Raw genomic sequence first — 115,343 nt, forward strand, 5'->3', positions numbered from 1 at the left:
TGTTAATTCAGCAATTGTTGCAATATTTGAATAGAATATATTGCCCGTCTCGTCCAGCACAATTAATGCTTCGGGTATGTCATCAATCAGGTATTGTAAGTTTTCCAGCTGCCTCTGCATATATGTTTCAGAACGCATTTGTGAGATGACTTCCCCGATCTGTGCTGCAACAACTTCAAGATCATAACGGCTGCTGTCAGGAATTTCATATTCATCGTGTGAAGACAGCATGAGGGCGGCTATGATCATGTCCTGGTACTGAACCGGTATTACCGCAGTAGCGTGCAGGCCCTCATACTGTAGATTTTCTCCGGTTGTGATTGCACTTAATTCGGAGTGATGTTTGTAAACCGGTTGACCGGTCATTACAAGGCGTGTCTGGACTGAATTTTTTGCATAATATGTTGTGCTGCGAACAAACTTCTCTGAAAGTCCTCTATGTGACACAAGATTAAGATCCCCGGTTGCTTCATCAACAAGATACAGTGCTCCGGAGTCTACAGGTTCAACCCTGAGCGCGAGTTCGAGCAACATATCAAAACTTTCCTGTGCATTTGTTGCCGAACTCAGGACACTGTCCAGATCAAACTGGATGTGCATGAAATCACTTGCATGCTTTCTATCAGTTATATCCACAATAATTCCCTGCAGGTAAGCCACTTCTCCTTTTTCATTGTGTTTTATGAACGTCCTTTCATCCACCCATCTCATATCGCCGAATTTTGTCATAATACGGTATTCCTGATTGAAATCAGTGTGCCCTTCATCAATCCTTTTTGCAAGTTCCTTCTGGACTCTTTCAAGGTCATATGGGTGGACAATATCAGCATAAACAAGCTTTCCTGAGAGGAAATCTTCCACAGTATATCCGAATTGTGTTACGTTTTCCGAGACAAATTCTACAGGCCATTCCTCTTCTGCTCTCCAAAGGAATACAGTAGCCGGACTATTTTTGATAACCTCTCCCAGGACCTTCTGGATCTCATTTGAGCGTCTTGCCTCGTCTGCATATTGTCTAAGCTCTTCTGCAGATTTTTTCTGCTGGATCAGGTTCCACATGCCCTGCATAAGCAAGGTTAACTGGCGCAGATCTGCTTCATTGTACTTCTCTGGTTTTCCTGCAACCCATGCGACTCCAATAACACGACTGTTTTCAAAAACAGGTACTCCCAAATAGCGTTTCAGATCGAGTTCCATTCCGTCTTTTTCAATTGGTTGAAGCGTGGAACTATCATTTACAATGTAAGTGTGTTTGTTGGAAATTACTTTTTCACAAAATCTCGTGATTTCCAATGGAATCCTTCCGTTTTGCTCTATCAGGTTTTCGGTTGCGGAAACATAGGATTTCACGTCCTCTTCTCTTTCAAACCAGAGGATGACTCCGAAGTTGCTGTCAGTAAGTTTCAGGGTTTCTTCCCTTGAAGATGCCAGAATATCTTCTATGGACGAATCTTTCATTTCATAGAGTGCCAATATTGCTTCATGGCGTGAATCTTCTTTTAAAAGTGCAGTTTCGATTTTCTTTCTTTCAGTTATGTCAAGAATAATTCCCTGCAGGTAAGTCACTTTTCCGGCATCGTTATGCTGAATCTGGGTTCTTTCATCTACCCAGCGTATTTCCTCGTTTTTAGTTATTATCCGATATTCCTGGGTAAAAAATGAGCTCCCTTCTTCAGTGCTTTTTTCCATCCCACTTCGAACCTTTTCAATATCATCTGGATGTACGATGTCCCCGTAAACCATTTTTCCTGATATGAAATCTTCCACGTCGTATCCAAACAGGCTTATGTTTTCCGAGACAAATTCCACTGGCCAGTCTTTTTGTGCCTTCCACAAAAAAACAATGACTGGGCTGGAGTTAATAACTGTTTCAAGAGCCTTTTTCATTTCAAGGGCACCATCAAGAAGTGCTCTTTCTTCGTTTTTCTGATCGGTAATGTCAACAATTATTCCCTGGTAATACGTTCCACTATCGCTTTCGTGTACAGTCGTTCTTTCATCAACCCACCTGACTTCTCTGCCCTTTGTCAGTATCCGATATCGCAAATTGAATTGACTTTCACCTGCTTTTAAGTGTGCTTCAACTTCTGCATTGATATTTTCAATGTCATCAGGGTGCATAATGTCGCGATATCGCATTGGATCTGAAAGGACTTCGTCTACGCTGTATCCAAACTGTTCTATGTTCCTGGAGACAAAAGCAACAGGCCATCCCTTGCCTTCTTTCCAGATAAAAACAACCGCAGGACTTGAATTTATGACATTCTCAAGTATTTCCTGTATTGTGGCGCTATCCACTTCTTGGGAAGAACTGCTCCCTCTTTTTATTTGCAGGAAATCCAGCATTTCAGGGAACTTTTTTTTCATCGGGTTAAATCTGCATTATGAGCTTATAAAGTACACTGTTGTTAACCAATTACACGAACCTGTTTTTATTTATTCTGCATTTTATTTGCTATTTGCAAAAAGTATATTTCACTTACAGTTGTATCAACCATATGAATTTCCTGAAAAAAATATATGCTGGAGCTTCAAAGCGCAAAGCTCTAAAGCAACAGTATCTTGAGGCTGAAGGCATTTTCGGCCAGGGGTACGTGCTTTTTGAAATGGGGAACTTTGATGAAGCGCTTTCCAATTATGAAAAAGCCGCTGTTATCTGGGATGATCTGGGTTCAAAACTGATTGAAAATGAGATGCCTGATGAGGCGAAAAAAGCACACACGAAAGCCTCAGATGCAAGGTATAGTCGATGTTTCCTTCTCCATAAAATAGGCCGCGAGGATGAGGCACTTGAGGTGATCACTTCTTCTATTGAAGAGGCGCCAGATGATGCTGGTCGATGGTTTAGCAAAGGTTTTGTCCTGAATTCAGCTAAACGCTATGATGAGGCACTTGAGGCCTTTAATCATGCCCTAGAGATCAGTCCTGACTTTTCCGAGGCATTGTATTGTAAAGGCAATATTCTCTACATGAGGGAAAACTATGATGATGCTCTTGATTGCTATGAAAAGGCGGAAGAACATGCTGGTGTCATGTATTTTTCCTTCCCTCGGTACTCTTTCCTCAATCTGAGACCGGATCCACAGCTCAAAAACGACTCATCTGAAATATTGTATGCAAAAGGAAACTCTCTCTACCAGCTTGGCAGGTATGAAGATGCAGTTGAAGCTTTCAGGCAGGTTTTGGGTCGTAAACCCCGTTTTGTTCCTGCATGGCAGGGATTGGTAAACTCATACCTTAAATTGGGTCAGGAAGACGATGCTCTCATGACCTGTGATCATGCGCTTGAAGTTGAAGCCGGAAAGCCTGAACTGATCAAACTAAAAGCTTCTGTTTGCGCAAAAACAGGGCGGAACGCAGAATCTGAGGAGCTTCTTGCTTCACTGGTTGAAGAAACCTGAATCAATAAGTCTTCTTATCTTCTTTTTTATCCCACTCAAGAAGGAGTTCCCGACAATCTTCACTATCAATTGGTTTAATGGCTGAAGCAAGCTGATGCTTATTGCAAAGTTTCTGGTAGATTAGTGAATCATCAAAGCCAACTTTTTCAACTTCCTCTGAGGATGTGCCATAATATATTTTGTCAATATGTGCCCATAGTATTGAAGCAAGGCACATTGGACACGGATAGGATGTGGAATAGATCTCGCAACCTGTCAGGTCAAAGTTTTCCAGAACAGAAGATGCCCGCCTAATTGCCAGTACTTCTGCATGATTGGTCGGATCGTTATGCAACAGGACCTCATTGTGGGCTCTGGAAATGATTTCGCCATTTTTTACAACTACAGCTCCAAAAGGCCCGCCTTCATTTCCATGCATACCTTTTCTTGCTTCCTCAAAAGCCACTTCCATGAATTTATTCATATTGGTGCCACCTTATTCATTGGCTTCTGAGTTTACAATTTCTCGTATCAAGCTGCCTGCTTCTTTTTCAGCCTTTCCACCACACTTTTCCGCCAGTTCCAGGTTTTCAAGAACAAGATCGCGGTATTTTTCTTCACCAGCCAGCTGATACCTTGTAGCATGCACTGCAGCTTCAATTATTGCGGCAAATCCCCGGTTTGGTGCTTTTAAGGGAGAATTATTAATTTTTCCTGCAACAGGTTTAATCCATGCTACAAGAGCTTCAGATCCATATTGTATTTCATCACATCTGAAGAAAACCCATCCAAGTGCCTTTTTCAGTACAGGATATTCTGTGCCTTTAACTGATTCCATTGTAAATTCATCATTATTGAGTTTCCCAAATGTGCTCCGGACAAAAAGAAGAGGATCGTATGTGATGTTTGCAATTAGTGCCTTGTCGGTATCAATATTAGAATATGTGTCAGATCCCTTGTAAACCCTGACGAAAAGCCTGTTATCTTTCCAGATTATTCCGATAGGGGCAGCATTTGGCTTATCTTTTCCGGTGGTTACAATTGTCTCTGATATTCCTTCACAAATCCCGAAATTTTCAAGATTAAATTCTTTGGTCAAAAACGTAATCCTCCCAAAAGGACGATGAATAATGATGCAATTATTATGTCTGCAGTAGAGCCGGGATTGTTGCGGTTTTCAAGTAAACTCTCATCGAAATCTTCAATCAGTGGGAGATTTTTGACTATGCCGGATTTGTGAATTTCTGAAACGATTTCACTGGCACTTTTACTAACAGATTCTGCAACTTCTTTCCCTGATTTGGTTTGTATGAAAGTATCAGGCCTTGCAGCCAGCAGTTCAAGAAAAGTCTGGACTATGGCATAATTTATTCCAAGTCCGCTTTCAAGTAGTTCTGAAATTCTGATCGCTGCAGCATCCGTTTCCGGGAAACCATTTGTCCATTCCCTGGCTATGAGATCATAGCTACTGGAAATTTCCATGAGTTGGTAGAGGTTAACTCCCTTTTTCTGTATATCTTCAATAGCTCCGGAATCCTGAAGGTCCAGATCTCCTACATCCTGCACTTTTACGCCTGCGGACTGGAAACATCGGTAGAAATCAACTGCATCATCGGTATCTGCAGCTTGCACGATTTCGTAGGCCTTCGAGAATACTTCTTCTGCTTCGACACTCCCTTTTTCAGACAACAGTTTTCCAGCACTCATAGCAAGAGGTATTAGAAGCAGGAAAGCTCCGAAATGTGTATTTCCTCCCCTTTGCCAGCGGTTGCTTTCAGCGACTGCCATATCAAGCAGTTTCCCCACACTATATCGGCTAAATGCAGCATCATGCATTACAGGATAAGCGGATATTGCGGAAGCGATGAAGTGTTCATATCTGGTATCGTCAAAATCATGTGTTCTGTCAATATTGCCGGGTTTTGGTGTTGCTGAAACTTCCAGTGCCATTGCAAGCTGGCAGCATCGAGCTATGTATGATGCAACATTTTCCTGCCCCTGGGGAAGTGCAATCTCCATGAAAACCCTTCAACTCACTTGTTCTTGCTATTTTCCAGTATGTAATCTGCCATCTCTTTTTTCAGCCTCATGTATTCCGCAGGGGACATATCGAGCACGTCCAGTACTCCATCCCTCAGGAAACATGGCTTTGAGATTTTACAACACCATGCAAGACTGCCGAAACATGTGCTGTCTCCGAATTCCAGAGGTGTACCTTTCACGAATTCCATCTTCAGATCGGCAAATTCTTTCGGGCTGAATCCCAGTTTCTTAATTTTTGAATGAATGGCACATGGCTTGACCGGCAGGCAACAGAATGTAAGGCCCCGCAGGTCACCTTCTCCGCGACAAACATGCTTCGGGGCATTGTACCATCCGATTCCTCTTTGGTATTGGCTTACCAGTTCTACCATTGTAGGTACAACATCCGGGTTAGCAACAACTGCCCTTGCCATGGAAACCATGTCTGCTCCCCTTGAGAACATTTCCTTTGCGTCGGAAAAATCCTGAATTGAGTTGTTTCCTATGAGCAAAAGGCGGGTAACGTCCCTGATTTTCCTTATAGCGTTGAGATCTGCTCCTGCACCGGTTTTCATCGCATCGACGTGGAGTATGTCAGCACCAGCATCCTCGATTGCTTTTGCCAGTTCCTCATCATCCACAACGTTTGTGCGGATTTTCACCGAAAGGACAACGCCGGTTTCCTTGATCAGGCGAATCCATTCCTCAAGACGTGGAAGGTCTTCCATCAGTGCTTCCCCTGCACCGATTTCGATCATTTCCTCCTGTCTGCAATGAGCATCAAGTTCCAGAATTCCGCCTGCTTCCCTTATGATGTTTGCTGCTTCAATCAAAGGTTCTATCGATGTAGTTCTCAGGTTGAATGCAGCAACACCGGATATCTCGGTATTTTCAATTTCACTTCTCAGGAATTCAAGCGGTTCATCGGATACAAATTCCTCTCTTCCTCTTGATTTAATTTTTTTCGCTGCTTCATTGGTTGCAGCATCTAAATTGTATCCGCCAAGTACAACAAGACCGGCATTTTTTCCATAGCTGTTTGCAAATGAGCTATCAGTTTTACCTGCCATGGACGCAATAGCAATAGGGTTATTAAAAGAAATGTAACCGCTCTTTATGTCAAATAATTCGTCAGTCACGATAAAATCCTCTGGAATATTTAGTAATGAGACATGTAGAGGATGCAACGCCCTTTATTTAACTTTTGTCAGGTGCGTAAGAAAAAGAACAAATGAAAGGATCAGTTAAGGTCGACCCTTTCTCCGGTATGCATGTAAATTATACTTTCACAGATATTGCAGCTGTGGTCAGCAATCCTCTCAAGATACCTGATAACAAACATTAGATCTGTAGCATTTTGTATAATTGCAGAATTTGAAATCATCATTCTTACAAGGGTTTCCCAGCCTTTGTAGAACTTCTGGTCAACAAGATCGTCACTTTCTGCAGTCTTTCTGGCAAGCTCAACATTCCCTTCCTCATAGGCTTTGATGGTGTTTGCCACCATTTCCCTGCAGAGGGTGAATATATTATCGAGATCAGAGTAGGTGAATACAATTTCATCGTCCATCCTTCTAACAATTTGGGCAATATCCACCGCCATGTCGCTCATGCGTTCAAGATCAATTGAGATTTTATATGAGGTTATTATCAGCCGTAGATCCTTTGCCATTGGCTGTTGGAGGGCCAGCAAATCAGCACTTCTCTTCTCAATCTTGTACTCATAATTGTCGACAACCTCGTCTGCCATGACGATCTCACCGGCAAGCTCCTTGTCGACATTCTTGAGAGCGGTCTGTGCATCGTCAATCATCTGCATTGACAGATGCCCCATCTCAATAACATTCTGTTTCAAATGCTTAAGATCGGTAAGATATTTCTCACGTACCATTAAATCACCCGAATCTCCCTGTGATATAATCCTCTGTACTCTTCTCCTGTGGGTTTTCAAATATGTGCTTTGTCTTCCCGAATTCGATGAGTTCTCCCAGGAGGAAATAAGCTGTGTGGTCGGAAATCCTCGCAGCTTGCTGCATGTTATGTGTTACAATAACAATGGTGTAATCCTTTTTAAGTTCAAGGATTAGATCTTCTATTTTGTTTGTTGAAATGGGGTCAAGAGCACTACACGGCTCGTCAAAAAGAATAATCTCGGGTTTGACTGCCATTGTCCTGGCAATGCACAATCTCTGTTGCTGTCCGCCGCTCAAGTCAAGCGCAGAGGTATCCAGCCTGTCAGAAACTTCTTCCCAGAGAGCTGCCCCTTTGAGGGTTTCTTCAACAATAGGGCCGATATTATTTTTCTTAACACCATGTATTTTTGGCCCGTAGGCGATATTGTCGTAGATGGACATGGGGAAAGGATTTGGTTTCTGGAACACCATTCCCACATTCTTCCTGAGTTCAACTACATCTACGTCCTTGTCGTAAACATTCTTGTTATCAATGTTGATTTTTCCTTCAATGCGGCATCCTTTAACAAGGTCGTTCATTCGGTTAATGCAGCGTAGGAAAGTGGATTTGCCACAGCCGGACGGGCCTATCAGGGCAGTAACGCTGTTTTTAGGTATTTTCATGGACACATTATGAAGTGCCTGCTTCTGGCCATACCAGAGGTTAAGGTCTTCAATTTCAATGTCTTCGAAATCGTTAATTTCACTCATCAGTGATCCTCAGGTTTATTGAATAATTATCGATTCAGTTTTCGTCTGTAATGTCTTCGGATTGCGATTGCAAAGCTATTAACTCCCAGTACGATTATCAACAATACAAGGGCTGTACCATACTGTATCGGTCTTGTCTGGGCGATGTTTGTTCCAGATGTTGCCAGTACAAACAGGTGATATGGAAGTGCCATAAACTGTGAGAATACTGAATCCGGCAATCTCGGCAGGAAATAGGCTGCTCCCGTCAGAAGAATTGGTGCGGTTTCCCCGGCAACACGACCAATACTCAACACCGTTCCGGTTACGATTCCCGGAATTGCTGCCGGCAATACTACGTGGCGTATTGTCTTCCATTTTGTGATTCCAAGGGCAAGGGATGCTTCCCTGTATCCCATGGGCACTGTCAGGAGTGCTTCTTTGCTTGCTCTGATTATTACGGGCAGAATTAGTAATGCAAGTGTAAGGGATGCTGATAACAGGGATGGGCCAAAATCAAAATATTTGACAAACAGGGCAAGTCCGAAAAGACCGAAAACAACTGAAGGAGTTCCGGCAAGGTTGTTAATTGCCATTTCTATTGCCCAGGTTGATCGGCTTTCGGTTGCATATTCATTCAGGTATATTGCACACAGTACCCCCAATGGCACAGCAATTGCGATTGATAGTCCTACTAGGTACAGGGACCCGACAATTGCTGAATAAATACCGCCTTCTGTCATCCTGTTTTTAGGCATTTCCGTAAGGAAATCAATACTCAATACGCTGTATCCCTGCAGGATTATGTAAAGGAGAATTAATGTAACAAATATTGCTACAAGAATAGCTGCTGATCTTATTATTCCGAAAGCAATTTTTTCGGTGGTTTTTGAACTAATAGCCATCAAAGACCTCCTTTAAGCCTGTATTTTGTCTTAATCCTGTCAGCTATTAGATTGATGATGAATGTGATTATGAAAAGCACTGATCCCACTGCAAACAACGCGTGGAAGTGATCGCTACCCTGTGCAACTTCTCCCATTTCAAGGGCTATTGTTGCTGTCATTGTACGAACCGGATCAAACAGGCCCTCGGGGAATCCGGGGATAACTGCCATGTTTCCTGTGACCATGAGTACGGTCATTGTTTCGCCAATTGCTCTCCCTATTCCAAGAATTACTGCTGCTGATATTCCGGAAATAGCGGCAGGAAGTGTGACTCTGTAAATGGTCTGCCAGTGCGTACTTCCCAGTGCGAGGGAACCTTCCTTAAGTGAAAGAGGAACTGAATTAATTGCGTCTTCTGATATTGAAATAATGGTTGGCAGTGCCATCATTGCGAGCATTATTGATCCTGCAAGTGCAGTCTGTCCGGTAGGCAGATTCAATGCATCCTGAAGGATGGGTACAAGAACAACCAATCCGAAGAAACCGTACACAACTGATGGAATTCCTGCCAGGATTTCAATAAAAGGTTTCAGGAATTCTGATACTTTTGGGCTGGCAAGCTCCGCAATGTAAATTGCAGCTGCAACTCCTAAAGGTACAGCAATTATTATGGCTCCAAATGTTACCAGAAGTGAACCTAATAGTAACGGTAAAAGTCCGAATTTAGGTGGACTGGATGTTGGGAACCATCCTGTTCCGAAAAGGAATTCAGTAAATGGAAATGTTTCAAAAAGAAGGTATCCATCCCTGAAAAGGAAAAAACATATAAGGAATAGGGCAAAAACGGTTACAGCTGACGCTATAAATAATCCGCTTTCAATTCCTTTTTCCTTATATCTTCGGTGTATCATTTCACGCCTCGAAGGAGGTTTCGCTATTTAATGTATCAGGCCGGGAAGTAGCCGACATCTGTTACGATTGCTTTTCCTTCGTCACTCTGGATGAAGTTAATGAAATCCGCTGCGAGACCTTCTGGTTCTCCGTTAGTGTAAAGATACAATGGTCTTGCCAGAGGATATTCTCCACCAAGGATGTTGGCTTCAGTTGCTTCAATCATTCCTTCGCCTGCGTCAAGTGAAATCGGTTTGATGGAATCATCAAGGTATGCAAATCCAATGTAACCTATTGCGTATTCATTCTGAGAAACAGTCTGGACAATTGCTCCGTTGGAAGGCTGTGTAAGCTTGTCTGCACGGTATTCGTCTTCGCTCATAGCTTCTTCTTTGAAGTATTCGTAGGTGCCGGAACTGCTGTCACGTGAAGTTACAACAATTTCCATGTCATTTCCGCCGACATCTGCCCAGTTGGAGTAAGTACCGTTGTAAATGCCTCTGATCTGTTCGTAAGTAAGTCCTTCAATTGTGTTCTCAGGGTTTACAACAACTGCAATTCCATCCCATGCAACAACATGTTCCATTGGGTTGATTCCATTTGTTTCTGCAGTTTCCCTTTCTGACTCCTTAATTGATCTGGATGCCATTGCAATTTCAATTTCGCCGTCGATAAGTGCAGCAATTCCAACTCCTGATCCCCCCCCGATTACAGTTATGCTGGTTTCAGGATTGTTTTCCATATAAATTTCAGCTTCTGCCTGTGAAAGTGGAAGGACTGTGTCTGATCCTTTGACGATAATACTTTCCATTTCCACTTCATCTTCACCGTTTTCATTACCGGTACATCCGGCACCAAAGAGTGCCACCACCATGATTAGTACAAGTGTGATAGTCCAAAGTTTTGCTCTGTTTATCATGTGTTTTCCTCTATTCTTCGGGACATTCGCCCTTGTCATGAAGAATGGGGAATCCGTATATAGTTTTACTCTCAATAATCTAAATTAATGCCTATAGGTATATGTATAGGCTATATTACTATATATTTCAATATAGTACTATCTTTGATGGACAAGTCAGTGCGCTGAAATCTTTATTTTGGTCACCCAATCGTATAGAGGTTCAATTGCTCCGCATTCCGGGCAGTACTTAACCTTGATATTTCCAAGATTCTTTTTTTGCAGTTCCCCCTTGCAAATATAACATTTATCTTCATTATCAGAAAGTATCATTTTCCTGCCAATCCCCCAATTAAGAACCTGTAAACTTCAAGTTCTTCCGCATCGTAATTTTGAATAGCTTCCAAACGGATGTTATATCCGGTTTTATGCTTCCGGATGTATTTCACATTATTATTGGATTTGCTTCCAAATACCAATTCCTCAGTTTCTATTTCTCTCATCATCCATAGATAGTCGCGAGGTGTATATCTAGTTAATCTACTAAATATATAGTTAAATCAATTTTCTATATATTCCAATCGCCCGCTTTTTCCCTGATGCCTGAGATATAGAAACGCATATCTTTATTGGAGGCTATTTTTCTCTTCTGGAGATGAAAGGTCTATGAGCGATTTCCTGATCACAAATACCAGAGTTTTTTATAATAACATTTTACAACCCGGTGAGATCCTGATTGAAGATGGTAAAATCAAAAGGATAGCGAAGGATCTAAAAGGCGAAAACGTAGATCAGGTTATTGACGCTGAAGGGGCACTTACTCTTCCATCCGGAATTGATGTTCATGTACATTTCAGGGAACCTGGTTCTGAGCATAAGGAAGACTGGTATACAGGGAGCTGTGCTGCTGCAGCCGGTGGTATTACAACAGTTTTTGATCATCCGAATACCATGCCTCCCACAATTGACAAGAAATCCTTTAAGCAAAAACTCAAGATGGCAAATCGGAAATCGATTGTTGATTTCGGGATAAACGGTGGGGTTACGAAATCCGTTGACAAACTTCCTGAACTATGGAAGTTGGGTGTGAGTGCATTTGGTGAAATATTCATGGCACAGTCAACGGGTGGTTTGGGTATTGATGATGAAATATTCCACGAAGCAATGAAATCAATTAGCAATCTGGGCGCAACTGCCTGCATACATGCAGAAGATGAGGAAATTCGTCTCAAGAATGAATCCATTCTGAAAAAGGATTTTTCATTTGAATCCCATTCACGAGCCAGATCAAATCTGTGTGAAGGTATTGCTGTCAAAAAAGCCCTCGATGAACTCAATAAAACCGGTGCTAAAGGACATTTCTGTCATATCAGCACGATGGAGGCGGTGGGTCAGATCAAAAACCAGAAGCTTTTAAATTCGGAAAAAGGAGCAGGGCACCTGACGGCTGAGGTTGCTCCGCATCACCTGTTCCTCTCGACAAAAGATTGGAACAATCTTGGAGTTTTCGGGAAAATGAATCCTCCTCTTAGGGACAGGCGTAGTGTGAAAGCATTGGTGAATGCTATTAATGATGGTACTATCGACATGATAGCCTCGGATCATGCTCCCCATCGTGAATTTGAGAAAGAGGGGGATATTAAATCCGCACCATCGGGAGTTCCGGGAGTTGAGACTCTTCTACCTTTAATGCTTGTAGCCGTGAAGCGTAACCTCATTCCTCTTGGTCGTATGATAGATCTGACCAGCGCTGCTCCCGCAAGGACATTTGGGCTGGACAGGCATGGCAAAGGCTCTTTTGCTGAAGGTTTTGATGCCGATCTGGTAATTGTTGATCCACGCCATGTTCGCAAAATAAAAGGCGATGATTTACATAGCAAGGCCGGTTGGACTCCATATGAGGGTATGGATGGCATTTTTCCTGAAGTTACCTTTTCAAGAGGAGAAATTATCTGGGAAGAAGAGATTATTGCGCAAAAAGGGCGTGGTGAGTTCCTAAAAGGTGCGGGTTTTCCTGAAGAAGACGATGAGTAAAGGTACTTTTAGTTAAACGGAAACAAACCTTTATATCTTCTACACTTAATTATTTATCATGGCCAGAAACAAGTATCCAGTCCACACTACCCTAAGTAGTGACGCCATAAAGGTGCTTGAAAGATATGAGAAGGAACTTGGGGCAAAAAATCTGGTTCTTGAAAAGGCCCTTTTGTCCCTTGACACAAGCAGGTTTAAATCCAAGCTAGATACGCAGAACCTTGACAGGGCAATTAAGCGTATCGGCACTGGTGTGGCAGGGCTGGACGATATGCTTGAAGGTGGCATTCCTGAAGGATTTTCTGTCATTGTTACAGGTCCCCCGGGCACCGGGAAAACAACATTATCCATGCAGTTTCTGGTTGAAGGTGTCAAGAAAGGTGAGAAATGTGTCCTCTTCTCTTTTGAGGAACGACTGCAGCAGCTTGTCCAACACTTTATGCGTTTTGGCTGGGATCTCGGGAAATACATTGATGACGGGTATCTGGAAGTTTTTGGAATGTCAATGCTCACATTCGAGGAAATCACCGAAATACTTGAGACCTACAAGCCAAAGCGTGTGGTTTTTGATTCCCTTAGTGTTTTCAGCAACCCCGAAGAGTTCCGAAAGTCTCCTGCGTGGCGCTCTTCTCACAGGTTGATGAAGCAGCGTAAGATGACCTCTTTCCTGATTACCGAGAAGAACCATGGAATTGAAACAAAATCCTTTGATGATTACGATTTCCTTGGTGACGGTATTATTTTCCTGGATTCCATGAAGGTAAATGAAGTGGATGCTACATTATCTCCTGTTCTTGCAGTACAGAAAATGCGAGCTACCAAGGTAGATACAACTCCGCAGCCTTTCAGGTTTGGAGAACATGGTATTGTGAAATATCGCTCCCTTCATCTTGAGTCCAGATTGCAGGAACGTCTTGGTGTCAGTTCCATGGAACCGGGGTTTGATTAATTCTTTTCAGATAAACTGGGATATTAATCCAGCAAGGATTACAGTTATGTAAATTGCGCGGAAGCTTCCCGCTCCGCCAATACTTATGAAAGCACTTCCTCTTTCTTCTTTATTAAGCGCAAAGAGGTGTGCCATTGTCCCGGCCAGTACTCCCATTGTCCCGGCAACAAAAACAATGATGTCCGCATTAATAGGGTCCAGCAGCAATGCAAAAGGAATGGCAATTATGCCTATGTAATCAGGAACAACTATTCCTACCCCATCGATCATTTCTGCCACTAAGGCAACAACTACCATCACTATAAGCGCGATTTCAAGAGCTACAAAATTCATCTGGAGAGTAAGCAAAAATGCTGCAAGGAATAGGGGGATTACAAACCCGCCTAAGTTTATAGTTACGACTGTATCAAATACGATTCTGGTTCCGCTTGATAATTCCTTAACAACCGGCACTGAAAATATCTTTTCCAATACCAGTGCATCACGCTGCAGATGCTCTTGTTTCCGTGTTCTCATTTTTATAACAGGAATTTCCACATTACCGGCAATTGGTATCAATAACAATATTCCAAATAGCACTGCTGAGGGTATGGTTCCAAGTGATAATTGGCCAAGATAGCACAATGCCGCAGTAGGCAGCAAAATGAAAGCATATACGGCAAAATGCCTGTAGTCGGTTTTGTTAAGAAATCCTCGCATATATCTCATCCGGTATTGAATAGGATAATATTTAACATTAATTCAGACTGATCTCGTGAATTATATTTTTTCTATTATTCCCTGATATGAAATCGCTTTTCTGTTTTTGTCACGTATAATCAAAGTTCTCTCGGCAACGTTTCGCAGCTCTCCGGATTTGGAGTAGATCCTGTATTCCTGATAGAAATCTTCCTCCCCGGAATCGGTTTGTTTTTCAAGTTGTTCTTCAATGCGTGGGAGATCTTCAGGATGAATGATATCGGCATAATTTATAGATCCTGACAGGAAGTCCTCAGGTGTGTATCCAAAGTACTGTATGTCTTCTGAAACGTATTCCACCGGCCATCCCTTTTCTGCTTTCCACACAAAAATTGCCACTGGTTCTGTAGTTAATATGAAGTCACTGAAGTCTTCAATTTCATCAGTTTGATCTGTGATGTCAATAACAAAGCCCTGGAAATGTGTAATTGTCCCGTTTGAATCTCTTTCAATCAATGTTTTTTCAAGCACTCTCCTGCTTTCTCCGGAAGGTGTAACAATACGATAGCAGTGAGTATAATCTTTCAAATTCGTTTCACAAATATCTGCCAGGGATTTTCGGAGGCGTTCAAGATCGTCAGGGTGTACAATGCTTGCATATTTTCGATGCCCCTTTGTAAAATCATCAGGAGAATAGCCGAACTGTCTTATATTCTCGGATACGAATTCCACCGGCCACCCCTTTTCTGCTTTCCATAGGAAAACGACAACCGGATTTTCATATGAACTGCCTTGCATATTTTTAGTCATGATTTGCTCCCTTCAGATCTAAACCATAGTCATTTTTTACCAGATTGGTTAAGTAATTGTCGATTTTCTGGGAGGGCATTCGTACAGAAGGGTTGGTGAAATCCAACAAATAACTTAAAATTAGATAGCTACATAAGGGGACTTTATGGATTCCCAAACATCTCATCTTTCAAAAGATTTAGGAAAGTACCGTGTTGAAGTAAACACTGATCCGGAAAAAGGCGGGCACTTGATGATCTGGGTAAAACCGGATGAACATAATCTCAACGTATTCATCCGAAGTGACGATATGGAATGGGATTGTGCTTCCGCAAGGATGTTTTCTTCAGCGGAAGAGGCTGAAAAAGCATATGGCAAGATAGTTTCAGAAGAACAGATTGATCATATGTTGCTGAGCTGTGGTTTCGGAAAAAAATGCTTCTAAGGTATGAAAGCTATGTCTAAATTTAGCAAAAAGAAAGCTCAGTACTATGGATATTTCGTATTTGTAGTGGCTTTTGTTTTTGTGTTTTTTGACTGGATTTTTTCCTTTGGATACCAGTCTTTAATCTTTGTCCCTGCAGCTTTCTTTGTAGGAATGATTGGTTATTGGCTTGGAGGTTTCCTCTACAGTCGCATTGCGGCTTGATTTCAAAATCCTCCAAGAGCCTTCCATAGTAGAAATGTGTAGATGGCAAGGATCAACATTCCGATTGCCACTTTTAGGTTTTCGTGCGGTACAGGTTTATCTTTAATAAAATAATCTTCAGGCTCCAACTCATCACCAACTATATTCTGGTAACATATTATTTCTTTTTTTGGACAGATAATTGTTTTCAAATTTCAAAACGAAATCATTTCAAAGCAAAGCTTTGACTTAAAGTAAGGAAGTTGTTAATCAAAGAGATTTAGTTTTCAAAAAAAGAAAAAAGATTCGGAATTCACTTCAGATAAATGAAGAATAAAAAGAACTCAGGCATTGACCTCTGCCAATACTGAGTTAATGTCATTCATTTTCTGCAAGTAATCCCCACCAAGGTCTGTTATACCGTATCCATCTGATGATTTTTCAACAAGTCCCATATCAATCATCATGTTTAGATATTGATCTGCCCTGCTGAAATTCAGATTGGCATTGTATACAATTGCTGTCTTGGTTACTTTCGTACTACGTACTACGTTGAGTATGTCTACCATAATTTCTAGTTTGCCACGCCTCATTATTGTACCCCACCACAGGAATAATAGTTCTAAGCTAATTTACTACATTATCATTAGCCCTATATAATAATTTTCATATACATCCGCACTGATTAATAAATATTATCTATATAAAACAATATTTATTTTATGGGATCGATTTTATTCAAAAAAATTGCCTGCTTGTAGGAATAGTCGTACGTGAAAAGTCAGATGACTTCCGGTTCTTCAAGTTCAATATCCAGAACAGGAAGATCAACAGGTTGGCCTTCCCTGGTGTAGCAGACCCAACTGTCTTTATCGTAAGGTTCTGCCACAATGATATGTAAATTTCCCGTTTTGCTGAACATCCTCAGATCTTCCTCAGATGGTCTTGCGCTTGGGCCTGGATGGCTGTGCACTGATCCAACGGATTCAACATTTGGCATCATGAATAACTTAATAACCGCATTCCGGTCACTGCTCTCTGTGCCGGGAAGAATTAGCACATCCGTTATTACTCCATCCTCTTCATGCAGCAATCCTGCAAATTCGTTTGGTGCTGTATTTTTAGACGCTCCGAGAATGAACTCCAGTGTTTCTTTTGCAATACCCCTGACCATTTCCATATTTTTGAAAAGGTTCCTTTATGATATATTGGTTGCGTTTGCAATCTTTATACAATTAGAAGATATGCTAGACCGGAAAATAATGCACCCGCAAAAGTTGCGTAGAAATTCACTCCGCTGTTGGACAGCAGTCCTCTTTTCTGCAAGGTTCCACCAAGCAAACTATCAATGTTTGTTCCCACAAACCCGCCAGCGCATGTAAAAATAACTGCATAGTCTATATTTCCTGTCATCCCGAATACGGTTGCCAGAACCGCAATCACACAGGCCCCGCCAATTGCCGCAGCTTCTCCTAATAGTGTAATAGCTCCGTCTGTCCCGGGTTTTGTGGGTTTCAGATTTGTTATCATGCGAGGTGTTTGTTTTGCAGTGGTTCCGATTTCACTTGCAAGCGTATCTGCAGTTGCGGTTGCCACTGTTCCCAGGAAAGCATAACTGATGAGTTCCGCATGTTGCGGATAAATACCATAAGCAATTGCGAGGGCAAGTGCAGCCGTACTGTTACTGAAAACATTTTCGTAACTGCGGATTCCTCCCTTCTCCTGCGCAAGCCCTTTTGATATTTTATACTTATATCGGTATTTGGTAAACAAGCCTCCGAGTATAAAAAATGTAAGCAACAGGATGAACCAGAATATATTGCTGAATACAATTATTAGGACCCCCATGAGGGTGGCACTCATGACAGCGGATATGTCCGCAATTTTCATCCTGTATGCAAGATACCCGAGAACCAGTGAAAAAGTAAAAGCCATAATTAATTGCAATGGAGGCACTGCAAAACCAAACGAGACAAGAACCCACATAGCCATAGCAGAGCCGAAAGTCATTGACAGTGTCTTATCGAATTCAGAAGGTATGGATTCAAAAAGAGCTGCTGTAATTGCTCCTATTACCGCGGCAAAAAGCATTATTTCATATCCGCTTCCTGTACTCCAGTATACATACCATCCACCTGCAAGAGCTGCTGTAAATCCTCCGGCAAAAAGGAGGCATATGCTGGACGGAAGGGAATGATGGGGCCTGTCCCAATTCCCATTTTTGCGGATTGCGCCTGCAACCATTAAGCCTATGGTTGAAATCTGCAATGATTGCACAATTATGTAGTTTGGAAACAAGTATCCCAGCTGTCGGGAAACCAGATCAATAAAAAAAAGAACTGTAATTGCAAAGAAAAGATTGTAATAATTACCAATATCCTTTTTTAATATTGTTTTTGAAGATATTGTCAGTATAAGAAAAGCGGCTGCCAGCGGCACCATCCCCAGGAAGGGGAAAAGAACTAACAAAATAATTGCAAAAGAAAGTATTTTCAGGTTTTTGTTTGTTGAAAATGCCTTTTGGAGGCACTGGATCGCTTCTGGCATGTTACTCAAAAATGTTTTTAGTAACATATTATTTGATAGATTATAAAAATATGGGGGCGGAAATCAGTTTTTAATCATTAAAAAGGCTTTTTTCAACGTTATTGCAGAAATCTTCGATATCATTGAATCTCAATTCAGCATATCCGTCCATCGGAGTGTCCATGTTGTTAACAATTACAAGTTTTCCACCATTATTAATGCAATAAAATGGCAATGATGCTGCAGGTTGTACTACAAGTGAAGTGCCTAGCGTCAGGAAAAGGTCAGCTTTAGATGCTTCATTTATCGCAGCTTCAATGGTCTCCTGTTCCAGCATTTCCCCGTAAAAAATAATGTCAGGTTTTATAATGCCTCCACATAGGTCGCAGCGGGGTGCTTTTGGTTCTTCATTCACCAGTGCAGCAATTTTCTCAAAGGGATACTTCATTCCACATTTCCGGCAGGTGTGCATCTTTGGAGATCCATGGATTTCAATAACGTTCTTAGATCCGGCTTTTTGGTGTAGCATATCGATATTCTGTGTAATAATCGATTTTACCAATCCCATAGATTCCATTTTTGCAATTACTTTGTGAGGGAGGCCGGGTTCCCTTTCATCCAGATTATAGATAAAATCCTTTGAAACAGAGTAGAAATAGGATGGGTTTTTGACAAAGTAGTCAAATGAAAAAATCTTATCAGCATCAAAATTGCTGTACAATCCTCCACTTCCCCTGAAATCCGGGATTCCTGAAAATGTTGAAACTCCTGCACCGGTTAGAACAACACAATATTTTGATTCCCTGAGGAGGTCAATAAGTTTTTCCATTTCCTATACTCAGGGAAATTCTTATTTATCAATTATGCAGATGAAATGTACAAAACATATATTTTGATGTATGGCATTATGCTGACTGCCTGTCATAAAGTAACCTAAAATAGACATAATTCTGAGGACAATACTGATGGTATCTAAAACTCTTCCTTTCACAAAGCAAAAAATCGAGGAAATCGCTGCTGAGTATCCTACGCCTTTCCATGTTTATGATGAAAAAGGAATCCTTGAAAATGCCCGGAAATTAAAAGAGGCATTCGGGATTCTCGAGGGATTCACCGAGTATTTTGCAGTAAAGGCCCTTCCAAATCCATTTATCATGAAAATCCTCAAGAAAGAAGGGTTTGGTGCGGATTGCAGTTCCCTTCCGGAATTGCTCCTGGCGGAAAAAGTCGGGATTGTTGGTGAAGGTATTATGTTTAGTTCCAACGACACGCCGAAAGAGGAATTTGTCAAAGCAAAGGAACTGGGTGCGATTATTAATCTTGATGATATCTCTCATATCCAGTATCTGGAAGAAGCTGCCGGATTACCTGATCTTGTTTGCTTCCGATATAATCCCGGAGCGCTTAAAGAGGGTAATACTTTTATCGGCAACCCTGAGGAAGCCAAGTACGGATTCACACGTGAACAACTTCTTGAAGGATACAGGACACTGGCGGAAAAAGGTGTGAAAAGGTTTGGTATCCATACGATGGTTGCATCCAATGAACTTGATCCACAGTATTTCATTGAAACCGCAAGGATAATTTTTGAAGTAATAGCTGAAATCTCCGGGGAGCTTGGTATTCACTTTGAATTTGCCAACCTTGGCGGTGGAATTGGGATTCCATACAAACCGGATCAGGAGCCAGTTCCCTATGATGTCATCGCAAAAGGTGTCAAGGAAGAATATGATCGTTTAATTGAAGCAAACGGCCTTGCACCGCTCAAGATCTTCCTCGAATGTGGCAGGGTAATTACCGGTCCTTACGGCTATCTCATCACTTCTGTACGCCATCTGAAGCACACATACAAGGATTATGTGGGAACCGATGCTTGCATGGCTAACCTGATGAGGCCGGGTGTATACGGCGCTTATCACCACATTACCGTACTAGGCAAGGAAAATGCTCCAACCACTCACAAATATGATGTTACAGGTTCTCTGTGTGAGAACAACGACAAGTTTGCAATAGACAGGATGCTTCCGGATATAGAAACAGGTGACATTCTAGCCATTCACGACAGTGGCGCACATGGGCATGCAATGGGATTCAATTACAATGGTAAGCTACGCTCTGCAGAAATATTGCTAAGGAATGACGGAAGCTTTATCCAGATACGCAGGGCTGAAACAGTAGACGATTATTTCGCAACACTGGACTTTGGTAACCTGAAGTCCTTTGAATAATTTCCTGACGTCCTTAAGGGCGTCAACTACCTCTTTTTAAATCCAATATGCCCGTATATGTTATGGCTGGCTTGCTTCCTGTTCATACCATCGGGTTGGAAGCTCGTAGTCAAGTTCCGGTCTGTATTCATCAGGAAGGTAGAATTTAGTTCCCCGATTGTTGAGTGAATCTTCAAATCCAGGATCGACTGATTCAAGGAGCACACGGGCTTCTTCAGCTTTTGTTGCGCTTTCCATCCTGTATAGTGCAAACCTTTTGTTGTAAAGGGCAGATGGATTATGCGGATCGATTTGAAGAATACGATCATATGTTTCAACTGAAGCTTCCACATCCCCGAGGATGTTGTGGATGAATGCTTTGTTATACAATGCTGTTATGGAATTTGGCTTGTATTTTAGCGCCTCATCATAGTATGTAATTGAACCTACATAGCCGCTTAAGAGGTAGGTGACAGTTGCCTTGTGATATAGGGCTGCAGGGTTAGCCGGATCTATTTCCAGTACTTTATTGTAATTAAGCTGCGCAAGATAGTATTCTTTCTTCATGTAATGCGCAAAGCCTTTCCTGCAAAGGGCATCTGTATTTTCAGGATCAAGCTGGAGTATTGAATCATAACATTCAATTGCTCTGTCGTGGTCTCCCAGTTGGCTGTAAGCAAATCCCTTTTTCTGGAAAGCTCTCAGATCAGTAGGAGTTATATTCAGGATATTATTGTAGGTGCTGATTGCTTCCTCATACCTTCCGAGTTCTTCCAGGCTACTCGATTTAATGTAAAGAATTTCGACATCATCCGGGTCTTCGTTCAAATATTCCGAAAGGGCGTTAATGGAATCTTTATACATGCCTGCTTTGTATGCCGCAATTCCACCGCTTCTCAGTGCATCAATGTTTGTCGGATCTTTTGCCACCAGATCCTGATATGCCAGAGCTGCAAGGCGATGAAGTCCCATCTTTGACAAGACGTCTGCCTTGTGGGAAATGGCATCGAGGTTTCCGGAATCAATGCCTATTGCGGAATTGTAACTTTCAAGTGCTTTTTGAAGGTCTCCGCTGCTTTCGGCTGAATATCCGAGATTGTACCATAGTTCTGCATCATTAGGGTTTATTTCAACGGTTTTTCCATATGCTTCCTTTGCTTTGTCCCATTGCCCAAGCTCAACATATGATTCACCCAGTGTTTCCCATCCATCCAGATAGTGCGGATTTACCAAAATTGCTTTTTCGTAGTTTTCAAGTGAATTAGTAGTAAGGTTAAGTTTTTCATAAGCAGATGCCTTTGCAAATATTACGGTTTCAATTGGTGGAATCGCATTTTCTTCCGGAATTGTCTTCCATTCGAAGTTGTCCTCAATTTTTGCAAACGGACTAAAATCAAACCCGCTGGCTTTGAAGTTTTCAAGGATTACCGGAGGTGCGTAATTCCAGGTAATGGAAGGTTGTGTTGCTGACATGGTTTCCTGGTTTTCCATGGCACTTATACGATAACTTGCTGCAGAGTACGAAGGATTAATTTCTGTCGCATTTCTATAGCATTCAATCGCTTCATCGCTTCTGCCAAGGTTGTCAAGAAGGACTCCTTTTTCATACCATATCTGTGCGGAGTTTGGGACTAATTCCAGCACTTTTGTGTAGCATTCGACGGCTTCTTCATATTCCTGAAGGAGGGTATGATCTACTCCCTTGTTGTACCATGCAAGTGTGTAGTTCCCGTCAAGTTTTACGGCCTGGTTGTAGCTTCGTATTGCATCCCTGTATTCCCCATTATTGTCATGGAGTTTTGCCTTTTCATACCAGACCAAAGCGCAGTCCGAGTCAAGATTCAGGGCGGTGCTATAAGCGTCTATGGCTTCTTTTTCCTTTCCAAGGTTCTGGAGCATTGTCGCTTTCTTATACCAGACAACTGGTTCCCTGGATTCGATATCCAGTGACATTTCATAGCTTTCAAGGGCATTTGCATAATTATCCAGACTGCTGTAGGCTTCAGCCTTGCTGTACAGCAATTTTGCGGATTGTGACTGGAAAACGGGTTCCTCGTAGCAAATCTGTCTGCCATCGTCTTGTAGTTCAGGAGGATAGGTTCTTTCGGCTTCGTCTTCCTGCAATACTCCGGGATTTAAGGCCCTGTCATAGGAGGCGATTGCTTCGTCATATCTCCCCAGGGAATTCAATAGTTGTCCCTTTTGCTCCCATATGGTGCTGTTGTAAGGATCTAATTCCAGAGCTTTGTTGTAGCTTGTAAGTGCATAATCCGGTTGATCGATTTGCTCCAGAAGTTTTGCTTTTTGAAACCATGCTCTGGAGTTATAAGGTTCGACTGTGAGCAGCTCGTCATAGCATCTCAATGCTTCATTATAATCGCCCATCTGTTTGTAGGCCCGGGCGCATGAAAAATAAAGGAATGTATTGGTATTATCAATAGCAAGGCTTTTTTCGTAGTAAGAAGCAGCTTTATATGGGACTCCCATTTGTTCGTAGCATAATCCCATGCTGCTCAGGATTGTTGTGTTTTGTGGATCCAGCTTAAGTGCCTGCTCAAAGTTCAGGATAGCTTTCTCTTTCTCAGGAGTTGCACATAGCGTGAGTCCCAAATTATACAGTTCATCCCTGTAAACATCATATATTTCCAATGATTTATTGTAAGACTCAATGGCATTGCTGGCATTCCCGTCCAGATAGCTGATTTTTCCTTCCAGGTAGAAGTGTGTCAATACAATGTAATCAGGTTCGAATTCTGTGCTGTTCTCGCTGCCTGAAATGGATGCAAGTGCTTTTTCATAAAAATATCTTGCTTCATCTTCATTTCCGCTACTTTCCATGACATTTGCCATCATGTAGAGAGCACGGGATGAATCCGGATTGATTGCCAGAATCCTGTTGTAGTATTGTGCAGCTTCTTCGTAATTGCCTGAAATGAATGATATATATCCCAGTTTATCCAGTACTATGGTGGAATTTGGTTCTGTCTCCAAAACCTGAGTGTAATAGTCAAAAGCAAGTTTATAGTTGTCATCTTCAAATGCAGCATCAGCTAATTGCAAAGTGTCAGCATTTTCAGCTGCAAGTGCTGGTATGCTCATAAGCAAAAATGTTACAAAACACAAACATAAAAGTAAAACTCTCATTTTTGTGCACTTTTCTCTAAGTACCATCCGTTACCCACCAAATACTGCGTAGAATATTAGTTTCGAATGTTTATATGTCTTGTGCCCTGTGATGAAAGCTTCATTAATTGAACTCTAATTTGTTAAATAAATAGTTTCTCGTGTCTCCTGATTGCTATATTGCATCAGTGATTGTATCCATATTTGTTCGTACAAAATAGAACAAAATATATAGGTGTATTTCTAATACCGTAATAACAACAAGAGGTATGAAACATGTCCGAACAAGCGATATCAACAGAAGAACTGCTATCACTCCCCAGGGATGAATTTATCAACAGATGTAAGGCATGGTGCGATGAGTTCAACGATGGAAAGCCGATGCAAACCAGTGAAGAGCATCCATGTCCTGTTCATGTGTGGGTGGTCTATAACGAAAAAGCCTGCAGTCAGGACACTATTCCTCATATTGCGCAATGTCCGGTATGTGATCAACCCATCTGCCCGGATTGTATGAACCATAGTGTCCACCAGCTCTCCCGTGTCACAGGATATGTTTCAAATGTTAGTGGCTGGAATGCCGGTAAGGTGCAGGAGTTGAAGGATCGTGTCCGAACCGATTTGAAATGATCCTATGGGGGCACTTCATGAATCGTAGTTTGTTACATTAATTAGCTAAAAGGGAGGAAGTGGAGCTTTTTTCCAGTACTCCCTTTTGGAAAAATGGTCCCTTGTGCTGCACTTCCTTTAATTTGTATGCTATAAAATTAACTTTATTTTCATATAAAATTATCTATCAACTTATTATTTTATTAGTAACCTTTACGCCCATTTCTAAAAAAAGTCCCTTCGTCCGAAACAATGTCCCTCAGTACTATAAATATGTGAATTGAACATACTCTTTATGTGTAATTATAAGCGGAGTGATTCCCAACGTGTCCTCCAAATAAGCTCCTTTTGGGATCTATGTCATTTTGTGTTCATCCCACAAAAAACGCGGCATAGACACTCCGCCACTGCTTTTTCTGATCCTAAAGGTGATTTGAAAGCAATTGCTTTACTTTATTGATATTCTAAAAAAAGATTACTTAAATCTCCTGAAGCAGATGGTTGAAAAGCTTGCAGAAATTGGTTATGTGAAATCCCTTGATAAACAGGAGCAAAACAATTTTGTCATGCTGCTCATGCATTAGCAGATCTATTTAGAGTATAGCTTCGGATAATCGTGCAACGGCGGACTTTTTGATTAATGCTTTCACTCGGAATATTTCCTTGGTCTTTTCTGCAGTGAATGCCGTAGGGCCCTGGATTCAATTTACTTGAGAAAGATCAGTTGCAGGAAGGAATGTAATTCACACTTTAAAGTGAATGTGCTTTTTGTTAACTAGGATTAATTTCGAGATAACAAAACTATCAATTTGGTAGTTCTCAGTCTTTTTTGACCACAGTACAAACTATTACTATCTGTTGGAATCTAAAAAAGTAATAGTTGGACTTCTCACTTGAATAGACAATATCGTATTCATTTAATCAAAAAAAGAAAAATAATGGGGGAGAAAACCCCTCGTCTGAAAAGAATTGGACTTATAATTCCAGCATACCTTTTTCTTTCAGGTAGTTCCCTGCACCAGAAGTACTGAATGCTATTGCTAGTATTGTTTCAAGCGGTTCCAGCACAGATTCATCAGTTTCAAATGCATCTGCAAGTGATGCGACTGCACTCTGAAGCTTTTCGAAATGCTCTTCCGCAATTTCAACCGTAGGATCTCCGGATTTAATTCTCTGGATACGATCGCCGATTGCAGTGTATGCAGTGTTTAGAACAAACTCGGCTAGAAGATAGTGCTTTGAAAAGCTGTAACGGTAAGTACGAGCAGCAACGCCGTAAGACGCGGAAAAAAGATAAAGTTTCCTTTCCGGATCATCTTCTTTTTTCATCACGATTGCAATTCTGCGCAGTTCTTTTATCAGCTCCTGCCTGAAAAAATCGTCTTGGTTCAATCATATCCCTCCAAATATTGAATCCTGTGATCGCATTCCTCCGAAGCTCGCTGGGTGATCACCCCATATTAGTGGAGTGGGAATGTTCTGTTCAGAAGTTGTGGGTACTGATTTCCCAACATCCTTTTCACGTTCGTCTTGGTAATAGTTCCCAGCCTTTGCAATTTTCTTTTCATTTGCATAATCATGAATTTCGTATAGTGCATCCTCGCCCAGCATTGTCTCAATGATCGCATTGTTGAAATTCTGAATGCTTGCTATAATAGGCGATTTTGTGTTGATGCTATAGTACTTGACATTCCCTGTTCTCTTAAATGTCAGCAAATTCCATTCAATAAATTTTTGGACAACCTTTGTTGCCGTAGGCCTTGAGATGCTCACCTCATCTGCAAGTTCAGTAATATTGAATTCTAATCCCTCTAGAGGCAACAAAAATTCAATCAGCCTTAATTCACAACTGTTGCCGAGTAGATCCTCGAAAGGTTCCATGACTTTCACTCCTATTTTTAAACTGTCGTGGTTTTGTGTCTCTACAAATCTACGTATAATTTGTAACTATAAAAGCCTTTGTAAATGTAAATAATCATGTATGTAAAATAAAATTTACAGTATTCTTTCTTTGCCTTTGGTTACGTTAAAATCGTGTTCTCCCAATGCAAACATCGCTTTTTTCATATCGGAAATGAAATACTTGTCTTCTTTTTTTGAGAGTTTTGATACATATCCTTCGTTGATGAGCTCTTTCATAATATCTTTGAATTTTGTCGACGTTTTCTTCATCATTATGTGCTTCAGTTTGTCACAGTGAAATCCTCTGCTGCTGTGGACGCACCTTTTACTGTAAAGAATATTAAGTACAAAAAGAGAATCTTTGGAAAGGCCACAACTCATATTCCTATCCATCTCTTTTTTTCATATAAGTAGTTTACTTTTTCCCAATGTTAATTTCGGCTGGTGAAAACATATGTGAATAGAAGCTATTTTTATATTCGTCAGAAGGCAGTGTTTTCTGAAACAGCACTTCTAGTCCTGAACGCTAGGCTAGAGAAAAAGAATACATTAGGAAACCATAATTTCAAAAAAGGAGCATAACAAAAAGTAGTTGAATGCTCCGGCCGGGATTGCAACCGGGAAACCCGGTTTGATCTTTCAATCCCTGCGGAACAATCATCCCGCCTTATGATAGTGATTTGGTAGGATTTAGGTGGTTGTTTCAGATAAAAGCTTGACCTCAATCCTGCCTCGAACGGCGACCAACCGCTCACAGATCATAGACGCTAAATAATCATCTGGTGTTTTCAGTATATAAAGCCTATGCTCTAAGTGTAGTTTGTTTTAATATTCACTAACTAATTTTAGACACTTAGGAAACTATATATAGTTTTGATTGTCAAGTATTTTTTATTGGCAGAGTTTGACCAGACTCTGACAAGACCAAACTTAAAGGTTGTTTCAGAAAATGAGAACTAATAAAACTAATAGCGATAGCTCCGGCTGTGTCTGGGGAATTAGCAAAGAAGAGCTAAACAGCTACCTTAAGGACTGTAAAAAGATCCTGCGAAAATCGACAGATCGTCCAAAAGTCAAGCATCATAAGGGGGCGGTGTGCTGATGTCTGAAATGGGGGATTTTTTAGCAGATTACACCGGGCAAATTGTAGCGATCAACATTAAAAACGATATTCCGGTTGAAGAAATAACAAACTATCAGATCGTACGGGTTCTCGATAATGGTTTAATTTGCCGTTATTCAAGCCCCTACAGTGGCAAATTAAGCAAATCATACACCCTGATCCCATTTTCAAGTATTGTTAGTATTCAGGATTTGCCAATTCCCGAAGCTGCCCCGATTATCCCCGGGATTGAAGAAGCAAGGCGGGAAATAGATAACCATCTCGGAAACCACACACTCGCACAAAAGATCGAAGGGGGCGATCAACAATGAACTATAAACTTAGGTGTGAGCGTCTAAACACAATCCAACCCGGTGACGAAATTCTAAAAACATCAGTTTCAAGGAAATATATCACCCTACAGGATCGGGGAGATGGGGAAGTTCAAGCCGTATTTCTGGAACCTGTCAAGGATCTAAGATACAATTTAGAAACCTTATTTGAGGGGACAATGCTTTTGTTTTCAGCTTTTGGTCTGGGTGTTCTCTTATCAATTTCATTCTTTTTTGTATTCGGTTTGATTATCGGCGGTGATCTCTAATGCCAATTCTTCACCGTTGCGCCGAGTGTAAAAACTCTGTTCCTGAAACTCAAGCCAACCACACACTATACGTTTTTAATAAAATTCTATGCTCCGAGTGTGAGGGCTGCAACCTCGATATATCAAGCTCCGTTGATACGTCCACCAGATACGGCGGTCAAGAGATCCTTGTAGATTCTTGGGGGGTGGCCTTCTAATGGTTCACGATTCCCTATTTTCCTCCAGTCGTATGGACTGGGAAACACCCGATCACCTCTTCAAGCAACTTGATCAGGAGTTCGGTTTTAATCTCGATGTATGCGCAACCTCCAAAAACGCAAAGTGCGCCCGGTACTACAGCCCAGAGCAAGACGGGCTTAAAAACGAATGGGGCGGGATCTGCTGGATGAATCCGCCCTATGGCCGGGCCGTTGGAGATTGGATAAAGAAAGCTTACGAAGAATCCTTAAAAGGCGCTGTAGTAGTTTGCTTAATTCCTGCCAGAACAGATACAAAATACTGGCATGATTACGTAATGCAAGCACATGAGATCCGGTTTGTCAAAGGCCGGGTAAAGTTCAGTTTACCCGCTCAATTTTGGTGTAAGACTCTTCCAGATGGCCGGGAATTGTGGCGATATTACGTTGCTTCTAACTCTGCCCCCTTCCCATCTGCAATAGTGATCTTTGATGGTCGCCGCCCCCTCTGTAATAATTGTGCTTTCTGGGGAAGCTGTCAAGATGTTTTTAGTTCCTGCCCAATAGGATCGGAACTCCCCCGGCTTAGCTCCTATATGCAGGAGGCTTGCCTATGAACTCCTGCGGAACCTGCCCCAAAGCCTCCAAGCATGAGGACCACGGCGAAATAAAGCGGAATTGGTGCGAGCTTAAAGACTGCTGGATGTTATCCGACTTCAAGCAGTGCCAGAACCGGGCATGAATCACCCCTTTAATTTTTTTCTAATGCATAAATTTGGGGTGGTTATATAGCCAGATTCACCGACCATACGATAAAGCGTATAGCAACACTTTGCAGGGAAACAGCGCAACCTCTGCCGATAGTGGCCCAACGCTTGAAGCCTTCCGGCATCGGTTATTATCAAATCTACAGATTCCTAAGAACCGAAAGAGGCCAATCTCTCTTTGTCACAAAAAAGGATGATGGACTTCTGATGATCAGAACCCGGCCGGAGGCCTTAGACTTGATACCCCGCAAAGCGGGGGATACGCAAATTTCAAACACACTGCAAAACGATGAAGAAATCGATAGCAGGAGAGAAAAGGCAATATCTGACCGTTTGGCAAAAATGCGCAAAAGGATCCAGCCTGAAGACATCGACTTAAGAAAATTCATAATCAAGTTAGAAAAGAGCCTCGAAACTCTCTCTGATGAATTCGCGCTCGCAGAAATCGAAGAAAAAGAAAGGGAGTTAAAAATCCCTCTCAAGGAGATCTATGATCTGCAAAGCCGGACATTCGACTTAAACGCAATCGAGAAACCAACAACAGAAGAAGCAAAGGAAATAATTAAAGATCTCGAAAAGCGCATAAAGGGAATGAGCTTTTACCATGCCATAAAAGCAATAGAAGACACAGAGCAAATTCTAGGGATTGCTTCAAAGCACAAATACGGGAAGACGGGCCCGGAGCGTTATCAAGCAATCGGCTACACCCTTGATAATATCGACATAAGACCCGTTCAGAAAAAGATCGGAAAATTGTTTGATGAATATTTGGGGAGGACTGAAGGGGCTCAGATCCTGCTGCAACCCGATCCGGTTCAAGATCTATACGGTCCATGTATTGAACTTGATTATAAAACCCGGTTCACTGATGAAAGCCGGAAAAAACAGGAAATCGCAAAATATCTTAAGATATGGGAACAGGCCGAGCAAACCGAAAGCTGGAACAATGCGGTACTTCTCACCCTCACAACAGACCCAAAAAGACAGCCTAACCTCTGGGTAGCCAATAAGAAAATATCCAAGAACTTTAACCGCTTCATATCGTTTTTAACTCGAAGGCTCCAAGCCAAGAGAGCAAAGCGGGAAGGTGTACCCGTCAGGGAGATCCCGGCAAACAGGCCACCTTACTTATGTGTCTATGAGTTCCAACAAAACGGACGGCTGCACCTGCATATAGTATTTTTTGGAATCTCCTATCTAATCAAAAAACAGGAAATGATCGACCTCTGGAAAAAATACGCACAGGGGGAAATAGTCGATTTTAAAAAGCTCCGGTATGACAAAAGCTCCGGCTCTTTTGAATGGCAGGGATCAAGACCTACTGACTGCAAGCAGGGAGAAAAGCCGCACACCTACCTTAAAAAATACGTTATCAAAAACCTATACGATGAATCCGCAAGCGGCCAATACTGGATTTATAATACTCGCTTTTACACCTATTCCCGAAAGTATTTCCTCGGGCTGACTTTTAAGCGAACATCAAGGGGGCTGTATGTGTTCCTCGGTGTATTCTACGATGGCGCACCCCCCATGATGGCAAGCCGACCCGGTCACGTTTTGGGAAAGGGGTATCCAATACCAGCCCCGCCACCTGATCCAGAACCGCACGTTCAGGTAATGAATGATCTGTGCAAGCGTGGAACCGGGGCGGGATTCCGTACAGCCTATGAAATCATAAATGTCCAATTGCGACAAGAAACGGACAGATTAAATAATATTGGAGGGAAGTGTAATTATGAACCGAACTGAAGCTCAATTAATTGTTGCTGCTACTCAAAAAGAGGAAGATCCTTTTATTCGGGATCGAAATCACCTTTTTCTCTCTCTTTTGTGGATCACTGCTGGAAGGTTAAGCGAAGTTCTTAAAATTGCGGATAGTGACATTGAAAATTCCAAAATAACAATTCATGCTGCTCCTGGAAAAGGAATAGATAGGGTTTTGGATATTGGGTCAGATGCTAGCAAGGTTCATGAATATATAGAAAACTGGAACCTTCGCGGCTATTTGTTTGAAAGCATTGATCGCAATAGTGTAAGGAACATGATTGCGAAATATTGCAAAGATGTAGGGTTAGAGCCTGTTAATCCTCATGATTTTAGAAATGGCAGAGCTAAAGAGTTAATGGATGGTGGAGCATCATCTGAATCTATCAAAGGGATTTTGGGTCATACGGGAATCCAAGAACGTATCCCTTCTCACAACTTCAGACATGCGGATGGTGTTGGTGATTCTGACTCTGGTAAGAATGTTTTGAGCCGTGAACAAGTTGACAAATTACTAAAAATACCAAAATCTGATTTTGAACAGCGAGTTATGGTTTTGATGCTGGATCATGGTTATACTCGTGATAAAGCAGTTCAGGTTCTTAAAGACACTGAGAAGCTTTTCAAGTGACCTCATCCCTACTCTTTCATGGTGGGAACCTGTAACCGAATCCGACAACAAAAGGACAACAGGAGGACAAAATAATGAATTGCAAAGTATGTGATGAGGAAATAGACGAATGTGCAGGGCTCTACCTCATAGGTGGGGATCTCTGTGATGAACACTACTGGCAGGAAAATCAGGATTCTCCGTTTTTCCCACTTTCAGGTTTCGACAATAGGAGGACGTGAAACGATGGAAGTAACTGCACTTAAAGTGGAAAATGTTGATTTTGACGAAATCGCTGCTGAAATTCATGCAGAATAGGAAGAACAGGATAGAGAAGACGCTGCGATATTGGAAAAAGTAAAAATTAAGGTGTCAAGTGAATTTTACGAGTACATTTTGTATGAATTGGAAGAATCAGACAAATGGTCAAATCTTACAATTGTAGAATTGCCAATCGGAGATTTACAAAGCAGTCCAGATGATGCTTACAGTTTGTATGTAGATCAGCATTGTGGGGCGTGTGGGGATGATTTTTACGGTACTGTTTGCATGTCACTACCATGCAAGAAATACTTGCTGTGGTCATTCCAGATGTAACCGAATCCCCCTAAAATAGGAAATCAACAACAAGAGATGTTAAAATGTTAAATGTTGAAAGCTTTTGGTTTGGTCTATCTTTTATGTTAATGATTGCAGGATTAGCCAGAACTCTTATAGTCTTTGACCGTTTGGCAATTGTACTTTCATTGTTGGGAGCTGCTATGTTTGCTATTTTAGCAGTCTTTAGCAGATCTAAAAGTTGTAATGAAGAGATTGCATATTGTGATGAATGTTCTACATTTTACAATGCAAGGAAGTAACCGAATCCGACAAAATAAGGACACAGGAGTGATACCATGGGAGATTTTGCGGACTTTGATATAACCATCATCTTAGAAGATCGAACTGAGACTGATAAGAAAATTGCAAAGGGTGTTTATTATGTCGATATTCCTGATGACGTATCTCTGGAAGACGCAGCAGATGGCATTCAAACACTTTTAGATCGGGTTGATCTTGAAACATGGTTCAATGAAAAGAAGCTGAAAAGGCAGTCATAAATCGACAATAGGAGGACAGATCATGATTGATGTTAAAAATATTGTTTTATTTCAAATCCCATTAGATCCCCATTGTTCAAAATGTGGAAAGCGTGAAGAGATCGGGATGTATTATTCCACAGATGGAAAATATTGTGAAGAGAACCACACCAGAAGACTTCACATGTGTAACAATTGCTTGACAACAGAATTATCCAAATTCGACAATAAGAGGTCAAACCATGAGTGAAACCGTGAAGACACTAAGACCAGATTTCGATTTAAGATACATTGACAATGGTCAACTTGCAGACACCATGAGAGATCTCTGCGAAAGTTATGATCAATGTTATCATGAAATGTCTACGGCTACCGGGACAGTCTGGGAGAGTATAGAACGGGTTGCAAAGGAAATTGTGAGAAGAACCGAACCCGATTATGTAAACGAATTGGAAAAGCTAACCGAATCCGACAAGAAAAGGAAGTCGTCACGGGATTGAATCAGAGCATATAAAGAGACAGTCAAATTTCGACAAATGAAGGTCAAAATATGGTACTAATCAAAGTAACAAATTTGATGGGAACAGACAAGCGGAAAATGACCCGTAGGCGGTACACTCATTAGAGGTTCCGATTTACGAGACCTTAAACCCCTAATTACGGACATAAAAACAGTGTGTCCAACGACATACCAGAAAAACGGCCTTTTCTTTATATACAAAATCTATTTTTTCGATACTAAAAGAAGACGTGGACCTATTTGTCCGCGCAAGGTGCAGAATCGGACAGTTTGATCCCCTCTTCCTTCCTGCCAACTCTGCGTTTTCCCCCTGAACTTTCGGCGAATCCCGGCAGATCTCCCCAGTCGTAAAGGTTCATCAGTTGCCAGAGGGGGGCGGTTTTTGCTTAGCTTATATAGTATTAAATATTAACTTCCGCCTCTGCCGTTTCTTTCATCCAATCCCGCATTTGTCTCTGTGAGACTCCTGTGATAGTCTCCAACTCTCCCCATTGAAAATGCTCCTTCACCAAAGGAAGCACCTTAATAAGACAATTGCTTTGATTGGTAAGCTTGCGTAGTCTGTTCCCGTCAGCATGATCCTTAATCCCTGATAGTTCCTTTTGTGTATCTTGATAAAACTTGTTGGCGTATATCTCTTTCATTGATACGTACTTATCCCACAAATCAAGCGGCGGGAATGGCACGTATAACGGATCTACATTGTAATGGTTCCCATTATCAAACAAAACAAAAGGCTCCAATTTAGTCATATCAAAAACAGCATTATGGCGAATCTTCCAGTACTTACAGACTCCTAAATTATGCTCATAATCAATTGTCTTTGTTTCAATAACGGCATGCATCAAGTTCTTAACTTGCTTGTCAATAAACGACATCGAAGGGACTGTAAAAATAACACATAAATTTAAGTGCCTGAACAACTGGGCTACATATCCTATCAACTTATTTTGTACTCTCATCCATTCACGGGCCGGAATCCCTACCCCCGCTTCATCAAAAATAATAGCCTGCCCCTTCTTCATCTTCGGGATCAAATCCATAAACTCTTTTGGAGTAAACACAATCCGGGGATTGGCTTCAAAAGTAGGATCAACTTTCCGGGCAATCTCTACAGCAGTGGCAGACTTACCCGATCCGGTTTCACCCACAACTACCCCCATAAAATTTTTATCCATATTGTTGATCCTATCACGGATAAAATTAGTAACTACATCACAACTTGAAGTCAATTTAATACGCCTCCTCTGGTTTCATTCTTCCCATAGAAGCACTCGGTAAAAACCGTTTTCTGTATGCCAATTTCATTAAAGCTTCGTGTTTCTTTTTCATGTATTCCCGGCTTCTCTGAATATCAAGTGCCTTCTGTTGGTTCGCGGTTTTCCCTTTAGCTCTCTCCTTACAGATACCTTCTACTTCATCCCTGTAATCCTGATCTTTGTAGGGGTGCATGATAGTATCAAGTTGCTCGACAAGCTCATAAACTGCCGTCATATTTGAAAAAGCCGAATTTTGAATAATATAAAAATTGATTTGCAGAATTAGATCTTTAAAATCAACTACCTGCTGTTGAGACGGATCAGCAAAGATTTTACCCGATCCCATCCTCAACACCTCTTAACATCAATCGTGGCATTTTTTGAAATTACTAAAGTATTCTCATCTTCTTGAACCACGATCACCTTTTTCCCCTTCTCTTCAAACCCGGCCGGCAGTGTGATATAGTTAGATGTCCCGATTTTTCCAACAGTCCTTGTATATGTTTTCTCCAAATTTGACATAATTACCAATTTCAATATAGATTTACCTCCAATATGTAGATATATGCTAATATAGATTAATATATATGATATTTGGGGTATATATATTTTGAATATATATTTTTGGATGTCAGGAAGTGATTTCCATGAGTAAAGCTAATGAGTTAATTGAGAAACTACGAGAGAAAGAGGACGCACAGGTTGGTGTCGTAGGAGCCATCATCAGCATTGGTATGATGCTGATTGTAGCCGTTATCCTGTTTGCACAGTTTATGCTGCAAGCCGATACACAGATGTCTACTGTTAACAATACTGCTGCAATGTCAGCTTATAGTAACGTTCTTTCATCTGTATGGGGGTCTTTGAATCTTGCATCCATGTATCCATGGATTCTTGCAGCTGTGGCCCTTATGGGTGCAGTACTCCTGATTGGAGCAAGGAATAGGGGCTGATGTCTAATGTACATCACCCTTTTTTACCTCCTCTTTTTATTGGCCTGCTCTTCTTTTTTTGGGTCAATACTTCATCCGCAAATAGATTACAAAATGATCTTTTCTGTCCTTTCAATGATTTTATTTGGAGGATTGGCAATAGGATCGTTTTCCCTTGAGTTAATTGATACAGTAATTGTCAACAACGAAATTGTTTCACACTCAACTTTTATTTACTCAACTGAATTTGCAATAGTTTCAGTTCTTTTTTGCGTGCTGTCCTTGGTATTTTCAATCATCCATTTGGGAGAAATTTTCAAAATGAAACGAGGTATATATAATGAATCCTGAAATATCCACAGGTCCCGAAACTCCTCCGGCTGCCTATACGGGGAATATAGCCGAATTAATAGGAACTCCCGGAGATGTTGAGTATGCAGCACAAAATACTTTTTTTCCGTTTCTCGGAAAAATAATGCAACTTTCTAACCTTGGCGAAAACGAGATCCTTGATATACTAGATGATTATGAAATTGCTTGTATTGAAGCCATTAACCACAAAAAGCGCTATGAAATTGATGCAGATTATTCCCGCGCAAAAATTATTCAAGTAAGATCTCACCTTTCCGCCGCTCTTTCACTCTCAAAGGGCGGATTTGCAGTAAAGCAACTAACATCAGTTCATAAGCACATATCTTATGAAGACGGTCAGAAAAACGGCAAGCTTGGACTGATGGGAGGGATTTTAAACAGGGGGCCAAACAATGGATAATGCATTTGCTCTTTTCTTAGCAGTTCTGTTCATTGCCACAATATCAACAGGCATACTTGTATTGATATGGTACTGGAATCCCTACGCCATAAAATTAGCACTTTGGAAAAAGATCGTGTGGGTTGTAGAATCAGATGGTACTCTAAGGCCAGTAAAAGCAAATTTGGAGGCTCTGGCATACAGAACCGAGAAACACGGGTATTTTGAATTTGAACAGGAAGACGTTGTTTACTATGCCAAAAAACCCGGAATAATTGTGTATGGCCCATATTCCAAAGCCATAAGGCCCCCAGTGGTCCCAATTTTACAGAAACTAAAAAACAAAGGCGTTGAACGATACGATCAACTCATGGCAATTCTGCAAGCGCAGGAAATTACCAAAAAAGACTATGACAAACTTCTAAAAGAACAGCAGGAAAAAGCACCACAGGGGGTTAAAAATGAGCCTAGCGGTAACTGATGAGAATGGAAACGTACAGATTATCCATGAAAGTGGAATTATTCCGTTAACATTTCCCGAATACATCAACATCAGAAAAAGTTTTGAAGAAGGCTTTATCCTAACCGATGCAGTGATCCGCCCTTCTGCTGTAATCAATTACCTCGATGAAAACAACCCTCGGCTAATCGAAGCAGAAGTACAGATTGAAAAAGAAAAGTTCCGTAGGAGATTTGCAAACGGGGCAATGGATATGATGAAATGGGCGTTCCCGATCATAGTTCTCCTTATCGGCGCTGCAATCGCTTTTAAGATGCTTGATAGTGGAAGTGCAGGATCTGCCCTTTCAAGTGCTGCAAATGCTGCATCATCTGGAGCTACCATAAACTGAGGTTAGAAAAATGGGTGTAGTAGGTGGATTTATAGAAGGTTTTGTAGGGCTATGGGTCATCGGAATGGCCGTAGTGTTCATGCAACCAATTTGGGACATGATGGACGCAATAGCCGTAATGTTTGGAGCCACTACCAACCCAACGTACATATTTGTCACTAACACCATGCAATACGTTCTTATCATTTTCGGCATTGCACTTATTATAAACGCATTCAGCAGAGCCACCGAAACAGAAGAGCAGAGTTATGTTTATCGTTGAGGCGGTGATCAAAGTGAAATATGCACTTATCACAGCCCTTTTTTTATTCATGCTGTTTTCGGGAATAGCGGCAGCCAGCCCCAGCTATTGGATTGATGAAAATAACGATATGTGGCTAAAAGAAAACATAACCGCAGGAAACACAATAACACTATATACCATTCAGGAAGCGGGCTATTCTCCAAATGCGAGTTTGATCTTCTTGGATTATGAAGACGGGGAGGCATATAATGACGGCGACGGCCTCAAAACTGTTGGAGGATGGACGCAAGGAAATACGTTTAACGGGAATGGAATAAACGAGTATTCTAATGATCAAGCCCACTCGGGATCAATATCGCTGCATATAGAAGATTCAGGCGGGGAATTATACCGATCCAGTCCTACGACCACATTACCACAAATAATAGAAGGTATGATCTATGTTCCAAGTACAGACATTAGTTCAGCCCGTACCTATTTCTCATTATATGAAGGGTCTACATCTTGGGGGTATTCAAACGGGGTTTCTGTTCTTTCTCGAGGAACAAAATGGTATGTAGGTTATGGTGGAACTGAATACGTTACCACAACATCACTAACAACAGGATGGCACAAAGCTACTATCAAAGCCAACAGTGATGGCAGCGCCGATCTATATGTTGATGGTTCTTTATTATCAGTTTCTGCTCCTTCCGGTACTCTCAACAACGCAGACAATAAAATCTGTATTGGAAGCTATGGAGGAGGCCACCATTCATACTACGACGATATACGGGTTAGAACACACGCAGCAACAGAACCAACTGTTATTATAACAGACATGGGATCTTACTACAAAGTTGAAATAGAAAACACGGGAGGTAACGATCTTACAAATTATCAAGTTAAACTTGATGGCACAGAATTAGGGATTACGGGGCAATCGGAAAGTTGGGATGTAAATTACAGCCCTGTAACTTCTATATCTGTAAACCTCACCGCCCCATCTAATAACAGCTATGTAAATGATAACAATTTTACTTTCGACATCTCAGGAAATGGGATACTAAACGCAAGCGTGTATGTTGATTCTGTACCTCAGTGGAATGGATCGGTTATCGAAGGGAATAATACAGTTAACTTTTCCATATCAGAGGGTTTTCATTCATGGTATGTAAACGCATCAGCAACCGCAAACGGAACACTTTACAACGAGTCTGAAATATGGCATTTTACCTATGATATTTCACCGGCAGCAGCAACCCAAACGATCTTAAATCCTTCCGGGGATGTAGTTGTCAATCAGACATTTTACCTTTCAGTCCTCTGGACAGATACAGCACTTAAAAACGGATCTTTTTACTATAATACTGGTTCGGGGTGGACCTTTGACACATCAACTGGCTTAAGCGGTTCCTCCGATTGGTTCAATAGTTCCTTTAATACTACAGGCCATCTTGGGGATACAGTCTACTGGAAACAAGAAATCTATGATCAGGCTGGAAATTTAAAAAACTTAAGTGGTTCCTTTGAAGTAGTAAATTCAGCTCTTGACATCTACGTTTATGATGAATCCAACCAGACGCAGATCTTGCCCTCTGATGTGACGGTCTACGATGCGAATATCAGTATATCGGCTTCAATCTCCGGCGTAACTAAAGTAGCTTCAGTTAGCTACACCGAGCTTACAGAAACGGGAAAATATGTAGTGCAGGTAGAAGCAGACGGCTACTACAACAGGAAAGGGATCGTATATGTGGACCGGGTAGGGCTTAGCAGATTAGATATTTACCTCCCTGCTGAATCTGAAAGCGTAATCTATGAATCCTTCACACTTACCGACAACACAGCAACCTATACAAATTCCCTAAGTGACTGCATATTAAGACTTCAAAAACCCTTGCCAAATGGGACAACTACAGTTTATGAAACATATCTCGATTTTGACGGCACGGCTAAAACATACTTGATTGTGGATAATCAATATATCCTCTACATCATCACCCCGGACAGGACCATAAACTACGGGTGGCTAACTCCTGATCCTGACGGCTCTATTGATGTGGTTATCAAAGAAGTCCTTATAGATCATTTGTTTGATCAATGGATGAATTACACCCAATCCACAACATCAGAAATGGGAGTAATTTCTCTTGATTATGAGGCTACAAAAGATCTGGATATTGCCCGGATGAACATCACTTATAGCTCAAACGACACAGTGGTTTATTCTGCATCCGCTACAACCCTTACAGGAAGCTTCCTGTTTACCGGAGACAACACAACCAACTATTACATTAACTTCTATGCCAAAGCCACAGACGGGGACGAATATAATGCAATGGTGCCCGTAATCTGGACAGGTTCAGGAGTTCAGCCAAAAAGGTTTGATATTGTCCCTTCGGATTGGCCCGATTGGGTAACTGAAGTTATAGCTACCGGGATAGTTCTCATAGCTATTCTTTTACTAAGCCCACTAGGGGCACACATTGCCACAGCGATAGGAGCCGCATTAATGGGCCTGTTCTGGTGGTGGGGATGGTTGCAGATTGCCGGAATAGTAGTTGCTTTAGCTGTTCTTATCGCCATTGCTGCATTTGCTTACAGATCCAGGAGGGCTGGCTTATGACATGGGCGGATCGGTTCATTCTGGTGGCCCTGTTAATTCAGGTTTCCTTTGCTCTTGTCAACGTTACCGGGATCTTCCCGGTAGAAGCAACCATAGCAGGGTTTGACAGTGACAACATAGCCGAGATGATGAATAATGTAGAACAGAAATCGGAAAACTTAGGCGGTGTTATTGATTACTTCTCCCTGCTCGGTACTATGGCCTTGCTCGGGTTGCAGGTTATTGTAACCTTTGCGGTTTCAGTATTCGGAGCATTCCCAACCATCTTTAAGATCTTCCTTATCCCGGATGCAATAGCCAACATTTTGGGCGGAGTTATTGACATCCTTGTACTGCTTGGTCTGGCTACAAAGTTACTGAACAGGGGCTGATCAAGTGGCAAATAATACAACTTTCCAGTTTGATTGGAATACAACATATAATGATTCCGCTTTCAATCTTTCAAATTATCCCAGTATAATGAATTTCACGGATCTTACTTCCCCGGATGCTTTCATGGTTCCGGTAACTGATGTCTGGATCGTAGCTTTCGGGGATTGGTTCTATGTAATTCTAATGATGATTTGTGTGGGGTATGTCTTGATTAAATCCCGTTCCATCTTCCCTACTTCGCTTACACTGCTGCTACTGTCAGCTATCGGAGCGTATTCAATCCCTACGGAAGTGGTTTACGTAATGTATCTCATGCTCGTGCTTTCTCTCTTCGGGGCACTTTACGGATTCTTTGAAGATCGGAGGCAATGACATGTTTACAATTGACAATAACGGAAAAGCCAGGAGGATAAGATCAGAAGCCGATATAATGGACATCGACAGGGAGCAGTTTAAATTAATCGACAAATCAGGAAAAATAATAATTCAGAAAATCAGCAAAGAGGACTTGATCCGCAAGTTGTTTTGAGGTGTTGAATATGAATTTTGTAAAGCGAAAGGTCAGTGATGCTTGGAAAGAACACAAGATAAATAAGAAAATCAATGAAGCAAAGACAAATCAAGCAATCGAAGCAGAGAAACAGAACTACGCAGGGCTTGGCCTGTCTCCTGAAGAACAACAGTTTATGGCCGAAAAGAAAGTGAAACGGGAAAAGAGAGCCGAGACTTTCAATCGTATTGGTTCAGGTCTTGCAAATGCTGTTGATGCCATAGAAGGCCCTGTACAGCCTCCTAAATCTTCCGGGAAGAAGGGAGGAAAGAAAGGCGGGAAAAAGGGCGGCAAGAATAATGGATCGGGATCTTCTCAACAGGGCTTTAATCCTCTTGATTTCGATCTAGATGATTTTGATCCTTTTAGGTGATCAAACATGGCACTCGTTAATCCTCGGGTAACTTCAAACGGTAAAGATGTTACCGGAACCTCCGCAGCATCCAGCGAACGCAGGGAAGCCAGCAGTTCAAGGACTTCAAGCGGTCCAACAGCAGCCGAGAGAAGCCGGGGAAAGCGAGCCACTATAACCCCTCGGGAAAATGAACCGGAACCCGATCCCACTCCATCACCTGCAAACAATGCACCCTCTAATAGTTTTATCCAACCTGTCACCCGTGCCACTGGCCCCGGTCCGGGTGTACCTATCCCGATTGACATTATGATGTATCGGCAGAATATGCCAGCCTCCGAGCCGGGCCCAAGTACCACCACGCCACCACCTAGAAGCATGCCTTCTAGGGGCCCGGCAATATCGGGAGCCGTTCAAAAACAAGATTCAAACGTTACAGAGAGAGCCAGCGAAGGGTATAACATCGGGAGATCTGGGGAACTTCCCGAAGACCATACACCCGGCGAAACGGACACACCTATTGAAGATTATTACACCTATAGAGGCCAGACAAAAACTATAGAGATTATTGATTCAAAAATCGATGCACTTAAAACCAGACATAATGAAATATTCGGAACTTCTGACACTCCCGCACCTACAACACCCCCGAGAGGTCCGGCAATATCTGCGGCTGTAGCTCAACAGGGAAATGCAGAAATAACAGACAAAGAACCGCCAAAAACCTTTGTGGAGGCCGGAGAGAATTATAGGGAATGGGTGGATAAGACATTTGAAGGACACGAAATAAAAGACACTCCCGCACCTGCAACACCAAGAGGGGGACCGGGCATTGCTGCCGCCGTTGCTCAACAGGACGGAGCAACCCAAACCAGCTACATGAAGAACGTAGCCTATACGCCTGCAATGTTCCTTGACATTACAGGGAATGCAGCAATCGGAACAGAGATTGCAGTAAGAGATCCTACCAAAGTTCCCGAGGCTGCGGCTTTTGGTGTCGGAGTGATGGCCGGGGGGATGGTCAAGCTTGCAGATGAAGATCCGGCAGCATTGGCGGGTCAATTAACCGGAATGGTAGTAGGGGGAAAAGTATTAGCCACTTCCTTAAGGGCAGGTGGTAAATATATCCCTCGTGTTGAAAAGGCACAAATAACGGAAGTTAAAGGAAGCTCTGCAACACCTGATTTAGGGAAAATTAATTTTGGTCATTCTGTAGTCTGGAACGAAAGACCAGTTGTAACCCATGTGACAGGGGAAGGGGTAAGGTTCCATGCAGGAGCAGGGGCAGCACCTGCGGAAGCTGTAGCAGGTAGACAGGTGCAAGCTTTTACACCAGCACAGACAGCACATTTTAAAAAGACTGTGGAAGCTGTGGCAGGCAAAAAGGAGAGCGAGTTTTTTGAAACTGGTTATGTAGTCTCAAAATCAGTTTATGACACAAACCGCCCGATAGTTCACCCTGAAAGATTCGATATTCTATCCGAGCATGTCCCGACTTCTGCAAAACCTGCGGTAAAAGATACCATTGTCAACTACAAAGGGGAAATTGACGTTTACGGTTCTGTAGCTCAAAAACTACAGATGCGGGAATACATGACCCGCAAACCGCAAGATATAGAAGTTGTAGTTGATAAGCCTCAAAATTTCATTAAGGATCTTACGGCAAAGCTTGACGAAAGCGGGATTAAGCACGAAGTTACCGGAGATCTGAATAAACCGAAAGTTCAGTTTTTCGTAAAAGGGGAAAAGGTAAAAGGTATCGAAATTTTCCCGAAGGAAGAACACAGTAGCGGCTATAGTCCCGGGCGTGAAATTGCTTTTGGTTTTGAACACCAGAAACCGATCTATGCTGATGGTGTTAATATGCTCCGGCTAAGTGAACAGGCAGCCCGAAAGCTTGAAGGCGGCCACACTTTGAAGGACAACCAGATCTTACCAAAACACGAAGGCAGGGTTAAGGATGTCCGGGATCTCGTTGAAATCGGCAGCGCTTACGCCGCAGAAGGTAAAGCCAATGTAGGACCGCAGATAGTCCGATATACAGAATTGGCAGTTGAGAAGTTCCCCGAGATCCGGGAATCTCCTGTAGTTGATTTCATAGCCAAAAATAGACAAATCCCTGATAAGTCAGTTATCAGGAATATGATTAGCCAGGAACGAACCGCACAACCCAAAGAGCTAATCTTCACAAGCTCGGCAAGAAGCTCCAGCCGTGGGAACATGCCATCTATGGATTATTTCCCGTCCGTACCTTCCACACCGTCCACACCTTCAAGCGTAAGGAATCCGGGTAGCTCTTTGTATAGTCCGCCACCTTCCAGTATGAGAAGACCCCCAACAAAAACAGGAAAGCCGCCATATTCCCCATATCCTCCAGCATCAACAAAATCTTCGCCCCCATATTCTCCATCTTCTTCCTCATCCATAGTTTCCCCTCCTTCAGATATGATATTGCTTCCAGAGTTCAGCGAAATATCATCGCCTTTCCTGCCTGAAATTGCAGGAGAAGGAATAAAACAAACGAAAAGGGGGAAATTGAAAGGTCGTGAGACAAACATCTACAATAGATATGGAGATCCACTTAAAGCAGCAAATGCAGCCCTTAAATCAACAGATGCTGCAATGAAAGAATTAAACAAAAAGATTTATTGATCGGCAAAAATTCCCGGAGCATAGCGCTTTACAGGTGGCTTCATTCCCAACAATTGCCTTAAAAAAGATGGAGGGTTATCTGCAAAATCTTGTGTGGCAATAGTCCATTTTCCACGATAGGACACACCTATCCCGATTCGATCATAATTTCTCAATATGTTTGCAGCGTGTCCCGGGCTTTTCATCCATGATTTAACATGTGCTTTCCCAATACGATCGGCATTTGGCGTAATATTTCCAATACCTGAAACTGGCCCATCTGGCATGATTCCTATATTTTCTGCAATTCCCCACTTATAGCCATACTTTTTTGCTCGATCCCACGGTTGTTCTTTTTTCCGATTAACATGTGAAAAATAATTTCGGTTAGCCATATCCATACTATGATCTCTTGCACAGTCAGAAAGGCGACGATCTAATTTTAGAGGAAGTTCGCCCCTCTTCCTCCGTTCTATGTTTGTGTATTTCAGAATAGCAAGCTCTATTTTATGGGTCGAAACACGCTTAAAAGACCTTTGTTTTTTATTTTGCGCTTTTCTCTGGTTAGATTGCATTATAAAAATAATAGAAGATGGTAATATAAAAAATGTAATCATCAAGAGATTATAAGTGTTCAAACAATACTCTTTTTACTGATCGTTTCCTAATACTTATCAAATTTATTTCCCGGTGATTAGCATTAAAAAAAATGGATCTCGTAACCCGTCACAAAACAATAATCGAACCTCTCTGAAAAAGCGATTCGATTTTAAAAAAGTCAATTTCCTTAAAATGATTCCTTTTTTGGCTCTTTTTTTGTTATTTATAATACTAATAACAGATTCCAATACAATAGCGATCCCAAACATTGATTCATTATTCGTTAGCATTATGAACAGTTTTTACGTAGAAGGATGGCGACATGTGGCCACAACACTTCTTCTATTAGCAAGTATTTGGAGCGCATACAAGTATTGGTTATTGAATTTCAGAATAGTCCGCACAAACAGGAAATCAATAGAACAATTACTTTTTGCTGTCTCATTCGTCATTGTCTCGGAACACATAAGATTTAACTCAATTGTAGGAAACGTATTTGATTACTTAATGTTCCTGATCTTGCTATATATTGTCCTTGCAGGCACATACCTTACAGCTAAAGGGTTAGATTCCCTTGATCTTTCTCAAGATTTATATTGTTGGGGTCTTCGTGTGTTGGGCCTTATTCTCATATTAGCAGGGATAATGATCACTACAAGCGGTCACATGATGGTATTACTTGCACCTGAAGGCATGGTAAAACATATTGTATGGATCTTTGGAATTTGCATGATACTGTTAGGTGTTTTCAGCAATTATAGATCTACCAGAAGGCATGGAATATTCGTATATATGAGATGAAATTTAACGGTGCTTATCATGGGTGTAATAGAAAGATCAAAAGACTACGAAGATCAAGACAATTTAGAAAAACTCCGGGGAAAAAAGAACATCCCTGAAGCTTCAGACTTACAAAACCTTCTCGATGAAAGCCAGGAACTCCACAGGGAAAAGAACTACGGTGGCGGTTGGGGAAATCCTCAACATGAAAAAGTAGACGGAAGCTATAGTATCGGAACCGGAGAAAAAACATTTGTCGGGGGTCGAACACAAGCAACCCCTCAACAGCAGAATAGATCGTATGATTCCCCGCAGGTTAACACTTCTCCGCAAGGGCGACCAGCTTGGATATATGCAGCAGGTCTACTTATTGCCGCTGCTGTAGTTGTAGCTGCACTAACAATTCTGTAAAGTGTATCAAAGTAGTGCAGGAATACGGTTTAAATAATCATCTCTAACCCTTTGAGGATTAATATGATTATAGATTTGCCAGGACTCTTTCTCTAAAGAATCCCCCCTTAGATATTTTATAAATTCGGGATCCATTCCTGCCTTATAGAGTTCTGTTGTGTAAAAGTGGCGGAAACAATGAGCGGTTACTCTGTTTTCTAATGGCCCATTTGGATCATGGTATCCGAGTTTTTCAGCATGGAGCCCTATTATCTCGTTTACCCTGTCTTTATTCATTTTGTTATTATAGTATTTGTTCAGCCATAGGTATGAAGTATTTTTAGCGTAGTCGTTCCAGTATTCTAAATACTTAATAAGAACCTCTTTAAGTTCTTCATCAAAATAAACAATATCCCGGCTTCGTTTGCGCTTTTTCTTAAGGCGGATTTGCATATTCTCTATGTCGATGTCGTGAACTTCCATATCTAAAAGTTCACCTCGGCGTACTCCCGTTTTTGCCAGAGTTAACATAATAGCCTATTCCTCGATTGTGTGGCTTCTTGCTATCAATCTCTGCATTTGGTATAGCTCTAAATTTTGCCGGGTATGACTTTCAGTAGTTTTTAAAATTCGGGGTAAGTATCGTTCTCGAAATCCCTCAATAGGGTTATCGTTTGCTATGCCTTCGTACATTAAGAATTTATAAAAATCATTAACAGCACACCAATAAGATTTGTAAGTCTTTCCTGCATAATCTCTATCTGACAAATCCGTCATAATGTGCCGCAACTCATCTGTAGACGGTTGATCCAGATCATTAATAAATCCCATATAATGGAGGATGTGCGATCTATATGTCTGGATTGTCTGTCTTGAAAAACCTCTTATTTCACAATCAGAAGAATAGTTTTCTACTAACATAAGTACCACCAATACAATAAATTTAGGCTGAAAGAGGTCAATCAATAATTAATATATTCCTATGAAGATAATTACACAAACTGCTTAATATTAATTTTGTCAATTAATTAAAAAATAGTACTTATGTGTTAATATATGTGTCCATTTTCCCTTAATAGGTTAAAAATCTGTAGTTCTGTATATACAGTTAATGTTAAAAAAACGGTATCAGGAAAGACGGGTTGAATGCTCCGGCCGGGATTCGAACCCGAGTCTTCGGCTCGAAAGGCCGGAATGATTGGCCGGACTACACTACCGGAGCATCTTGCTTGTTATGTAAAAGCGACCCTACTAAGGCATACTCACATATTAACTTTTCGCATCTTCCCCTTGCTTTTCTGCATCAAGGTTCAGTATCCATTCCGTCAATGCCTCACAGCTTTCCGGCTGGCAGGCAAGACGGCAACCTGTGCATGGGGAAAACATGTCTCCTGATAGTAACAGCTCAAAAGTTTTCTCATCAGTAGACGTGGCTTTGATCAGGTATGTATTGGAGCCGTTAGCAGTTGCTTTTTCTCTGGTAATCTTCCCGTCCTTTTCCAGCTTTGTAACTATCCGGGAACACTTACGGCTATCAATTTCAAGTTCTTTCCAGAGGACATTTTGGTAAATGCCTTCCTTATTCTTCTTGATAAGGTCCAGTGTATCTTCTTCGATTCCCATGGGACTCAGAAAATTTATTCTTCAGCAGGAACTATCAGTATTATGTTATTGCCACGTAATACTACAGATCCCAGAGAACGTTTGCGCTCCCCATCAACTATCTCTACGGATTCATCAAGGTGAAGGTTCATGTAGTCGTCAGAACTTTTCAAAACACCTTCAAGCATAGCCTGATCGCCTTTCATCTCGACCAGAATCCTTGATCCTATTAACTTTTGGACTTTCTTATTCGGAAACAAGATTCAATCCTCTCATGATTGATTTAAGCAGAATGTGCACCAATAGACTGTACTATCCCCTATTTATGCCTACCGATTATTTGGCTCCAGGGATATATATTTTGCCACTTTCAGATATAGCCCTGTAGATGTGCACTGTCATCCTCAGCAGATTTTTCATCTTTTGGCTGGGGTTTACCTTTTATGGGGCCAAATACCGCTTCATACTCATTCAGGTGCTGGTTCAGCCATTTTGAAAGCTCCATGGCAGCAAGAGGTGACAGAATTATTTCGGTCTCCATTGACCTTTCAACGACCTGCTCATTATCCTCGGAAACACCTTTGGGAGTATCATTGTAAAAACAAATCCTGAAATCATAAGGGCTGTGACCACCCATTGCACCAATCGCATAGCATTGCTTGAAAGATTCCGGGCGGTTCAATTTGATCTTCACTTTTCTTTTAGGCTGCTCTGCGTTTTCAGGTACATCTTCAGTCATACAAATCCCCTTCACTTTTAGAGGTTGGGTTATTGTTGGTCATACTTCTAATACCTTTTGAGGTAACTTAGCCTTCAATACTCTTTTTGAGCTGCTTGGCCCGGGATGCTGTTTTCCTCTTTGAAAACGCCCTTGCCATCATTTCAATAGCATCCAGACTCCTGATTACATTGTCCAGATATCCGTAAACATCACCCGCATAAGTGCTGATTCCATAGCTTGAATCCAGTCTCCTTACAATGTCTTCAGGTTCAAGTCCTTCAACTCTCCATTTTATTATTCTCTCCCCGAATTTTTTCTCGGCACAACCGCAAAACGGATTTTCTTTGCATTTGCATGTAAGGAAATCCGAAGCGAAAGCGTACAGTTGTTCCTGTATTGTTTCATTAAGCGCTGAAAGGTTCTCTGCCTCAAAAACGATGTCAAGTGCAGCACCCTGAAAAACCCTTGAAGGCATGTTTATTTTCAGTGCCGATGAAATCTGAGGAGCGAACTTGAAATAGGCAGCATCAAAAAACTCAAGGTTAGAAACAATGTTAAGGGGTTCCATGTCGCTGGTCACTGCATCTTTTATCAGAAATGCTTTCGCAGGAGACAGGAAATGCCTTGCTGCTATTGAACCAAGACGTGTTAGGGATATGTTTTGTCCTTTTTTCACAATAAGCTTCTTTTTCTGTAGTTTTGGAACAGCCACATTGAAGTCAATATCTGCAACGAACTTTTTCGCCATATACCTCAGATCATTCAAATCGGAAGTAACTGCCGCACATGCCAGCATTTCCTCGGTTTGCTCCTCTTCCCCGTATGCGACATGCATTTCCTCCATTTGACCCTTAAGGAGCTTCACCGCGACTTCATCCTCGGTCATGGCCTGTTCGGATGAATAGCTCTTTTCGGGACTGGCCAGCAGGACAACAATACCCCTGTCATGGAAATCAGGCCTTCCTGCCCTTCCAAGCATCTGCAGGAATTCCTGCTGGGTAATCCAGTCGATACCCATGGCCAGGGATTCAAAAATTACCTGTGATGCAGGAAAATCAACTCCTGCCGCAAGGGCAGCGGTGGTAACAACCACAGGTAGTTTTCCGGATACGAATTGCTTTTCAATTATGCGTCGCTTCTCAAGTGAAAGGCCTGCGTGATAAGCTCCCGCCTGCATCGGCAACCCTTCGGCAATCCGATGGCAGTTCCGGCGGGAGTTGGTAAAGACAATTGTTTGCCCGCGATGTTTCTTCGACGAAACCTTCCCGTATTCTTCCTTGATGAGACGTGCCATAATCTTTAGTTTTTTTTCCTGAGAACTGAATATCAGATGGCGCTCAATTGGAACCGGCCGATGCTCATACTCGACCAGAGTAGCATCAAGCTTTTGTGCAAGTTTTACAGGGCTTCCCACGGTTGCTGAAAGATAGATGAATTGTGCAGTTGGAGCAACATACTTGAGCCGGGAAATTACCCCATCCAGCCGATGCCCCCTGTCGGCATCTTCAAGCATATGGACCTCGTCAATAACAACAGTCCCGATCTGCCCAAGTAAATCCGACTCTCCAACTCGCAAAAGATAGTCAATTCCTTCATAGGTTGCAACGATAATTTCCGAATCAAGGCTTTTGCGCATTGACTGCGTCTTACGGGTTTTTATTTTCGTGCTTCCTATTCGGATTGAAGTCTGAAGTCCTATTTTCCCATAACGCTTTCCAAACTGGTCATATTTCTGGTTTGCCAGGGCTACAAGAGGTACAAGGTATAGCATCTTACCTTTTTTCTTAAGACAATTTTCCACTCCCGCCATTTCGCCAATAAGTGTTTTTCCAGTAGCTGTGGCTGATGTTACAAGCAGATTTTTTCCGGCAAACAACCCGTGTTCCACGGCAAGACTCTGGACCGGTAAAAGAGTCCTGGATTTCTTAAGAAGAAGACCCTTTAGCTTTTTCGATACTGGAAGAGTTGCAGTCTTTACGAGCTTTTCTTCGGGTTTTGCCTGGATTACATCATACTTTGTTACATCCGATTCCAACTCTTCCGGGTCCAGCATTCCAAGCGTTCTGTCAAGATCCCTGGTTTTTGCCAGTATTTCCAGCATTCTCTGGACGGCATCCTCCGAATAATGGCAATGAGTATTTCTGAGTGCCCGCAATAGCTCTTCTTCTGCGCATTCCTTGCAAACCCTTTCGCCATGGTAACTAATTGATTTTGGGTTCACAAAATTGAACTGCTTTTTCAGCAGGCAAAAACGACATACGTCTACGATATCAGCTTCAAGATGGAAAGCTGCAAGCATTTCCACAAGCTTGTTCTGGTTTTTAAGATTTCCACCCTTTGATATAAGTATCCTGTCAGAACGCCTGCAGAGCTCAATTACTTCCTCAGGACGCCGAAGGTCGTCCTTGCCATCACGAATAACACGGAATCGCAGTGGACGTGGACCTGTAGGGGTGTCGTTTAATGTCACCTCCCCGAAAACAACAGGATTTTTCTTTTTATCCTTGAGCAGCATTAGGCCCAATTTATTTTTTTCCGGTCGGAAAAAGGTCCACAAAACCATGTGCCAGCAAATGAGTTGCTATGTTATAAATAAAGTGGTTTACTGGCGTTCTCTCACATTTTTTCATTTAACGAATGTTCCTCTCCTGTATTCTTCAAAAGCAACTTTGAGTTCTTCCTGTGTGTTCATGACAATTGGGCCGTACCAGGCAACCGGTTCCTTGATAGGCTTGCCTGATATAAGCAGGAACCTCAAACCTTCTTCTCCTGCGTTGGCAGCAATTTCATCTCCCTGATCAAACATGACAAGGGTTTCAGGGCCAATAGTTGCAACATTTTCCAGATCAAAATATTTCGCGCCTTCTACTTCAAATGAATACGCTTCATCGCCCTTTCCAAAATCTCCTTTTCCTTGAAGAACATAGGCAAAAACGGTATGATCATGTGTTGTGGGGTGTACAAATGCAGTGTCAGGTGGCAATGAAATATCAAGGTACTCGGGGTCGGTTATAATATCCTGGACAGGCCCCTTCACTCCATTGACATCTCCGCAAATAACCTTTACACGTGCGCCGCTATCCATCCGGATTTCGGGTATCTGATCCCCTTTAATTTCCCGGTATCGCGGTTTCATCATTTTGTGGGATGCCGGCAGGTTTGCCCATAACTGGAATCCCCAGAGGGTATTATTTTCGTCACCTTTTGGCATTTCCTGATGGATAATCCCGCTTCCTGCAGTCATCCACTGGACGTCCCCACCACCGATTACTCCTTTATTCCCCATACTGTCCCCATGCTCCACTTTTCCGGAAAGCACGTAAGTGATAGTTTCAATACCACGATGGGGATGCCAGGGAAAACCCATAATGTATTCATCCGGATTATCTGAATGGAAATCATCAAGCAACAAAAAAGGATCAAGCTGTGGCACGTGATTAAATACGAATGCCCTTTTGAGATGAACTCCGGCACCTTCTATGGTAGGCATGCTTTTGATAATTTTCTTTATAGATCTGATTCCCATGAAATACCCCGGATAATTTATGCTTTCTCAGGAGTATATAGGTTTGCAAAAAGTATGTAATTAGCACAATCAGTAAAATAGTTTCACAGATCCTTTTTATATCATTAGGCGAAACGTAGTTTGTCCGGATTGCCGGATTGTGAAGTATTTATTTATATAATTACTTTTTATATATTAAAAGTACATAGAATGGTGACGTGAATGTCAATGATGCCGTATGAAGGTAGCCATGAATTCCAGTATCAGGAACCAAAGCCAGTAACCCGGCAACAGGAGACGAAGTCACTTTATCAGCGTATCAAAGGTAATGCTGAACCACCATCGATTTTACCTGCTTCCACAATCATGCCTACGGGTATTGCTTTGCTTGATGATAGTTTGGGAGGAGGTTTGCCTTCCAGTTCCCTTGTTTATTTCTCAGCAAATCCAAGATCGATGTCGGAAGTATTTCTTTACCAGTTTTCCCAGGCAAGGAAAACCTATTACTTTACGACCAGCAGAAGACCCCATTATATACAGAGGGACATAACAAACCTGGGTTTTGATCCTTCGAATATCATATTTGTTGATGTGTATAGCGAATATTATTTTACGGCTACAGGGGATATGGTGAACAACGTAGGAAATGAGTTTGCTGATTCAAAGATAGTAGAATTTACAGAGTACAATCTCAACAACATCCTTCTTGATTCTAAAAATGAAGAAGTCAATATTGTTTTTGACACATTTTCTTTTTACACTAACCTGAATGTTAATCTGGGTTTGATCAAGCGTCTTATAAATGTCCTGTATGAAGCCACCAAGGAAGTGTCCGGGATTACTTACCTCTACGGGCTTAAAGGAAGCATACCCGAGCAGGTTGAAAATGAAGTTTTTAATTCATCAGATGTTATCTTTGATGTGACTATGGATTGTGCATCAGATAAAATCATCAACAAATTGTCCATTCCAAAGATCAGAGGCATGATACCGTCAACAGACGTCATCAAGTTCAATGTTGCAAGAGGTGTTAGTATCGACACTTCAAGAGACATTGTCTAATTCAAAGTCCCGCATTTTCCCTTGCTTTCCTGCAGGAACATGTCCTTTTTTCGTCCATCATTTTTATTGAATTAAGGATGATTCGCAGGAGTCTTTCTCTTGTGGAATCAAGAACTTCGAGGACTTCTTCTGTTGTCAGCTTCCCATGATTCAGGCCACATGCGGGATTTGCAATTGTACATATGGAAGCATAGCAAAGCTGCAATTCTTTTGCCAGAACAACTTCCGGCAAACCGGTCATACCGACGACATCCCCGAACTGGCTTAACATTCTTATTTCCGCTTTAGTTTCAAATCGTGGTCCTTCAGTACAAATATAGGTGCCTTCGGAATATGTCACTTCGCTATCTGACAGTGATCTAATGAGGGCTTCCCTTATCTGGGGGCAATAAGGCTCTCCCATATCTATGTGTATTGTCTTATCGTCAAAAAAAGTTGAAGGGCGCATTTTTGTAAAATCGATGAAATCATCCGGAATGAAAAAAGTTCCAGGCATCTGATTCTGCATGCTTCCTACAGAATTTGTTGCAATAATCCGTTTCACACCAATTTCTTCAACAGCTTTAATGTTAGCACGGTAGTTAATCATGTGTGGAGGTGTATGCTTGCCGCTGGCCACGTGCCTTGGTATAATCGCTAACTTCACACCTTTTTCTTCAACAAAGAAAACTTCCACTTCTCCAAAAGGTGTTGACACCATTTGCATTGCGTCTTCTTCCGGCTGGAATGTACCAACGCCTCCAATGATCGCACACTCTGCTTCAGGCAGTTCATCTGAATTCATATTTAATCGTCTTCAAGAGTTTCGTTTTTTTCTTCAATATGGGTGGTTGCAAGACTTATTCCTACAAGTCCCAGTATGATGGCACCCACAACAGAATATACAAAGTACTGAAGCGTGAATTCAATTTCAGATGAAAGCGCACTGATAGCAAGGATGTATTCACTGGCTCCCCAGAGCAAAAGGCCAATGGAAATTGTAAAGAGTGCAGGAGACAGTTTTCTTCTGGTAAATCTGTTTTCCATCTTCAGATCAATTATCTTTCCTGCATTTGCAAAGAGCATGGAAATAACATACCACCAGACGGTAACATTAACAAAAACAGTCATCAGGGTAATAAAACCATAATACCAGCTTCCGCCTGTTGTATAATAACCCCATAGCTCCACAGCGCCCCTGATAGTTGCAATAATCGCAATAAGGCCTGCAGTCAGGTATGTTATGAAAGTCATCTGTCCTGCATAGAATGACTGTTTGCCTTTTTCCCTGAGTACCACAAAAGTTTCATCGAGGTTCAGGCCTCTGTAAAGCATATAGAGACCAACTGCCGCTGAAATTCCAATGATGGCTCCTGCAGGGTATTGGATCAACAGGAAAAATGCATAGATAATGGCTGCAAGTCCGATGGGTATAAAGAAAGTCTGGGAAATTTTCGGATCGCTGAATGCATGTTTGAGGATGTAGTAAGTACTTTCAAGATTCGCGCTTTGCTTAACAACGATTCTTTTTACTGAATCAATTTTAAGCCGGGATTGCACAATTGGAACGAGAGTTTCGTCTTCTGCGCCATCTGATACGAAAATAGCACTCTTTGCATCATACTTCTGTAGCACATCATCAATCTGCTGTGAGATTTTCTGATCGGAAAGTACGCCTACATTGCGGTCTCCTGCAAAAGAAATGATTTCGGCATCAATACCTTTTTCTTTTAGTTCGTCAAGAACCTTGATGCCGCCAAATATGGTATTTACGTCGGAGTCTTCGGGATCAACAGAAGCAAGCTTAACTGCAGCACTTATATTCTCTTCCCGGCCAATAAGGGGTGTCTGGACACCGGCTTTGTCGCCAAGATCGTTATCCCGGTCAATACATATTACAAGAGTTTGCATTTCCCCTCTACATCTTGTTTATGCCGAAAATATAAATATGTTCTGTTAAAATTGTAAATGTTTCATGCGAGTTTCTGCAACAGGCGGTATGCCCACCGAAGCTTTTTCTTTTTCATATCATTAACAGACTCATCATCAAAATCAAATCCGGCAAGTGTAATGCTTGATGCGCCGAAATGCCGGGCAAGATAAGCAGCCCTGTCCCCGTCGGTAAATCCACCAAAATTATAAACATTTCCCAGAGGTTCGGATTGGGTGGTTCCTATTACTTTTGAAAGCAAGGGAACATATTTGAGGAGCTTATCTGTGTTGTCTCCATGGGCGTGAACAACCATAATGGAGCCCTGCTTGTTTGCAGCCATCTCTTTTTCGACATCACCGTCAAGATCGGTTACGATGATAGATGGGGTAATTTCCCTGTCAACAAGCACGGAAGTTGCCCCGTCGGCTGCTATGATTACATAATCCTGTAAATTCAGTTCATTAAGCTCTGCTTTCAATGTCGGGGCATTTCCACAAACAAGGATGTCTTTTCCGTGAATAATCTGCATCAGGTTTTCCTGAGATTCATTGGAAACAGCTGTCAGAAGAACTGAAAGTAAGGAGGCAGCACTTTCGTCCTCTTCCTTTGAAAACCCAAAATCTTCCAGGATCTCCCTGTAAATCGGTTCCCAGTCCTTAAATTCCAAGCTTTAGCCTCCGCTTATTCATCTGCAGGAGAAATGCCGATGTGCATGGAAACTCCTTCAACGTCCCAGTCTTTGGCAAGTTTTCCTGTTGCTTCGATGTCATAGCCGATTACCTGAACTTTTGACCGGACTTCTTTTGCAATGGATGTTTCCATATCAAGGACAAGATCCACAACTCTCTCATCATCAATCCTGATATGGGCTATTATGCTCTCATCAACTTCGAGATCAAGTTCCTTCCTCATGTCCTGTATCCTGCGGATAACTTCACGTGCAAAGCCTTCAGATTCGATTTCGCGGTTAAGGGTTGCGTCAACGTAAACCCTGCCACCGGTAAAGTCAGCGGATGCAACCATTTCGGGAAGTGTGTCATCGAAGTTTACCATTTTCTCTGTTATGGAAACTGTGCTTCCGTCTTCGAGTTCAATTTCCATGCTTCCGGAAGCAAGTCCGGCTTTCAGGTCATTTCCATTAATCGCGCTAAGAGCTTTTACAACTTTTCCGGCTTCTCCTTTGAAAACAGGGCCAATTGCACTTGGATTCGGTGTGGCTTCAACTCCCAGTTCTTCCCAACTTTCTCCTGTGTTTACAAGGAAAACAAGCTTTGTGTTTGTCTGGTCCATAAGGACAGACTGGAGTCTGGCAGTTGCTCTTGCGACATCATCATTCTCAGGCTCGATGACTATCCTGCTTACGGGCCATCTCAATTTACGTCCTGCTTTCTGACGTGCATTGGATACTGCCTCAACCATTCCCCTGATGGTTTTCATCTGGGCTTCGAGCTCGAGGTCCCTGAGGTTTTCATCAGGCTTTGGCCAGTCGCACATGTGAACGGTGAAAGGAGCTTCTTTGTTAACGTTTAGCACCACATTGCTGTAGATTTCTTCTGCGAGATGCGGCAGGAATGGTGCTATGACTTTTGCGACTGTTACAAATACGTCGTAGAGAACCCTGTAAACTGCCAGCTTGTCAGGATCATCAGCTTCATTCCAGGTACGTGGGCGAATCAGCTGGATATACCATCTTGAAAGATCCTCAAGAATGAATTCATTAATTGACCTGATAACTTTCTGGAGTTCGTAATTTGTAATGGAGGCATCCACATCTGCAATAAGGGACTGCATCCTTGAAAGGATCCATTTGTCTTCATTGCGAAGATGTGAGGCAACTGATTCAAAGGATACCTTATTCGGATCGAATTTGTCCAGTGCCATATATGGAAGCGGGAACCTGTAAACATTCCAGAGAATATTCAATGTCCTGTGGATTGTAGCAACTTCGTCCCAGTTGAATTTCAGGTCTTCCCAGGGTGCGCTTGATGCCAGTACATAGGTACGCAGTGCGTCAGCACCGAACTTGTCGATAACTTCCTGTGGTTGAACAACATTGCCAAGACTCTTAGACATCTTCTTTCCGGCATCATCAAGAGTGAAACCGTGCATCAGCACGCTCTTGTATGGTGCTCTTCCAAAGCCTACCATACTTGCGCCAAGCTGTGAGTAGAACCATCCCCTAGTCTGGTCATGACCTTCTGTGATGAATTCTGCCGGCCACCATTCATCAAATAATTCCCTTGTGTGCGGGAAGCGTAGGGTAGCCCAGGAGGCGACAGCTGAGTCAAACCAGACATCGAAGACATCCTCGACCCGTGTCATTTCTCCTCCACATGAACAGGGAATTGTTATCTCGTCAACATATGGTCTGTGGAGTTCGGTTTCAGGGTCAATTCCAGCAACTTCAACAAGTTCTTTGCGGGTTCCGACAACCTTGATTTCTCCACAGGAGTCGCAGCTCCAGACAGGTATGGGTATTCCCCAGTAGCGCTGCCTTGAGATACACCAGTCCCTTGCGCCTTCGATCCAGTCCTTGAATCTGGCGGAACCTGCCCATTCGGGGTGCCATTTGACTTTAGTGATTTCTTCCAGCATATCATCTTTCAGATCACCAATCTTGATGAACCACTGTCTGGTTGCAAGGTAGATAATAGGAGTCTTGCAACGCCAGCAATGGCCGTACCTGTGGCTGATTTGATCTTCGGAGAGCAGAAGATTCTTCTTGTCAAGATCTTCAATGACTATTGGATTTGCATCCCGGATGTTCATGCCGGTATACTTTCCAGCTTCCTCGGTGTAGCTTCCGTTTGAGCCAACCGGACAGAAGATTGGTAAACCATTCTTGATACCAACTTCAAAGTCGTCTACACCATGACCGGGTGCAATGTGTACGCATCCCGTATTTTCTGCTGTTACATAATCTGCTGTGTAAACATGATGTTCCATTTCAGCCTGTAAGGGAACAAGATCTGCAAGCGGGCTTTCATATTCAAAGCCTGCAACATCTTCTCCGCTGAGGGTTTCAAGGATTTCGTAATTCTCATACCTGCCCTTGCGGAGTACATTTTCCACAAGCTCGGTAGCCATAATGAGGATTTCAGTTTCTCCATCCTTCTCGGCTTTTACTTTAGCATATTCAAATTCAGGGTTTACTGCAACTGCAATGTTTGATGGGATTGTCCACGGAGTAGTCGTCCAGATTACGATGAATGTGCTATCCTCATTTTTGAGGGGGAATTTGATATAAATGGAAGGGTCTGTCCTGTCTTCATACTCAACTTCTGAATCCGCAATAGCAGTTTCACAACGTGGGCACCAGTTTACCACACGCTTTCCGACTTCAAGGAGATCCTTTTCGTGAGCCTGTTTAAGAGTCCACCATGCGGCTTCGATATACTCATCCTTTAAAGTCATGTAAGGATCTTCCCAGTCCAGCCAGGCGCCAAGCTCCCTGAACTGGTCTGTCATGTCATCTTTTTGCTTGAGAGCAAATTCCTTACACTTGCCAATGAAGTTCTCAACACCATAACTTTCGATGTCTTTCTTGGACTTGAAGCCAAGTACGCCTTCCACCTTCACTTCGATAGGTAGGCCATGCATATCCCAGCCGGCACGATCAAGGATGTCGTGTCCGTTCATGGATTTATATCTGAGAATTGAGTCCTTGATGATTTTATTCCAGGCAGTTCCGAGGTGGATGTGCCCGGTAGTATAAGGTGGTCCGTCTACGAAAAAGAATTTCTTTTCTCCTTCTCGATGCTGCCTTACTTTAGAGTAAGCATAGCTGTCCTCCCAGAATTCATGGACACGCTTCTCTATTTTCTTGGCATTGTATTGGTCAGCGACTTCCTCAATCATCATGGATCATCTCTATAATCAGTAAGTGTTCTGATATCCCTAATACAATAAAGGTTTTAAATACTTTGGGTACACTGACAGGTTTTCCGAAATGGAAGAACTATGTCTTTGCGTGGTGCCTGAACAAATATTTAAGACCGATTGCAGGTAATTCTATGCAGGACATTATCTGATTGGGTGATATGTTGAAAATTAAAGGAAGGGTTCAACTCCGCAAATCTGACCGGAAGAAATTATTGGATGATCTCGAAAAACGCTTCAAGGGACTGGAAAGTCTCGAAGACAGCCGTCTGGAGACGATTAAGGCAGATGGAACTCCGGTTTTACTTGTTGATGGTCAACCTCTTTTTTTCCAGGAATCAAATGTCTGGTTCCCAACTGTCAAAGGGGTGCTAGAATACGGTCTTGACAGGTATTCTGTTGTTGTGGACAAGGGTGCCGTCCGCTTTGTTGTCAATGGGGCGGATATAATGTGTCCGGGAATTGTATCTGCAGACCCAGGAGTTTCTGAGGGTGATCTTGTGATAATAAAGGAAGAGGGGCACAACAAACCTCTTGCAATTGGCAAGGCTTTGATGGATGGCCCGGAAATGGTGGCAGATTCCGGAAAAGCTATTAAATCTCTTCATTATGTTGGGGATAGCCTCTGGAATCTCGAGATATAAGCGATATCATTAAAATAAGATGAACGTTCATATAACAACGGTTGCATTATCATAACAGACCGGATGCTTAAAAGAAAATTTAATAGGTGAGGATTAATGGCAAATTTCATGGACAAGCTTTTTGGAAGCAGCAGTAAAAGTGCTTCTTCTACAGAGGAATATACTGAACTTGATTTAGGTAAGTATGAAGAGGTCTGGGAAGACGAACCTGCGGAAACCTATGTAAGGGTTGCAGAGCTCAACAACCTGAACGATTTGCCCGGTCTTAAGAAAGAGATCTATGATGGCAATATCCTTATGATTGACATTTCTAACATAAAAGCAGACAAACTGATGCTTGATCGTGCCCTGAAAGACCTCAAGGATGTTGTAATTGATGTCCATGGAGACATTGCGGGTCTTAAGGAAGATCAGGTTCTCGTTACTCCTACCGGTGTTAAGATAGACAGATCCAAGATTTTCGGTGGACGTTATTGAATTCAAGTGAGAGTGACAAGGGGTTTGAGACAAGATCTTCCTGTCCCCTTTGTCATGGAGACCTCATCATTCACTGGCAGGAAGATGACATTCCTTACTTTGGCGCAGTAATGTATATTACCACGCGGTGTAGCTGTGGCTTCCGGTTTGCCGATACTATGATCCTGACACAGAAGGATCCGGTGCGCTGTGAGATGAGTATTGATAATCTGGAAGATCTCAATGCCCGTGTTATCCGCTCGACTTCGGGAACCATCAGGGTACCAGAACTGGGAATTGATGTCGAGCCAGGTTCTATTTCCGATTCTTATGTTACTAATATTGAAGGAGTTCTCGCCCGTATACGGGATGTTGTGGTAACCGCTGTAAAATGGTGTGAGGAAGAGCCTGAAAAACAGGCTGCAGGCAATTCCATAATTGGAAGGATTGACGCGGTTCTGGACGGTGCCGGAGGCGTTTCCGTGGTTATTGAAGATCCCCTTGGCAACAGTGTGATTATAGGAGATAAGGCAGTCTGTAAAACCCTTTCTCCCGAGGAAGCAGCAGATCTTAAAACCGGAATGATTGTTTTTGATGTTGATTCTTCTGCTTTGAAAGCCGACACTTCCGAGGACGGGCAAAGCTACGAATCGGTGTAAGGCTTCAACCTGATCCGTAGCTTAAGATATCGATATATACCGATTAATCCTATTTGCACACATTGAGGTGCAAAATATGAAAACCAACATTTTTCTTGTCGGGATTATCCTGATTATTGCCATTGCTTTTGCAGGTTGTGTGGCAAATGAAGAACCTTCAGAAGGCACAGGTGAAGAGACTGTAGTTCCTGAAGGCGCAGAAAACAAACTCAATGGATTTGTTACTTTTGAATCCATTGAATCTCCATTTGAGAATGCTTCCATTCGTATTACCCTTGAAGACGTGAGTCTCGCAGATGTATCTTCGGTGCTCATTGCAGAGACTACCCTTGAAGACATTTCCCTTGATGGAACCTCTGATCTATCAATTCCCTTTGAACTCAATTACGGGGATCTTCAGGAAGGTCAGACTTACTCCCTGTCAGCACATGTGGATGTTGACGGTGACGGCGTTTTTTCTTCAGGCGACTATTTAACTACCGAGCATGTCGATGTTTCACCTTCAGGTGTGGAGGGAACAATTGAGGTGCCAGTTGAATTAATCGGGGGGGATGCAGATGGTGGTGAAGCTGAAGAATTGCTAAGCTTGACCGGAACAATAACATCAATTGATTTTACTGATTCATCTACTATGATTCTGGTTGAGAGTCAGGGGGAGACTGAACCTGTTTACTCTGAGGGAGTAAGATTTGTGATTTCTGAAGATACTAACATAGTAGGTCTGGATGGCGGCATTTATTATGTGGAGGATTTACAGGAAGGATTTGAAGTCAGGGTTTTCTTTGAACCGGTGATGACTTCCAGTCTTCCACCCATCGCAGAAGCAACTTTGATCCAGCTGGTTTAAGTTGTCGAATCTATTTTTTTGGATTGAATGCTGTAAAAAAGTGCGTGGATCCCGGAAGGCTAAGGTCTTCCTTGTCCTTTCACTTTCTAACATGGAATGTTTACTCAGTTGCTACAATTTTTCGTTGTTTCTGCCATCCAAATAAAAATATTGGATAGCAGCCAAATTTATTGTTTTGTATTATATAATACAAATAGGAATCTATTTAAGGTTGTATCAACATCCCATATTTACTTTAAGTGATACTTCAAATGAGGTGGCCGAATACCATTCCAAATCACGCCTTATGGTGCAATACTATTGGCTTCAGCATTACTATCCTTTTTAATAGCACTTACTTTATGGTACAGGCGTACGTCTCTGGGAGGTTTGACTCTTTTTCTCCTGATGCTTGCAATAATTGAGTGGCAGGTTTGTGCAAGCCTTGAGTCAATTGCTGTAGGGATTCCTGCAAAGGTTTTCTGGTCAAAAATATGCTATGTAGGAACACTGTCCACGCCTGTTCTGCTGCTTGTTTTTTCAATGCAGTATGCAAATCTGGAAAAATGGCTTACCCGGAGGAACCTGATTTTACTTTCTTTGACACCGGTTTCAGTCTTCATTCTGGCTATAACAAATGAATGGCACTATCTGATATGGACAAGTTTTACGCCGCTGTCGGATCCTTCCCTTAATACGATTGTGTATGGTCATGGACCGGCATTCTGGGTGATGATTGCCTATAGTTATATGTTACTCGTTGCCAGTACACTGATTATCTTCCGTTCAAGGCAGAAGTCCAGGCAAATTTACCGGCGCCAGAGTGAACTAATGATTCTGGCTCTCCTGTTCCCATGGCTTGGAAATATATTGTACCTTTTAAAAGTGGGGCTATTTCCGGGCCAGGATATCACTGTGCTTGGTTTCACGGTAGCCGGGATTATGCTTTCATTTAACCTGCACCAGTTCAAATTCCTTGATCTGGTTCCAATGGCACGTGGTAAGCTAATGGAAGAAATGCAGGATGGGCTTCTGGTTGTTGATTCCAGAGGCAGGATTGCAGACGCGAATCATGAGGCTGCGGACATTGTTTCTGTTCATTCTGATAAACTGGTAGGTAAGCATATTGATGATTTGCTTCCGGATCTTGGATCTGCGATTAAGGGAGCTGGCTTACAGGGTGCCGCCTCCCGGGAACTGGAAATTGTGAAAGAGAATTCGAAGTATACATATAATACCAAGATAACACCTTTAGCCGGATTGGAGGGAGACCCTTTTGGCCATCTGGTTTTGCTTCACGATGTTACAGGTCTGAAGCGAGTAGAGGAGATACTTCGTGAAAGTGAGGAGAAGTATCGTGCAATTGTAGAAAGTAGTCACGATGTAGTTTTCATTTACCGTGGTGACAGGTTTTTGTTTGCCAATAACAGTGCCAGTGAAATTACCGGTTATTCAAGAGATGAGCTCTATAACATGAGTGTTCTGAACGTGGTGCATCCGGATGAAAGGGAAAAGCTTGCTGAAATTATCCGTAAAAGACAAAACGGTGAGTATGCGCCTCAAAAATATGAAACTCTTATACTTACCCGTTCGGGGGAGACGCGATATATGGAGATGGCAACTAGTGCTATTACATATGAGGGTGAATCCGCTTTTCTTGTTTCGGCAAGGGATACTACTGAACGAAAGAATGCTGAAAAAAGGTTGATTGAGGCGAAAATCAGGGCAGAGGATGCGGATCGCATCAAATCGGAGTTCCTTGCCAATATGAGCCATGAGTTGCGAACGCCGATGAATGCGATTATAGGTTTTGCCCAGTTGCTGAAGGCCCAGGATTATGGCGATTTGAGTGAGAAGCAGGATAAGTATGTGTCCAATGTCCTGCAAAGCGGGACACATTTGCTGGAACTTATTAATGGTATCCTTGATCTGTCTAAAGTGGAAGCATGTGAGATGAAATTTAAACCCGAGTTGTTCTATCTTTCTGCAGTATTCCACGAAATCGGATTGCTGGTACAGCCCCTGGCAAGGAAGAAGCATATTACTCTGGATATCAATCTCGAAACAGAAGATATAGAGACCTGTGCTGATAGACTCAAGTTCAAGCAAATAATGTATAACCTTCTGAGCAATGCGATAAAATTCACCCCTGAGCATGGTTGCGTGTGGGTCACTGCAACGGATGTTGATGGCAGTATCCGGGTTTCAGTTAAGGATAACGGAATAGGTATTTCCAAATCAGCCCAGAAGAGCATTTTTGAGCCTTTCAAGCAGGTCGATTCCTCAACTACCCGGGCATATGGTGGTACGGGGCTTGGCCTTGCCCTTGTGAAGAAATTCGTGGAAATGCACAACGGGGAGATTCATGTAGACAGTGAGGAAGGAAAGGGAAGTGTATTCACTTTCACAGTTCCCAGGACATGTGAACACTTTCAGTATCCAGAAACTTCTGAATCCGAAGGGGAGGTCAACCTCTCCGAAGAAGATGATGATGGCGAGAAAGTTCCCATTCGTGCCTATATCAATTAAACAGGCATCAGATTAATATTACTAGTAGTAATATCAATGCGATAGTAATATATAGAATATGGAATATCACTTATTGTAGGTGATAAAAAATGAGCCACATACATGGTATCCACGCCTTTTCGGTTCCGTTTGTCGCAGGATTTGCAAACAGGCTTTTCCATACTCTTTTCGTGAGCGAGGAGCATTCCATGTCCGCAAATCTTTACCAGTGCCCGGGTGGCTCATGCAGCACTTCAGTTCCGGAGAATGCGATTGAGGCTAATTGAAAGGCTTGTTCCTCGGTTTCAGGAAGTCAGCTCTTTCTCCTTTTGACGGATGTGCTCTTCAAATTCTTTCTTGAAAATGCCAATGACAGGTTTTTTTGCAACTTTTCTGACTCTGCGGAAGTAAAAGACAAAAATCAGAAAAACCAGCAGAAGAAAAAATACTGTGGATCCAAATCCTGAAGTTAGTGGCAAACCTGCATAATATGTAGTTGTGAAGAAAGCAAAGATCAAGAGTATAAAATGTCTCTTTTTGAAACCAATGCCAAAGTTACCTCTTATATTTACGCTATTTAGTCCTTCATCAAATTCTAAATAAATGCTGTCGAATGGTTGTTTATTTGGTTTTTTATCTGTTCCAAAAGACATATTCACAATTTCATCTGTATCATCCAAGTTGAAATCAGGAGTATAATCCTTATATGTATACTGAGGGTGCCGAATCCCTTCTTTCTCCTCCTTATTAGGATTTATTATTTTGATCCTTCCAGTTTTGTAACCTCTATTCCAGTAGAAATCACCTATGATGTTCACAAGTTTGTTCAAAGGGATACGAGTTTTGATTTCAAATTGAAGTGGAGAGTAGTCAAAATGTCTATCAAACCAGTCGCTAAACCAATCTATTTTTGCTACCACAATAATTGCTATAATTGGCATAGCAAAAGATAGTATATCGACTATAAGATCAAACATTTAGGGCTACTCCTGAAATATTTTCCAATTATGCAGTTCTGTTTCAAATTTCCATAGCACAGGTCTCATCTATTTAGACTCTACTCACTTTAAAACCATCTGCTAATGAATTTCCTTACTGATCTTTTCGCACTCTTATAACTTTTCTTGACTGAAGACACTGCATTGCTTATTGATTTTGATGCAGATGACACAGAGGAACGCACCGAATTCGAGACCGATGATACAGTGTCACTTACGGATTTTGATGCACTATTAATTCTGTTGCTTACACTAGCTCGGATTGAACCTCCAGAAGAGTGCTTTTCCTCACCCCATGCATAGAGTTTTTGAACTCCCTTGATGTGCCCGTCAACAATACCTGTTAAAATAAGTTCATCACTATTATCTTTAATTTGGTTGCCTAGATCGGTCTTAATTTCGGTGTAAATGGCCATAGGATTTCGATCCGTAATAACTGTGTCATATACGTGATGAGCAGATTCACGTCCCGCTTGAATCCCATTCTTTGTGGCTACAGCGGCATTTTTTATTTCTGCAGGTTTAAACGCTTTTTTGGTTATTTTTCCGACAGTCCATGCACCTTTTGCAATTTTAAGTGCTTTAGTTGAAGGGAGAAATTCCAATCCAGTCTGTATGACAAAAGAACCAGTACTCATATCACCAGCACGCCATGCTTCGTAGTTTTGATGTGCAGTGTACATCGACCAAATCGTCATTCCAACCATAATTATTGGAATAATCGGGAGATTGCCACTGGGATCAGTGTATTTCAGCGGATTGTTCAGAGCATATGCATACCTGTTCAAAGTCTGCGGATTATACGGATCAGGTATCATCGTATCCGGCTGCGTGAACACCCTCACCTCAGGCGAATAATACCGTGCACCGTAATACATCAGGCCGGTATCGACATCATTCTCCTGCCCTGTGAAACCGTACTTCTCGGAGCCGCCTGATTCGATTGCACCGTAGGGGAAGTACTCGCTTCTCTCAATCTCGGTACCGTTCTCATCAACCATCAGGGAAGTGCTTCCGAGGTGATCGGAGAGATACCACTCCATCACGTCCGCGGTCTTTTTGGCGACACGCTCACCGTCACGGAAGTAGTAGCTGGTTGCGGTGCCGTTCTCGATTTCGTAGAAGGAGTTGACGTAGTAGGTGAACTCACCGTCGGCATTCTCTTTCTGGATCCTCTCACCGTTCTCGTCGTACCAGTACCGCTCCACAAGGGAGCTGTTGCCAAAGTGGCGGACTTCACTCAGCATGTTTGCATTGTTGTAAACGTAAGTGAAGTACTCATCCTGCAGCAGGTTGCCGTTCTGGTCGTAGGTCAGGTTGTAACCGTTGTATTTGGACGGTGCGTGGAACGGAGTGCTACCGTACTCGTATGCAAATGTTTCAGGTCCATAAGCTGATATGTTTTGAGTTGAACCGAATGTTACAGGAGATGTCTGCAATGTTTTCTCTATAACATACAGAGATTCTGCTGTTGACGAGAGGGATAGGTTTGTGAAGTTCACTGGAACCTGATAATCTGTGAGATTGACAGTTGATACTATTTCTGCTTTGTAGACTCCGTTTCCAAGATCAGATATTGTGACTGAAGGCTCGGTTGAAGCGTATTTGCGGATGCTAACGTTATCGAATCTGACACTATGGGTTGCTGAATACTGTTTAGCATACTGCCCAAGCCGTAGAGATGTTATTGACGAATCAAGAATGTTGTATGAGTAATGAATCCAATTAGTATTTGCAGGAGCGGCTTGATACTTGGATATATCATTCACCTGAATTGAAGTCTTCCAGTAAGTTGGATTTGTTCTCAAGGTCCGAGAATCACATTCAACTATATAGTCACCAGTAGGGAGTGACAAGCTTTTTCTTGCCCACGTATAATACCATCCTGCCCAACTTCCTGATTGGTGAGAATATACATCCATAACATTGGTGTTATCTCCGGTATCATCCAAAATTACTCTGATATACTGGCCCGAATTAAATGAACCGGTCTTTTCAAGTGACCAGTTGCCGGTAGTGCCAATTGTCGAATCCTCAAAGTCATCAAAATACTCAAAAACTTGTTTTCCATCTGGAGAATAGCCTTCCTTTTTCTCAAGATAAACTGTTTTTGTTTTGGATGCTGTGAGGTTAGTTTTGATGAAACCATCGGTTGCTGAAGTTAGGTAATAGGGTAGTTCTATAACACTTTCTTCAATATTAAAATCTTTTGCAGAAATACCAGGACCCCAATATTGGTATAATGATGTGGATCCACTGGAGGTATTGCAATTAAGCCTAACCGTATTGTTATTCCAATCAAAATCACGATCTTGAATAAGGATATTCCCGGAAAGATCCCTGAACTCAACATTGGAATAATTAGAATCCATTCCCATAGCCAAAGAATCATTAATTTGAATAAGGGTGTTATTGCCTGCATATGTGTCAGAGATGTTAAGCATGCGGTAGTAAGTCTGGTTTGATCTATCCTTAACTTCCATTATGCAACCGTATCTATCATAGGTATAATCTCTTTGGTATATTGGAACTCCTGTAACAGCCATTTCCGCGCCTGTCAACCTGTCAAGATCATCATATTCAAATGACTTGACTGAATTGAGAAGGTCATCCTGAATTTCAAGGATGTTTCCGACATTGTCAAACTCGTATTCCAGATCCTGTAGGTCAGCTGCATAAATCCTTTCAAGCAGCATCTTCTGGCTGTCATAGGTGTAGTTGGTAACCACACCGTTGGAGTACTTCTTCCGGGTTATCTGATTTCTTGAGTTATAATCAATGTCATCCACAACACCTTCAATGCTCTTGAGAAGCGTCTGGTTGTTGTAGGTCAGGTTGACACTACCGCCGTCAGGATAGGTTATTCTGGTGACCCTGTCCATCACATCGTATTCATATGACGTATTGTAGCTTGTTGTGTTGAACGTACGGCTCTCATTTGTGACTCTGTACCGGGAGTCGTAGTCATAGCTGGATGACGAAAAGCCCAGTGAGACTTCTGAGAGTGTTCCGTTATAATCAGTGTCGTATGTGAAACTGATGTCGGAATCGGTCAGGTAATCAATGGTTGTGACCCTGTCAAGAGAATCGTAAGTAAGAAGTGTTGAAACTCCCTTGGCATCGGTCTGGTTAACCAGATTGCCGTTAAGGTCGTATTCATAGGACCAGTTACCCATGTCCGGGTCACTCATGGCCACTTTCCTGCCAAGAGAATCGTATGTAAAATTGACACTGTCTGGCATCCTGACGCCATCGGAATGTGGCTGGATGCTTACAAGGTTGTCAAGGGCATCATAGTAGTAATCCGTGACATACGTCTCGCCTTCGTTGAATTCGTAGACTGTCACGAAATTACCATAGATATCACTCTTAATGGTCCTGTTGAAACCGTTTTCATTGGTGGCAGTTGTATTGGACAAATCGTAGTCAAAACTGATGGTATTACCATCGGTGTTTGTGATCTTGGTTACCCTGCCTGCTGTGTCGTATTCATATTCAACAAACAATGTGTTTTCACTCATGTAGTGAGGAACCTCGACTTTTTCTTCAAGACCAAGCTCGTTGTAAGTTGTGGTCTGGTAGATCCAGTCATTTTCTCCCTCGATTTTCTTTTGTGCAAGCTGGCCGAATCCGTTGTAGTATTCGATGGACATGAAAGAGGTAGTAGAGATAATGTCTTCGAACGGATTCGTCCCAATAGTGTAAATTGGTTCATTTTCAGTATATTTACGTATGAAAACATTATCGAATCTGACACTATGAGTTGCTGAATGCTGCTTAGTATACTGACCAAGCCGTAGAGATGTTATTGAAGAATCAAGAATGTTGTATGAATAATGGATCCAACTAGTATTTGCAGGAGCGGCCTGATACTTGGATACATCATTTACCTGAATTGAGGTTTTCCAATACGTTGAATCCGTTCTCGAGGTCCGAGAATCACATTCAAATATATAATCTCCAGTAGGAATTGACAAACCCTTTCTTGCCCACGTATAATACCATCCTGCCCATGCATCTTGCTGGTTTGTATATACATCTATAACATTAGTGTTGTCTCCGGTGTCATCCAAAATTACTCTGATATATTGACCTGAATTGAATGAACCGGTTTTTTCAAGCGACCAGTTACCTGTGGTTCCAATTGTTGAATCTTCAAAGTTGTCAAAGAATTCAAAGACTGAACTACCACTACTTAGAGAAGAAGCAACAGAATTGCCATAATACATTGTTATCGCAGTATTAGATGACTCATCAATAACTGGGATTTTGACCCAGACCCTGGCATAACTTGAATCATTGAGATCTTCAATCCAATAGGGAAGAAGAGTTCCCGTCTCATTTGTGAATCTCAAATCATCGAAGTCAGTTTGCATTTCAGATTCATAGGATATATTGAATTGCATCTGATAATCGTTTAAAGTACCATCAGATGAAGGGGATATACTGATCATTTTACTTCTGCTAAAATCAGATGGATTAAAACAATCCAGATCTACGCCAATACTCACATTTGGCTCGTCTGCAGCATATTTGCGTACGAAGATCCAATCCATCCAGAGCTTGGAATCATGGTCAGAAACCGTATCCATTCTCGTATACATGCCAATATTCAGTGGGCCGGAAGGAACGTTAGATGTAACATTGTGTTCATTTCCTCCATTCAGAGAAGCCGTTGAACTTGTATTGGATTCCCAGACAACCTTCCAGTTATGATAACTACCTTCGATACCGGAAATATCTGCCCATCTGTTACTTGTGGCTATACTATTGCCTATAGCATAAGTATAGTATCTTGATTGTCGATAATGACGAACATAAGAAGCGTTACTCTTATCTGATTCAGAAAAACCGATCCAACAATCACCATAGTTGTGGTTATCCATACGTGCTCTGGATTCAAGGACAAGCGCTCCTGGATTTTCAAGTGTATTAATTGAAAAGATTTCAACAGGATTATTGATATAAAGCACACCATTTGATACGGAATAGCTTCCTCCACTTAGTTGATTGGCAGTCCAAACCTCTGAATCAAGTGCGCTTCCTTCAAATCCATCGAAGAATTCAAAAACTGAGCTACCATCACTAAGAGATGAAACGGTAGAATTGCCATAATACATTGTTATCGTGGTGTTATCTGTTCCGTCAATAACAGGAACTTTTACCCAAACTTTTGATGAACTAGAATCTGTTTTTTCTTCAATCCAATAAGAAAGAAGGTTAGCATTTTCATCAGTAAATCTCAAGTCTTCGAAATCAGATTGCATTTCAGATTCATATGAAATCATGACTTGTAGTTGATAGTCAATTAGCGTACCGTCAGCAGAAGGCGTAATTGTAATGGTTTTACTGTTATTAAAACCCGGTAATCCATTTGATTCATTGGAGGACGTATTTTCAGTATCTTCGTCACCTTCCATCTCCTTCACATCAACCGAAACCTTCTCAGGAGCCACGCCGTCCAGATAATAAGTATATTCAATGGAAGGTGAACTTGCCGTATCAAAAGGTTTGATGACTTTCGAAATCCTGTACAAATCGTCATAGGCATATTCGGTGGAAATACCATTACTATCCGTGATCTTTGTTATTCTTCCAAGTTCGTTGTATTCGTAGGATTCCTGTTGACCAAGAGCGTTGGTTATGGAAACAGGATATAGGTTATTTTCATCATATCCGATGAGTTCCGAGTAACCCCGAGGATTTGTTATATTGATAACGTTTCCGTAATTGTCATAAGCGTACAGTTCAACCGGATTATCTCCCATGTCGTTCCATGTAACAATCTTTGTGAGCAGACCTTTGTCCAGATTGCTGTTATCGGAATTATCATAGTAGTACCATGATTCGCCCTTCTTGTTTCCGGAGGAGTCGTTCATCAGCTCATTGGTTGTCTTACCAAGGATCCATGAATCCACATCACTTGCGTATTCGTATTCGTAATACCGTTCGTCACCCTGGATGTCCACATCACCGTAATCAACGACTGAAAGTGGATTGCCGTAGTTGTCGTATTTCGTGTATTCGGTACTGGAAGTCCAGCCTTTCGATGCATTTGGAATTTGGGCAAGTCCATCGTACTTTGTGCTGGATTCGGATTCCAGCAGGACAAGGTTCACGCCTGTATGAGGTTGTAAATAGTTGTATTCCATGTCGGATACGGTGTAGATGTTGCCATTTGTATCCCATAATTCGGTATGGTTCTCAATTCCTTTCAGGACAGCATCCTGATGGAAGAGGTGTTTTACTGTTGCAAACTCTTTCTCAACAACTACCTCGCCGAATCCCCGGAATTCGGTTTTTACAGGTGGATTGAAGAACTGCATTCCATTCTTGTAGGTATAGTTTGTAGTGGCAATGGTACTGTCGGAACCTGACATTCCGTTGTTCCTTACCAACTGGCTTACAATCCACATGTTAAACGGAAGATCAGAAACATCATCAGAACCTGTATTATCGGATTTAGTGGAAGGACTGTACTTCACAGTTGTTACAGCACCGCTTGAGTGCTTGATTTCCTTGAGAAGACCGGGAGTATGATAACCTTCTGTACTTGCGTTATTATTGGTATGGATCCATGCAGCTGATTGCTCTGCAGAGTTGCTCTTGACTACATCTGCCAGTCCATCCCCGTTAACATCTGTAAGTTGTACGGCTGTGGTAGTGCCACTCTTAGAGAAGTAGGTAGGTGGATTCCAGGAATTGTCCTGTTCCCATCCTGTACCGTTGTTTATCCAGGCATCATAATTTGCGCTTGATCCATCATGGTAACCGGAAACAATGTCAACCAGTCCATCCCCATTAACATCAGAGAGGCGAATCCTTCCATCACTGTTAAAGGCTATCGGAGGATTCCAGGTACTGTTCTGTTCCCATCCTGTTCCATTGTTAAGCCAGGCGTCTTTGCTTGTATCTTCACTTTTAATTACATCAACCAATCCGTCCCCGTTAACATCCGCAAGCTGTACGGCTATAGTGCTGCCACTCTGGAAGAAATATGTTGGAGGATTCCAGGAATTATTCTGTTCCCATCCTGTCCCGTTGTTTATCCATGCATCGTAGTGTTCGGTTCCGTTGTTATAGGCGGAAACAATATCTATCAGACCATCTCCGTTAACGTCTGAAAGACGGGTCCTGCTGTCGTCATAGAATTCCACAGGCGGAGTCCATGTACTGTTTTGTACCCAGCCGGTACCGTTGTTTATCCAGGCGTCTCTGGAAGAATTACCTTTAATCACATCAGCAAGGCCGTCACCATTGACATCTGCAAAGTGTACACCTGCATCAGCACCATTGTCGGAGAAATATGTCGGTAGTCTCCAGGAAGTATCCTGCTCCCAACCGGTTCCGTTGTTAATCCATGCATCATAGCTTTCAGTGCCTTGGGAGTTCTTGTATCCTTTCACAAGGTCAGTTAAACCGTCTCCATTGACGTCTGCTAGCCGTTCCCCTTCGTTAGGATAGGCCTCCAATGGTGGTATCCATGAGTTGTTCTGTTCCCAGCCGGTGACTGAATCGTAGGTGAAGACAGTAGACGGATAGGCAGCTCCGTTGTTTCCGGTTTTTGTAATGCTTGACAGGTAAACTCTTGAGTTTGTATCCTGATAATTGAGTTTGTATTTCCAAAGAATGGTTTCGTTATGCTGAACTGTGATATTGGAAATCATGCTTTTTTCGGAGATCTTGTTTCCGTATTCATACAGCACGAAATAATCTGGTTTTGTCTTCAACTCAAAGCCAATAACTGAAAGGTTGTTGTTATAGGTAATATTGTGAAGATAAGTGCTTCCAGCGTCACCTGTTGTTGGGTTTTCAACGTAATTGTAGTGAATTGTATTTCCGTTCACATCCTCTACGGAATCCAGCCACCATTTACTGACATAATTCCTGCTATCAACGGAATTTACCTGCTCTGAGTCATTGTTGCTACCAAACTTGTAGTTGGTACCATCAGGAAGTTTAACGAGCCAGTATTCCCCATATGCGTTGTCAGAAGTTGCTTTTCTGGAGATGTTGATAAATGTTTCAATTTCGGTATGATAGGTGTCTTCTGCAGACACGTAAATAAGTTTGTAGCTTGAACCGCCCACGTAAAGGACAAATTCGTCATCATTTGTATTATCAGGGGTATAGCGTGTATCCCTGACAACACAGTTTTCATTCAATGACCATCCGCTTCCAAGAGAACCATATATTCCCTTTGCTCCTGCACTGCTACTGTAGGAAATTGAAACGTCAGGTTCGAGTCCGCCAACACCCCTGATTGTGTCGACAGGATAGGTATAGGCAAAAGAACCGGTAAAGAGACTTGTGTCAAAATAATTCTGATCGCTTTCCATGTTCGGGTTCAGGTGATCCATCGCATCTTTCATGTAATCTGTAGCTCCAAGTGGAACAGAACTTGTAGATGCCGAGGATTCAATTTGTGCTTCTTCCACGGGGGCTTCTTCAAGACTTTCTTCACTTTCAGTTTCTTTGGCAGATTCGTCTGCTTCCTCTTCTTGCACAGATGTTTCATCTACGACCTGAGGTTCTTCATTTAAGGATACGTCAGAGGCTGCAGGGGCTTCTTCCGTATTTTCAAAACAGTAAGCGCCCGGAGTCAGCATTGATAAAACAATGATAAAGGCAAGGAATTTTCTCAGGAGCACACGATTAGGCCGAACAAATGGAATAAAATTCATGATGTGAGGAAGTTTAAGATGTATACATTATTTCCGACTGTTAAAATTAATCACGGCGATTAATCAAAATAATTCGCAGTATTATATACTAAATTCGAATAAAATTGAACATGTTTCAGCATAATCTATTCTTGCCATCTTTATTGGACTTGTCAACTTCCTCCAACCCCACCTGAATAGCATTTAAATAAGACTTCGATGTATTCTGGCTTAAATTACATTATTAGAACAATTACCGGTGACATTATGGCCCAACAGGAAAAAGAGGCATCTTTACCTCCAAAAGAGAACTTCAGCGAATGGTACAATGAACTGCTCCAGTTAGGCAGAATCATGGATGTAAGGTATCCTGTGAAAGGATCTTATGTATGGTTCCCATTTGGTTATTCCATTCGGCAAAATGTGTACAACATCATGCGTAACCTGCTTGACAAGGATCATGATGAAACACAATTCCCACTATTAATCCCAGAACCTGAGTTTATGAAAGAAGCGGAACACATCAAAGGGTTCGAGGATGAAGTCTACTGGGTAACTCATGGCGGAACATCTCCGCTGGATGTGAAGCTTGCTCTTCGTCCTACCAGTGAGACTGCAATTTATCCAATGTACAAATTATGGGTTCGCTCCCATGCAGACTTACCTTTGAGGCTCTACCAGATTGTCAACACTTTCAGGTATGAAACAAAACACACCCGTCCCCTCATTCGCCTCAGGGAAATCACATCATTCAAGGAAGCACATACCGTACATGCCACATGGGATGATGCAGCAAAGCAGGTTGATGAAGCAATCCGTATCTATCTTGAATTCTACAAGAGGCTGGCAATTCCAGTACTTCCATCCAAACGTCCTGACTGGGACAAATTCCCGGGTGCAGATTACACAATTGCTGTGGATGCACTGATGCCTGACGGCAAGACATTGCAGGTTGGTACTGCTCATCATCTCGGGAACAATTTCGCAAAAACCTTTGAAATCACCTACGAGGATCCTGACGGGGAACAGGTCTATGCATTCCAGACCTGCTACGGTGTTTCTGAACGTTCCCTTGCTGCACTGATTTCCATTCATGGTGACGACAAAGGACTCGTAATTCCTCCGGAAGTTGCACCTATTCAGGCAGTCATAATTCCGATAATCTTCAAGGAATCCGAAGATGTTCTTCGAGCTTGTGATGAATTAAAGGAAAAGCTTGAAGCTGAAGGAATCCGCGTCAAGATAGATGCCAGCGACAAACGCCCCGGTGCCAAGTACTACCGCTGGGAAATGCAGGGTGTACCACTGAGGATTGAACTTGGTCCAAGGGACTTGAAGAACAACGCTGCAATGCTTGCAAGACGTGACAATGGTGAAAAATCATCTGTACCACTTGATGGTATCGTTGAAGAAGTCCGGAACACCTTTGCAGACATTCAGGAAAACCTTTATTCAAATGCTTCAAAGAATCTCGAAGATAATATCTACGAGTCCGAAACCATTGATTCCATCAAGGAAAACCTGCCAAAAGGCATCGTGAAATCCTACTGGTGCGGAGAGCGGGAATGCGGACTTGAGATGGAAGAAGCAATTGGAGCAGGTATTCTTGGTATCCCAACGGATCAGCCATCATGTGATGACAAGAACTGCCCAATGTGCGGCTCACAAGCTACAAATACTATCTATGTAGCAAGAACATACTGATCATAAATTCATCCAGTGATTATTATGGAATTTCTTCCAAGAGATAACAAAAAACCGGAAAACCCACTCTTTGTTTGCGTCCTGGCAAACACAGAAACCGCTTACATCGATGGTCTTTCCGCCGCAGGCAAAACGGCAAAACTGACTGATTACACTCCGGCAGGAGATGCCGAGGTTCTGGAAACCGGGAACATCATCAGCGTTCCTGTACTTCCAATGACTCCTCCTTATAACACTCCTACCCCGGGACTCACAACAAGAGCCGTACTTACCCTGACAGGTGTACCCCACGTCTTCGTGAGATCTGGAATGAAACTCACGCCGGAAGTCCCGATGATTGATCTTGAAACCGAAGCCGGATCTGACATACGTAATGAGGTGGCGGTCAAGGATCCGAAGGGAATTTTCGACAGGGCTGAAGCTGTCGGTAAGGATCTCAGGGACAAATCCGATTTCATTGTAATCGGGGAAAGTATTCCTGCGGGAACCACCACTGCATGGGCGGTACTGGATGCCATGGGCTATGACGGTGTTGTAAGCAGCAGTTCCTGTGAAAATCCCATAGGACTCAAGGAAGAAGTTGTATGTGCAGCTCTCAAGTCATCAGGTATTACCCACGGAAGTCTCAGGAACAGTCCTCTTGAAGCAGTCCGCAGTGTCGGTGATCCAATGATGCCTGCAGTTGCAGGTCTTGTTTCCGGAATTGGTGACAAGCGTGTTATTCTTGCAGGTGGAACCCAGATGGCTGCGGTGTTTGCTGTCATCAAACACTTGGGAATCAATACCGATAATCTGTCAATTGTGACCACAAGCTATGTTGCAAATGATGAATCAGCTACCTTTAACGAGTTAATAGAACAGCTTGGTGCGGAAATGTTCCATGTTGATCCCGGATATGGCCAGTCCAGTCATGTGGGATTGCAGCAGTATGAGAAGGGTCATGTCAAGGAAGGCGTAGGTGCCGGAGGCGCTCTTTACCTTGCACATCTCCTTGGTGTTACCAGGGAACAGGTGCGTGAAGAAGTCGAGAAGATCTGCGAGGAACTTGCGGATCTGATTGAGGAAAAGGAGTAAGCACAAACCTTTTCCACCGCTAACTATATTATTGATGAATTGCATCCAATTGATGCCTAAAGCGTTATCAAGGGGTTGTGGCCTAGCCAGGAATGGCGACGGGCTCCAGCGGATAAATGATGAGCAACGGGTCTACTGAGACTTGCCCGACGGGGCATGTCGGTGAGGAGCCGTTGGAGCACTGATATGTGTTCACCAGAACCTTCAAAATGCTGCTACGAGCAGCGGTTCGGAGAGACCCGTCGATCGTGAGTTCGAATCTCACCAACCCCACGTTCCTTTCTTTTTTATATCTATTACTATATTATTTAGATAAGTTTCTTATATGTTTAAACTATAGCTTAGTCTGGTTGCATGGAGAAAACTTCTTTTGATGTAGTTTTTAGTCGTCTGGATTTCAAGTTAATGTTTTCAGTGGGAATCATTATCGCTATCTTGCTATCATTTATGTTTTTTCATATTGCTTCCGATATTGAAAGACAGTTTTATTCTGAACTTGATGCACAGGCCGAGGTATCTTTTGAGCAAATAGTTTTAACCAGGCAATGGAATGCTGATTATGGCGGGGTATTTGTTGAAAAGAAGGACGGCATTCACTCTAATCCTTATCTCATGGAGCTTGGACTAAATCCTGATATCACGACGATTGATGGTACCAATTATACCATAAAAAATCCTGCTTTGATGACACGGGAAATATCTTCCTATTCAAAAGACAGTGGTGTATTCAGCTTTCGCATAACAAGTCTTGATCCTGTGAATCCGCTTAATGAGCCGAATGCTTTTGAAGCTGAATCCCTGCGGCAATTTGAGAACGGTACTGAAAGCACCAATACCCAGTTGATTGTAAACGGTTCACGGTACTACAATTATATGGCTCCTCTTCATACCAATGAAGGATGCATCGAGTGTCATAGTGACTATGAAGTAGGGGATGTTCAGGGCGGTATAAGCTTATTGTTGCCCATGGATTCCCGATATGATGCAATACAAAAAGATAAGATGCATGTCCTGATTATTGCCCTTCTTACAATAGGTTCGGTTGAGCTTTTCTTGTTTGGTATCACAACACGTTTTGTTTCAAACCCAATAAGGGAATTAACGAAAGGTGCAAGTGAAATATCCAACGGGAACCTGAAGTACCGCGTAAGCATTAATTCATCCGATGAAATAGGCCAGTTAGGGACCACATTTAATAAGATGGCAGTTGACCTTGACAACTCCATTAAGGAAATGACTGAATCCTACGAATGGTTCCAGAATGTATTCATTAATTCTTATGATGCCATCAATATCTCGATTAATGGGAAGACTGTTTATGTGAATCCTGCCTATATGCTGCTGTTCGGTTATGGTGAACCGGAAATTGTTGGACAGCCATTCGAGTTTGTTTTTGCAAAAGAATCCAGGTCTAAAATCCATGATGCGATCGAATCCTTTGAATCCACGAATGCCGTTCTCCAGCGTGTGGAAGCAGTAGGCGTGACAAAGGATAAAAAAGAGGTATTCCTTGACATTTCCTTCTCATTTATGGAAACTAAAGGTGAGCGTTATACAATTGCTATTCTGAAGGATGATACTGAGAAAAAGGTTGCAGAAGAAGCTCGTTTGAAAAATGCCGAACTACTTCGTTCAAATGAACTTAAAGACATGTTTACTGACATTATGCGTCATGACTTGCTGAATCCTGTGGGTGTAATTTCCGGTTATTCCGAACTCCTTCTTGATATGGAAGATGATGACAGGAAAAAACGCTATGTTGCGAATATCCACAGAAGTGCAAAAAGCCTTACTGATATGATTGAGTATGCTGCTCTTCTTGCCAGGCTTGAAAGTGTGGATAAAATTGACTATGAGTCACTGGATCTTGCGGTAATCATAAGGGATGTCACCAAGAACCTGGAATTGCAATTTAATGGTCACGAACTTGAATTTGGATTTGGGGATGATGCTTACCTCGTTGAGGCTCATACTATGATTGAATCCGTATTCCAGAACCTGATTTCAAATGCTATTAAGTACAGTCCTGAAAAGTCGAGGATTGAAGTTAATATAATTGATGATGGAGATCTTTGGAGGGTTGACGTTATCGATGAGGGTGAAGGTATTTCTGATGAGGATAAACCCTATGTTTTCGATAGGTTCAAACGTGTAAGCAAAGGTAACATTAAAGGCAATGGTCTTGGTCTTGCAATTGTGAAGAAAATAGTTGACTTACATTCCGGGAAAATTATCGTTTCAGATAATCCCGCAGGAAAGGGCAGCGTATTTTCTGTCTGGCTCAGGAAAGCCCGCGATAAAAACATTTAAATGCTATTGTGCTTGTACTACCCCTGTTTCGTTTACGGGATGAGTTCCCGTTGGTATGTGGTCCCAAAGAGGGCTGAATCATAAAGAACGAAGCACAGGTGAACTAATGTCAAAATCATTTTACGCATACATACGAGACGCATGGAAAGATCCTGACAACACTTATGTCAGGGATCTCCGCTGGGAAAGATTACAGGAATGGAGACGTCAGGGCTCAGTTGAAAGAGTAAGGCGTCCAACCCGTATTGACAGGGCACGCTCCCTTGGTTACAAAGCCAAACAGGGAATCGTTGTTGCTCGCGTACGTGTACGCCGTGGTAGCCTTCGCAAGTCAAGGTACATCCGTGGTCGCCGTACCCAGCACATGGGTAAAAACAAGATTGTTGCAGAGAAGAGCCTCCAGCGCATTGGTGAGGAAAGAGCTGCACGCAAGTTCCCGAATATGGAAGTTCTCAACTCCTACTGGGTTGGCGAAGATGGTAAGCTCAAATGGTTCGAGGTAATTCTCGTAGACCCAAGCCACCCTGCAATCAAAAATGACAAGGATCTTAACTGGGTATGCAACAGCGCTTCACAGGGACGTGTTTTTCGTGGAAAAACCAGTGCAGGCCGCAAGGGTCGTGGCATGAGATCAAAGGGCACTGGTACTGAAAAGAACCGCCCAAGCATAAGATCTAACGGCAACAGAGGCAAGTGATTCATTACATCCTTTTGCGTGCCACTGCGCATGCAACAGAAGATCGGTCCAGGGTACTTCAAGCCCTGAACCTTTTTTTACCGGAAAATTATACAACAGATACGTCTGGCAATTCCGGTAACATTGATTCCATGGAGATAGAGGGACATCATGGGAATCCCATGGTTCTCTTTTCTGTAACCCTCAAGCGCAAACCTGAAATCAAGGCTTTTGCGGAAAAACTCAATAAAGGTTTATCCCCGGAAAACCGTGATGTTTTGCTTGGGGAACTCCATGAAAGGCTGGACGATGAGCTAATGCTCCATTTACGCTTTGACAAACAACAGGCGTATCTGGGCAACGTTTCTTTTTCAGATTCCCCGGATTCCATCGTAGTTAAGCTAAAGATAGCTACATATCCTAAAAACATGGAAAAAGCAATTCAGGTGCTGGAGGATCTCTTTGCCGCATAAATATTATGACCTTTGTATTCACTCTTCTCCGGAAGGGGAGCATGACTGTGGCCAGATGCTGGCTATGGCACAATATCTGGGTTATAGCGGTGTATGCATTTCAAACCATTCAGATTCCATAGATCCTGACATCCCTGCTGGTGGTGGGTCAATAAATGTTTGCAACGGGATAGAAATTCGTGTGTCAAAACCTTCAAAACTTCACGGATTGATAGGTAAATACCGTACTGAAAAAGATGTGATAATAGTTCACGGTGGGACTGAATCCATCAATCGTGCAGCAGTTGAAAATCCGAATGTTGATGTGCTCAATCATCCCTTTACCCAGAAAGATAGTGGAATGAATCATGTGCTGGCAAAAGAAGCTGCAGAAAATAATGTTGCTCTGGCATTTAATGTTGACATCCTGATTCAGCTCAAAGGTGGTAAACGGGTCTATGCTCTCTCCAATTTCAGGAATAACCTGCAACTTGCCCGGAAATATGATGTTCCCATTTTGTTAACTACCAATGCAATGTCCATTTATGATCTTCGTGCTCCCCGTGAAGTCATAGCTCTTGCAGGTTTATTCGGGATGACCTTTGAGGAAGCAACGGCTGCACTTTCTGATGTGCCCGCAGGCATAATATCTCGCAATCGCAGGCTTGCTGGTTCCGTTTGTGACGGTGTGCGTGTAATTGGGACCGAAGGTGATGTGCTTTGAAGATCCTTCCTCCGACATTACGGCCGCAACGACGGTATCTTGCTTTTGAAGTCATATCAGAAAAAGATGTTTCAAGGGATGCCTTGTTGCGTGAAATTTTTCCGGCTGCCTCATATCTTCTTGGAGATCTGGTTTCCAGCCAGTGCGAAATAAGGTTACTTGATTTTGATTATCCTTTTGGAATCCTGAGATGTCTCAGGGATTCTGAAGAACTTACGCGCACGGTATTATGTGTTATTAGTTCCATAGACGGCACTCCCGCCTTTATCCGTGTACTTGGTGTTTCAGGTACGATAAAGGCAGCTACAGAAAAGTATATTGAAGGGCAGGAAGCCTACGATGTACACAGTCACTTATAAATGCAGAGAAACAATATTATACGTTGTTGTTATTATCACACGCATAAAAATTAGTAGGAGATGAAGTAGAATGCAAATGGCGCCACAAATGGGTTACGATAGAGCCATTACTGTTTTTAGTCCGGATGGCAGACTTTTCCAGGTAGAATATGCTCGTGAAGCTGTTAAAAGGGGTACTACAGCTGCCGGTATTAAGGCAAAGGACGGGGTTGTCCTGCTTGTTGACAAGCGTATTACAAGCAGATTGATTGAAGCTGAATCAATTGAAAAGATTTTCCAGATTGATGAGCATATAGGTGTAGCTACATCAGGTCTTGTGGCTGATGCCAGGGCCCTTGTAGATAGGGCACGTGTTGAGTCACAGGTAAACATGGTCTCTTATGACGAGCCAATAAATGTTGAAGTTCTTGCCAAGAAACTCTGTGATCACAAGCAGACATATACCCAGTATGGTGGAGTACGTCCTTACGGTACAGCTCTTTTGATTGCGGGAGTCGACGGTAAAATCCCAAGGCTCTTTGAAACCGATCCAAGCGGTGCACTTCTTGAATACAAGGCAACAGCTATAGGTGCCGGAAGAAATGCATTTATGGAAGTCTTTGAAGAGAAATATGATTCTGAAATCGGTGTTGAAGATGCCATTATGCTTGGTATGGAGGCTCTCTACCATGCATCGGACATGAAACTTGATGCTGCAACCCTTGAAGTAGGCGTTGTCACCTCTGAAGATGGTATTTTCAGGAAATATTCCTATGATGAAGTCGAGGCATACGTAGAGCGTACCCTTGAAGCTCATAAGGAAGATGCAGAAGAACAAAAAGATGAAGAATGATCACATTGAACAAGGTGTATTTTTATGATATCACTTGATGAAGCACTGATTGCAAGGCTCAAAAAAGGCAGCAAGCATTTTGAAGTATTTGTGGACCCTGATGGTGCTCTTGAATATAAGAAAGGCAAAGAACTCGATCTCGAGGACATTCTTGCTGCAGATTCTATTTTTACGGATGCAAAGAAAGGCGATCATGCTTCAGAAAACCAGTTAATTGACAATTTTGGTACTGATGATCTTTACGAAATCGCTGATAATATCATCAAACACGGCGAATTACAGCTTACTCAGGAGCAGAGAAAGCATTTTCTCGAGGAGAAAACAAAGCAGGTAATCAATATTATTGCCCAGAATGCTTTGAATCCTCAGACAAGGGCTCCCCATCCTCCATCCAGGATTGAGCATGCAATGGAAGAAGCTAAATTTCACATTGACCCCCTTAAAAGTGTGGATGAACAGGTTAATGAGGCAATGAAAGCAATCAGGCCTATTATTCCAATTCGTTTTGAGGAAGTTGACGTTGAAGTGCATGTACCTGCTTCATATGCGGCAAAATCCTACGGCGAAATTGCTCACTTTTCCACCATTGTAAAAGAAAACTGGTTAAATGATGGTTCATGGGTTGGCGTTGTCAGGATGCCTGCCGGAATACAGAATGACTTTTATGGTCTTGTAAATCGTCTTACCAAAGGGGATGCAGAGACCAAACTTCTCTGAGAGGCAATCAGAATGGACCGCAAGATTGTTTTTCCCGGTCAACTTCTCTCTGAGAAAGCTTCAGATTCAGGTAAGGGTACTTATGTGAAGAATGGGAAGGTTTATTCCCTTTTTTACGGAGTTGCCAATCTCAAGAACAAAGCAAGTGTTGTTCCTTTTTCCGGGCGCTATTCTCCTCATGCAAGAGATCAGGTTATCGGAAAAGTAATTGAAGTGACATCTTCTAACTGGATTTTTGAAATTGGAGCACCTTATGACGGTCTTCTTCATGTTTCTGAATATCCGCGACGTGTGGATAATTCAATGATGAGGAAAACCATGGATATAGGTGATTCAGCTATCTTGCGGATAAAAGATGTAAGTGCTTTCAAGAAAGTAGAACTCACCATGAGGGATCACGGGCTGCGTGTATTGCGCAGGGGCAGGATTATTGAAGTACAGCCTGCCAAGGTTCCCAGGATAATCGGCCATAGCGGGTCTATGGTTTCTATCCTGAAACGTGAGACAAATTGTGATATTTTCATAGGCCAGAATGGTCGTATATGGATTAACGGTAAAGATGCCGATATGGAGCGTCTTAGTGAAGCAATTCGTATAATTGAACGCGAATCCCATACCTCGGGACTTACGGATCGTATCAGTCACTTCCTGAAAGGTGACGAAGAAGATTCAGAAGTTGTAGAAGAATTAGAGGTAGCTGAGGAGGAACCTGAAGAGGTTGAAGAGTTGATTCCGGAAGAGGACGAGGAAGAAGAGATGGAAGAAGAAGTCCTGTCTCCTGATGAAGTCGGTTATACAGAAGACGCATGCAGAAAGATGGATGTACTGCTTGATGATGAAAAGCAGTAATTTTAGTTATAAGTAAGCAGGAATATGCGGAGAACTAATGATGAGTGACAAACCAGAACGTTTCATTGATGAAAATGGTATACGTCTTGACGGAAGACGTGTTGATGAAATCCGTCCCATGAAAATTGAATTAGGTGTATTATCAAGAGCTGATGGTTCATGTTACCTTGAATGGGGTAACAACAAAGTACTGGCAGCCGTTTATGGACCACGTGAACTTCACCCGCGCAGGTTACAGCGTCCAAACGAAGCGCTTGTAAGGTATCGATATAATATGGCTGCTTTTTCTGTTGAGGATCGTATAAGACCAGGTCCCAGCAGGCGCAGTACTGAAATTTCAAAAGTAAGCGGAGAAGCCTTCGAGCCTGTTGTAATGAAGCAAGACTATCCAGGTGCAGTTATTGATGTAATGACTGAGATCCTTCAGGCAGATGCCGGTACAAGGACAGCAGCTATTAACGCAGCTACCCTTGCTTTGGCAGATGCGGGTATTCCTATGAAAGGCCTTGTTGCAGCATGTGCAGTTGGAAAAGTTGACGGTCAGCTTGTTCTTGATCTCAACAAACCTGAAGACAATTATGGTGATGCGGATTTACCTATTGCCATGACGCAGGATGGCGAAATAACCTTACTTCAGATGGATGGCCACTTGACTCCGGAAGAATTCAAAACCGGTGTTGAAATGGTAAAGAAAGGCTGTGAACAAATTTTCGAGATGCAGCGCGAAGTTTTAATGGCCAGATTCGGAGAAATTGCCGAAGAGGCCACCGAGGAGATTCTTGAAGCAGAGGAAGAAGCTGAAGAAGCATCTGCTGATGTTCCGGAAGAACAGGAAGAAACTGAAGAACTGGATGAGGAAGAATCAACTGAAGACGAAGAACTGGAAGGTGAAGACGATGAGCAATGAAGTTATTTCTCGCCTCAAGAAGGATTACATTTACAACCTTATGCTCAAGGGAAGTCGCGAAGATGGTCGTTCCTTTGAAGAATTCAGGGATATAGTACTTGAAACCAACGTTATTGACAAAGCCGAAGGGTCTGCAAAAGTACAAATTGGAGATACCCAGGTAATGGTTGGTGTTAAGCTTCAGGTTGGAACTCCTTTCCCTGATACCCCTGATTCCGGGGTTATCATCACCAGCATGGAATTGAACCCAATTGCTTCTCCAAACTTTGAAGCAGGTCCTCCAAGGGAAAATGCAATTGAGATGGCAAGGATTGTAGATCGTGGAATTCGCGAATCAGGTGCTATTGATCTTAACAAGCTGTGCATTACCGAAGGTGAGGAAGTCTGGATGGTTTTCATCGATGTTCATGTCCTCAATGACAGTGGAAACATCCTGAATGCCGCTTCTCTGGGTGCCATTGCCGCACTTATGACTACTACAGTTCCGGGCGAAAGGGAAGGGCGTGGCGAGGATATGCTGATGCCAATCCGGGAAATGCCGGTTTCCGTTTCTCTTATCAAAATAGGCGAGGAAATGTTTATTGATCCTACATACGGAGAAGAAGATGTTTGCGAAGCCAGGATTACTGTGACTTCAAATCAGGATGGATCTATCTGTGCCATGCAAAAGAGTGGCTCAGGATCACTTTCCGAAGAGCAGCTTTTGCACTCTGTTGATGTAGCAAGAGCTAAAGCATCTGAAATACGCGAAAAGTATTTATTAGAGATATAAATCTTATACAAGGATTCAAATCAGGAGATTGATTATCATGGCCAAAAAATATACCAAAAAAGGACGGATATCCCGCTCTGCCGGCAGGTTCGGTACAAGGTATGGACGTAAAGACCGTAAGATAGTGGCAAACATTGAAGAGCGCATGCATGCTCCTCACAAATGTAACAATTGTGCAAGACCATCTGTGAGAAGAATTGGTACAGGCATCTGGAAATGCAAAAAATGTGGATATACCTTTGCAGGCGGTACCTATCTACCTTCCACAACAATGGGAAGGTCAGTAGCAAGGTATGTCAGCAAAGCCACTGAACAGGTTGAGTAAAGTCCATGGATTACAAATGTACAAGATGTAAACGTCCGGTGGAAATCGACTACCAGTACACCGGTATTCGCTGTCCATATTGCGGAAACCGCATTCTTGTGAAGGAAAGGCCTACCAGCATTAAACGCATTACGGCTGAGTGAGAGGATGTTAATATCCTCTTCCCGCTCTCCTTCACAATCGACGCGTTCAGTCTGCAAATGGCTGGCTTCTTTTTTCGGATGCAGTTATTTAAATCGCGGTAAGCGAAGCCTTGGGGAACTTTTGGAACTGGAGGGTTCAGATCCACTCATTCTGGTAGGAGAATACCATGGTAATCCATCAAGTTTTTTGATTTACACTGATGGTGTTGAAAGGTTATCCGTATGGATGACCGTAACAGCGCCTCAGGAAAAACTTCCGCGAAGGCTTCCAAAACCCTCAATTGAAGGGAAAGGCGATTTGTTCAATTTGCTTTCTTCTGCTCTGGCAATTCCTGTAGGAGAATGCAACAAGAGTTGCTTCAGGGTTTCTGATGATACGATTGATTTTTTCGGCGGTAATGGCCTGCTTTTCAGGTTCAATGTGAAAAGCTTTAAAGAATGCGTTGATGCACAATGAAAATCTTTGTAAAATCCACTTTTGAAACGAGATATGCGGAAACCATATATCTTACTATGCTTCCTGAGCTTGACAGGTTGGTTACCGACAGATCTTCTATTCATTTAACATTGGGTAACAACTGTCTGATCCTTGAAATGGGTGCAGGGGATCTGGTTTCGATGCGTTCTACCTTAAACACATGGTACAGGCTTGTTAACGTGGCTTATGAGGCATGTTCAATAACCAGTATATGCAAATCCAACGCATGAACTACCTTATCAGTTTCATTTTTTTAGTAAAAATTAATAATTAAAAAATTTAATGTTTAATTACGAGTATCAGAAAGAAATTTATTAATAGTTCTATCATCATGTATATTTTAAGAAGTAGGACTTAAAAATAATTTGAGTTGCATTGCTGCTGAATTGCTCAGTGAGGAATTCGAGTATGTTTAGTTCATGTTTCTTCTGTTATTGGGGGGCTGTGATTTTTGTATTCATATAGTGATCCAAACATTCAGCAAAAAGTGAATTTAGAAGAAAATTATAATAATGAAGGCAGAAAGTGCCTTGAATCTTTTTTACCTGCTGAAATACTTGAATCTGTGTTTGAACACACACACATGATGGTGGCATATTTGGACACTGATTTCAATTTAATGAGGGTTAACCGTGCTTATGCGGAAGCCGATGATCATTTGCCTTCATTTTTTGTTGGGAGGAATTATTTTGATCTCTATCCGAATGAAAGCAATCGGATCATTTTTGAAAATGTTGTCAAAAACTGCAAACCTTATTTTGCCACAGAAAAGCTATTTGAATATGCGGATTCACCTGAAAATAGAACTCGCTATTTGGACTGCAGCTTGATTCCATTAGAGGAAAATGCCGGGAATGTATCAGGTTTATTTCTGACAATGCAGGATGTTACTGAGAGAGCAAAAATAAATCAATCCCTCATTGAGAGCGAACAAAAATTCAGGAATATTTTCAAATTATCGCCAGAAGCCGTAGTTCTTCTTGACAAAACCGGGATGGTTGTAGATGTAAACCACAGGGTACATGACTGGCTTGGTTATGAATCTTCAGAGTTTAATGGTAAACGTTTGCTTGAATTGCCTTGCTTCGACGATAAAACAAAAACCTTAATCCTTGAAATGTTTTGCAGGAGGATGAAGGGTGAAAAGGTTGGCTCCTATGAAATTTCTTTTATCAGGAGGGATGGGAGTACATTTGTTGGTCTTGTAAGTGCAAGTGCCATTCAGGGCAGTGATGATATGTTATATGATCTGGTTCTGATTTCCGATGTCACTTTGCTGAAAGAGCAGCAGAATGCTTTGCTTGAGGCAAAAATGGCTGCAGAAGCGGCCAATAGGTCAAAATCAGAATTCCTTGCAAATGTTAGCCATGAATTAAGAACACCTCTTAATTCCATTATTGGTTTTTCGGATGCAATGCTGGAAGGTTATACAGGTGATCTAAAGGGGAAACAGGCCAAGTATCTTAATAACATTTCAACAAGCGGGAAAAACCTTCTCAACCTCATTAATAACGTTTTGGATCTTTCTAAAATTGAAGCCGGTAAAATGGATTTCCACTCCGAAAGTTTCCCTGTTGCTGATATCTTCAGGATATTGGAGAATATGTTTTTGCCAATGACATCTTCCAAGAATATTTCCCTTCAGTTTAATTGCACACCTTCTTCTCTTGCAATTCATGCTGATTTCAGTAAGCTTGAAGAGATATTGATAAATCTCTTAAGCAATGCAGTAAAATTCACGCCTGAAAACGGTGCCATTGAAGTCAGTGCGAGATCAACTGAATCCGGGATTCAGTTTTCTGTAAAAGATACCGGTATTGGTATCCCCGTAGATAAACTGGATCTTATTTTTGAACCGTTCAAACAGGTTGAATGCTTCCACAAACGGGAACACTCCGGAACCGGGCTAGGCTTATGCCTGGTGCGGAAATTCATCAAAATGCATGATGGAGAACTTAGTGTCAAAAGCAAGGAAGGAGAAGGTTCGGAATTCTGTTTTGTAATTCCGGATTTGGGATGCTGATTGTAGGGTAAATTCTGCACTCCAATATAGAAACATTAAAATCATTTTAAACCTATTGTGAGGCAGGTGAAACCAATATGAGTTCAGAAATACCCCCCCAGGTCCAGAACCAGGTTGCTCAGTTGCAGCAGGTTCAGCAGCAGGCACAATCCCTTGCTATGCAGAAAAGCCAGGTTGAATCCCTGCAGAAAGAATCTGAAATGGCACTTGAAGAGCTTGAAAAGCTTGAAGATGATGCAATTGTTTACAGGGCTGTTGGTGATATGCAAATCCGTTGCACGAAGGAAGATGCAATTAGCAAGCTCAAGGAAAGGACCGAAACAATGGGTCTGCGGTTGCAGTCTATTTCAAGGCAGGAAGAACGTATTTCCAAACGTTTTACCCAGCTTCAGGAGCAGATAAAGCAATCCATGGGAACACAGGGATTCCAGGCGCAGTAAGCGTCTGTGATCTTCGTTTTGCTTTCTAAATTCATTTTATCCTGCCGGGATCCACATGCAGGTAAATGAAGCCGGGTTTTATAGCAGATTGCTGGACTATCACAACATTCTTTATCTGTGTCACAGGAATGCCGATCCAGACGCTGTTAGCAGTGCTTTTGCGCTTTCAGAAGCTATAGGCGGGACTGTAGGTCTTATAGACGGAAGTAATCGTGTTGCTTCCCTGCTTATAGACAAACTGGAAATCGAAATTGTTGAAAACCCTGATCCGAAAGACTACGATCTCGTTGTCGTAGTTGATACTTCCACAAGTGCCCAGCTAAATGATATTGAACTCGGGCATTATTGCGTTATTGATCATCACGCAACTACAGCACTTACGGACAATGCCGCATTTTATCTCCATCGTCCTGCTACCTCTGTAGCGGAAATTGTCTACAAAGTCCTGACTTGCATGGAAGCTCCAATTATGTATCGTACCGCCATAGGACTCATGACGGGAATAGTAACAGATACTGGTCACTTCAAGCATGCAACAAGTGAAACTTTCCGTACATTCGCTGATATCATTGAATCAAGTGGAGTGGAATATGGGGAAGTTCTGGAGCTCATGGCTGCAACCCCGCAGGATGTCTCCATGCGCATTGCCATGCTTAAATCGGCAAACAGGGCAAGTGTTGAGCGTGTAGGTGATTGGCTGGTAGTAGTTTCCCATGTAAGTTCCTTTGGAGGCTCAGCAGCTTCCATGTTAATAAATATCGGTGCTGATGTAGCTCTTATTGGTACTTCAAAAGATGACTCCGTGCGAGTCAGCGGGCGTGCGAAACGTGATGCTGTTAATGCCGGTGTAAACCTCGGGCAAATAATGGAAGAGGTCAGCAAAAATTATGATGGGACCGGTGGCGGGCATGCCGGGGCAGCTGGCATCGATGTAAATGCAGAAATGGATGATATTCTCCGGGACTGCAAAGATAAGGTTGTTGAAATCCTTGGGAAAAGACAGAATCCGGTTAGCTTATAAATCTTAATAATTATACTCCTGTAGTTACTTTATTTACGCAGGGAAGGCGAGTTCTTATGATAGAATACTGGAATCCACAGATAGAGCGTATGCCTGTAGACGAACTTGAAACACTACAGGAGCAGAAGTTAAAGAATCTTGTTTCTTATGTTTACAATCATTCTCCTTTTTACCGGGAACGTTTTGATGAAGCTGGTGTAAAACCAGAAGACATCAAATCCCTTAAGGATCTTACAAAACTTCCCTTTACCTACAAAAAAGACCTTCGTGACACTTATCCCACAGGCATGTTCTGTGTTCCAAACAAACAGCTTGCCAGGTTCCACGTATCTTCCGGTACAACCGGGAAACCAACTGTTGTTGGTTATACAAAGAACGATATCTATGAATGGTCTACATCCCTTGGACGGGCATTAACTTCTATCAATGTTGGCCGGGATGATGTGGTTCAAATTTGTTATGGGTATGGTCTGTTTACCGGTGGCCTGGGCATGCATTATGGTGCCGAAGAAGTAGGTGCCACAGTTCTCCCTATAGGTACAGGAAGTACTGAAAAACAACTTGAACTAATGCAGGATCTCAGTACAACTGTGATTGCATGCACTCCTTCTTACATGCTTTATATGAGCGAAGTAGCAAAGGAATCAGGAGTGGATTTTGTAAAGGATACCGGTCTTCGTGTTGGTATTCTTGGAGCAGAGCCCTGGACTGAGGAAATGCGCAAACGCATAGAAGCTGCAACCGGAATCAAAGCATACGATATTTTTGGTACATCCGAACTCAGCGGTCCACTGTTTACAGAATGTACATACCAGGATGGCATTCACATATGGGCAGACCAGTTCCTGGTGGAGATTATTGATCCTGACACTGGTGAACCGCTTCCTGAAGGAGAGCGTGGTGAACTTGTCATAACAACTCTTGCCAAGGAAGCACTTCCGCTCATCAGGTATCGCATTGGTGATTACACTGTCCTGAACAAGGAGCCATGCAAATGCGGTCGTACTCATCCCAGAATTATGCGTGTTTCTGGACGTGTTGATGACATGCTTATTGTTCGTGGAATCAATGTTTTCCCCGGGCAGGTTGAATCAGTTCTAATGAAGATTCCCGAAGTGGGTGAACACTTCATGATAATTGTGGATCGTGTCAATGAGCTTGATACCATGAAAGTCCAGATTGAAATGACTGATGAAGCCTTCAGTGACAAGGTCAATGATATCATGACTCTGGAGAAGAGAGTCTCCGATGCTTTGAAGAATGTCCTGAATATTTCCGTGAAAGTGGAGCTTGTAGAGCATGGCTCTCTCCCACGTTCAATGGGCAAATCAAAGAAAGTTATTGATAACAGAAAGCTATAAACCCTATCGGGAAAACTTACTTGTGTTAAAATAATAGTGGGTCGGTAAAATGGATGATAATCTCATTAAACAGATTTCCCTTTTTGCGGAAAACAAGCCGGGAAGGCTTGCAAACATTGCATCCAAATTCAAAGAGGCATCAATAAACATCCGTGCTTTCACAATCGCCGAAGCTGGTGATTTCGGAATTATCAGGATGGTTGTTGACAACCCTGATAATGCACACCGTGTTTTACATGATGCAGGTTTTACTGTATCTGAAACGGATGTTCTGGGGATTGAAATGGAAGATGTCCCGGGACAACTTGCAACAATTGCGGATTTGCTCGGAGAGCATGATGTCAATATCGATTACGCCTATGCTTTTGTAACTCGCACCGAGAAAGCATTCCTGATAGTTCGTGTGAGTGACGTTGAGAAGGCCGTAAAAATCCTTGTTGATGGCGGAATAAATCTTCTCAGCATGAATGACGTACAGAGCATTTAATTTGCTCTGTCAATACCTTTTTTTGTTTACATGTCTTCTGATTCAATTCTTAAAGATAAGCTTGGAGGCTCCCATACTACAGTAATTGGGGGTCGTAGCGGCAAGAAAATCCTGCGTACAGTCAGCCAGCATCCAAATGTTAAGCGTATAATTCCTTCGGTTATTTCAGTCAGGGGAAAAAGCGCTTCAGGTGGGAGTCTCTCTGCAAAAATCCTGCGCCCGGACAGCAGGGGAAATCTCCGGTTGCTTTTGTCACAGGGTACATCTTCGCAGGAAATTCGCCTGGTTACAAACATAGGCGATTTTGAGGAAGGCGAAAAGCTAATGGAAGAATTAAACGATATTCTTTCTGAATACAGGTGATAAAATATGTTTCTTGGAATTGATCACGGAACAAATGCAATGCGCTTTGCTGCGATTAATGGTGTTGAAGAGAAGCATTTTGAAATCCCCAGAACTGAAATATCACAAATGAATGAAAATGAGATTCTCCCTCTTCTTCTGGACAAATTTGATATTACGGAAAATGAAATTGAGCTTATTGCTGTTACATATTCAATGGGTGATGGTATCACCTGTATCGAAAACGTCAAAAATGTAAAAAACAGGGGTGTGCAAAACATTGAAGGCGTGGGTAAAAAAACCGGTGCCGGAACTCTTGTTTTTGATGCAGTACTGCATAGTGATATTCCGACAGTTGTTATTCCGGGAATTCACGAGAAAAGCAGCACTGATCCAAGGATGAATGTTTTTTCCCACTCAACAAGCCCTGAAAAACTGGGAATTGCTTACAATGCATTTTGCACCGGTGTAAGGGACTTCATTGTCTCTGATATGGGTTCAAATACGGTAACTTTGGGGGTTGTGGATGGTAAAGTGGTAGGAGCTATTGATGCCTGCATTTTTGCGCCGGGAACAAACCACGGTCCCCTTGATTTGCAGGCTATCAGGGATGTGGATGCCGGAAAATGCACTGCCAACGAGGCTTTTATGAATAGCGGTGTCCTGAAGCAGACTCCTTATTCAACGTCTTCTGAATTGATTACAGCATTTACCGAAGGCAAAAAGGATGCAGCGTTTTCCATGGATTGCCTTGCTCTTTTTGCTTCAATGGAAATTTCAGCAATGCAAGTCCTGTTAAAGGATTATGATGTTAAAGAAAGTGCCCTATTCCTTGCAGGTTCCATTGGAGAAGTAGGATATGTGCAGGAACTCATTGCAAAATATACAGGCAGCAAACCCCAGTTGCTTGGAAAATGGAGTGCTGCACTTGGCAGTGCCATGATTGCACGTGACATTGCCTCCGGAAAGGCCGAAATCCTTGGTATTCCTGTGAACTTCTGATTTTAGTACAAATCATCTCTCCTGTCGGTAAAAACAGGAATAAAGGTACGTGTCTCTTTTACCAGCGCAGGATCAAGGTTTCCTATAACAACTGCCTCTTCCCGTCCTGCTTCATCTACAATGGTGCCTAGTGCGTCGATTATCATTGATTTTCCAAAAAAGCTGCTTCCAGGATCACTGCCTGTACGGTTGCATGCAATGTGTGGAATCTGGTTTTCAATCGCTCTTGCCTTTGAAAGTATTTCCCACTGATCACGTCTGGGATCAGGGAATTGGGCAATGGTTACAAGGATATCGGCACCCTGCAAGGCAAGCTTACGTGCGACTTCCGGGAATCGCACTTCATAGCAGATCTCAAGCCCGATTTTCAGGCTTTTGCCGGTAATTTCAAACGCCTGGATCTCAGTGCCCTTTGAAAAATAGGCATTTTCCTTTTTGAATGGATGAGTTTTCCTGTATTCTCCGGTAAGTTCCCCGGAAGCGATACAAAATCCCATGTTTGAATATTGATTGTCGCCTTGTAATTCGATGATGGATCCGATTATAACGCAATCATGTTTCAGGGATAATTCCCTGAATGGTTCAAGAGATGGATATGGTTTCCTTTCTGCCTGCTCCCCGATGTTATCATAGCAAAACCCGGTGGAAAATACTTCCGGAAGTACAATAATTTCAGCTCCTTCTGCGATAGCTTTCTCAGCCATTTCAAGAGCTTTCCTGCAATTATTCTCCTTCTCACACAGTTTAACATCCATCTGGATACATGCTACTTTCATATTCACATCTCCTCGCTATCGCAGTATTTTGTGCATTTGCCTTCAAGGAAAATAACGGATATGCCTTTCTTGGAAAGCTTGTTTCGGATAAGTTCTCTCAGGACTTCCTCGTCTTCATTATCTGCGTTGATTGTGATGACGTCTTCAACCATCTGTTCTACTATATTTGTAAGGTCCGGTGCTTCCTGTCCACCTGTCATTGCAGCAACGCGATTTTTCAGTACAAATATTAAAATGTCGCTTTCGAGATGGACTGCATTAATCAGTCCGACTATTCCGAAATGTGCAAGTCCGAAATCTCCGATAACGGAGATTCCCTTATTTGAAAAACCGCTGGCAACTGAGATTGAAGATCCAAGTGCAAATCCGGTTTGCACTGCCCTTAGAGGCGCCGGTGCGCTTCGTATCAGGCATCCGATGTCACCTGCCACAGGCACATCCATTTTCCCGAGAACCCTGTACAGGGGAAGATAAGGGCAATCATCGCAAAGGGGGCGTGGTCCTCTGGAGGCAATTGTTTCGATAAACCTGTTCGGTTTAATTTCTTTTTTATCAATTTTAGTAATTGCCTGGTCTATGTCATCAGCTTCAATTATGCCGTATGGAAGATGTCCCGTCAATTTCCCTTTAACTTTGCTTTCAATGGAAATATGTGATTCCAGAAAGGTTTCCGTTTCTTCCGCAACCAGAATACTTTCATGCTTATCAATGAAGTCTCTTATTGCTTCGAAGGGGAAAGGGTTCACCATATTGAGGGCAAGATGGGAGCATTCAATCTGTTTTTCCCTGACGACTCCATCAACGATAGTGGAAACATAGCCTGAGGAGATTATGCCAAGTTTTCCTTTATTTTCAGATAAAATGGATACTGCCAGTTTCTCGCTTTCAGAGACCAGATAAGGATATGATTTTGAATGGAATAGTTGGTGTTTACCTTTCATGGTATAATCCCAGATAGAAAGATCATAGGTATTCTTTGATTCTGATGAATCTGGGAGTTCAACTTCCTGAAGGCTTTCCAGCATTCTTGAAGTAGTTCTGATTATTGCAACTGAACGTGTCTCCTCTGAAATCCTGAATGCATCGCTTAATGCTGTTGCAGCATCCTGCGGATTTGCAGGGTCAAACACAGCAACCTCTGCTAAAGTTCCAAAATTGCGGGAATCCTGCTCGTTCTGGGAAGCTGCAATGCCGGGGTCATCACCTGCAATTATTACAATTCCGGTACCGATTGTATGAGTGGTTGATGATACAAGCGGATCACAAAGGACATTCATTCCTACATGTTTGTTCAGCACCAGTGCACGTGTTCCTGTAACGGATGCACCAAGAGCCATCTCAAAGGCTACTTTTTCATTGGTTGTCCAGAAGGATTTATCAGAAAACTCGGAGTCTTCCATGAAGCTATCCATGAGGGATGTTATCGGGAAACCCGGAACACCGCTGATGAGTCCGATATCGCATTTCCGTGCTGTTTCAAGGATTGCCTTTGCACCGGAAATTTTCTTTATGGATGCCTTTGTACTCATAGGATTTCCGCGTCCATTATTACCGATTCATCTGGGCGTGCAAACCACGCAACGGCGGCAAGTGCACCAATGAGGCCGTTACCATCCATCCAGACTTCCACGCCATTTTCCTCGGCATATTGTTTGGCAAAATCATGTGTTAGTTCATCGCTGCGACACAGCTTGCTGTATCCGTAAGCTTCCTTTGCCTCAAAAGAAGAAAGGACAACCATACCTGTCTCGCTGGATACACTATACTTTTCAAGTGCAGCCTGAACGGTTTCAAGAAGTTCTTTCTTTGCTTCTTCGTTAACACATCCGAATTCAAGCACTGTAGAAACACAATTCTGTGTTTTTGCTGATACCGGAAAAAGCTGTACAAGGGACTGTGAGAAATAAACACTGTCAAGAGTGTCAACACTTTGAGCAATGTTGTGAGTCAGACACCATGTTGCCCCTTCTTCCTTGGTATCGGTGTCATCAATACCAATGAGAACACGCTCCCTACGAGGAACAACGATTGTTCCTTTTGCCGCACGTCCGCCGCCGGATTCGGTTAGAGAAGAACTGATTACTCCCCGGGCCATTGCCCTGCAACGGGTGGCGCCAACGCCTCCGCCTCCAAGGCCCGCATAGGTAATCTCTACTTCAGACCCTTTGACTTCAACAGCTTCAATTCCGGCTGCAGCTGATGAGGGTACAAGATTTAGCTCCTCACGTCCGGTTTTAACAAGGAAACGGTTCATGTTCCCGAGGACTCTTGTATTCAGGATAAGGGGTGAATGAGAATAGTGGTAGCGAGACCATGCTGCACCGCCATAGCAGTTGCTGTGCTCTATTATTTCTGCAAGTGTGTTGTCCTCATTGCAGACGGCATAAATGCCTTTGTAGGGAATTGCATAAGGGTCAGGTAGTTCTATTTCTTTCATCTGCTGCCTTATTGGTAACCAATGGCTTAAATGCTTTTTTGGTTTCTGGAAAATCAGGAAATATATCCCTCGTCTTTCAAACTGACATAGCGTCCATCACCTATGATTACATGGTCCAGTACGTCAATTCCCAGCAGTTTGCCTCCATCAACCAACTTTCTGGTGACTGCAATGTCCTCTCTGCTCGGGCTGGGATCTCCCGATGGATGATTGTGTGTGAGGATAACAGATGCTGCAGATTCAAGGAGTGCGGATTTGAATATTTCCCTTGGGTGGACAATATTTGAGTTCAGGGTTCCTATGGATACAACTTCTTCCCGAATAACATTGTTTTTTGTGTCAAGGTGCAAAGTGGTGAGTCTTTCTTTCTTCAATTCCCGAACCTGCGGATAGAGTATTGAGTAGACATCAGCAGATGATGTTATCTTGCGTCTTGGTTCATCACAAAATCCCTCTAGTCTTCTTGCAAGCTCGAAAATAGCTGAAATCTGAGCGGCCTTGGCAGTTCCCACTCCGTGAATTTCCATAAGTTTTGTAAGACTTGCCTGGCTGAGTTGCTTGATGCTATATTCGGTAAAAATACGATTGCACAGAGTGACAACATTCTCCTTTGCTGTTCCGGTTCTCAGGATTATTGCCAGAAGTTCGGAGTTGGAAAGGCTTTCAGGTCCCTTTTTTACGAGGCGCTCCCGAGGTCTTTCCTCTGCAGGGAGATCTTTAATCCTGATGCTTTGATCGCTCATACATTGTACAGATGATTACATTAATTAAAAATATTTGTGTATAATTATGTTTGTAAAAGTACCTGTTCTTACGTTGTAATATGATTGTAAAGGATTGGCAGCTTCTCTGGTAAAGCCATCGCATTATCAATAATTGTGTATCCGATATCCGAGAAAATAGATTCCATATACTCGCTTGCCTCGGCATCAACTGTTATGCAGAAAAAATGCATCCCAAGAGCTTTGCCCTCCTGAATTGCCATCCTTGTGTCTTCAATGGCTGCTCTTCCCTGATATTTGCCCTCAGTGAAACCGAAATCATAAGGTTCACCATCGGAAAGCAGAATGAGCAGTTTGACTTTTGCATCAACCTGTCGCAGTTTGGTAATTGAGTGCCTTATGACTGTCCCCAGTCTGGTATTGTATGCAGATTCCAGTGCACCGATTCTGCATTGGACGTCTTCTGAAAATCTTTCCTCAAAATTCTTTATATGATAAAATTCCACATCTGCCCTTGTATCGCCGGAAAAAGCATAGATTGCATACTTATCGCCAATACTTTCCAGAGCTTCCGTCATTATCACAAGGGCTTCCTTTTCGACATCCAGTATGCTTTTCCCGTCATCCAGCATCTTATCCGTTGAGGCACTGACATCGACAAGAAAAAGTGTTGCAACATCCCTATCGCGTTTATCTCTCCGAATATAGAGATTTTCCGTTGGATTGATACCGCACTTTCTGTCCGTGAAAGCTTCTGTAATTGCATCAAAATCAAGTTCATCCCCATCTGGTTGCCGCCTCATTTTCTTGAATGACACCGGCTTCATCATTTTGAAAATACGGTTTATGAGTGATATTTCATGGGCGTAGTGGATAGTTGTGTTCTGGTAAAAGCTACTGGATTCACCACTGGGCACAACTTCGTATATCATGCACCAATCGGATTTGTAATCTTTAATCCTGTCATCCCATTCATCATAGCTGTAGCTTCCCAGTACCTCCCAGCTCTTGGCAATAGCACATTTTGGACCGGATTGCAACTCATCTTGCTTAATCTCGTCTTCGTCAGGTTCCGGTACACTCTGAGGAACAAACCTCTCAAGCATTTTTTCTGCAAGCTCATTTTCTTCTTCCAATGATGGGGAGGTTCCCATACCTTCTCCACGATATTCCAGATTCTCAATGGGCTTATACTTCCCTGAGAGGAGGGCGACTTCTTCATTGATTATTTTGTAAATTTCAAATGTGACTTCAAGGGAATTAAAAGTAGTTGAACGAGGTTGGAATATTTTTTTCTCCAGCAGCTCTCTTGTTTTCCTGACAGGAGCCCTGAGTTTCTCTCCAATCTCAAAATCGGGCTCATGGCCAATAGAAAGCAATAGAAGTGCTTCCATGAATTTTTCCATTGTTTCCTCTGGCTCTGCCCTATTTGCTATCATCTGCTCTCTTACTTTTTTGAAATCCTCTCGCAATCCCCTGTAGAGATTTGTAGTCTGGTATTCAACTCTTGCATCTTCAATTATCCCAAATATATCCGTTGCAATGGCTGGTTTTGGAAAGAGGGCCAGTGGGATTGAAAAATTAACGCTCGTTACGTTGCCTTGTTCTTCGTTTAGTTCAGGAATATTCTGTAAAAAGGCATCATCAAGATTTGTTATTATTTTTCCAAGCAAAGGGTATAGAGCACCAACGGCACATTTTGATTTTCCGAATTGGGTATGTCCGACTTCATGCATTACACTTAGCTTGTAAATTCTGAAATTGTCCTCAAAATCCCCGTATCCTTTCATTGTAGGTGTCAGGTATATTGCTTTTCCGGCAACCATAGGATGCGTGAAAGGAGCCTGCTCTTCCGGAAGAAGATTATGGGATCTTATCAGGAAATTAATTCCGGAAATCCCGAAGGCATAATAATTCAGGACTTTTCTTACTCTTTTAAGTGCAACACCGCTCATTAACTGCCCAACAAATTCCTTTGAACTTCTGGATTTCAATGAGAAATATAGCCTTCCTCCGGGCTGATCATTTTCATAAATCTCAAGACCATGCATGGCCCAGTCTTCCAGTTCAGTTATGTCAAGATCTTCCAGCAGGGTTACGGAATTCCTGAAATAACCAATGGCAATCTCCCTGTTTACTTCAAACAGTTCGATGCCTGTTTTGACCCATTTTCCCAGTTCTTTCGGATGAATCTGAAGCAATATTTTTGTGAGATTCCCAAAATAGATACCTGCAAGCAAACAGTCCTTTTCCAGTATCAACTCCGCATTTTCAAAAATCAGCGGATGGAATTTCGGATTAACCCTGCTTAAGACAACAGGTGAATTGCTGAAAAAATCAGAACCGTAAAAACTGGTTTCACCTGCTATTTTACTCCCGATTCCAACCCACTTTCCAAAGTCTTCCGGGGTTAATTCCTTTAACAATTCGGGTGCATTTTCAAAATAACCTGTAGCACATTTCCAGTTTATGCATGCAACCTGCGCACCGAGTTCAAGCACATAGTTTCTTTCCTCTCTACTCGTACTGCGAAATGAGTTCGCAAGTCCGCTAAAGCTTCCTTCAAAAAACGCTTTAGGAACATCTGTGTTTTTTAAACCTAGTTCTTTCCCTTTTTCCACCCATTCACTTAATTCTTCAATTTCCAGATCATGAAGCAGTCTGGGTGTCATATTCAGGAAAATAATAGCTATATCCGTGTTTTCCTTTACAAAATCCAGTGCTATAGCTTCCCATTTTTCAAAATCACTATCCTCGAGAGTAGCCATTGCAAGCGGTGCGTTCTCAAAAAAAGCAAGAGTAGTGTCAACATCGGTTTCTGCAAAATTCCCTGTATGTTTAACTAAATTTAACCTCTGGTCCAGGGGAAGTACGGAAAAAACATCCTTTGTTTTTTCAATAAACTCAATTGCAGATTTTGTTTTCTTATCGGCAATTTGCGTAATTACCGACTGCCACAATCGAAGAATATCCTGATCAACCAGAGAAGCTATTTCCGGCAGGCATTCCTGATAGGCTTTAACAACTCTTTTGTCAAGAGTTGCCAGTTTCCCGGCATCCTCGGACAATTATTTTCACTCCACAATTGCAGATACAATTTCATTGATGCTTTTCTGGAGGTCAAAATCATCGGTAAGTGGCTTGATCATTGCAGACTTACATGCCTCTTTCGTATTAATGCCTGAACGAATTAGCATACCTGTGTAGATTAGCAGGCGGGTACTGACACCTTCTTCAAGACCATGTTGCTTGAAATTTCTTATTCTCTGTCCGATTTCCACAAGTGTACGGGCAGTATCTTCATCAATTCCACTTTCATGTGCTACAATTTTAGTTTCAAGGTCTGCGGGAGGATAATCAAAATCCATGGCTACGAATCTCTGCCTAGTACTCTGTTTTAGATCTTTTAACACACTCTGGTATCCGGGGTTATAGGAAATGGACAACATGAATTCAGGAGGTGCGTGAAGTATAATTCCCAGTTTATCAACTGGCATGATGCGCCTGTCATCTGTCAGGGGGTGAATAACAACTCTTGTATCCATTCTCGCTTCTACAAACTCATCAAGATAGCAGATAGCTCCGGTTCTGACAGCCTTTGTAAGGGGCCCGTCATTCCACTCTGTCGAATCCCCCTTTATCAGAAACCTGCCGATAAGATCGCTTGCTGTAAGGTCTTCATGGCAGGATATTGTTATAAGCGGACGTTTTAACTTGTAGGCCATGTATTCCATGAACCTTGTTTTTCCACAACCTGTGGGCCCTTTCAGATTCACTGGCAAGTTGTTTTCATAAGCAGCCGTGAATATTTCGACTTCATCACCAACCGGAAGATAATAAGGCTCTTCCCTGATTATGTATTCCTCTACAGGTTGCTCTGCACAGATGATATTTTTCATGCTAAACCCCTTTATTCATTTGTCTTCGGAGTTATATGTATGTAGTGTGAATCTTTCAATTATTTCAGGCAAATTGTTCCTTGAAATGTACAGTCCCTTCTAAAACAATATTTTTTCAAAATCTATTAGTGCTTTAGTTGTTGTCCGTGAAATTGGTTTTGTAATCCGTTAAAAAACCTAAGGTTCGAAACTGTCTCCCTTAGTCATATAAATACAAATTTAAACATAGGTTTATTTTGTACTACCATAGGCGGAGCTAATAACATCCCGCTACTACCAAATGCGCTTTCATAGGGTTTTGTCACATTCGCTAAAGTACCACCAAGCACGTGGCATACTGCTCCGCCATTGGTTTTTCTTAGTTCTTATTTTCATCTTGTTTTCAAATGTCAGTTAAACAGGTATTATATAGCTTAATTTCCAATCCATATTCCATGAAAATCATTGCAGTGGTAGGAAATAAAAACTCGGGAAAAACCACTTTTACCTGCCGTCTTGTTGAGGCTCTTGCCGGAAAAGGGAAAGTTGGCACTGTCAAGTTAATGACAGATCACCGTTTTGACTCTCCTGAAAAGGACACAGGAAAACATTTTGATGCCGGAGCTGCCGTGACTTCCGCAATTTCAGAAGAAGGTGTTGCCTTTATCAACAGGGGCCAGGGCCTTGAAAAGGCACTTGATATGCTTGCAGATTCGGGCATGGATTTTGCAGTTGTTGAAGGGGCAAAGAATACTGATTTGCCAAAAGTTGTGCTGGGAAACCTAGAAAGTGAGGCTGAGGTATCCAATGTTCTTTTTACCCTTCCTCCTCAATCGGATTGGGATCTGGATCCGGTAGTTACTGCTATGCAGAATCTTTCGGAATACATGACTCTTGAATCCCTTATAACTAAGGTAAAACAAAATCCTGCATTCCCTGAAGCCGGATGCATAGGCACTTTTGTCGGGGTTGTCAGGGAAAATACCGACGGCACCATTACCACAATGCTTGATTTTGAGAAATATGAACACGTTGCGGAAAAACGTATGGAATCCATTTGTTCCGATCTGAAAAAACAGGATGGAGTTATCGATGCGGTTATGTATCACAAGTATGGCAAACTCATGCCCGGGGATGACATTGTCTACATCGTCGTTGCAGCATCCCACCGGCAGCAGATGTTCCCGGCTTTAAGGGGGGCAATAGAACGCCTTAAGGAAGATGTGCCCATCTGGAAAAAAGAAATTACTTCAGAAGGGGATTTCTGGGTGCATGACACCCATTGAAAGTCCTTTATTCTGATCGTATTGGCAATGTCATCTGTCCGTAGGGCATTACATAGATTCTTGCATCGGGGTTTTCTTCCAGCAAATCATCCACGACTTTCTGTATATCTCTGACCGGTTCGAAGAAAATATCCCTGACATCTTCATCAGGCATTTCCGAGTGTATCAGCAGTTTATGCTTTTTTGCAAGCTGGGCTATAAATGCAGCTTTGTGCGCCCCGAATTCGAAGTTATTCTCAAAAGTATCAATTACTGATGCCGGACAGGTATGTTCCCTGCACCATCTTTCAAAAGTCTCATGCCCAAATCCTTCGGCCGAAGGGGCTGCCAGCACAATTGTTCCGCCGTCCTTGACTGCATTTTTAGCATTATCCAGTGGCTTATATGCCTGATACAGGTTCATTCCCTTTGACTCGTCTGTTCCAACGATCACCGCATCCGCAGGTTCAACTGGCACTTTGTACATCCTGTCAACACACTCTACGGCTTTTCGGTGGGCTTTGATGTAATCTCCTGCAACTGCACAGACAATTTCACCGCGACTGTTTAAGACCACGTTCAGGATAAATGCAAGATTTGCAATCCCGGCGGCTTCCTCGATGTCCTGTCTCACAGGGCTGTCAATATTTCCGGCAGTAGCTTCGTCAAGGAGCATCATCTTGTGATTGGTTATCACTGAATTTTTGGAACTTACTCCCGGCAGAATGCATTTTCCACCACCGCTGTATCCTGCATAATAGTGGTATTCGATATTCCCGGTTCCAATAATGACTTCAGCATCCATGATTTTTTCAAACACTTCCACCGGTGTCCCCCTTGAAGTGGTCCCGATGGGCACACAATTGTCAGGGTTGTGTTCCACGCATTTAATTCTTTCATAAACATCGGAGCCGACTATTTTTTTCATTTCTTCTTCTGTCTGGTTCCTGTGAAGACCCAGCGCTACCACAATGGTAATATTTTCATCCTTTGCATTGCCTTTCCCGAGTTCTTCAAGCAAATGAGGCAATATTCTTGACGTAGGAACCGGACGTGTAATGTCGCTGACTATTATGGCTATTTTAGTCTCAGGATCAACAATTTCCGAAATCCTTTCGCTTCCAATGGGATTTTCCAGTGCATTCTTAATGAGTTGTGCCTCATCTTCATGTTTTTTGGGTTCTGAAGGATGAAGGATTCCTGCAAGATTTTTTTCAGGAATATCGATACTGATAGGTTTGCCACCATATGGTATGTCTACTAAAGTCATGATAATTACACTCGTAAAGTCGCATTTGCATTAAATATGAAATGAATGGGCAAAAGCCGTATGACGAGAACCATTGAGGGGATGGATGTAAACTCAGAATAGTTCGACTCTTGCCCATAACAGTTTTGTTTCAATTAGATATAAATTTGTCTATATGAAAAATACGAACCTATCATCTCTTCTTAAACTACTAATATGATTAATTTCTCAAATTGGGGTAGTGAAAGTTGGAATTGTTATTCATGGGCCTGAGGTTGTCGACAGCGGTCAGGCCGGAGAGCTTCTATCAACGCTCCGTTCTAAATTCGATGTTTTTGCAGTTGCAGTGGGAACAATGTGTCGCGTGGCTGTGCGAGAAGCAGCACTTCAAAATGTCGATGTCAGCCGGAACTTTAAACCAAGCGAAGCTATAGGGAGCCTGTCATCGCAATGTGATTATGTTGTACTTCTCAATACTGGCAAGACTATCGAAAGTGGCACATCCTTTGGAAAGATAATCTCTTCCAGGATATCCGTTCCCTTTATCCAGATAGAAAGGCCCGGGTTGGCGGATGGTAAAGTCATCGCAAGGGGGAATTTCGAGAATACCTTCCCGGAAAAGCTTTCTTCTCTGCTTCAAATGCCTCTTGATAGGGAATCGTCGAGTGCGTGGCAGAACATTCTCCGGGAAGGCAACAGGACATACAGGAAAGTCGCAATTGTGCTTCCGGGCGAATTGATAATGGTCAACGGTATCGTGGTAGGTCGGGCATTTTCGGAAGACGTTGCATTGGTTTTTGAAAATGGTTTCATTGTCGATATTGTTGGCGCTGAGATGCGTGAACACGGGGTTGAAAAAGTTCATGGCTATGACCTTTTGCTTCCACTTGATGAGCAAAAAATATGGGTGAAAAGTGGCCCTTTGCGATGCCCTGTTTCCGGCATGCTTCGGACATGCGGGAATTATCCTGAGGCAGATGTGAAAGATAAGTGGACTGTTCTTCTGATAGATCACAATGCTGAAAGGCTTTTTGATAGGCTAGTGGAAGGTTATGATGCAATTGTAACAGTTGGTGATGATACTACATTGGTAGCCTCAGAAATTCTTTCCGGCTATGGTATTCCTCTCATAGGTATTACGGACGGGGATAGGGATGATGTGATGATTTCCTGTCGAATACCCTGCAGGTCGACAATTTTTCGGCTTAAAAGTGGAAACGACGATACTTTCGGCAAACTTATCCGTACCAACATTTTCCTGGAAAACGATGTGGGACGCTTTTCTTCCCTGCGGGAGCTTGAGATGCGAATTATTGGTCTGGCGGGTAATTTAATGGAATATATGTTGTATTTCTAATTATTCGATTTTAATAAATTGGACTTATTACAATAGTAAAGTTTAATTATATCCCCGTCGTATAATATTTATTAGCCAATTATTGTGGACTATACTTGTGTGGTACGAGATGGTATACATGAACCGAACAGACGATTCTAAAGAAGATATAATTGAAGCATTTCGAGACTTGGGGGTCTCCCGAAATCTCGCAACGACAATTGCTTACCTGAAAAGTGTAAATGAAGCTTCTTCCCTTGACATTGAGATGAATACGGGATTGAGGCAGCCTGAAGTAAGTGTCGCTATGCGAGCTATGCGTAAAAATAACTGGATTGAAGAAAGTAACAAGAAAGTAAGCGGCAAAGGCAGGCCTACTAAAATATACAGTCTTTCAATTCCAGTGGATAAAATTGTTGCACATTTTGAACATCAGGTTCGCGAGGAAAACGAAGCACGCCTTCGAATAATTGATAAATTAAAAGCCCTTTCAAAGGATTAATTATCCTCCAAGGGCTACGTGCAAAATTTTTATACTTCCTGGCGCAACGGTTCCGTCTAGGGGAACCGCTTGACCATTGTTCAATAATAGCACAGTCTCTGGATTTATTTCCAGATTTAGGAGTACATCCTCATAAGTACTCCCTTCAGAAATCTCAATCTCTTGAATCTTATTTCCTGGTATTTCTTCTGTCTTAATTTTCATGCTTATTCCAGAAGTTCGGTGCTTTCGGATGCCAGGTCATCAAGATTTTCCTGAATAAGTTTTTCTTCCAGTCCCTCACTCTTCTTCATACCTTTTCTCTCAGTATCCCTTTTATTGAATTTTGACATACAAAATCACCATATCATTATTGATTCTGTAGGATTATAACCCTTTCGAGAAACTTTTAATAACAAGCAATTCATCACTCACACCATGTCCTTGCGTGACTTTTTTCCCCAAGAAATTAAGGCAATAATTTTTGATTTTGATGGTGTTTTGGTGGACTCTATGCCCTATCATGCAGCTGCATGGGTTGAAGCATTTGCAGAAGTCGGTGTAAATATGCTTCCCGAGCAAATATACGATATTGAAGGGTCAAATCACATTGGTGTAATCAAGCGCATTTTTTCGGGCAATGACATGACTCCGTCTGAAGATCAAATAGATTCAATTGCTGACAGGAAACGTGAACTGTTTTTTGAATTTGATAAGTCAAAGGCTTTTGCTGGTATGCAGCAATGTCTTAATGACCTCAAATCCACATACAGTCTTGCTTTAGTTTCAGGTTCTACCAGGAAAATTGTGGACGAGTTGGTTGCCAGTTTTTATCCGGAAACATTTGATGTGGTCATATCCGGTTCAGATGTTCTGAATGGCAAGCCAGCCCCGGATCCTTTCTTAAAAGCCATGGGTATGCTGGATGTCTCTCCTGAAAGATGTGTAATTGTTGAAAATGCCCCTTTAGGCGTTGAAGCAGCCAAAAACGCAGGTGCTTTTTGCATTGCAGTGCCAACTTATGTAGATCCTGCAACTCTGAAAAAAGCGGATATAATTGTCGCAGACCATAGCGAATTACTTCGGTATCTCTATAGCCTGCTTTAATTGTTTAGACCAGTCTGACGGTCTCAAGATTTGTTAATGCGCGGGTTTCAACTTTTCTTTTCCTGTAGAGGGAGCTTGCAAGATCAACACATGATCTCTCGTCGCCATGCTCTGTAAAAATCCGCTCTGGTTGTGGACGCATCCTCTTGAAGTACTCCATGAGTTGTCTCCTGTCGGAGTGCCCTGAGAATCCGTCGACTACTTCGACATTCATATTCATCTCAACGGTTTCAGTTCCGCCTCTTCCGGAGGATACTGGAATTTCTTTCCATCCTTTCTGGATGCGTCTTCCAAGAGTTCCATCAGCCTGATATCCTACGAAAATCAGTGTGTTGTTTTCACCCGGTGCAAATGCCTTGAAGTACTCGATTACCGGCCCACCACTCATCATACCTGATGTGGCAAGAATGACGCATGGATGCGGCTCGTTAATTATTTTCTGCCTGAGTTCATTGGAATCCACCGGTTTGAAGCATTCGGAAAGGAATGGATTCTGTCCTTTCTGGAAAATAAGTTTCCTTAAGTCATTGTTCAGGTACTCCGGATACGTGGCATGAATTGCAGTTGCTTCCCAGATCATACCATCAAGATATACCGGAATTTCATCAATGATACCTTTGCGTATGGCTTCTTCAATAACAATCATTACTTCCTGGCTTCTACCCACTGCAAAGGCAGGGATAACCACTACTCCACCCTTCTGGACAGTATTTTTAATCACCTGTTGGAGGTGCCTTTCAGCATCTTTCAGGGATGGCTGAAGTGAATTTGAAGCGCCATAGGTAGATTCAGTGATTACCGTTTCGACTCTTGGGAATTTGTTTACTGCCGGGTTAAAGAGGCGGGTTGGGCCATATTTGAAATCACCTGTTATGACTACGTTATGGAGTCCGTCTCCAATGTGGAAGTGTGAAATTGCAGAACCGATGATGTGGCCTGCATTGTGGAATGTCAATTTAATATCGGGTGCGATGTCCGTTACTTCCTCAAAGTCCATTACAATGGTATGCTTGAGGGCATTTCTGACATCGGCAGACTCATATGGTATGCGTTTCCCGTCTTTGGCAGCTACATCAATATAATCAAGCTGTAGCAGCACCATCATATCTCTTGTTGGAGGTGTGCAGTAAATTGGTCCTTCATATCCGTATTTGTATAGGAGGGGAACCAATCCCTGATGATCAAGGTGTGCGTGAGTAAGGATAATAGCATCAAGATCTTTGAATGGCTGCATTTCCGGAATGTAAAGATAAGGAGTCATGTTGTCGTCGGAACCTACATTAACGCCACAATCAATCATGACTTTTGATTCAGGTGTTGAAAGGAGGAATGAACTTCTGCCCACTTCCCTGCACCCACCAAGTGAAGTTACACGAACCCATTGATCTTTGGACGTGGGTTCCCGATGGATCTTCCTTCCTACGGTTTTCAGGATATCCTTTCTTTCCTTGTGATTTTTCTTCATAAATTCCCGGATATTGTTTACTGTCCTGGATTTTATGGGTGGGGTGCGGACAACTTTTGGTGTCCATCCTACCTGCTTGGTAATTTCGCGAAGTGTTTCGCCATGTTTGCCTATAACAAGGCCGGGCTTCTCTGCTTCAACGATTACTTCTCCGACATCAGGATCAAAATGGAAATCCGTAATTGCCGATTCTTCAGGTACGGTTTTCTTAATGAGCCCAATTGATTCTTCAGGCGGAATTAAAACTTTTGGATCGGGTCTCACTACAATGCGTGTTCTCAGGATTTTTGCAAGATTTCTTACGATATTTCCGTCATCTGCAAATTTACGCGGCTCTTCCGTGTAAATTACAAGTTGCGGACCTTCGAACTCGACTTCTGATATAGTAACGCCCTGCGGCAGGTTTTTCTCGATTTTCTTTTTCAATTGCTCGAGTATGTCTTCGATAACCATTAAAACAGCCTTCCTTTATTATGGCAGGATCAAAAAATATTGAAAATAAAAAGGTTTTAACAAAAAAGAGTGAAGGTTAATTTAATTCCTCACGTTTTTTGTCGACCTCTTCAGAACTGATTCTTTCATATCCTTCAGTTGTAATTTTAACAACATCAATATTGTTTCCGGATGCTGAATCTCTTTTCATGGCATTATGGAGAGCACGTATTGCCAGATCCACTCCTTCATCTACGTTCATATCGTCACGATAGCGATCTTCAAGAACTCCGTAAGCCATGGGGGAACCGGAACCCGTTGCGACTGCTTGTGTTTCTTCAATGTTTCCTCCCAGTGCATCAAGAGAATATACGGCAGGTCCGTTTTTGTCAATTCCACCGATCAAAAGTTGCACCATGAACGGGTAGTATCTCTGGCCGCTGAGAATATTGGAAAGCAGTGTAGTGATCCCTTTTATGGTCATGGGCTCCTGACGCCTCATTTTGTACAATTGTGCTTCCACGCTTATCAAACGCACAAGCTGCTGAGCATCACCCACTGACCCTGCTGTTGTCATCCCCATAAGATCATCAATCTGGTAGATCTTCTTAGCAGTTTTGCTTGCAATGAAATTTCCCATCGTTGCTCTTTTTTCAGTAGCAAGAACCACGCCATCAGTGCAAACAATTCCTACTGTAGTTGTACCTTTTAGATGTTTATCATTATCCATCAGTATTCCTCATGACAAAAAACGAAAAAATTGATATCTGTAAAACCATGCGAGCACAGAAATACAATATGTGATTGTTGATTTTGTTATTTAACTGTTTCTGTATCGATATTTTGAAAATACTGCTGTAGAGCTTTCATGTCTCTTTTGATGAATGTTCTGCAAATATTTTAATATATATTTTACATCTAAATATCTATGTTCTTATCTAAATATGGTGTAATGATTGAAAATAGGGTTCTATTTATATTATAACCTTTGTATCCTATTTCATCATGGATATGAGAAAAATCCAGATCACAGGTAAATCAACATATGTCATGACCCTTCCAAAAAAGTGGGCCTGTCAGTCAAATTTAAAAGCTGGCTCTCAGGTAGCTCTCAATCTTCAGGATGATGGTTCTCTGGTGATAATCCCAGAAAAGTCTCTTGACAAACCTTCCAAAATAACTCTTGAAATTAAGGATGACATTGAAGAAATGAAAAGGGAGTTGATTGGAGTTTACCTGATGGCCAGACACGATTTTATCGAGTTAAAAGGTCCCTCAATATCAAAAGAACTCAAAGTAGGTGTTGCTACTATCTGTGAACAATTAATTGGACTTGAAGTCGTCGATTCAAATGGTGATAGTGTTCTTATTCAGGATCTTCTTGATTCCGATAGTTTCACTATCGAGCGTGGCTTGCAGAGACTCTATGCCATTACTATTACAATGATCGATGATTTGGTGCGGGCAATTGAAAATAATGATCATGAACTTTTTGATTACATAATCTCCCGTGATTCGGATGCTGACCGCCTCTTTATGTTGATCTCCAAACAATTCATCAATCGCTTGAATCTTAAAAAAGCATCCACTTTTGATAGTCTGGATTTGATCAATGCTTTCTATTACAGGCTTGCAGCAGAAAATATTGAGAGAATTGCAGATCATGCAACCAGAATTGCAGAAAATATGAAGATTTTTTCATGTCATGAGAATAATTCTAAAAAACTTCAAACCTTGCTTCGAAATGCACAGGAACTTTTCAGGGAAAGTTATGACTCACTAAGATATTCTGACAAAGAACTTGCAAATAGCGTCCTTTCAGGTAAGGATCCATTGTCTGATAACTTTGAGAATGATTCCATATGTGCCAATTCGGGGTGCATATGCATGGCCATTCCGGTTAGCAGTATTTTGAGGATAAGGGATTATGCAACCAATATTGCGGAATTTACGATTGATTTATCGCAACTATAATCGCTTTCCGCTCATATTGAGCTTTGCTGCTTTTCTCGACTATTTCCTGACTTTTTATCTAGCTTCCGGCATTGATATTATCTTAGAATACGAATACAGTCCAACTCTTCTGTTTGCACTGAAGCATAACATACTGATTCCATATATTGTGGTGACAATGATTTTCTATTTCTTTGCCGGACGTTTCATTCTTAAGCAACTGGCTGATTCTGACATCTATTGGGTTGGCGCACTGGTAATATGTAGCATCAGTCTGACCCATGTATTGGGTGGTATTTCGTGGTATGTGCTCAATGAATCTTATTCAAATCTCGTTTTTCTTATGTCACGATTTTCGGTGGTAGTTTCCATTATTGCTCTTAGTTATGTCTTGATTGTGCAAAAAAATGCATAAGTCTATAGTAGTATATAGGTTTACTTTAAACTCGTATATCCTATGTGCAAGAGCTATATCCAGAGAAATTGAATGTCGAATTATGAGTAAACTATCTGGATTGCTAATGGGAATATTGCTCTCCATGTATACTCTCTACTCCGTATGCATTTATTCTCCGGCAAACAGTTTTGATCTGTTTGGAGATCTAATTCTTATTGCCGTAGGAATTCTGTTCCTGATTTATCTTTCTCATAAAAAAAGTGAGGGAAATTCATCCTAAGATGTCTTTGATTGTATCTATGAAATCCCGAAATTTTATTATGGTAATGCAGGTTGCACTTTCCATTCTTATCATTATTGGAGGTTGTGGGCTTTGCACTGCAGATTGTCAGGAAGATCCTGATGAAGATATCCAATGGGATGATGAAGGTAGTGTCACTGTCAAGTGGGGACAAACTGAAAGAATTTCAGTTAATGGAATTAGTTATATCATAAAAGCAGAAGACTTTGGACCCGGGCTGGAACCGGAATCAGTTTCAATTTCCGTTGCAAATGAAGAAACTGGAGTTGTGGAACATGCCATTCTCTTCCTGAATAATTATAACTACCGGACTGCTGAGTACGACTATGAACTGAAATTGTACCTCAAAGAGATCAAGGTTGATTCTGACAAGACACCTTCGGCAACTTTCGAGTATGACAGGCGTGGGATCCCGGAACTTGAGGTTAAAATCGAGGCAAGCTCCGAAGAATTTGGTGAAATAGATGTTTCTTCTGAACAATATGCGCCTGATGAAGAGAAGGATTTCGACATAAAAATCAGGAATAAAGGAAGTGCCCGGATTTTTGATGTAGAACTTAGGATTGATCCGGGTGAGTTCACAATAACTGAAAAAAATGAGTTTAATAAGGAAGGTTCTGAGCTTACGATGGACTTTAATTGCATAAACGCGGATGAAGATCTGACCTTTAATTTCACAGCCCGTGCTCCAGAATGGGATGGTTCCACCTCCCCATACAATCTTAATTACACAATTCATGTCCTTGCAGATGGAAGGGACATTCTTGATTACAACTATGATTTTAAGGACAACATAACTCTCAGGGCTACTGATCCTGAGCTAAACGTAGTTCAGAGGGTTTATGCGCGCTCTTTTAATTATGCAAATGAAAGCAATGAGTGCAGGGCTGAGATTGATCTTAGTCCCTGGTATATTGAAGGCGGAAATCCTGAAGATTTATGGGATTATGTAACGGTGCATGGGGGTGTTTTCTCCACAGGCCTCTATACAGTGAGGAATGTGGAAGAACTACAGTCCGAACTTCCGGAAGAGCTTGTAGCGGTTGAGGTAACAGGTGATGGAAGTCCTGATTATATTTCCCCTGATTCTCCTTATTCTTTCAGCTATAAGTTGATGCCAACTGCTCCGGGTACCTATACTCTCAAACCTTTCGAAACCAGAGTGGATTTCTTTGGTAAGGATTTCAACTGGAAGAGTGACAATTCCATTAAAATTATTGTTCATGGGCCTGATATTTCCTTATCTAAGACTTTGGAGATACAGGATGATTCTTATCTGGTAAAGGTGAATGTGGAAAATGTTGGGGATCGGGCAGCATGGATAAATGTCTCGGATAGTGTTCCGGAAGAATGCAATTATGTTGACGGCAGTCTTGAGGAAAGCATCGAAGATAGTTCCCTTCCTCTTGATGAATGGGAAATTAACGTTCATAACAATGGTTCATGTTCCATGAGCGTTGAAGGTGTATTCCTGCCTCCTTCAACTTCACTGGGTTTTTCATATGAACTTAATTCCGGTGAAATCGAATCTCTTCCTTATGCGCAAGCTGAATTCAGGGCACGAAATCTGTATTGGGGTTACGTCCGCTCTGATTACTATGAAAATGGTCAATGGGTATCCCAGCATTGGGACCGTTTCCTTGGGGAGTGGGTATTTGATCTACCTGCAGAAATTCACGATGAAGCACAGAACTCCGAGATGGGGGTCGAGGAGGATTCTGAAGAGACTACGGAAGGATCTGCCATTGATCCTTCCATAGTCCTTGCCAGTACTGCTGTGACAGGGACTGCTGGAGCAGTTGAAAATGAGTCGAGGGCACAGATGACCGGTTTTATGGACTTTTTTGACGGTATAATAGACTCCATCATAGGTGTAATACTAGGAACAACTTCAGAAGTCGGGGGTGCTATGGGAAATGCGGGTGATGCCATAGGCACTATTGCCGAGGATTCTTTTCATGTTGTGGCAATTATAGTAGTTGTTGTTGGCTTCCTTGTGGGCACTTTCCTGCTGAAAAAATAAAGCCTGTTTTCTCTTTCTAAGATTCGCGATTTAGACGAATTAAACCATGGGGGGTAAAAATAGTTCCTGATCCCGTCTTCCTGCGAGTTTTCAGCACTCCATGTTCTCTGTGCTCTTCACGTTTCACATGTGCAAAAGGCACTTGACTCCAAAAGAGGTTGGTGCACTCCTTGGTTTCTTATTAATCAATAATGTTTCCAATTTGCTTGTTTCCAAATTTCTACAGATGAGTCTCCTTTTGTTAACTGTCACAACTACAGATTTCTATATATTCATATTATAATCTACATAGTATTAAGAAGATATGGGTATTCATTGTGCAATCTGTATATACTCCTCCCTCCTATTATGGGTTGGACAGATAAACTCCATGTGGCTCCATTTGGAGTGTGTCTGTTTAAGCCAAAATGCTATAAAATAAAGGTGTAAAAGAAATGGACTTAAAACAGTTCTTTAAGAGCGAAGAGGGTATTTCACCAATAGTGGCTACCCTTGTACTTGTTGTAGTGGCAATTGCCGGTGCAGCTGGTGTTGGTACAATCATGGGATCATTCTCCTCCGATGTTTCTGACGACGCAAGTGCTACAGAAGCATCCTCTGCAGCCTCGACAGAACTTCTCATTGCAGGAAGCTCAACCGTTCAACCAGTTTCTGAACTCCTCGCAGAAGCATACATGAAGGAGCACCCAGGTGTTAAAGTAACCGTGCAGGGCGGCGGCTCCGGTGCAGGTATCACCTCAACCCAGATGGACATCGTTGACATCGGTGCAGCATCCAAGGATGTAGACACTGTAACAGAATACCCCGATCTTGAGAAACACACTATCGGTGGTAGTGGACTTGTCATTATCGGTAATGATGCTTCCTCAATTGGTCTTGACGGTGCAAACGTTAGTGCTGCAGACCTGAAAACCATTTACGACAACGTGGTTGGCGGTACAGTAACAGTATCTGTTGATGGTAACGGAACCCTTGCATACGATGCAGCAGGTACAACCGTAACAGTCTTCCAGCGTAGTGACGCGAGTGGTACCGAAGAAACCTTTGATAAGTGGGTGGACGAAAAGGGCTACTCTGACGAGACCGAAGCAATCGGCAAAGAAGGTAACTCTGGTGTACTTGCAGCAGTAGAAGACACCGATGACTCCATCGCTTTCGTAGATTATGGTTTCTATGCGTCAGGTGACGGTATTGTAGCAATCAACCCAGTAGGCTATACTGTTTCCAAGGACAACATCCTTGATTGCCTTGCAGGTGAAGATACCTATGATAGCGGTCTTACAAGACCACTCAACTACCTGACCAATGGTGCACCAAGCTCAGTAGAGCAGTCTTACATTCAGTTTGCAATGTCCCCTGCATCCAAGCAGTACTTCAACGAAGTAGGATATTTCTCTATCATTGAATTCGCCTAAACTTAAGGTCCCTTCTGTGCCAGTCCTCTGGCACAGGACATCTTTTTTTTGAAAACGAATCGTAGTTTTTGAGAAACATGAAAACCAATAATAAAATCGATTTTCATCACCTTTTATTCCTCTCGTGTGGATTGCTTACTGTAATTGTTATTACTTTTTTCGTAGGTTTTGTATTCTATACTGCTTATCCAATATTTGCACAGGAAGGCTTTTCATTCCTGACCGGCGACCGATGGAGTTACACTGATGATGTATTTGGCATCAGGATCTTTATTCTGGGTTCCTTGATATTAACCGGTACAACTCTCTTGATGGCGGTTCCTTTGAGCCTTTTCAGTGCTATCTGTATTTCGGAATTTGTCTCTGAAAAAGTTGAATTTGTCTTCAAATCCCTTATTGAATTGCTTGTGGGTATCCCTTCAGTGGTTTACGGGATTTTCGGTTTGTTTGTTCTGGAAAACATTTTCCAGTATCAAATAGAGCCTTTTATATCCTCTACTCTTGGCTTCATTCCTATTTTCAGGGATGTTACTCCTTCTTTCGGACTTGGTTTGCTACTTGCTTCAGTGATTCTTACTATAATGATCTTGCCCACTGTAACTGCGATTTCCATTGATGCCATGAAAGCGGTTCCCTATGATTACAGGGAAGGCTCCTATGCTGTAGGTGCTACGCAGTGGGAAACAATTCGACATGTTGTCCTCCCGGCTGCTTCGAGTGGAGTTGTTTCTGCCGTCATCCTCGGCATGATGCGTGCTATCGGGGAAACGATGGCAATTGTGATGGTATTCGGGAATGCTGTCAATGTCCCCGTCAGTCTGATGGACACAGGTTTTGCAATGACATCCAAGATCCTTAATGACATCGGTTTTTACGTAGCACAGGATGTTCCCCGAAGTGCACTTTTCGGTATTGCAGCAGTTCTTTTTGCAATTGAAATCGTTCTTGTGGCTGCAGCAAGGTATGTTGGTAAAAGAGGGATGGTGATCCAGTCATGAATAATCGGATACTGAAAGGCAAGATATTCAAGGGAATGGCCTATGCAGGTGCCATTATATCGTTGCTTGCCCTTGTGACTATACTTGGTTCAATATTGCATCAGGCACTTCCATCTTTAAGTTGGGCTTTTATTTTTACGGCAGAATCAGATGTTGAAGGTCTTGGGGGTGGTGTTGCAAATGCTGTGATTGGTACTGTTTTGCTATCCGTATTGTCTCCTCTGCTTGCAACTCCTCTTGCAATTGGCACGGCAGTTTACCTCAAGCGCTATGCTACTAATGAGAAGCTCGTGAAAAGTCTGAGCTTTATGCTTGATGTTCTCTCCGGCACACCTTCCATTGTGCTTGGGATCTTCGGTCTCCTGTTTATTGTTATATACATGCGGGAAGTTACCGGAGGTTTCTCACTTATTTCCGGTGTTATTGCACTTGCAATCCTGATACTTCCGGTTATTGAAAGGGCAACGGAAGAAGCAATTGATACTGTTCCCCAGAGTCTTGAGGAAGGGAGTTATGCTCTTGGGGCAACCAAATGGCATACCATCAGGGATATAACCCTTCCATATGCACTATCGGGGATTCTTACCGGTATTGTCCTGAGTATCGGACGTGCAGCCGAGGAATCTGCTGTCGTAATCCTGACTGCTGGCTACACCCAGTTCTCTCCTGAACTTAAGGTGGCTGCAAATGAAAAATTAATCTTTGGGGTCAAAGTTTATCCATTTCAGGATCTTATTGCTGCCCTCCCAATTACGGTGTACAAATCTTTTGAATTCCCGCATCTGATAGATCCTTCCCAGGGGTTTGCAGCTGCTGTTGTCCTGATCTTTATTGTAATGGTAATTAACTTCACAACCCGCCTAATAGTCTGGAGGCGCCGCATTGGCTAAACTGAAGCTTCTGCAAAAGAAGAGTTCGGAAAAGGAAGATTCCGGTATTAACAGCATGCCAAATCCTCCGCAGGAGGATAAATCTGAAAATAGTGGACGCTTTTCAATGCCTTCCCTTCGAAAAAAAGACAATCAAAAAGGGGGAAAAGTATTTGCTGAAGCTCTTTTGGAAGGGGATGCCAAATCCAAAAAACCCAAAAGTGGTAAATTCAGCATTGAAGCTATTATTGAACGCTTTCTCGCACCCGATTGCGATGACATGGAAGGACTGGGTTTTGATACCGGTCAGGTAGAAGAACCGAAAATGGGAGTTTCCTTCAGGGATGTCGATATCACTTATGAGGTCCAGTCTCCTTTTCAGTATGCTCATGTGGAATTTAACGGGGAGGAACTACAATATACATGCCATGAGCCGCCTCTGAGTGAAAGCGAGATGCGCTATCTCAAAATCATCGAAAGTGCCTTTGAAAAACTGACAAACACCGATATTCTTATAATCAGGCCTGATGAGCGCAGGGAAGCTCTCCGCGCCAGGTTCTCAATGATTATTGACATTTACAGGCTGGAGATGACCGATTTTCAGAAAGAAAAAATGTTCTACTACCTCCTGAAAAAATACGTCGGTTTCGGGCAGATTGACATTTTGATGAATGATCCCTATATCGAAGATATTACCTGCAA

At 42.3% G+C, this 115,343-nt stretch carries 122 protein-coding genes and 2 tRNA genes (2 of these 124 running past the window's edge); 73 read left to right on the forward strand and 51 right to left on the reverse strand.

Translation table 11 applies throughout. The features are described from left to right. Positions 1-2,367: the 5' portion of a PAS domain-containing protein gene (locus tag J2755_RS01225; RefSeq protein WP_245312589.1), read on the reverse strand. Its footprint begins 219 nt before the window's first position; the window shows 2,367 of its 2,586 coding nt (coding positions 1-2,367); the start codon lies at positions 2,365-2,367; its stop codon lies off the left edge, out of view. Between the two features lie 131 nt (positions 2,368-2,498). Between J2755_RS01225 and J2755_RS01230 the strand changes: the two genes are divergently transcribed. Next, positions 2,499-3,401, forward strand: a complete 903-nt coding sequence (locus J2755_RS01230) for a tetratricopeptide repeat protein (RefSeq protein WP_209678463.1) — start codon at positions 2,499-2,501, stop codon at positions 3,399-3,401. Between the two features lies 1 nt (position 3,402). Here J2755_RS01230 and J2755_RS01235 read toward each other — a convergent pair whose 3' ends face one another. The 10 genes from J2755_RS01235 to J2755_RS01280 form a co-directional block, all read right to left on the reverse strand. Beyond that, complete coding sequence (locus J2755_RS01235; RefSeq protein ID WP_209678466.1) at positions 3,403-3,864, reverse strand: nucleoside deaminase; 462 nt, start codon at positions 3,862-3,864, stop codon at positions 3,403-3,405. Between the two features lie 12 nt (positions 3,865-3,876). Continuing rightward, positions 3,877-4,479, reverse strand: coding sequence for a DUF447 domain-containing protein (locus J2755_RS01240; RefSeq protein ID WP_209678469.1), 603 nt, complete (start codon positions 4,477-4,479; stop codon positions 3,877-3,879). After that, positions 4,476-5,399 (reverse strand): triphosphoribosyl-dephospho-CoA synthase, encoded by a 924-nt coding sequence (locus J2755_RS01245; RefSeq protein WP_209678472.1) that lies wholly within the window; start codon positions 5,397-5,399, stop codon positions 4,476-4,478. The genes J2755_RS01240 and J2755_RS01245 overlap by 4 nt, the downstream gene beginning before the upstream one ends. 14 nt (positions 5,400-5,413) lie before the next feature. Further along, positions 5,414-6,541: a methanogenesis marker 9 domain-containing protein gene (locus tag J2755_RS01250; protein ID WP_209678475.1), complete on the reverse strand. Its 1,128-nt coding sequence runs from the start codon at positions 6,539-6,541 to the stop codon at positions 5,414-5,416. Positions 6,542-6,642: 101 nt separating this feature from the next. Continuing rightward, the gene (phoU, locus tag J2755_RS01255) at positions 6,643-7,293 is read right to left on the reverse strand and encodes a phosphate signaling complex protein PhoU (RefSeq protein ID WP_209678478.1); all 651 of its coding nucleotides are present in this window, start codon (positions 7,291-7,293) and stop codon (positions 6,643-6,645) included. Positions 7,294-7,297: 4 nt separating this feature from the next. Beyond that, complete coding sequence (gene pstB, locus J2755_RS01260) at positions 7,298-8,065, reverse strand: phosphate ABC transporter ATP-binding protein PstB (RefSeq protein ID WP_209678481.1); 768 nt, start codon at positions 8,063-8,065, stop codon at positions 7,298-7,300. A gap of 26 nt (positions 8,066-8,091) precedes the next feature. Then, positions 8,092-8,949 carry a phosphate ABC transporter permease PstA gene (gene pstA / locus J2755_RS01265; protein ID WP_209678484.1) on the reverse strand — a complete coding sequence of 286 codons (858 nt, stop codon included), beginning with the start codon at positions 8,947-8,949 and terminating at the stop codon, positions 8,092-8,094. After that, positions 8,949-9,842 carry a phosphate ABC transporter permease subunit PstC gene (gene pstC, locus J2755_RS01270; protein WP_209678486.1) on the reverse strand — a complete coding sequence of 298 codons (894 nt, stop codon included), beginning with the start codon at positions 9,840-9,842 and terminating at the stop codon, positions 8,949-8,951. Before pstC (J2755_RS01270) ends, pstA (J2755_RS01265) begins: the two co-directional genes overlap by 1 nt. A gap of 35 nt (positions 9,843-9,877) precedes the next feature. After that, positions 9,878-10,741 carry a PstS family phosphate ABC transporter substrate-binding protein gene (locus J2755_RS01275; RefSeq protein WP_209678489.1) on the reverse strand — a complete coding sequence of 288 codons (864 nt, stop codon included), beginning with the start codon at positions 10,739-10,741 and terminating at the stop codon, positions 9,878-9,880. Between the two features lie 308 nt (positions 10,742-11,049). Continuing rightward, the gene (locus J2755_RS01280; protein ID WP_209678491.1) at positions 11,050-11,223 is read right to left on the reverse strand and encodes a hypothetical protein; all 174 of its coding nucleotides are present in this window, start codon (positions 11,221-11,223) and stop codon (positions 11,050-11,052) included. 163 nt (positions 11,224-11,386) lie between these two features. Here J2755_RS01280 and J2755_RS01285 point away from each other — a divergent pair, with 163 nt between their 5' ends. Next, positions 11,387-12,754 carry a dihydroorotase gene (locus J2755_RS01285; protein ID WP_209678494.1) on the forward strand — a complete coding sequence of 456 codons (1,368 nt, stop codon included), beginning with the start codon at positions 11,387-11,389 and terminating at the stop codon, positions 12,752-12,754. A gap of 58 nt (positions 12,755-12,812) precedes the next feature. Next, the gene (locus tag J2755_RS01290) at positions 12,813-13,703 is read left to right on the forward strand and encodes an RAD55 family ATPase (RefSeq protein ID WP_209678497.1); all 891 of its coding nucleotides are present in this window, start codon (positions 12,813-12,815) and stop codon (positions 13,701-13,703) included. Between the two features lie 6 nt (positions 13,704-13,709). On the opposite strand, the gene J2755_RS01295 is transcribed toward J2755_RS01290, so the two are convergent. Beyond that, on the reverse strand, positions 13,710-14,402 hold the full coding sequence (locus J2755_RS01295) for a DUF1614 domain-containing protein (protein WP_209678500.1): 693 nt from the start codon (positions 14,400-14,402) through the stop codon (positions 13,710-13,712). A gap of 60 nt (positions 14,403-14,462) precedes the next feature. Further along, on the reverse strand, positions 14,463-15,191 hold the full coding sequence (locus J2755_RS01300; RefSeq protein ID WP_209678520.1) for a PAS domain-containing protein: 729 nt from the start codon (positions 15,189-15,191) through the stop codon (positions 14,463-14,465). A gap of 145 nt (positions 15,192-15,336) precedes the next feature. Here J2755_RS01300 and J2755_RS01305 point away from each other — a divergent pair, with 145 nt between their 5' ends. Next, on the forward strand, positions 15,337-15,615 hold the full coding sequence (locus J2755_RS01305) for a hypothetical protein (protein WP_209678523.1): 279 nt from the start codon (positions 15,337-15,339) through the stop codon (positions 15,613-15,615). Between the two features lie 12 nt (positions 15,616-15,627). Further along, entirely contained in the window at positions 15,628-15,819 is a 192-nt protein-coding gene (locus J2755_RS01310) for a hypothetical protein (protein ID WP_209678526.1), read from the forward strand. A gap of 2 nt (positions 15,820-15,821) precedes the next feature. Here J2755_RS01310 and J2755_RS01315 read toward each other — a convergent pair whose 3' ends face one another. The 5 genes from J2755_RS01315 to J2755_RS01335 all read right to left on the reverse strand — a co-directional run bounded on the left by J2755_RS01315 (position 15,822) and on the right by J2755_RS01335 (position 19,153). Further along, positions 15,822-16,010, reverse strand: coding sequence for a hypothetical protein (locus J2755_RS01315; RefSeq protein WP_209679906.1), 189 nt, complete (start codon positions 16,008-16,010; stop codon positions 15,822-15,824). Positions 16,011-16,142: 132 nt separating this feature from the next. Next, positions 16,143-16,391 carry a winged helix-turn-helix domain-containing protein gene (locus tag J2755_RS01320; protein ID WP_209678529.1) on the reverse strand — a complete coding sequence of 83 codons (249 nt, stop codon included), beginning with the start codon at positions 16,389-16,391 and terminating at the stop codon, positions 16,143-16,145. A 188-nt stretch (positions 16,392-16,579) separates the two neighbouring features. Beyond that, entirely contained in the window at positions 16,580-16,978 is a 399-nt protein-coding gene (locus J2755_RS01325) for a Mov34/MPN/PAD-1 family protein (protein ID WP_209678532.1), read from the reverse strand. 47 nt (positions 16,979-17,025) lie between these two features. Further along, positions 17,026-18,345, reverse strand: coding sequence for a TIGR00297 family protein (locus J2755_RS01330; RefSeq protein WP_245312591.1), 1,320 nt, complete (start codon positions 18,343-18,345; stop codon positions 17,026-17,028). A 70-nt stretch (positions 18,346-18,415) separates the two neighbouring features. Continuing rightward, positions 18,416-19,153, reverse strand: coding sequence for an SIR2 family NAD-dependent protein deacylase (locus tag J2755_RS01335; protein WP_209678538.1), 738 nt, complete (start codon positions 19,151-19,153; stop codon positions 18,416-18,418). Between the two features lie 136 nt (positions 19,154-19,289). Here J2755_RS01335 and J2755_RS01340 point away from each other — a divergent pair, with 136 nt between their 5' ends. After that, positions 19,290-20,552: a diaminopimelate decarboxylase family protein gene (locus J2755_RS01340; protein WP_209678541.1), complete on the forward strand. Its 1,263-nt coding sequence runs from the start codon at positions 19,290-19,292 to the stop codon at positions 20,550-20,552. A gap of 60 nt (positions 20,553-20,612) precedes the next feature. Here the strand turns inward: J2755_RS01340 and J2755_RS01345 are convergent, their stop codons facing one another. Then, complete coding sequence (locus J2755_RS01345; protein ID WP_209678544.1) at positions 20,613-23,630, reverse strand: tetratricopeptide repeat protein; 3,018 nt, start codon at positions 23,628-23,630, stop codon at positions 20,613-20,615. A gap of 300 nt (positions 23,631-23,930) precedes the next feature. On the opposite strand from J2755_RS01345, the gene nrdD reads away from it, so the two are divergent. Further along, on the forward strand, positions 23,931-24,284 hold the full coding sequence (gene nrdD / locus J2755_RS01350) for an anaerobic ribonucleoside-triphosphate reductase (RefSeq protein ID WP_209678548.1): 354 nt from the start codon (positions 23,931-23,933) through the stop codon (positions 24,282-24,284). Between the two features lie 954 nt (positions 24,285-25,238). Here nrdD and J2755_RS01355 read toward each other — a convergent pair. From J2755_RS01355 to J2755_RS01365, 3 genes are all read right to left on the reverse strand, one after another. Then, complete coding sequence (locus J2755_RS01355) at positions 25,239-25,655, reverse strand: hypothetical protein (RefSeq protein ID WP_209678551.1); 417 nt, start codon at positions 25,653-25,655, stop codon at positions 25,239-25,241. Continuing rightward, positions 25,656-26,144: a winged helix-turn-helix domain-containing protein gene (locus J2755_RS01360; protein ID WP_209678554.1), complete on the reverse strand. Its 489-nt coding sequence runs from the start codon at positions 26,142-26,144 to the stop codon at positions 25,656-25,658. Between the two features lie 114 nt (positions 26,145-26,258). Continuing rightward, positions 26,259-26,558, reverse strand: coding sequence for a hypothetical protein (locus J2755_RS01365; RefSeq protein ID WP_209678557.1), 300 nt, complete (start codon positions 26,556-26,558; stop codon positions 26,259-26,261). 708 nt (positions 26,559-27,266) lie between these two features. On the opposite strand from J2755_RS01365, the gene J2755_RS01370 reads away from it, so the two are divergent. The 11 genes from J2755_RS01370 to J2755_RS01420 all read left to right on the forward strand — a co-directional run bounded on the left by J2755_RS01370 (position 27,267) and on the right by J2755_RS01420 (position 32,764). Beyond that, complete coding sequence (locus J2755_RS01370) at positions 27,267-27,599, forward strand: hypothetical protein (protein WP_209678560.1); 333 nt, start codon at positions 27,267-27,269, stop codon at positions 27,597-27,599. Then, positions 27,596-27,868, forward strand: a complete 273-nt coding sequence (locus tag J2755_RS01375; protein WP_209678563.1) for a hypothetical protein — start codon at positions 27,596-27,598, stop codon at positions 27,866-27,868. Before J2755_RS01370 ends, J2755_RS01375 begins: the two co-directional genes overlap by 4 nt. A 196-nt stretch (positions 27,869-28,064) precedes the next feature. After that, positions 28,065-28,661 carry a DNA N-6-adenine-methyltransferase gene (locus J2755_RS01380; protein WP_209678566.1) on the forward strand — a complete coding sequence of 199 codons (597 nt, stop codon included), beginning with the start codon at positions 28,065-28,067 and terminating at the stop codon, positions 28,659-28,661. Positions 28,662-28,919: 258 nt separating this feature from the next. Continuing rightward, positions 28,920-30,560 (forward strand): rolling circle replication-associated protein, encoded by a 1,641-nt coding sequence (locus J2755_RS01385; protein WP_209678569.1) that lies wholly within the window; start codon positions 28,920-28,922, stop codon positions 30,558-30,560. Then, positions 30,547-31,206 (forward strand): tyrosine-type recombinase/integrase, encoded by a 660-nt coding sequence (locus J2755_RS01390; RefSeq protein ID WP_209678572.1) that lies wholly within the window; start codon positions 30,547-30,549, stop codon positions 31,204-31,206. Before J2755_RS01385 ends, J2755_RS01390 begins: the two co-directional genes overlap by 14 nt. A 144-nt stretch (positions 31,207-31,350) precedes the next feature. Further along, a complete protein-coding gene (locus tag J2755_RS01395; RefSeq protein WP_209678575.1) occupies positions 31,351-31,503 on the forward strand; it encodes a hypothetical protein in 153 nt (50 codons plus the stop codon). Positions 31,504-31,554: 51 nt separating this feature from the next. After that, entirely contained in the window at positions 31,555-31,782 is a 228-nt protein-coding gene (locus J2755_RS01400) for a hypothetical protein (RefSeq protein WP_209678579.1), read from the forward strand. Between the two features lie 44 nt (positions 31,783-31,826). Continuing rightward, positions 31,827-32,045 (forward strand): hypothetical protein, encoded by a 219-nt coding sequence (locus J2755_RS01405; protein WP_209678583.1) that lies wholly within the window; start codon positions 31,827-31,829, stop codon positions 32,043-32,045. Between the two features lie 36 nt (positions 32,046-32,081). Next, positions 32,082-32,285 (forward strand): hypothetical protein, encoded by a 204-nt coding sequence (locus J2755_RS01410; protein ID WP_209678586.1) that lies wholly within the window; start codon positions 32,082-32,084, stop codon positions 32,283-32,285. Between the two features lie 22 nt (positions 32,286-32,307). After that, complete coding sequence (locus tag J2755_RS01415; protein WP_209678588.1) at positions 32,308-32,514, forward strand: hypothetical protein; 207 nt, start codon at positions 32,308-32,310, stop codon at positions 32,512-32,514. Further along, positions 32,507-32,764, forward strand: coding sequence for a hypothetical protein (locus J2755_RS01420; protein WP_209678591.1), 258 nt, complete (start codon positions 32,507-32,509; stop codon positions 32,762-32,764). The genes J2755_RS01415 and J2755_RS01420 overlap by 8 nt, the downstream gene beginning before the upstream one ends. 421 nt (positions 32,765-33,185) lie before the next feature. Here J2755_RS01420 and J2755_RS01425 read toward each other — a convergent pair whose 3' ends face one another. From J2755_RS01425 to J2755_RS01435, 3 genes are read right to left on the reverse strand one after another with little or no spacing between them, the layout of a single operon-like run. Next, positions 33,186-34,016, reverse strand: coding sequence for a zonular occludens toxin domain-containing protein (locus J2755_RS01425; protein ID WP_209678594.1), 831 nt, complete (start codon positions 34,014-34,016; stop codon positions 33,186-33,188). Between the two features lies 1 nt (position 34,017). After that, positions 34,018-34,389, reverse strand: coding sequence for a hypothetical protein (locus tag J2755_RS01430; protein WP_209678597.1), 372 nt, complete (start codon positions 34,387-34,389; stop codon positions 34,018-34,020). 2 nt (positions 34,390-34,391) lie between these two features. Further along, the gene (locus J2755_RS01435) at positions 34,392-34,580 is read right to left on the reverse strand and encodes a hypothetical protein (protein ID WP_209678600.1); all 189 of its coding nucleotides are present in this window, start codon (positions 34,578-34,580) and stop codon (positions 34,392-34,394) included. 110 nt (positions 34,581-34,690) lie between these two features. Here J2755_RS01435 and J2755_RS01440 point away from each other — a divergent pair, with 110 nt between their 5' ends. The 11 genes from J2755_RS01440 to J2755_RS01490 all read left to right on the forward strand — a co-directional run bounded on the left by J2755_RS01440 (position 34,691) and on the right by J2755_RS01490 (position 43,355). Beyond that, a complete protein-coding gene (locus J2755_RS01440) occupies positions 34,691-34,996 on the forward strand; it encodes a hypothetical protein (RefSeq protein ID WP_209678603.1) in 306 nt (101 codons plus the stop codon). Positions 34,997-35,315: 319 nt separating this feature from the next. Further along, positions 35,316-35,747: a hypothetical protein gene (locus J2755_RS01445; RefSeq protein ID WP_209678606.1), complete on the forward strand. Its 432-nt coding sequence runs from the start codon at positions 35,316-35,318 to the stop codon at positions 35,745-35,747. Next, positions 35,740-36,207 (forward strand): hypothetical protein, encoded by a 468-nt coding sequence (locus J2755_RS01450; protein ID WP_209678609.1) that lies wholly within the window; start codon positions 35,740-35,742, stop codon positions 36,205-36,207. Before J2755_RS01445 ends, J2755_RS01450 begins: the two co-directional genes overlap by 8 nt. Beyond that, complete coding sequence (locus J2755_RS01455; protein WP_209678612.1) at positions 36,188-36,577, forward strand: hypothetical protein; 390 nt, start codon at positions 36,188-36,190, stop codon at positions 36,575-36,577. The genes J2755_RS01450 and J2755_RS01455 overlap by 20 nt, the downstream gene beginning before the upstream one ends. Before the next feature lie 10 nt (positions 36,578-36,587). Next, positions 36,588-36,839, forward strand: coding sequence for a hypothetical protein (locus tag J2755_RS01460; protein ID WP_209678615.1), 252 nt, complete (start codon positions 36,588-36,590; stop codon positions 36,837-36,839). Then, a complete protein-coding gene (locus J2755_RS01465) occupies positions 36,826-39,429 on the forward strand; it encodes a hypothetical protein (protein WP_209678620.1) in 2,604 nt (867 codons plus the stop codon). The genes J2755_RS01460 and J2755_RS01465 overlap by 14 nt, the downstream gene beginning before the upstream one ends. Next, positions 39,426-39,800 (forward strand): hypothetical protein, encoded by a 375-nt coding sequence (locus J2755_RS01470; RefSeq protein WP_209678623.1) that lies wholly within the window; start codon positions 39,426-39,428, stop codon positions 39,798-39,800. The genes J2755_RS01465 and J2755_RS01470 overlap by 4 nt, the downstream gene beginning before the upstream one ends. 4 nt (positions 39,801-39,804) lie before the next feature. Continuing rightward, positions 39,805-40,173 (forward strand): hypothetical protein, encoded by a 369-nt coding sequence (locus J2755_RS01475; protein ID WP_209678626.1) that lies wholly within the window; start codon positions 39,805-39,807, stop codon positions 40,171-40,173. A gap of 1 nt (position 40,174) precedes the next feature. Next, positions 40,175-40,330 (forward strand): hypothetical protein, encoded by a 156-nt coding sequence (locus tag J2755_RS01480; RefSeq protein ID WP_209678629.1) that lies wholly within the window; start codon positions 40,175-40,177, stop codon positions 40,328-40,330. Between the two features lie 10 nt (positions 40,331-40,340). Next, entirely contained in the window at positions 40,341-40,724 is a 384-nt protein-coding gene (locus tag J2755_RS01485; protein WP_209678631.1) for a hypothetical protein, read from the forward strand. A 6-nt stretch (positions 40,725-40,730) separates the two neighbouring features. Further along, positions 40,731-43,355 carry a hypothetical protein gene (locus J2755_RS01490; RefSeq protein WP_209678634.1) on the forward strand — a complete coding sequence of 875 codons (2,625 nt, stop codon included), beginning with the start codon at positions 40,731-40,733 and terminating at the stop codon, positions 43,353-43,355. On the opposite strand, the gene J2755_RS01495 is transcribed toward J2755_RS01490, so the two are convergent. Next, entirely contained in the window at positions 43,349-43,951 is a 603-nt protein-coding gene (locus J2755_RS01495) for a CAP domain-containing protein (protein WP_209678637.1), read from the reverse strand. The genes J2755_RS01490 and J2755_RS01495 overlap by 7 nt on opposite strands. A 307-nt stretch (positions 43,952-44,258) precedes the next feature. On the opposite strand from J2755_RS01495, the gene J2755_RS01500 reads away from it, so the two are divergent. Further along, entirely contained in the window at positions 44,259-44,735 is a 477-nt protein-coding gene (locus J2755_RS01500; protein WP_209678639.1) for a hypothetical protein, read from the forward strand. Positions 44,736-44,753: 18 nt separating this feature from the next. Next, a complete protein-coding gene (locus J2755_RS01505; protein ID WP_209678641.1) occupies positions 44,754-45,125 on the forward strand; it encodes a hypothetical protein in 372 nt (123 codons plus the stop codon). A 6-nt stretch (positions 45,126-45,131) separates the two neighbouring features. Here J2755_RS01505 and J2755_RS01510 read toward each other — a convergent pair whose 3' ends face one another. From J2755_RS01510 to J2755_RS01545, 8 genes are all read right to left on the reverse strand, one after another. After that, positions 45,132-45,635 (reverse strand): tyrosine-type recombinase/integrase, encoded by a 504-nt coding sequence (locus J2755_RS01510; protein ID WP_209678643.1) that lies wholly within the window; start codon positions 45,633-45,635, stop codon positions 45,132-45,134. Between the two features lie 6 nt (positions 45,636-45,641). Beyond that, complete coding sequence (locus J2755_RS11580) at positions 45,642-46,025, reverse strand: site-specific integrase (protein WP_209678646.1); 384 nt, start codon at positions 46,023-46,025, stop codon at positions 45,642-45,644. Between the two features lie 226 nt (positions 46,026-46,251). Next, a tRNA-Glu gene (locus tag J2755_RS01520) sits at positions 46,252-46,326 on the reverse strand. 47 nt (positions 46,327-46,373) lie between these two features. Then, complete coding sequence (locus J2755_RS01525; protein ID WP_209678654.1) at positions 46,374-46,727, reverse strand: helix-turn-helix transcriptional regulator; 354 nt, start codon at positions 46,725-46,727, stop codon at positions 46,374-46,376. Positions 46,728-46,741: 14 nt separating this feature from the next. Continuing rightward, positions 46,742-46,966 carry an LSM domain-containing protein gene (locus tag J2755_RS01530; RefSeq protein WP_209678657.1) on the reverse strand — a complete coding sequence of 75 codons (225 nt, stop codon included), beginning with the start codon at positions 46,964-46,966 and terminating at the stop codon, positions 46,742-46,744. A 110-nt stretch (positions 46,967-47,076) separates the two neighbouring features. Next, positions 47,077-47,445: a DUF3467 domain-containing protein gene (locus J2755_RS01535; protein WP_209678659.1), complete on the reverse strand. Its 369-nt coding sequence runs from the start codon at positions 47,443-47,445 to the stop codon at positions 47,077-47,079. Positions 47,446-47,512: 67 nt separating this feature from the next. Beyond that, positions 47,513-49,990, reverse strand: coding sequence for a DUF5814 domain-containing protein (locus J2755_RS01540; protein ID WP_209678662.1), 2,478 nt, complete (start codon positions 49,988-49,990; stop codon positions 47,513-47,515). Positions 49,991-50,053: 63 nt separating this feature from the next. Next, a complete protein-coding gene (locus J2755_RS01545) occupies positions 50,054-50,953 on the reverse strand; it encodes a pirin family protein (RefSeq protein ID WP_209678665.1) in 900 nt (299 codons plus the stop codon). Between the two features lie 201 nt (positions 50,954-51,154). On the opposite strand from J2755_RS01545, the gene J2755_RS01550 reads away from it, so the two are divergent. Then, positions 51,155-51,994 (forward strand): RAD55 family ATPase, encoded by an 840-nt coding sequence (locus J2755_RS01550; protein ID WP_245312595.1) that lies wholly within the window; start codon positions 51,155-51,157, stop codon positions 51,992-51,994. 1 nt (position 51,995) lies between these two features. Here J2755_RS01550 and J2755_RS01555 read toward each other — a convergent pair whose 3' ends face one another. The 4 genes from J2755_RS01555 to ileS form a co-directional block, all read right to left on the reverse strand. Beyond that, complete coding sequence (locus tag J2755_RS01555; RefSeq protein ID WP_209678668.1) at positions 51,996-52,778, reverse strand: MTAP family purine nucleoside phosphorylase; 783 nt, start codon at positions 52,776-52,778, stop codon at positions 51,996-51,998. A gap of 2 nt (positions 52,779-52,780) precedes the next feature. Continuing rightward, entirely contained in the window at positions 52,781-53,884 is a 1,104-nt protein-coding gene (locus tag J2755_RS01560; protein WP_209678671.1) for a DUF373 family protein, read from the reverse strand. A gap of 62 nt (positions 53,885-53,946) precedes the next feature. Then, positions 53,947-54,573, reverse strand: coding sequence for a 6-hydroxymethylpterin diphosphokinase MptE-like protein (locus J2755_RS01565; RefSeq protein ID WP_209678674.1), 627 nt, complete (start codon positions 54,571-54,573; stop codon positions 53,947-53,949). Between the two features lie 14 nt (positions 54,574-54,587). Then, positions 54,588-57,764 carry an isoleucine--tRNA ligase gene (gene ileS / locus J2755_RS01570; RefSeq protein WP_209679843.1) on the reverse strand — a complete coding sequence of 1,059 codons (3,177 nt, stop codon included), beginning with the start codon at positions 57,762-57,764 and terminating at the stop codon, positions 54,588-54,590. 182 nt (positions 57,765-57,946) lie between these two features. Between ileS and J2755_RS01575 the strand changes: the two genes are divergently transcribed. The 6 genes from J2755_RS01575 to J2755_RS01600 all read left to right on the forward strand — a co-directional run bounded on the left by J2755_RS01575 (position 57,947) and on the right by J2755_RS01600 (position 63,165). Next, positions 57,947-58,429 carry an RNA-binding protein gene (locus tag J2755_RS01575; RefSeq protein ID WP_342591039.1) on the forward strand — a complete coding sequence of 161 codons (483 nt, stop codon included), beginning with the start codon at positions 57,947-57,949 and terminating at the stop codon, positions 58,427-58,429. A gap of 96 nt (positions 58,430-58,525) precedes the next feature. Beyond that, the gene (locus J2755_RS01580) at positions 58,526-58,906 is read left to right on the forward strand and encodes a cell division protein SepF (RefSeq protein ID WP_209678677.1); all 381 of its coding nucleotides are present in this window, start codon (positions 58,526-58,528) and stop codon (positions 58,904-58,906) included. Then, positions 58,903-59,544 carry a ZPR1 zinc finger domain-containing protein gene (locus J2755_RS01585; RefSeq protein ID WP_209678680.1) on the forward strand — a complete coding sequence of 214 codons (642 nt, stop codon included), beginning with the start codon at positions 58,903-58,905 and terminating at the stop codon, positions 59,542-59,544. The genes J2755_RS01580 and J2755_RS01585 overlap by 4 nt, the downstream gene beginning before the upstream one ends. 76 nt (positions 59,545-59,620) lie before the next feature. Continuing rightward, the gene (locus J2755_RS01590; RefSeq protein WP_209678697.1) at positions 59,621-60,391 is read left to right on the forward strand and encodes a YbaY family lipoprotein; all 771 of its coding nucleotides are present in this window, start codon (positions 59,621-59,623) and stop codon (positions 60,389-60,391) included. Positions 60,392-60,691: 300 nt separating this feature from the next. Then, a complete protein-coding gene (locus J2755_RS01595; protein ID WP_209678700.1) occupies positions 60,692-62,899 on the forward strand; it encodes a histidine kinase N-terminal 7TM domain-containing protein in 2,208 nt (735 codons plus the stop codon). Between the two features lie 89 nt (positions 62,900-62,988). Continuing rightward, on the forward strand, positions 62,989-63,165 hold the full coding sequence (locus tag J2755_RS01600; RefSeq protein ID WP_209678703.1) for a hypothetical protein: 177 nt from the start codon (positions 62,989-62,991) through the stop codon (positions 63,163-63,165). Between the two features lie 18 nt (positions 63,166-63,183). On the opposite strand, the gene J2755_RS01605 is transcribed toward J2755_RS01600, so the two are convergent. Together J2755_RS01605 and J2755_RS01610 are read right to left on the reverse strand one after the other, a co-directional pair. Continuing rightward, positions 63,184-63,855, reverse strand: coding sequence for a hypothetical protein (locus J2755_RS01605; RefSeq protein WP_209678708.1), 672 nt, complete (start codon positions 63,853-63,855; stop codon positions 63,184-63,186). A gap of 89 nt (positions 63,856-63,944) precedes the next feature. After that, positions 63,945-72,560 (reverse strand): DUF2341 domain-containing protein, encoded by an 8,616-nt coding sequence (locus J2755_RS01610; RefSeq protein ID WP_209678711.1) that lies wholly within the window; start codon positions 72,558-72,560, stop codon positions 63,945-63,947. Between the two features lie 246 nt (positions 72,561-72,806). Here J2755_RS01610 and proS point away from each other — a divergent pair, with 246 nt between their 5' ends. From proS to J2755_RS01730, 24 genes are all read left to right on the forward strand, one after another. Beyond that, positions 72,807-74,243, forward strand: coding sequence for a proline--tRNA ligase (gene proS / locus J2755_RS01615; protein ID WP_209678713.1), 1,437 nt, complete (start codon positions 72,807-72,809; stop codon positions 74,241-74,243). A gap of 24 nt (positions 74,244-74,267) precedes the next feature. Beyond that, positions 74,268-75,317 (forward strand): nicotinate mononucleotide-dependent phosphoribosyltransferase CobT, encoded by a 1,050-nt coding sequence (gene cobT / locus J2755_RS01620; protein ID WP_209678716.1) that lies wholly within the window; start codon positions 74,268-74,270, stop codon positions 75,315-75,317. Between the two features lie 71 nt (positions 75,318-75,388). Next, positions 75,389-75,590: transfer RNA gene (locus tag J2755_RS01625), tRNA-Trp, on the forward strand. An 81-nt stretch (positions 75,591-75,671) separates the two neighbouring features. After that, entirely contained in the window at positions 75,672-77,627 is a 1,956-nt protein-coding gene (locus tag J2755_RS01630) for an ATP-binding protein (protein ID WP_209678719.1), read from the forward strand. Between the two features lie 106 nt (positions 77,628-77,733). After that, positions 77,734-78,324 (forward strand): 50S ribosomal protein L15e, encoded by a 591-nt coding sequence (locus J2755_RS01635; RefSeq protein WP_209678722.1) that lies wholly within the window; start codon positions 77,734-77,736, stop codon positions 78,322-78,324. After that, entirely contained in the window at positions 78,321-78,776 is a 456-nt protein-coding gene (locus J2755_RS01640) for an RNA-binding domain-containing protein (protein ID WP_209678725.1), read from the forward strand. The genes J2755_RS01635 and J2755_RS01640 overlap by 4 nt, the downstream gene beginning before the upstream one ends. Beyond that, entirely contained in the window at positions 78,766-79,479 is a 714-nt protein-coding gene (rnp3, locus tag J2755_RS01645) for a ribonuclease P protein component 3 (protein ID WP_245312597.1), read from the forward strand. Before J2755_RS01640 ends, rnp3 begins: the two co-directional genes overlap by 11 nt. Further along, on the forward strand, positions 79,476-79,838 hold the full coding sequence (locus J2755_RS01650) for an Rpp14/Pop5 family protein (RefSeq protein WP_209678728.1): 363 nt from the start codon (positions 79,476-79,478) through the stop codon (positions 79,836-79,838). The genes rnp3 and J2755_RS01650 overlap by 4 nt, the downstream gene beginning before the upstream one ends. 70 nt (positions 79,839-79,908) lie before the next feature. Continuing rightward, on the forward strand, positions 79,909-80,670 hold the full coding sequence (gene psmA / locus J2755_RS01655) for an archaeal proteasome endopeptidase complex subunit alpha (protein ID WP_209678731.1): 762 nt from the start codon (positions 79,909-79,911) through the stop codon (positions 80,668-80,670). A 24-nt stretch (positions 80,671-80,694) separates the two neighbouring features. Then, a complete protein-coding gene (locus J2755_RS01660; protein ID WP_209678734.1) occupies positions 80,695-81,387 on the forward strand; it encodes a ribosome assembly factor SBDS in 693 nt (230 codons plus the stop codon). A gap of 12 nt (positions 81,388-81,399) precedes the next feature. Next, positions 81,400-82,236: an exosome complex RNA-binding protein Rrp4 gene (rrp4, locus tag J2755_RS01665; RefSeq protein WP_209678737.1), complete on the forward strand. Its 837-nt coding sequence runs from the start codon at positions 81,400-81,402 to the stop codon at positions 82,234-82,236. 40 nt (positions 82,237-82,276) lie between these two features. Continuing rightward, complete coding sequence (gene rrp41 / locus J2755_RS01670) at positions 82,277-83,143, forward strand: exosome complex exonuclease Rrp41 (protein ID WP_209678740.1); 867 nt, start codon at positions 82,277-82,279, stop codon at positions 83,141-83,143. Then, positions 83,124-83,915 (forward strand): exosome complex protein Rrp42, encoded by a 792-nt coding sequence (gene rrp42, locus J2755_RS01675; protein ID WP_209678743.1) that lies wholly within the window; start codon positions 83,124-83,126, stop codon positions 83,913-83,915. The genes rrp41 and rrp42 overlap by 20 nt, the downstream gene beginning before the upstream one ends. 37 nt (positions 83,916-83,952) lie before the next feature. Beyond that, positions 83,953-84,240 carry a 50S ribosomal protein L37ae gene (locus J2755_RS01680; protein ID WP_209678746.1) on the forward strand — a complete coding sequence of 96 codons (288 nt, stop codon included), beginning with the start codon at positions 83,953-83,955 and terminating at the stop codon, positions 84,238-84,240. A 5-nt stretch (positions 84,241-84,245) separates the two neighbouring features. Beyond that, positions 84,246-84,383, forward strand: coding sequence for a DNA-directed RNA polymerase subunit P (locus tag J2755_RS01685; protein WP_209678749.1), 138 nt, complete (start codon positions 84,246-84,248; stop codon positions 84,381-84,383). Between the two features lie 4 nt (positions 84,384-84,387). After that, a complete protein-coding gene (locus tag J2755_RS01690; protein ID WP_209678752.1) occupies positions 84,388-84,840 on the forward strand; it encodes a hypothetical protein in 453 nt (150 codons plus the stop codon). Continuing rightward, complete coding sequence (locus J2755_RS01695; RefSeq protein WP_209678755.1) at positions 84,837-85,091, forward strand: KEOPS complex subunit Pcc1; 255 nt, start codon at positions 84,837-84,839, stop codon at positions 85,089-85,091. Before J2755_RS01690 ends, J2755_RS01695 begins: the two co-directional genes overlap by 4 nt. Positions 85,092-85,312: 221 nt before the next feature. Beyond that, positions 85,313-86,884, forward strand: a complete 1,572-nt coding sequence (locus tag J2755_RS01700; RefSeq protein WP_209678758.1) for a PAS domain-containing sensor histidine kinase — start codon at positions 85,313-85,315, stop codon at positions 86,882-86,884. A gap of 77 nt (positions 86,885-86,961) precedes the next feature. Further along, the gene (locus J2755_RS01705) at positions 86,962-87,324 is read left to right on the forward strand and encodes a prefoldin subunit beta (protein ID WP_209678761.1); all 363 of its coding nucleotides are present in this window, start codon (positions 86,962-86,964) and stop codon (positions 87,322-87,324) included. 55 nt (positions 87,325-87,379) lie between these two features. Further along, positions 87,380-88,345, forward strand: a complete 966-nt coding sequence (locus tag J2755_RS01710) for a DHH family phosphoesterase (RefSeq protein ID WP_209678764.1) — start codon at positions 87,380-87,382, stop codon at positions 88,343-88,345. A gap of 56 nt (positions 88,346-88,401) precedes the next feature. Then, positions 88,402-89,706 (forward strand): phenylacetate--CoA ligase family protein, encoded by a 1,305-nt coding sequence (locus J2755_RS01715; protein WP_209678768.1) that lies wholly within the window; start codon positions 88,402-88,404, stop codon positions 89,704-89,706. Positions 89,707-89,755: 49 nt separating this feature from the next. Next, positions 89,756-90,193, forward strand: a complete 438-nt coding sequence (locus tag J2755_RS01720; RefSeq protein WP_209678771.1) for an ACT domain-containing protein — start codon at positions 89,756-89,758, stop codon at positions 90,191-90,193. Between the two features lie 30 nt (positions 90,194-90,223). Further along, positions 90,224-90,556, forward strand: coding sequence for a DUF2103 domain-containing protein (locus J2755_RS01725; RefSeq protein WP_209678774.1), 333 nt, complete (start codon positions 90,224-90,226; stop codon positions 90,554-90,556). Between the two features lie 6 nt (positions 90,557-90,562). Beyond that, a complete protein-coding gene (locus J2755_RS01730; protein ID WP_209678777.1) occupies positions 90,563-91,537 on the forward strand; it encodes a methanogenesis marker 12 protein in 975 nt (324 codons plus the stop codon). Between the two features lie 2 nt (positions 91,538-91,539). On the opposite strand, the gene J2755_RS01735 is transcribed toward J2755_RS01730, so the two are convergent. The 6 genes from J2755_RS01735 to J2755_RS01760 all read right to left on the reverse strand — a co-directional run bounded on the left by J2755_RS01735 (position 91,540) and on the right by J2755_RS01760 (position 99,371). Next, positions 91,540-92,313, reverse strand: a complete 774-nt coding sequence (locus J2755_RS01735) for a carbon-nitrogen family hydrolase (protein WP_209678792.1) — start codon at positions 92,311-92,313, stop codon at positions 91,540-91,542. A 2-nt stretch (positions 92,314-92,315) separates the two neighbouring features. Beyond that, on the reverse strand, positions 92,316-93,842 hold the full coding sequence (locus tag J2755_RS01740) for a thiamine pyrophosphate-dependent enzyme (protein WP_209678795.1): 1,527 nt from the start codon (positions 93,840-93,842) through the stop codon (positions 92,316-92,318). Then, positions 93,839-94,750 carry a methanogenesis marker protein 11 gene (gene mmp11 / locus J2755_RS01745; RefSeq protein WP_209678798.1) on the reverse strand — a complete coding sequence of 304 codons (912 nt, stop codon included), beginning with the start codon at positions 94,748-94,750 and terminating at the stop codon, positions 93,839-93,841. Before mmp11 ends, J2755_RS01740 begins: the two co-directional genes overlap by 4 nt. A 53-nt stretch (positions 94,751-94,803) precedes the next feature. Beyond that, the gene (gene radC / locus J2755_RS01750; RefSeq protein WP_209678801.1) at positions 94,804-95,493 is read right to left on the reverse strand and encodes a RadC family protein; all 690 of its coding nucleotides are present in this window, start codon (positions 95,491-95,493) and stop codon (positions 94,804-94,806) included. Between the two features lie 68 nt (positions 95,494-95,561). Then, positions 95,562-98,540, reverse strand: a complete 2,979-nt coding sequence (locus J2755_RS01755; protein ID WP_209678805.1) for a nitric oxide reductase activation protein NorD — start codon at positions 98,538-98,540, stop codon at positions 95,562-95,564. A 6-nt stretch (positions 98,541-98,546) separates the two neighbouring features. After that, positions 98,547-99,371 carry a CbbQ/NirQ/NorQ/GpvN family protein gene (locus J2755_RS01760; protein ID WP_209678808.1) on the reverse strand — a complete coding sequence of 275 codons (825 nt, stop codon included), beginning with the start codon at positions 99,369-99,371 and terminating at the stop codon, positions 98,547-98,549. 434 nt (positions 99,372-99,805) lie between these two features. Here J2755_RS01760 and J2755_RS01765 point away from each other — a divergent pair, with 434 nt between their 5' ends. Continuing rightward, a complete protein-coding gene (locus tag J2755_RS01765) occupies positions 99,806-100,636 on the forward strand; it encodes a molybdopterin synthase (RefSeq protein ID WP_209678811.1) in 831 nt (276 codons plus the stop codon). Between the two features lie 7 nt (positions 100,637-100,643). Here the strand turns inward: J2755_RS01765 and larA are convergent, their stop codons facing one another. Beyond that, a complete protein-coding gene (larA, locus tag J2755_RS01770) occupies positions 100,644-101,885 on the reverse strand; it encodes a nickel-dependent lactate racemase (RefSeq protein WP_209678814.1) in 1,242 nt (413 codons plus the stop codon). Between the two features lie 220 nt (positions 101,886-102,105). Here larA and J2755_RS01775 point away from each other — a divergent pair, with 220 nt between their 5' ends. Both J2755_RS01775 and J2755_RS01780 read left to right on the forward strand, forming a co-directional pair. Then, positions 102,106-103,221 (forward strand): DUF2117 domain-containing protein, encoded by a 1,116-nt coding sequence (locus J2755_RS01775; RefSeq protein ID WP_209678817.1) that lies wholly within the window; start codon positions 102,106-102,108, stop codon positions 103,219-103,221. Positions 103,222-103,330: 109 nt separating this feature from the next. Further along, positions 103,331-103,702: a transcriptional regulator protein gene (locus J2755_RS01780; RefSeq protein ID WP_209678820.1), complete on the forward strand. Its 372-nt coding sequence runs from the start codon at positions 103,331-103,333 to the stop codon at positions 103,700-103,702. Here J2755_RS01780 and J2755_RS01785 read toward each other — a convergent pair whose 3' ends face one another. Both J2755_RS01785 and J2755_RS11400 read right to left on the reverse strand, forming a co-directional pair. Beyond that, complete coding sequence (locus tag J2755_RS01785) at positions 103,703-103,906, reverse strand: MoaD/ThiS family protein (RefSeq protein WP_209678823.1); 204 nt, start codon at positions 103,904-103,906, stop codon at positions 103,703-103,705. 2 nt (positions 103,907-103,908) lie between these two features. Beyond that, positions 103,909-104,034: a hypothetical protein gene (locus J2755_RS11400; RefSeq protein WP_280954355.1), complete on the reverse strand. Its 126-nt coding sequence runs from the start codon at positions 104,032-104,034 to the stop codon at positions 103,909-103,911. A gap of 85 nt (positions 104,035-104,119) precedes the next feature. Between J2755_RS11400 and J2755_RS01790 the strand changes: the two genes are divergently transcribed. Next, positions 104,120-104,788, forward strand: a complete 669-nt coding sequence (locus tag J2755_RS01790; RefSeq protein ID WP_209678826.1) for an HAD family hydrolase — start codon at positions 104,120-104,122, stop codon at positions 104,786-104,788. Between the two features lie 4 nt (positions 104,789-104,792). On the opposite strand, the gene J2755_RS01795 is transcribed toward J2755_RS01790, so the two are convergent. Further along, positions 104,793-106,706 carry a beta-CASP ribonuclease aCPSF1 gene (locus tag J2755_RS01795; protein WP_209678829.1) on the reverse strand — a complete coding sequence of 638 codons (1,914 nt, stop codon included), beginning with the start codon at positions 106,704-106,706 and terminating at the stop codon, positions 104,793-104,795. Positions 106,707-106,782: 76 nt separating this feature from the next. Continuing rightward, positions 106,783-107,415 carry an archaeal proteasome endopeptidase complex subunit beta gene (gene psmB, locus J2755_RS01800; protein WP_209678832.1) on the reverse strand — a complete coding sequence of 211 codons (633 nt, stop codon included), beginning with the start codon at positions 107,413-107,415 and terminating at the stop codon, positions 106,783-106,785. 275 nt (positions 107,416-107,690) lie between these two features. Between psmB and J2755_RS01805 the strand changes: the two genes are divergently transcribed. The 7 genes from J2755_RS01805 to J2755_RS01835 form a co-directional block, all read left to right on the forward strand. After that, positions 107,691-108,659, forward strand: a complete 969-nt coding sequence (locus J2755_RS01805) for a phosphate uptake regulator PhoU (RefSeq protein WP_209678835.1) — start codon at positions 107,691-107,693, stop codon at positions 108,657-108,659. A gap of 16 nt (positions 108,660-108,675) precedes the next feature. Beyond that, entirely contained in the window at positions 108,676-109,053 is a 378-nt protein-coding gene (locus J2755_RS01810; protein ID WP_209678838.1) for a hypothetical protein, read from the forward strand. A gap of 302 nt (positions 109,054-109,355) precedes the next feature. Then, the gene (locus J2755_RS01815) at positions 109,356-111,359 is read left to right on the forward strand and encodes a hypothetical protein (protein ID WP_209678841.1); all 2,004 of its coding nucleotides are present in this window, start codon (positions 109,356-109,358) and stop codon (positions 111,357-111,359) included. Positions 111,360-111,793: 434 nt separating this feature from the next. After that, positions 111,794-112,774, forward strand: coding sequence for a PstS family phosphate ABC transporter substrate-binding protein (locus J2755_RS01820; protein WP_209678844.1), 981 nt, complete (start codon positions 111,794-111,796; stop codon positions 112,772-112,774). Between the two features lie 77 nt (positions 112,775-112,851). Next, entirely contained in the window at positions 112,852-113,772 is a 921-nt protein-coding gene (gene pstC, locus J2755_RS01825; RefSeq protein ID WP_209678847.1) for a phosphate ABC transporter permease subunit PstC, read from the forward strand. Next, positions 113,769-114,662 (forward strand): phosphate ABC transporter permease PstA, encoded by an 894-nt coding sequence (gene pstA, locus J2755_RS01830; RefSeq protein ID WP_209678849.1) that lies wholly within the window; start codon positions 113,769-113,771, stop codon positions 114,660-114,662. The genes pstC (J2755_RS01825) and pstA (J2755_RS01830) overlap by 4 nt, the downstream gene beginning before the upstream one ends. After that, positions 114,655-115,343 carry the 5' portion of a type II/IV secretion system ATPase subunit gene (locus J2755_RS01835; RefSeq protein WP_245312600.1) on the forward strand. It continues 1,267 nt past the right edge of the window, so only the first 689 of its 1,956 coding nucleotides appear in the window; its start codon is at positions 114,655-114,657; its stop codon lies beyond the right edge, outside the window. The genes pstA (J2755_RS01830) and J2755_RS01835 overlap by 8 nt, the downstream gene beginning before the upstream one ends.

Origin of the sequence: Methanohalophilus levihalophilus (genome assembly GCF_017874375.1) — an archaeon.
In the GTDB taxonomy this organism is placed as follows: domain Archaea; phylum Halobacteriota; class Methanosarcinia; order Methanosarcinales; family Methanosarcinaceae; genus Methanohalophilus; species Methanohalophilus levihalophilus.

Coding starts and splice junctions, on each gene's coding strand:
- J2755_RS01540 (WP_209678662.1), bottom strand. CDS start 49,990: ATGGTTTTGTGGACCTTTTTCCGACCGGAAAAAAATAAATTGGGCCTA.
- psmB (WP_209678832.1), bottom strand. CDS start 107,415: ATGGATAATGATAAACATCTAAAAGGTACAACTACAGTAGGAATTGTT.
- J2755_RS01730 (WP_209678777.1), top strand. CDS start 90,563: ATGTTTCTTGGAATTGATCACGGAACAAATGCAATGCGCTTTGCTGCG.
- J2755_RS01365 (WP_209678557.1), bottom strand. CDS start 26,558: ATGGATAGGAATATGAGTTGTGGCCTTTCCAAAGATTCTCTTTTTGTA.
- J2755_RS01410 (WP_209678586.1), top strand. CDS start 32,082: ATGGGAGATTTTGCGGACTTTGATATAACCATCATCTTAGAAGATCGA.
- J2755_RS01685 (WP_209678749.1), top strand. CDS start 84,246: ATGGATTACAAATGTACAAGATGTAAACGTCCGGTGGAAATCGACTAC.
- J2755_RS01795 (WP_209678829.1), bottom strand. CDS start 106,706: ATGGTTATCGAAGACATACTCGAGCAATTGAAAAAGAAAATCGAGAAA.
- J2755_RS01510 (WP_209678643.1), bottom strand. CDS start 45,635: ATGTTAACTCTGGCAAAAACGGGAGTACGCCGAGGTGAACTTTTAGAT.
- larA (WP_209678814.1), bottom strand. CDS start 101,885: ATGACTTTAGTAGACATACCATATGGTGGCAAACCTATCAGTATCGAT.
- J2755_RS01415 (WP_209678588.1), top strand. CDS start 32,308: ATGATTGATGTTAAAAATATTGTTTTATTTCAAATCCCATTAGATCCC.
- J2755_RS01720 (WP_209678771.1), top strand. CDS start 89,756: ATGGATGATAATCTCATTAAACAGATTTCCCTTTTTGCGGAAAACAAG.
- J2755_RS01280 (WP_209678491.1), bottom strand. CDS start 11,223: ATGAGAGAAATAGAAACTGAGGAATTGGTATTTGGAAGCAAATCCAAT.
- J2755_RS01360 (WP_209678554.1), bottom strand. CDS start 26,144: ATGGAACCTTTCGAGGATCTACTCGGCAACAGTTGTGAATTAAGGCTG.
- J2755_RS01310 (WP_209678526.1), top strand. CDS start 15,628: ATGTCTAAATTTAGCAAAAAGAAAGCTCAGTACTATGGATATTTCGTA.
- rrp41 (WP_209678740.1), top strand. CDS start 82,277: ATGAGTGACAAACCAGAACGTTTCATTGATGAAAATGGTATACGTCTT.
- J2755_RS01430 (WP_209678597.1), bottom strand. CDS start 34,389: ATGGGATCGGGTAAAATCTTTGCTGATCCGTCTCAACAGCAGGTAGTT.
- J2755_RS01335 (WP_209678538.1), bottom strand. CDS start 19,153: ATGGAAAAACTTATTGACCTCCTCAGGGAATCAAAATATTGTGTTGTT.
- mmp11 (WP_209678798.1), bottom strand. CDS start 94,750: ATGAAAGAAATAGAACTACCTGACCCTTATGCAATTCCCTACAAAGGC.
- J2755_RS01525 (WP_209678654.1), bottom strand. CDS start 46,727: ATGGGAATCGAAGAAGATACACTGGACCTTATCAAGAAGAATAAGGAA.
- J2755_RS01815 (WP_209678841.1), top strand. CDS start 109,356: ATGGTAATGCAGGTTGCACTTTCCATTCTTATCATTATTGGAGGTTGT.
- J2755_RS01320 (WP_209678529.1), bottom strand. CDS start 16,391: ATGAGGCGTGGCAAACTAGAAATTATGGTAGACATACTCAACGTAGTA.
- J2755_RS01505 (WP_209678641.1), top strand. CDS start 44,754: ATGGGTGTAATAGAAAGATCAAAAGACTACGAAGATCAAGACAATTTA.
- J2755_RS01495 (WP_209678637.1), bottom strand. CDS start 43,951: ATGATTACATTTTTTATATTACCATCTTCTATTATTTTTATAATGCAA.
- J2755_RS01370 (WP_209678560.1), top strand. CDS start 27,267: ATGTCTGAAATGGGGGATTTTTTAGCAGATTACACCGGGCAAATTGTA.
- J2755_RS01610 (WP_209678711.1), bottom strand. CDS start 72,560: ATGAATTTTATTCCATTTGTTCGGCCTAATCGTGTGCTCCTGAGAAAA.
- J2755_RS01780 (WP_209678820.1), top strand. CDS start 103,331: ATGGTATACATGAACCGAACAGACGATTCTAAAGAAGATATAATTGAA.
- J2755_RS01290 (WP_209678497.1), top strand. CDS start 12,813: ATGGCCAGAAACAAGTATCCAGTCCACACTACCCTAAGTAGTGACGCC.
- J2755_RS01725 (WP_209678774.1), top strand. CDS start 90,224: ATGTCTTCTGATTCAATTCTTAAAGATAAGCTTGGAGGCTCCCATACT.
- J2755_RS01305 (WP_209678523.1), top strand. CDS start 15,337: ATGGATTCCCAAACATCTCATCTTTCAAAAGATTTAGGAAAGTACCGT.
- J2755_RS01735 (WP_209678792.1), bottom strand. CDS start 92,313: ATGAAAGTAGCATGTATCCAGATGGATGTTAAACTGTGTGAGAAGGAG.
- J2755_RS01460 (WP_209678615.1), top strand. CDS start 36,588: ATGGGTGTAGTAGGTGGATTTATAGAAGGTTTTGTAGGGCTATGGGTC.
- J2755_RS01590 (WP_209678697.1), top strand. CDS start 59,621: ATGAAAACCAACATTTTTCTTGTCGGGATTATCCTGATTATTGCCATT.
- J2755_RS01695 (WP_209678755.1), top strand. CDS start 84,837: ATGAAAATCTTTGTAAAATCCACTTTTGAAACGAGATATGCGGAAACC.
- J2755_RS01705 (WP_209678761.1), top strand. CDS start 86,962: ATGAGTTCAGAAATACCCCCCCAGGTCCAGAACCAGGTTGCTCAGTTG.
- phoU (WP_209678478.1), bottom strand. CDS start 7,293: ATGGTACGTGAGAAATATCTTACCGATCTTAAGCATTTGAAACAGAAT.
- proS (WP_209678713.1), top strand. CDS start 72,807: ATGGCCCAACAGGAAAAAGAGGCATCTTTACCTCCAAAAGAGAACTTC.
- J2755_RS01560 (WP_209678671.1), bottom strand. CDS start 53,884: ATGCAAACTCTTGTAATATGTATTGACCGGGATAACGATCTTGGCGAC.
- J2755_RS01710 (WP_209678764.1), top strand. CDS start 87,380: ATGCAGGTAAATGAAGCCGGGTTTTATAGCAGATTGCTGGACTATCAC.
- J2755_RS01630 (WP_209678719.1), top strand. CDS start 75,672: ATGGAGAAAACTTCTTTTGATGTAGTTTTTAGTCGTCTGGATTTCAAG.
- J2755_RS01715 (WP_209678768.1), top strand. CDS start 88,402: ATGATAGAATACTGGAATCCACAGATAGAGCGTATGCCTGTAGACGAA.
- J2755_RS01580 (WP_209678677.1), top strand. CDS start 58,526: ATGGCAAATTTCATGGACAAGCTTTTTGGAAGCAGCAGTAAAAGTGCT.
- J2755_RS01535 (WP_209678659.1), bottom strand. CDS start 47,445: ATGACTGAAGATGTACCTGAAAACGCAGAGCAGCCTAAAAGAAAAGTG.
- J2755_RS01235 (WP_209678466.1), bottom strand. CDS start 3,864: ATGAATAAATTCATGGAAGTGGCTTTTGAGGAAGCAAGAAAAGGTATG.
- J2755_RS01605 (WP_209678708.1), bottom strand. CDS start 63,855: ATGTTTGATCTTATAGTCGATATACTATCTTTTGCTATGCCAATTATA.
- J2755_RS01635 (WP_209678722.1), top strand. CDS start 77,734: ATGTCAAAATCATTTTACGCATACATACGAGACGCATGGAAAGATCCT.
- J2755_RS01375 (WP_209678563.1), top strand. CDS start 27,596: ATGAACTATAAACTTAGGTGTGAGCGTCTAAACACAATCCAACCCGGT.
- J2755_RS01690 (WP_209678752.1), top strand. CDS start 84,388: ATGTTAATATCCTCTTCCCGCTCTCCTTCACAATCGACGCGTTCAGTC.
- J2755_RS01380 (WP_209678566.1), top strand. CDS start 28,065: ATGGTTCACGATTCCCTATTTTCCTCCAGTCGTATGGACTGGGAAACA.
- J2755_RS01760 (WP_209678808.1), bottom strand. CDS start 99,371: ATGAAAAATATCATCTGTGCAGAGCAACCTGTAGAGGAATACATAATC.
- J2755_RS01300 (WP_209678520.1), bottom strand. CDS start 15,191: ATGACTAAAAATATGCAAGGCAGTTCATATGAAAATCCGGTTGTCGTT.
- J2755_RS01680 (WP_209678746.1), top strand. CDS start 83,953: ATGGCCAAAAAATATACCAAAAAAGGACGGATATCCCGCTCTGCCGGC.
- J2755_RS11400 (WP_280954355.1), bottom strand. CDS start 104,034: ATGTCAAAATTCAATAAAAGGGATACTGAGAGAAAAGGTATGAAGAAG.
- J2755_RS01465 (WP_209678620.1), top strand. CDS start 36,826: ATGTTTATCGTTGAGGCGGTGATCAAAGTGAAATATGCACTTATCACA.
- radC (WP_209678801.1), bottom strand. CDS start 95,493: ATGAGCGATCAAAGCATCAGGATTAAAGATCTCCCTGCAGAGGAAAGA.
- J2755_RS01600 (WP_209678703.1), top strand. CDS start 62,989: ATGAGCCACATACATGGTATCCACGCCTTTTCGGTTCCGTTTGTCGCA.
- cobT (WP_209678716.1), top strand. CDS start 74,268: ATGGAATTTCTTCCAAGAGATAACAAAAAACCGGAAAACCCACTCTTT.
- J2755_RS01330 (WP_245312591.1), bottom strand. CDS start 18,345: ATGCCAGAAGCGATCCAGTGCCTCCAAAAGGCATTTTCAACAAACAAA.
- J2755_RS01295 (WP_209678500.1), bottom strand. CDS start 14,402: ATGCGAGGATTTCTTAACAAAACCGACTACAGGCATTTTGCCGTATAT.
- pstB (WP_209678481.1), bottom strand. CDS start 8,065: ATGAGTGAAATTAACGATTTCGAAGACATTGAAATTGAAGACCTTAAC.
- J2755_RS01545 (WP_209678665.1), bottom strand. CDS start 50,953: ATGGGAATCAGATCTATAAAGAAAATTATCAAAAGCATGCCTACCATA.
- J2755_RS01230 (WP_209678463.1), top strand. CDS start 2,499: ATGAATTTCCTGAAAAAAATATATGCTGGAGCTTCAAAGCGCAAAGCT.
- J2755_RS01820 (WP_209678844.1), top strand. CDS start 111,794: ATGGACTTAAAACAGTTCTTTAAGAGCGAAGAGGGTATTTCACCAATA.
- J2755_RS01275 (WP_209678489.1), bottom strand. CDS start 10,741: ATGATAAACAGAGCAAAACTTTGGACTATCACACTTGTACTAATCATG.
- rrp4 (WP_209678737.1), top strand. CDS start 81,400: ATGGACCGCAAGATTGTTTTTCCCGGTCAACTTCTCTCTGAGAAAGCT.
- J2755_RS11580 (WP_209678646.1), bottom strand. CDS start 46,025: ATGTTAGTAGAAAACTATTCTTCTGATTGTGAAATAAGAGGTTTTTCA.
- pstA (WP_209678849.1), top strand. CDS start 113,769: ATGAATAATCGGATACTGAAAGGCAAGATATTCAAGGGAATGGCCTAT.
- nrdD (WP_209678548.1), top strand. CDS start 23,931: ATGTCCGAACAAGCGATATCAACAGAAGAACTGCTATCACTCCCCAGG.
- J2755_RS01660 (WP_209678734.1), top strand. CDS start 80,695: ATGATATCACTTGATGAAGCACTGATTGCAAGGCTCAAAAAAGGCAGC.
- J2755_RS01550 (WP_245312595.1), top strand. CDS start 51,155: ATGTCAATGATGCCGTATGAAGGTAGCCATGAATTCCAGTATCAGGAA.
- J2755_RS01485 (WP_209678631.1), top strand. CDS start 40,341: ATGAATTTTGTAAAGCGAAAGGTCAGTGATGCTTGGAAAGAACACAAG.
- J2755_RS01740 (WP_209678795.1), bottom strand. CDS start 93,842: ATGAGTACAAAGGCATCCATAAAGAAAATTTCCGGTGCAAAGGCAATC.
- J2755_RS01285 (WP_209678494.1), top strand. CDS start 11,387: ATGAGCGATTTCCTGATCACAAATACCAGAGTTTTTTATAATAACATT.
- J2755_RS01790 (WP_209678826.1), top strand. CDS start 104,120: ATGTCCTTGCGTGACTTTTTTCCCCAAGAAATTAAGGCAATAATTTTT.
- J2755_RS01765 (WP_209678811.1), top strand. CDS start 99,806: ATGAAAATCATTGCAGTGGTAGGAAATAAAAACTCGGGAAAAACCACT.
- J2755_RS01470 (WP_209678623.1), top strand. CDS start 39,426: ATGACATGGGCGGATCGGTTCATTCTGGTGGCCCTGTTAATTCAGGTT.
- J2755_RS01555 (WP_209678668.1), bottom strand. CDS start 52,778: ATGAATTCAGATGAACTGCCTGAAGCAGAGTGTGCGATCATTGGAGGC.
- J2755_RS01405 (WP_209678583.1), top strand. CDS start 31,827: ATGTTAAATGTTGAAAGCTTTTGGTTTGGTCTATCTTTTATGTTAATG.
- J2755_RS01805 (WP_209678835.1), top strand. CDS start 107,691: ATGGATATGAGAAAAATCCAGATCACAGGTAAATCAACATATGTCATG.
- J2755_RS01480 (WP_209678629.1), top strand. CDS start 40,175: ATGTTTACAATTGACAATAACGGAAAAGCCAGGAGGATAAGATCAGAA.
- J2755_RS01345 (WP_209678544.1), bottom strand. CDS start 23,630: ATGAGCATACCAGCACTTGCAGCTGAAAATGCTGACACTTTGCAATTA.
- J2755_RS01450 (WP_209678609.1), top strand. CDS start 35,740: ATGGATAATGCATTTGCTCTTTTCTTAGCAGTTCTGTTCATTGCCACA.
- J2755_RS01390 (WP_209678572.1), top strand. CDS start 30,547: ATGAACCGAACTGAAGCTCAATTAATTGTTGCTGCTACTCAAAAAGAG.
- psmA (WP_209678731.1), top strand. CDS start 79,909: ATGCAAATGGCGCCACAAATGGGTTACGATAGAGCCATTACTGTTTTT.
- J2755_RS01445 (WP_209678606.1), top strand. CDS start 35,316: ATGAATCCTGAAATATCCACAGGTCCCGAAACTCCTCCGGCTGCCTAT.
- pstA (WP_209678484.1), bottom strand. CDS start 8,949: ATGGCTATTAGTTCAAAAACCACCGAAAAAATTGCTTTCGGAATAATA.
- J2755_RS01340 (WP_209678541.1), top strand. CDS start 19,290: ATGGTATCTAAAACTCTTCCTTTCACAAAGCAAAAAATCGAGGAAATC.
- J2755_RS01245 (WP_209678472.1), bottom strand. CDS start 5,399: ATGGAGATTGCACTTCCCCAGGGGCAGGAAAATGTTGCATCATACATA.
- J2755_RS01420 (WP_209678591.1), top strand. CDS start 32,507: ATGAGTGAAACCGTGAAGACACTAAGACCAGATTTCGATTTAAGATAC.
- ileS (WP_209679843.1), bottom strand. CDS start 57,764: ATGATTGAGGAAGTCGCTGACCAATACAATGCCAAGAAAATAGAGAAG.
- pstC (WP_209678486.1), bottom strand. CDS start 9,842: ATGATACACCGAAGATATAAGGAAAAAGGAATTGAAAGCGGATTATTT.
- J2755_RS01440 (WP_209678603.1), top strand. CDS start 34,691: ATGAGTAAAGCTAATGAGTTAATTGAGAAACTACGAGAGAAAGAGGAC.
- J2755_RS01490 (WP_209678634.1), top strand. CDS start 40,731: ATGGCACTCGTTAATCCTCGGGTAACTTCAAACGGTAAAGATGTTACC.
- J2755_RS01785 (WP_209678823.1), bottom strand. CDS start 103,906: ATGAAAATTAAGACAGAAGAAATACCAGGAAATAAGATTCAAGAGATT.
- pstC (WP_209678847.1), top strand. CDS start 112,852: ATGAAAACCAATAATAAAATCGATTTTCATCACCTTTTATTCCTCTCG.
- J2755_RS01455 (WP_209678612.1), top strand. CDS start 36,188: ATGAGCCTAGCGGTAACTGATGAGAATGGAAACGTACAGATTATCCAT.
- J2755_RS01325 (WP_209678532.1), bottom strand. CDS start 16,978: ATGGAAATGGTCAGGGGTATTGCAAAAGAAACACTGGAGTTCATTCTC.
- J2755_RS01575 (WP_342591039.1), top strand. CDS start 57,947: ATGTTGAAAATTAAAGGAAGGGTTCAACTCCGCAAATCTGACCGGAAG.